This is a genomic window from Pseudoalteromonas luteoviolacea, from assembly GCF_000814765.1.
In the GTDB taxonomy this organism is placed as follows: domain Bacteria; phylum Pseudomonadota; class Gammaproteobacteria; order Enterobacterales; family Alteromonadaceae; genus Pseudoalteromonas; species Pseudoalteromonas luteoviolacea_H.
The window spans coordinates 10,001-125,343 of record NZ_JWIC01000010.1; the positions used below are offsets into that span (position 1 = coordinate 10,001).

The window sequence follows — 115,343 nt, forward strand, 5'->3', positions numbered from 1 at the left end:
TAGAACTGTGGACGGTAACCTTTGAAGAAAGGAGTATGACGACCACCTTCATCTTTAGAAAGTACGTATACTTCTGAAGTGAACTTAGTGTGCGGCTGGATTGAACCAGGAGCTGAAAGTACTTGACCACGCTCAACTTCGTCACGCTTAGTACCACGTAGAAGTGCACCGATGTTCTCACCAGCACGACCTTCGTCTAGAAGCTTACGGAACATTTCAACACCCGTACAAGTTGTCTTCGTAGTTTCTTTGATACCTACGATTTCAACTTCGTCGTTCACGTTGATGATACCAGCTTCAACACGGCCAGTTACAACTGTACCACGACCCTGGATTGAGAATACGTCTTCGATAGGCATGATGAATGGCTTATCGATGTCACGCTCTGGCTCTGGGATGTAAGAATCTAGTGCTTCTGCAAGCTCAACGATCTTGTCTTCCCACTGTTTCTCGCCTTCTAGTGCTTTAAGCGCTGAACCTTGGATTAGTGGTAGGTCATCACCTGGGAAATCGTACTCAGAAAGAAGTTCACGAACTTCCATCTCTACTAGTTCGATTAGCTCTTCGTCATCAACCATGTCACATTTGTTCATGAATACGATGATGTAAGGTACACCAACCTGACGTGAAAGTAGGATGTGCTCACGAGTCTGAGGCATAGGACCGTCAGTTGCAGCAACTACTAGGATCGCGCCGTCCATCTGAGCAGCACCAGTGATCATGTTTTTAACGTAGTCAGCGTGTCCAGGACAGTCAACGTGTGCGTAGTGACGAGTTGGAGTATCGTACTCTACGTGTGAAGTTGCGATTGTGATACCACGCTCACGCTCTTCTGGAGCGTTATCGATTTGAGCGAAGTCACGTGCTTCACCACCGTATACTTTTGCAAGTACGTTAGTGATTGCTGCTGTTAGAGTTGTTTTACCGTGGTCAACGTGGCCGATTGTACCTACGTTTACGTGCGGTTTCGAACGTTCAAACTTTTCTTTTGCCATTTTAAAATTTCCTATAAAGAAATTAAAGTCCAGTCCTAAGACCGGACCGAACTAAAATTACTTAACAGCGCGAGCTGCAATTATTGCGTCGGCAACGTTTTTCGCCGCTTCTGCGTACTTGGAAAATTCCATTGAGTACGAAGCACGACCTTGCGTTGCAGAACGTAAATCAGTTGCATAACCGAACATTTCAGACAGTGGTACTTGTGCATTGACAAGCTTAAGACCACCAAAAGCGTCTTCCATGCCTTCGATCATGCCGCGACGACGATTTAAGTCGCCTACTACGTCACCCATGTTTTCTTCAGGGGTAGTGACTTCAACTTTCATAACAGGTTCTAAAAGCACTGGTTGCGCTTCTAAAGCACCATTTCTGAAGCCCATTGAACCGGCGATCTTAAAGGCCATTTCATTTGAGTCAACGTCGTGGAAAGAGCCGTCAAATAACGTCGCTTTCACACCTAACAGAGGATAGCCCGCAAGCACACCTTGTTTCATTTGCTCTTGAATACCTTTATCAACCGCTGGGATATATTCCTTAGGAACCGTACCGCCTACGATTTCATTAACGAATTCGTAAGTTGGTGCGTCTTCATCAGAAAAGTCCATTGGTTCCAATTTCAGCCATACGTGACCATATTGACCACGACCACCAGATTGACGTACGAACTTACCTTCAGCTTCTACAGAACCACGGATGGTTTCTCTGTATGCCACTTGCGGCTTACCAACGTTACATACAACGTTGAATTCACGTTTCATACGGTCAACAATGATATCTAGGTGAAGTTCACCCATACCAGAGATGATCGTTTGACCTGACTCTTCGTCAGTTTCAACACGGAAAGACGGGTCTTCTGCTGCTAGTTTACCTAGCGCAATGCCCATTTTTTCCTGATCAGCGACTGTTTTCGGCTCTACCGCTACTGAGATCACTGGCTCTGGGAATTCCATACGCTCTAATGTGATCACTGAATCTTGAGAACAAAGCGTGTCACCAGTAGTAACGTCTTTAAGTCCAATCGCAGCAGCAATATCACCGGCGCGAACTTCTTTAATTTCTTCGCGCGAATTTGAGTGCATCTGAACAATACGACCAAAACGCTCTTTCTTGCCCTTAACAGGGTTATAGACAGAGTCACCTTGACCAACTGTACCAGAATAAACTCGGAAGAAAGTCAATGTACCAACAAACGGGTCTGTCGCAATCTTGAACGCCAACGCCGCAAACGGCGCGTCGTCACTTGCTGGACGAGTAGCTTCAGAGTCGTCCTCAAGGATACCCTGAATCTCTTTCACCTCTGTTGGTGAAGGCATGAATTCAATCACAGCATCAAGCACAGCTTGAACACCTTTGTTTTTGAATGCACTACCACATGACATTGGCACAATTTCGTTGCTCAATGTTAGTTGACGAATCGCAGATTTAATCTCTTCTTCGCTCAACTCACCTTCTTCTAAATATTTGTCCATTAGTTCTTCAGTTGCTTCAGCTGCACTTTCAACTAAGTGAGAATGCCACTCTTCAGCTAAATCCTGAAGTTCTGCCGGGATCTCTTCGTAAGTAAAAGTCATACCCTGGTCACTTTCGTTCCAGTTAATGGCTTTCATTTTGATGAGATCGATAACACCTTTAAATTCGTCTTCAGCACCAATTGGTAACTGAATAGGCACAGGTGTCGCACCAAGGCGATCTTTCACCTGATCCACAACTGCCAAGAAATCTGCACCAGTACGGTCCATCTTGTTAACGAAGATCATACGAGGAACTTCGTATTTATTGGCTTGACGCCAAACAGTTTCTGTTTGTGGTTGTACGCCTGATGAAGCACAAAGAACAACAACTGCACCATCAAGTACACGCAAAGAGCGTTCTACTTCGATAGTAAAGTCTACGTGTCCTGGAGTATCAATGATATTGATGCGATGCTCAGGGAACTGAGCATCCATACCTTTCCAGAAACACGTTGTCGCAGCAGAAGTAATGGTAATACCACGCTCCTGCTCCTGCTCCATCCAGTCCATAGTTGCAGCACCATCATGTACCTCACCAATTTTGTGAGATAAGCCCGTGTAATAAAGTACACGTTCTGTCGTGGTGGTTTTACCTGCATCTACGTGAGCACAAATACCGATGTTACGGTAGCGCTCAATTGGAGTAGTACGTGCCATAATATCCTCTTAAAGGTCTTGGGCAGATTACCAACGGTAGTGAGCGAATGCTTTGTTCGCTTCAGCCATACGGTGAACGTCTTCACGTTTCTTAACCGCAGTGCCTTTATTATCCGCAGCGTCAAGGATCTCTTGTGCAAGACGAAGACCCATTGATTTCTCGCCACGCTTACGTGCAGAGTCTACTAACCAACGCATACCTAATGCGTTGCGACGAACTGGACGTACTTCAACTGGTACTTGGTATGTAGAACCACCAACACGACGAGACTTAACCTCAACCGCAGGGCGTACATTTTCAAGTGCAGCTTCAAAGATTTCTAGGTGCGACTTGCCTGATTTTTCAGCAGCCACGTCTAGCGCACCGTATACGATTTTTTCAGCAGTAGATTTCTTGCCGTCTAACATTACTACGTTAACGAATTTAGCAAGAAGTTCTGATCCGAACTTCGGATCTGGAAGAATTTTACGTTGACCTATTACGCGTCTTCTAGGCATTTTATCTCTCCGATATCTTCAGGTTCGTTTTTTTCAACGAATACCCAAAACAAATTATTCAATATTAAAACTTAAGTGCTTGGCCTTACTAACGGAGAACCATTAGCCCTTAGGACGTTTTGCACCGTACTTAGAACGACCTTGTTTACGATCGTTAACACCCGCACAGTCAAGCGCACCACGTACTGTGTGGAAACGCACACCTGGTAAGTCTTTAACACGACCACCACGGATAAGGATTACACTGTGCTCTTGAAGGTTGTGGCCTTCACCGCCAATGTATGAAGTTACTTCGAAACCGTTCGTAAGACGAACACGCGCTACTTTACGTAATGCAGAGTTTGGTTTCTTTGGTGTAGTTGTATATACACGAGTACATACACCACGCTTTTGAGGACAAGCTTTAAGAGCAGCAGAGTTGCTCTTTGTAACCTTGCTGCGACGTGGCTTACGTACTAGCTGGTTAATAGTTGCCATTAAATAGCTCCTGATTAGTTAAAATTACTACTGAAAAAATAAAATCGACCCAAATTTTCCTTCCATTTTTATGGAACGAATAAATGGGTGGCCGAATTTTAATGAGCAAAGATTAACCTGTCAATAAAAACTGCGTTAAAACGCCAACTTTAGGTAAGTAAGAAAGTATTTTTTACATCTCGAACTACTTATACAGCTTATCTGATCCGTTTAAGGTTTGCGTTTTATCGAGGGGCAATGATTTATCATATTTTCATTACCAATTTATGTAGCATAAAGTTTAGACAATACGACGTTAACAAGGTTAATCATGCGAGATAAGAGAAGGGAAAAACACACATATGACAGATACAACATAATAGTTCAGGTTGTACCATGATCACCACAGTCAACAAGAGGTGTACTTTCACACCCCCTGTCTAGTGATAATAAGAAACTATAGCTCTTCAGAGATCATTACACTCAATGATAAACTTGGAGTGGTGTAATAGCGCGAAAAATCAAATGATAAATTTAATTGGTCACAACTACCGCCAGTAACAGCACCTTGGGATACATAGAACTTGTCACCACTATCAGACGCGCTGAATGTGCCGCATGATGCACTCATCTGCATATTTCTTGACGCTCTACCTGCAATATCAAAATAAAGCTTTTGGCCAAAGTCATTATACACTGGTAAAGATAAATCTAAACCAACTGCTCTTTGAACCACCAGCGGCTCTAAGCCAGGGCAATAGTAGGTTTCAGTCACCGTACGCACACTAAAGTCACTTTGAGTCAATGAATGACGCTCACCACCGATATAGATTGAGCGGCCTGAGAACATGCTCATGAAATCCGACTCAGCTAGCTCCGCACCATTTAACGTTTGCTCTTGTGCAGAGAGTAAAACTGGGTCAGCACCATATGCACATGGCTCTACTGGAGGCCGAATGATATCTCCAGGAGCTGCTTGTACTGATATTGCATTTGCCACAGCTAACGTTAGTAACATACCGCTGAATATTTTTTTAAATTGCATTGTTTTTTTCCTTAATTATAGTTATACGCAATAGCTTTTTATGACTAATCGCTTCTTAAGCGCCTAGCTTCAAATTTTAAACTTATCCAAATAATCCCGTATCTTATGCCTCAGCCAGTTTGGCTGCTGTGCTGAGGCATCATTTTTATAAATGCGGGTTGTTTATTACTTCATAACAAGGTGAATAAAACCGTTATGTTAAAACTTACTGGTGACATAAAGTCTTAGATCGATACTTGCTATGTCGGTGTAATACATACGTGCTAAACTGCCCACCTTGTCCATTCTGACCTTCACGGTTTCACACCCAGCATTGATTGGGTGATTTTCAACCCGAATTTGCGGTTTAACAACATAGCTTGATCTATCATGACGTATGCCATATGAACTATCCGTCTGTACAACTTCATCATTGCAATAGACTGATACCTTCATTGCAAAGTTAGACGAATACCAAGCAGATGCGATGTCGCCCGTTAGTTGCACATCTAGCTCTGTCAGCCCCCAAGTACCATACACTGGTATTTCTACTTCATATGCTGTCTCAGCATACTTATTTACGCCACCTTCTTGCCTATATAGCTGCTTTATAACTTGCACATCATCTTTGGTAATATTAACGGCCTCACCAACAAATAAAGTCGGGAGTGCAAAAGCCGCTGATGACAACAAACAACTGCCCAGTAGTAATAAATGTTTCATTCCGGTCTCCTTGTATTAATCATCCCGCAAGGAATGTTCTAAATTATCGAGGAAATTGCTCAACAATCTGGACTGTAAATGACAAATCAGTCACTCGAGTGTAAAACTGCCTGCTTAAGTGCCCTTCTTTATCAATGCGTACTGTCATTTGCTGACAATTACCACCAGTGTTTCGTACTTCAGAAATTGCCGGCTTTGCAAGATAAGATACCCCTCCATATCTGATGCCAAAGTCCATGTCTTCGCCAATGAAAATGGCGTTATTTAGCCCTGGAGTCTCACATGAAACTGACAGCGTAGCAGCCATATTTCCTGCAAACCATCGCGTAAATACTTTACCGCCAACGCGATAATTTAGGTCTTGACCAAAATCACCATCTACATCCACTTTCGCTTCATATGCAACAACAGCCTGTTGCCCTGCGTAAGGTTCTGTGATCGGAGTGAAATCAGCAAAGTTAAGTTCATAAACAGCGCCACCTACATCAACAGGTGCCGCATAGACTTGTGACGCAGCTAATAAGCTCGCCAAGATACATAGTTTTTTCATTTTATTACCCCATACTGAGTTGTAGATGATTGAGATGTCGTGTTCGATAAACGAATCGTGCCTTGCACTTTATCTGTTTTGCCATTGGTTAGTGTTGCTACACGAAGTTCCATAGATTGACAGGTTACGGGCTGTAACTTCACAAATGCCGTATCAAACGACACAGTCCTGCTTTGACTCGCCAACGGTTCATTTGTAAATTCACTGCGATTTTGTCTATCCGTAAATAAAACCTGCCCATCGCAGCGAACCTCTACCTCAACCTCATAAAGTAATTCACTATGCAGCGTATCGACGTATGCACCCATACACTCACTACCCTGAAATTGTGTACATACTGATTTTAATTCAGAACTGTAATCACCCGTTCCTGACGCCTGTAAGCTCAATTCAAAGACAGCGGCATTCACTGGCAATGAGTTAAGAATGTTTAGCGTATAACTGCCGTCTTGAAGTATCATATCGGCTTCTGTAAAACTGGTATTTAACTTTGCGGCCATTCCCATGGCGCTGTGCATAAGTAAACCTGCACCTATCATCGTTGTTTTCAACATCTCACAGCACTCCCTGAATAGGCTCAACAGCATTAATCGACACAGTGAAAGAAATATCCTGAATGCGGGTATAGAATTGTCGGCTCACAGTGCCTTCTTTAAGCAATTCCACTTTCAGTTGTGAGCAGTTTTCCACACCTTCACGTAGCTCTGATATAACAGGCTGCGCAGGACTAGAAATATTATCAACACGTTTACCGTAGACTTTACTCATACCCACAGGTACACCACTACAGCTTACCTTTGTTACCAAACCAAAGTTTGACGCGAACCAACGCGCACCGACTTCACCTTGGGCATTAAAAAATAAGTTCGATTTCGCGCCTTTTACATCAATTAACGCCTCATAGCCAGTCACGACTTCTCGACCAGCCCATACAGTCGTCACGGGTGTAAAGTCTGCGATACTCAATGCTAAAGGCTCTGCACCAACATTAAGTGTTTTCACTGTACTTGCAGCTACTGCGCTACCCGCGCAACTAAATAACACACCAAGTAACAGTAGGTTTTGTTTTAACTTCATGTTTATTTTCCCTAAACCATGATGGGGAGGCACAGCAATCACTGTGTCACCTCATATCAAACTAACCAATTCAATAGGTTAGGAGCCAAGTGGGAAGATCCGTGCGCTAAAATCTCATGCATACGGTCTCGCCACTACATCCAATGACCTCTGGTTAGCTCCAATTAAATTTTTATCAAATAAGATCAAGTTCTTAAGAACTTAGAATCCTAGATTTAAATAAATGATTAAGTTAGCGTTTAAATTCTCAATCACCGCTGAACTATCTGCTGCTGAATGCCCCGTTTTACTCACGTTTATTTTCAATGACTTACAAGTACCATGTGTCACTTTACGGTTGTATATTGAAAAACGTGCAGGAATGACCATGCCACGACGTTCAAATGCAACATCGGCATCGTAGCCAATATCTGTGCCTGAACACTCAACAGACATACCCACTAATAAAGGCGCGCCACTGGTAGTGCCATTCGCTTCACCGCTGACGTCAAAAATTAGCTCTGGATATCCGCCAATAAAGTCATCATAGGCATCAACTAAAACAGGGACTTCTAGGCTATATGAAACGACTTTGCCACCTTCAATAACAGGTGTGAAATCACTTTTTGTATAGCTGTGTTGCTCACCACCTACATAGATAGGCTCAACTGCATGTGCACCAAGCGACATTAAAAACAACATCGCAGTAGTTAACTTCTTCATAGAACTTTCCTTTTATTTTTGTATAAATTAATAAATTTTGTGTTTGTAAACTTGGCTTAGTCACTTGCGACAAAAGATGTGTAATTACACAAGCTCAAGGCAAAAGTGCATTCAGCCAATGGATCTTTCGATTCATTAAAACTCTTCTGAAATCATTACATTAAAATTAAAGTCTGTAGGAGGAAGACCTCTCAAAAACTTGAATTTCAAGGTCATGTCTTTGCAACTTCCACCTGTGTTTTGCTGTCGTGAGATCACCCACTTATCACCAGAGTCACTGGCACTAAATGATCCACATTGAGCGCTCACACTCATCTCCTTACTTGAACGACCACTCAGATCGAAATACAGGTCTTGACCCCAATCACCATCTACTGGAAACGTCGTTGTATAGCCAACCAAGTACCCGCATGAGCCTGGGTATTTCGAATAATAAACAGGTGTTAAATTTGATAAATTTATTTTATAACGGGCGCCACCAACGTATATGGGGCCTGGCGCAACATTGCCCCCTGTTGCATTGCGACCTAATGTTAGCTTCGGCGTTGTAGAGCGACACATAGCCCTGAGCACATTGCAGCAATCAACGACCGGATCATTTGTCGCGAACGTATATGGGCCAAAAAACTTGTCAAAATTTGTATCCTTATTAAGCACATTTTTTGACGCGTTCAATGTAAATTGCTCATCAAAAACCTCATCGGCGCTAGCTTGAAATGACAACAAGGTCACCCCTGAAAGCAGAGCTAATATCATTTTTTTATTCATTCTTTTTCTCTTTTGATATTCTTTTTTATATAGAGCAATCTCTATCGCTCACCTTGAATCGCTCTTCACCCTCATTTAAATCAGTAAGGGGAACGTCGAACTAATTCAGTTGTTCTGAAATCATGATATTTAGATTCACGGCAAAATTATTTGGAAGCGTCGGTTTATCGAGTGAAAATTTCAGCCTCATGTGCTTGCAACTTCCTTTCGTATTTTGTTTTTTCGAAATCAACCATTTTGAGCCAGAGTCAGTGGCACTAAACGAACCGCATGATGCGGACAAGGTCATTGACATAGACGAGCGGCCGCCAATATCAAAAAACAAGTCTTGGCCCAAGTCGCCATCAACAGCAAAACTCGTTTCCAAACCGGTTAAGAAAGTAATTGGGAATTTGATCCCAAAGGGCGCTTTAAAAAATCGCGTTTCATAAATAGGCGTGAAGTTTGAACGCTCTAGGGTATAGCGTGCCCCACCAATATAAACGGGTTCAGGTCTTACGACGGACCGTGCGGCACTGAGTATTTGCGCTTCCGAAATTGAGCTTAGCGTGTTGATATCCTGCAGAGACAACTCAACTGGTACACCGCTTAGTACATCGCTAAGTAAATCGACATCACGTTGCAGTGGAGTATCTGCATTGCTAGCCGCTGCATCAGTCCCTACAGACATTAAAAGCAGCATCACAGAAGTTATGTTTTTCATTTAACTATCCCTAAATGTTTTATATCTACTCAGTATTCGCCATTGCGCCCTGTTGTCAGGACGCAACTCTCCTGTGGCCCCATCAAATGATAGAGGCCAGACTACATAGGTTTTTAGTGTTTACAGCTGCTCAGAAATCATGATATTTAGGTCGATGTAACTTGGCGCCGTGCTATTTGTGAAGCTGTACTTCAGCGTCATCTGTCTACAGCTTCTGGCCGTATTTTGTGATTTCGAAAGTACCCACTTAGTGCCAGAATCAGATGCACTGAATGAACCACATGAAGCCTTTAAAGTCATTGACTTGTTTGAGCGACCACTGATGTCGAAGTATAGGTTTTGTCCAAAGTCACCATCTACCGCAAAAGTTGCTTCATAGCCAGTCAATACTCTGTAAACAATTGGCTCGTAGGTACAAGGCTCAAAGAAAGTACGCGTTTCATAAATTGGCGTGAAGTTTGACTTGTTTAAGGTATAGCGCGAGCCGCCAATATAAATTGGCTGAGGCTGAACCACTGCGTATGCTGCACTCATCATTTCTTCCATAGAAACGTTTTCTTGAGCGCTATAATGACATATCTGAATAGGCTCGCCAGGACGGCGCTCACAACAATCTATTGGAAGACGAAATGGGTCGTCGATAGCTGCTAACGCTTCAGTCGCAGACTGTGCGCTCACTACATTACCCGCTTCTACCACATCGCTTGCTAGTGCGTGAAAAGATAGCGCTGAAAGCGCTGATACAAATGCAAATGCTGTCTTGTTATTCATGTTGGTTTCTCTTTTTATCTTTTAATTAGTTTAAGTTTTGGGTACATCGGTCGGCGCATTCCCTCTTGGAATGCCCCGTCCATCCCCTATATTTTGGTTTAATTTTGTTTATTACAGATGCTTATAAAGCCTCGCGAAGCAATGCTCTCAGAATAGAAAACACTGGCTCGTGTACTAGTTGGTGATATCACTTTCAAGGAATCATCTACATACAGTTCATATATGGCTGTAGCCGGCAAGCTAAATGAACTCGTTGCTTTACCACTTTGGTCTATCGCAAAACTTACCTTTTGATCATGCGTCGTTGGCAACTTACTGATCTCAGGTATTGTATACACTAGACGATAACCGACCTCCACGACCTCTGGGCCTGTATATTGTGGGCAAGTATAAAGATTGACTTCCACCGGCTGTAACATCGCAACAAACACATCACCCATTTCAACTAGGAAGTTATCCTGTGTGATTGACGGCGCAGTGTACGTAGAAGATGCCAAACGACTATCTTGTGTGCTTACCTCTAACGCTTTACCTTCTTCAATTTCTACCCAAGCATTTAGTCTGCCCATATCATCAGTGAAGTGCTGTACACCGTTGATATTTAATTCAGCGTTAGCAACCGGCTTATTGAGTGAATTAAGTAATCTTGCTGTGACTGTGCCACTTATATAAGAAACGGGATCTGTTACCGTCACATCAATAGACTTGCGACTCGTATTGCCCGCTGAATCACTCACTTGTAGATGTACCGTATAGTTACCTGCCATATCAGCCAGCAAGCTGTTTGTTGCTAAGTTATCCGCTGATAATTGTGCTGTCGATCCTGCTGGTTTATCTAAAGACCATTGGTAAGTCAGTACATCACCTTCTGGGTCATAACTGCCAGACGCATCAAACTGAGCTTCACTACCTAGTTGAATCGCTCGTGGGTTTTCGTTGACGAATGTAATTACTGGCGATAAGTTTTCCGTGACGCTCACGGTGTGGGTAACCGGGTCAGAGAAATACTGTCCATCGTTTGCGCGCACAGACACGGTATAATGACCTAATACAGACGGTGTGAAAGAAGCCTTTCCATTTTCTATTTGCAAAATGATGTCACTGGCAGCGTCAACGACTTGCCATTCGAAAGTCAATGGATCATTGTTCGGGTCAATACTCTGTGTTGCATCTAGCACAACAGGTTCACCAATGAACACTGTCTCAGGGGCAGAGATTTTAGCCGTTGGCTTTTGGTTATCATCAACAAAGAAAGTGCGTGGTTTAGAAGTCACTGCTGTCACACCGTCAGATACAGTCAGTGCAACCACATATTCACCGGCAACATCTGGGTTCAACTGCGCAGATGCTTCCGTTGCCGATAATATCTCACTGCTACTTTGTGCAGGTCGACTTTGGAGCTGCCATTGGTATGTAAGTAGTTCACCTTCTGGATCATAACAAGATGCGCATGTCAGTGTGATTGGCGCAATACGTACATTGCTGTCTGAACCGAGATCTACAATCGGCGGTAAATTATCTGTTGTTACGGTAAAGGTGTAGACGGCTTGAGTCATTTCACCTTTTGAATCAGTTACTTGCACAGCCACTTCGTAGTTACCCAAAGTTGCTGCCGAAAAGCTCACTTGTGGACCTGACACAGCGCTTAGAGTCACATCCGCATCAACCGGCTGAGACAGCACTTGCCATGCAAATGTTAGACGATCAAATCGATCTGGATCATAACTTTCAGAAGCGTCAAGACCGACCACTTCATTGAGCTTTAACTCGCCTTTGGCTTCTTTAATCACAACGACCGGTGCAGAATTTTCGCTGAGCGCGTCACTGGTGATCTGTAACGTATCCGTAGCAATATCACCAAACTCATTTTCAACTTTTAACTCGACAAGGTATTGACCTACCTGATCCGCTACAAATGCCGTTTTTACTCTCTTATCTTTAAAGATCCTGGCACTGCTTCGTTCTGGCTGAGAGAGGATCTGCCATTTATAACCGGTGATCACCCCATCTAATGACTTACTTGCGCTACCATCAAGTGAAACCAACTGGCCCTGTTTGACGGTTACATCTCGACCAGCTGATGCGATGACAGTTTGCTCTGGCGTAAACTCAAAAGACGCTGCCTCACTCATTGACTGACCATCATTTGCCGTCAGGGTAAGAATATAGTTATCACTATCTGTGAGTAATACCGACACTTCAGCACCTTGATTCTGCGACAATGCGACCGGAATACTGTCAACGCCTCTTACTAAGCTCCACTCGTAGCTCAATGCATCACCGTCAGCGTCATAACTTTTACCTGCGTTAAATTGCAGCGGTCTGTTAAGCAATAAATTTGCAGAGTCAGCAGTGATAACTGCAACAGGTACTTGGTTGCTAGCACCTTGATCATTTTCTGCCAGTGTTTGTGCACTCGTTGATCCGCCACATGCAGCTAAGAAAGCACATAAAGATATAGGTAAACCATTTTTCAATACCATGACATTAATCCTTTTCCGTATTATTAATTCTGAGCTGCTAACCTAACCGCTTCATTCAGTGCCATACCTTGACGGCCCAACTCTTTTGCCTGTGCAATTAACAGCTCTCGTTCGTACATAATCTCTTGGTCAACCCCTGTGTTGGCTGTACCTGAAACCAATGCTTGTTTGTTTCTTTCCTCTACAAGGGCTTGTAATGATGAAACACGCTCGTTTTGAATACGTGCGGCCTCGCGGTAATCATTCACTTGCTCCTTAAGCTGCGGAAAATTAGTAATAATGAAGTCGTAGTATTGATCTTCTTGGCTTTTGTCTACATTTCGAGTCTTCTCAATTAATGTAGAAGTGCCTTTGTAAGCTTTTGCTTCTGCTATGATTTCTTCAGCCGTTTTTATATTTGTATTCATGGGCTCACTACTTTCTTCAATAATTTCTTTTTCAGCCACTGGCAACGTTTCTTTCTCGTGCTCTACAGGCTGGTTTTGGACTTGTTGCGTTTCTTCAGGTGCATATAAACTCATACCGATATAACCAGCGGCAGCTGTACACAACAATGCAATAACAACTTTTGCCTTCATAAAAAAATCCTAAATCAATTGGGTGGAAAAAAGAGGGGGAAGCCCCCTCTAAAATGTTGACTTAATTACACTGATTTTCGTTAACACATACTTTTGCTTTAATTAGCGCACTACCTTGGTAAACGTTGAAAGTTTCTTTCTCGTAACGTCTCCAGATTTTGCCGTATGTATTTGAAACATGTGAAGTAGTACCCTGAGCTTTAGAGCCACCGATGGTGTCTAGTACTCTCAGTACAACGTTTGCAAATTGACATACTTTGCTTGCAGGACATACTTTGTTCAGACCATCACCAAGCTGAGCACCTACAGTACTATCACCTGCATCAGTCACTTCTGGGTCACTTACAACTAGGTCATAAGATTCAGCATACGTTGCCAAGAACATTTGCCACATATCAGTGTAAAGTTGCGACTCAAGCTCTTGAACCATTGCTCTTGCTTCTTCAGGGTTATTCGACTCAGGTACTGCACTTAGTGAACATTCCATGCCTAAGTTATCACGAGCCGTTTCGCGGATATGATCCCAGCTACGAGTCTTAGATCTGAACCAGCTCCAACCTTTAGATTTACCAGTGTTTCTCCAGTAAGAATGCATACGGTCGACGTCAATAGAACACTCACCTTCGATTTTGCCAGGATATGCATAGTAGTTGTAAGAAAGCGCAATATTGGCTGCAAAGACCGCATCGTTGTCATTCGCTCTGTATTCATCAGTTACGATAGTCCAACTGTCTTTAATGCCATTGTTATCTGTGTAAGTGTATGAACGTGCGCTATTTTCAGCATATGCACCACAACGCGCATCTTTAGTTACATTGAAACTAATATCGCCCGCACGAAGTGAGTCCCAAGTCGTAGTATCAAAATGGATTTGGTCGCCTACCGTTTCACGCTCGAATGGCGTTGCTCTGTCACCAATATTACCGAAGTTAATCACAGTATTTGCAGGGTAAGACCATACATTTTTACGATAAAGTGGAGCTTGGTTAGCTGTTACGATGTTGATATTTTCTTTCGTTACACCTGAGTTTAAACGAATATCAAAGATATCAAGTTGCTTAACGTCGTAGCCGTGCTTACCTGCACGCGTTAATGCATTCGTCAGGATAGCAGCTTCGTTATCAAACACATTATATCCAGCAGACGCTGTACCAGCGATTAAACTACCCGCTTCATCAACTGTCTTTTTCTCGAAGTCATATGCGTTATTCGCGATAAGTGACTGGAATCCATATAGGTTAGTATTGAACTCAAGTTGTGTTTTTAGGCGATCAAGTTTGTCAGTAAACGCATCGTACAAACCTTTGGCTTCATAGTATTCGAGACGAATTTTATCTAACTCAGCAGCAAACATGTCTGATTGTGCCTTTGCAGCACTGATCAATGGCGAGTAATAGTTAATTTCACGCGTCATACATGCAATCATTTCCGTTGGATTAGTTCCATGTAAGACGATACACTTGTTCGTTGCCTCAGATTGGTCTAGACGCAAAGAGTCTATTTCTTTGTCGATAGTGCCTTTTTCGTTAACAAGACCTAACCAAGTTGTATGAAGGACTCTATACTGGTCAATAATACTTTTATTTTCAGTCGCTAAATCAACGATTTCGTTATATTTAGTACCGATGTCTTTAGCGATTTTTAAGTTTTTCGCTGGGATAGCTACTGTCAATTGGAAGTAGTTACTGTAAAACTCATCATTATCAAGCGCTTGTTTTACTTTTACCGGTGAGACAGGCAAGTTATGTAACTGAGTCTTCATATTGACGTAAGAGGAACAGCTTGGACCACCACCTATTTCATAATAAGTACCGATAATCTCTTTGCTATTGGCTGGACCAACATACAAAGTGCGATCATCTTTATGATCTCTAACCACATCACCAATACCAGCTGGCGAGTACACGCCGATAGAGCTGAGTGGGTTCCCTGAAGTAGCATCTGGCAGTGCGAAAGCAGAAGAATGTGCTAACGCTGCTGCAACTGCAACAGATGTTGCGAGTAATTTACCGTACATGATTGTTATTTCCTTTATTAGTTTATTGAATTTTGTTAAAAGTAATTAGCACTTAAAGCCTTGTGCTAAGTTTGTTTACTGCGCCTTGGATAATCGAACGGTCACGACCGACATACTTATCAGCAAGCCAATTAGCTTGAGAGTTCAGATAGTTGTACAACTGAGCAATGTCGATTTCATTTGAGCTTAATTCTGATGTCACTGCGCTGCGTAAATTAGCCAGCTGCTGTGTACACAAGCTACTATATGAGCCGCTACCACAATTCGCTTCCAAATAAGTTTTCGTAGAGGTGAGATCTTCAAGTATCACTCGTAGATCTTCCGCTAGGATTTCGTCTTCAATGTCAAACTGCATAAACTCTAACGTGGCAACGGTATTATCAATTGCTGCTAGCAAGTTTATGTGACCTGTTGAAGGTACTGCTAAACTGGCCATTCTTTCTAAATGTAAATTGAATGACACGAGGTGCGAGGCAACTGCGCTGAAGTAACGCGGTTCTGGGTATTTCACCATTTGCTGAACTTCTAACTTACAGCCTGGTTTCATCGCTTGGAATCCTGTTGCGCCATCTAAGCCGCTAAAACTCACTACAGAGTCTTGATTACCGTGAGTCAGCTCAATTGAGTTCGGCTCATATGTGCGAGACCCTGCAATACGGTTCGAAACAGATGAACCATCACCATTTGACAAGGTGTAACGCACTGACAGAGGACGCATAGATTCACATTCAAATGTGTAGTTTAGTAACGTCTTGTACAGGCCGTTTTCAATGATACTGCCATTGGCATAACTGTTGCTCTTCTGTGCAAAGATGTTCTTCCCACTAAAATGACATGGTGGTAAAAAGCGTTCTCCCGTTGAAGTTGCACGAGACTGACATTGTTGGTCAGCATTAAAAACCTCTACTGGAAAGGCGTGCGCTGCCGCCGTCCCTGCCAGTGACAAGGTCGCTAGTAATAAAGCTTTCATTGTTTTTTCCTTTAATTGAACTTAAATCTGGTCAAGGGTTGCTGTTAATACCTGACGGCTGATAACTCCCAGCTCATCGGTAATTTTCACTACCATATTGATTTGATTATTATTCTCAGAACATCCGTGGAATGCGGATTGTCTGATTTTTAACTGCAAGTTATTGGATGGAGAATTCACTCCAATCGCATTAGGCAACAACGAGTTGGTTGATGTTGCCAGTCCATCTAATGTTGGAAACAGATCCAACAGTCCGACAGGCATTCTTGGTGTCCAAAACATCCCGTTATAATCGAAATACTCAATTTCAATGAGTGACTTCTTACCGGTCATTTCGGATGGTTCAAATAGGTGCCAATTCACAGAAACCATACGGTCTTCGTCAAATTGCCTTACATTAGCGATGACTTGGCTTCTCATGGCTAGTACAGACAGTCTCGCTAAAATGCTCTCAAATTCAGCGATCAAAGCATCTGTATACCCATTTTCGAGCATGTCATAGAGGATAGCCTCAGCTCGAATCCCTAATTCAAAGCTTTCAGTTTGGATTTGCACCATTTCGGGGTTGAGATTTTGAAACTCTTTACATAACAAAATCGGTTGACTGTCTAGGGTCTCTAAAGTTGCAAGTCCGACGTTGTTGGTCACATCCGCTATTTGAGTTAGCTGTGTGAGTGTTTCTTTACCCGTCAAATTTTGAGACAGATACGCAATATTGATAGCCGTGGCTAAGCGCTCCAAATTGACGTCTGTCCGCTGTGCTTTGTATTCAGCGAGCTTACGACTCACAAAACCGGCCAAATCAGGCTGTCTTAATTGATCAGGTGGCGTTGTTTGATAATCGCCGTTATATACATAGGTCAATGCAGACGCTTCGTTAGCCAGTGCCGTCAGTGAATGCTCATAATGAGAAAGCTGCTGATCAAAGCTTGGATAAAATGGCGTCGTTGACGGCGCGACGATTTCATTAAAGCAAACACCCTGCTCACACTTCGCCAATGATGTGTCGACATACTTATTCAACACAGCAGACTTATCGAGCATTTTGCTTTGCAAATCTGCCGGCAGCTGCTCAAGTAAAGTAGCGTATGTGCTTAGCCTGCGATTTAAATAGCTAAGACGGCTATCTGAAATACGCGTTAAGCTATAGCGCTTTAACAGGGTCCACAATCTTACTTGTCTTGCAACATTGTCATTCAATTCAGACTTCAGTGTCGTTTTCTCAGTACTTGAAAAGTATGGAAATCTGTCGATATCTACCATCATTTGCGCAAGTAAATCATCGAGTCTCTTTTCTAGTTCAAGTCCCAATGAATAGCGTCGATATACCGCTGCATACCTAAGCGCAGACGACTCTCTGTCTATCTTTTCTAACAGATCAAGTCTGAAGTTTTGCTTGCGTAATTCATCACTTGCTGGGGTAAAGCCAAAGTCACCAGGCATAGCAATATATTCGTGGTATAGCTCTCCAAATAAAGATGCTTGAAACACGTTCATTTGGCCTATCAAGGTTGAATAGTCAAGCAAATCACTCACATGAAACCAAGTGTCACTCCCCTCTTGTTGGTGTCCTGTGGCAGTCGCAGTCATCTGTGCAACGACGTCACAAGGCAAAGCGACCTCTTTGAAACACTGCGGCATAGACGAAGGTGTCGCCGATGCACATACATCCGTACAGCTGTTTGGATTAAATTCACTGTAGCAAATTTGCGGTTGAAAATGCCTAACCTGAAGTTTGGCAGAACAACTCGCATTTAAAGCATTCGCAGCGTCCACACTGAGTACATTTAACAGAATAAATGCAACACCAAGACTCGCGTTTTTATGCGAAATATCACATTTCATACTAAGTTTCCTTTTGTGTTTACTTGCTGGTGACTCATAGTGGCCCAACAAGTGGAACAAATTTCATTTCCATAGTAGTGCCAGCCCGCAAAAAAGTTCAATAGGTTAAAAATCAAACTTTTTTTCTATCCGAAAAATAAGTTCTATTCATTATTTAGATCAGTAAGTTAACCCCACTTTTGCCGTACGTTATTTATTTATAACTATTTTTGTAAATTGATTTTTGATTAAAATTCGTACTGAATAGATTTTTTAAATTGAAAAATTCATCGCCTTTGAGGCCCTAATCTGTACAAGAGACTCTACGGATTGTGGGGAAAATTCGAACTGATAGGGTATATGGGTGGGTTTAGACGAAAAGCCAGCTAATTTTCAACATGAATACGACTCATATGAATACCCTTTATTGTGCTGAAATAAGCAAAATACCATTGCACTGTCATTGCGTTTAACTATTCTTCGCACATAAATAAAACGCTGGGCCATGTCACCTCTTTTTTCGCGCTATCTGCAACCTGTGAAACAGCATTAAACCGAGATTGACCTCGACCAAAGCACAAATAGCTTATAGTCTTTGATACAGAAAAACGGGTAATTTCATACTGGCTAACCCTTGTTTCATAACGCACCTAAAAACAAGATATGCACAAGGTATCATCACATATCTTGTGCGCCATAAATCGCGTATCAGAAACGGTTGTTTACGCCATACTTGAGGTGATAGTGATGTAACGTACTTAAAATTTAAGACAGCGGTCCATTTACTTTGCTAAGTGTCACCTTGGTAAACTGTATGCCGTATTTATCCAGAGCACTGTTTGATGCGTACACATGATGCTTGCCTAACAACACCAAACACCTAGCATAATAAGAAAAGATGCGGTTTAAACTTGACTAAATAAACCAGCTTGGCTGCCGCTGATAAATCCCAATGATTAAAACACCGTATGTTTAGTGACTAAATACGTGCGGTATTTAAAAGAAAGAGCACATCTAACTCAGCATGTTTCCTCCTCACGAAAACAGATGCCTATATACCCTTTTCGCGCTTTTTGCTCATACACCGTGTGTCAATGAGGCACGAAAAAGTATGCTAAAAGAGATACACCATACTAAACAAGGCAAGGTGATAGAGGCCTTATCGTTCTGGGAAGATTGAGGGGATATTGAGATTACGCAAAGTAATGCTGACCTGTACAAGCAAGAAAAAGGCGCACGCCTTCATCAGTGCAATGTTGCAGATATCATAAGTACCGGCATTGACGTTAGTAGAGCACATACAAACGGATATATATCAAAACGAATTACCTGCTAAAGCTGTCCAAATACTCAAAGGACAACTTGTGGCAAGGTGCAATAAACTGAGTGAAGTTCACATGAATAATACTGAGCTGGGATCTAGTAGGTAAGTAAAGTTGGGGCCCGACTACCTAGCGTTACATACATGGGAATACCGATACTTGTATGAAACTCAGCGCAAGTTAAATTTACAGACCAAGAGATATTGACGACGATTAAGTGGCAGAGAAAAAATGCAAGGAAGCTTAAGGACGCTCTATTTTTTTGAGGCGTAAGCATCATGGATCGTTAACAATATAAAATTGCTTAAATATCAGTCAAAAAAGCTTACCCACGTCTTTAGAAAAGTTTCGCGCATAAAAAAAGCCACCCTGCTGGGTGGCTTAAATTTCAGTACTAAAGTGGAAAACTTACTCGTTACCACCTAGTAGGTCAGCATTAAGTGCATCTGTTAGCGCTTGTGACGCTTCTTCTGCACTTACTGTTTGCTCTTCAGCTGGTAGTTCGCTTTCTTTACGACGGTTGATGCGCTCTTGGTGATACGCAAAACCAGTACCTGCTGGGATCAAACGACCAACGATTACGTTTTCTTTCAGACCACGTAGCTCGTCGCTCTTACCGTTTACAGCTGCTTCAGTTAGGACACGTGTTGTTTCCTGGAACGATGCTGCTGAGATGAATGACTCAGTCGCTAGTGACGCTTTAGTAATACCCATCAGCTGAATTTCAAACTTCGCTGGGATCTTACCTTGCTTCTCAAGTTCACGGTTAGCAATGTTAACGCGTGCAACTTCAGCTTGCTCACCTGCTAGGAACTCAGTGTCACCACCGTCGATGATGATACACTTACGCAGCATCTGACGAACGATCGTCTCAATGTGCTTATCGTTAATCTTTACACCCTGTAGACGGTATACTTCCTGAACTTCGTTCGTGATGTAGTTCGATACATCAGTCACGCCACGTAGACGTAAGATGTCATGTGGAGATTCAGGACCATCGGCAATCACTTCACCTTTAGCAACCTGTTCACCTTCGAACACGTTAAGCTGACGCCATTTCGGGATCATCTCTTCGTAAGCATCACCTTGCTCAGGTGTGATCACTAGACGTTTCTTACCTTTCGTCTCTTTACCGAAGCTCACAGTACCTGTGATCTCAGCAAGGATTGCAGGATCTTTTGGCTTACGTGCTTCAAATAAGTCAGCAACTCGAGGTAGACCACCGGTGATATCACGAGTCTTCGAACCTTCTTGCGGGATACGTGCTAACACGTCACCTGGCTGAACAGTTGCGCCGTCTGTGATTTCAATTGTGGTAAATGAAGGCAGACGAATTTCTTGTAGGCCACGCTCTTCGTTTTCAATGATTAACTTAGGCTCTTTTGCATTCACCTTAGCTAAATCTTTAACAACAACACGCGTTAGACCAGTAAGCTCATCAGTCTGTGCTTCTGTGTTTGAGTCATCGATATCGCTGAACGATACTTTTGACTGGTGCTCGATAACGATTGGGTGACTATGCGGGTCCCACGTAGCAACAATATCATTACCTTTAACTTCAGCGCCATCTTGTACAGAAAGAACCGCACCGTAAGGTACTTTATAACGCTCTTTCTCACGACCTTGCTCATCGATAACCGTGATTTCAGTCGAACGTGAAGTTACAACGATCTTGCCATCAGTATTCAATACATATTTTGCATTGTGTAACTTCATGCTACCGTTGTTTTTAACTTGTACGCTGTTTTCAGCAGATGCTCTTGATGCCGCACCACCGATGTGGAACGTACGCATCGTAAGCTGTGTACCTGGCTCACCGATTGACTGAGCAGCGATTACACCGACTGCCTCACCTGGGTTGATGATGTGGCCACGTGCAAGGTCACGACCGTAACAGAATGCACAAACACCAAAGTCATTTTCACAAGTGATTACAGAACGTACTTTAACTTCATCTACTGAGTGCTCTTCTAAAAGGTCACACAGTTTTTCGTCAAGCATTACGTTACGCTCAACAAGTACAATGTCAGTACCTGGCTTACATACGTCTTCAGCAACAACACGGCCTAGAACACGCTCGCGAAGTGGTTCTACAACGTCACCACCTTCGATTAGCGGCTTCATTACTAGACCTTCTAACGTACCACAATCTGATTCGTTGATAACCAAATCTTGTGCAACGTCTACTAGACGACGAGTTAGGTAACCCGAGTTCGCTGTCTTAAGTGCGGTATCGGCAAGACCTTTACGTGCACCGTGCGTCGAGATGAAGTACTGAAGTACGTTTAGACCTTCACGGAAGTTAGCTGTGATTGGCGTCTCGATGATTGAACCATCTGGACGTGCCATTAGACCACGCATACCCGCTAGCTGACGTATCTGAGCTGCACTACCACGTGCGCCCGAGTCGGCCATCATGAATACTGAGTTGAAAGAATCTTGTTGCTCTTCTTCACCCTGCGCATTCACTACAGTGTCTTTCGATAAGTTCGCCATCATTTCACGTGAAAGATTTTCGTTAACACGTGACCAGATATCGATAACTTTGTTGTATTTCTCACCAGCAGTTACAAGACCAGACTGGAACTGTTGGTTGATTTCAGCAACTTCAGCTTCAGCGCGCTCGATGATTTCAGTCTTAGTAGGTGGAATAACCATATCGTTAATACCGATAGATACACCTGACTTCATCGCGTAGTGGAAACCTGTGTACATCACTTGGTCAGCAAACACAACGGTGTCTTTCAGACCTAGGCGACGGTAACACTCATTAAGAAGACCAGAGATCTGCTTCTTACCAAGTGCTCTGTTGATAAGCTCAAACGGTAGACCTTTTGGCATGATCAATGAAAGAATCGCACGACCTACTGTTGTATCAACAACATGAGTTTTTTCCGAACGCTCGCCAGTCTCTTCGTCAACAATTGTTTCTGTTAGACGAACTTTAACGCGTGCGTGAAGCTCTGCGCTACCTGTACGGTATGCTTTTTCTGCTTCTTTCGGGTCTTTAAACGCAATACCTTCGCCTTTCGCATTGATGCGATCACGCGTCATGTAGTAAAGACCTAGTACAACGTCCTGTGAAGGAACGATGATAGGCTCACCACTTGCAGGTGAAAGGATGTTGTTTGTAGACATCATTAGTGCACGTGCTTCAAGCTGTGCTTCTAATGTCAACGGTACGTGTACCGCCATTTGGTCACCATCGAAGTCAGCGTTATACGCCGCACACACCAATGGGTGTAGGTGGATTGCTTTACCTTCGATTAGTACCGGTTCAAATGCTTGGATACCAAGTCTGTGAAGTGTAGGAGCACGGTTCAATAGAACTGGGTGTTCACGGATCACTTCATCAAGTACGTCCCAAACCTCTGGTACTTCACGCTCTACCATCTTCTTCGCAGCTTTGATGGTAGTCGCCATACCACGGCGCTCTAGCTTACCGTAGATAAATGGCTTAAATAGCTCTAGTGCCATCTTCTTCGGAAGGCCACACTGGTGAAGTTTAAGCGTTGGACCAACTGTGATTACAGAACGGCCTGAGTAGTCAACACGCTTACCAAGAAGGTTTTGACGGAAACGACCTTGCTTACCTTTGATCATGTCTGCAAGCGACTTAAGTGGACGCTTGTTAGAACCCGTGATCGCACGACCACGACGACCGTTATCTAGTAATGCATCTACCGCTTCTTGTAACATACGTTTTTCGTTACGTACGATGATGTCTGGTGCAGCTAGGTCTAGTAGACGCTTCAGACGGTTGTTACGGTTGATAACACGACGGTATAAGTCGTTCAGATCTGAAGTCGCAAAACGACCGCCATCTAGTGGTACTAGTGGACGTAGATCTGGTGGAAGTACTGGTAGCACGCTCATGATCATCCACTCAGGGTTGTTACCTGATTGGTGGAATGATTCCATAAGCTTAAGACGCTTAGTAATTTTCTTACGCTTAGTCTCTGAGTTAATTGTAGGTAACTCTTCACGCATTTCTGCGATTAGCTGACCAAGGTCTAGTTCGCGAAGTAGATCAAGTACAGCTTCTGCACCCATCTTCGCTTCGAACTCATCACCGTGCTCTTCAAGTGCATCTAGGTACTCTTCTTCACCTAATAGCTGGCCACGCTCAAGCGTTGTCATACCAGGCTCTGTTACTACGAAAGATTCGAAGTAAAGTACGCGCTCGATGTCACGAAGTGTCATATCAAGCATTAAGCCGATACGAGACGGTAGTGATTTAAGGAACCAAATGTGCGCAACTGGGCTTGCAAGCTCAATGTGACCCATGCGGTCACGACGCACTTTAGTTAGTGTAACTTCAACGCCACACTTCTCACAGATAACACCACGGTGTTTTAATCGCTTGTATTTACCACACAAACATTCGTAATCTTTTACTGGGCCGAAGATACGGGCACAGAATAAGCCGTCACGCTCAGGCTTGAAAGTACGGTAGTTGATTGTCTCAGGTTTCTTTACTTCACCGTATGACCATGAGCGAACCATGTCTGGCGAAGAAAGACCAATGCGAATTGCATCGAATTCTTCGGTCTTATTTTGTTGCTTCAGAAACTTAAGTAAGTCTTTCACCTTAGCTCTCCTGTCGGAGTTAATCTTGAGGGCAAGCATTGCTCACCCCTTCATTCTTTACAGTTACAGTCCGGATTGGCAGCTCACTAGAGCTGCCGGTCGGATTAACTTTCTTCCAACTCGATGTTGATACCTAGCGAGCGGATTTCTTTCAACAATACGTTGAATGACTCTGGCATACCCGGTTCCATCTTGTGGTTACCGTCTACGATGTTCTTATACATCTTAGTACGACCGTTTACGTCATCCGACTTAACTGTCAACATTTCCTGTAGTGTATAGGCAGCACCGTATGCTTCTAATGCCCATACCTCCATCTCACCGAAACGCTGTCCACCGAACTGTGCTTTACCACCCAGCGGCTGCTGAGTAACTAGGCTGTAAGAACCCGTTGAACGTGCGTGCATCTTGTCGTCTACTAAGTGGTTTAGTTTCAGCATGTACATGTAACCTACAGTTACTTGACGCTCAAACGCATCACCAGTACGACCATCATAAAGCGTAACCTGACCACTTGACGGGTAACCACCCAACTCTAGTAGCTCTTTAATTTCGCTTTCTTTAGCACCATCGAATGCTGGCGTCGCGATTGGTAGACCACCTTTAAGATTGTTAGCTAGACGACGAACTTCGTCATCAGAGAAGCTAGCAATGTCTACTTCTTGACGGCAGTCACCAAGCTCATACGCTTTCTTGATGAAGTCACGTAGCTCATAAAGCTCCGCTTGCTCTTTCATCATGTCTTCGATGCGCTCACCGATACCACGTGCTGCCAGACCCATATGCGTTTCAAGGATCTGACCGATGTTCATACGAGATGGTACACCTAGTGGGTTAAGAACGATGTCTACCGTACGACCTCTTTCATCGTAAGGCATATCTTCTACTGGTACGATTGTCGAGATAACACCTTTGTTACCGTGACGACCAGCCATCTTATCACCTGGTTGGATACGACGTTTAACAGCTAGGTAAACTTTAACAATCTTAAGTACGCCCGGCGCTAGGTCATCACCTTGTGTGATCTTGCGACGCTTGTTCTCAAACTTCTTGTCGTATTCAGCTTTAAGCTCATCGTACTGTGCAGCAAGTTGCTCTAGCTCTGCTTGTTGTGCTTCATCAGCAAGGCTCTGAGTCAATAGCTTTTCAGCACCTAGAAGTGCAATTGCATCTTCATTTTGACCAGATTCAACAAGTAGCTTACGCGCACGGTTTAGAATACCGCCTTCAAGGATCTTGAACTCTTCGTTGAAGTCTTTCTTCGCTTCACGAAGCTGCATTTCTTCAACTTCTAGTGCACGCTTGTCTTTTTCAACACCATCACGTGTGAATACTTGAACGTCGATAACAGTACCAGATACAGAGTTAGGTACACGTAAAGAACTGTCTTTAACGTCAGACGCTTTTTCACCGAAGATTGCACGTAGAAGCTTTTCTTCAGGTGTAAGCTGCGTTTCGCCTTTCGGTGTTACTTTACCTACTAGGATATCGCCGCCTTTCACTTCAGCACCGATGTAAACAACACCAGACTCATCTAGTTTGCCAAGTGCAGACTCACCTACGTTAGGAATATCCGCTGTGATCTCTTCTGGACCAAGCTTAGTATCACGAGCGATACACTGTAGCTCTTGGATGTGGATCGTAGTTAGACGATCTTCTTGTACAACTCGCTCAGAAAGTAGGATTGAATCCTCGAAGTTGTAACCATTCCAAGGCATGAACGCAACACGTAAGTTCTGACCAAGTGCCAAATCACCTAAGTCCGTTGAAGGACCATCAGCAAGTACGTCACCACGTACTACTGGCTCACCAACCATACAAGTTGGTTTTTGGTTGATACATGTGTTTTGGTTCGAGCGCGTGTACTTAGTTAAGTTGTAAATGTCGATACCCGCTTCACCTGGAACGCGCTCATCTTCATTCACGTTAACAACGATACGGCTCGCATCAGCGTACTTAACGACACCGCCACGCTTAGCAACGATTGTTACACCTGAATCTTTTGCAAGTGTACGCTCGATACCTGTACCTACTAACGGCTTATCAGCGCGTAATGTTGGTACTGCTTGACGTTGCATGTTCGATCCCATCAATGCACGGTTTGCATCATCGTGTTCAAGGAATGGGATAAGTGCCGCTGCCACAGAGATAACCTGCTGTGGAGATACATCCATATACTGGATGCTGTCGCTAGGCATAAAGGTTGATTCACCTTTATGACGACATGGAATTAGCTCTTCTGCGAACTGATTTTCTTCAGTCAAGTTTGTATTCGCCTGTGCGATTACGAACTGACCTTCTTCAATTGCAGATAGGTAATCAACTTCGTCAGTAACGATACCGTCAACAACTTTACGGTATGGAGTCTCTAGGAAACCATAGTCGTTTGTACGAGCATACGTTGACAAAGAGTTGATTAGACCGATGTTTGGACCTTCAGGCGTTTCGATTGGACAAACACGACCGTAGTGCGTTACGTGTACGTCTCGAACTTCGAAGCCTGCACGTTCACGTGTCAAACCACCCGGACCTAATGCAGAAATACGACGCTTGTGCGTTACTTCTGAAAGCGGGTTGTTTTGGTCCATGAACTGTGACAACTGGGAAGAACCAAAGAATTCTTTAACAGCTGCAGAAATCGGCTTAGCGTTGATCAAATCTTGTGGCATCACGTTATCTAGATCACCTAGACTTAGACGCTCACGTACAGCACGCTCAACACGTACTAGACCAACACGGAATTGGTTTTCAGCCATTTCACCAACAGAACGAATACGACGGTTACCTAAGTGGTCGATATCATCCACTTCACCTTTACCGTTACGAATGTCGATAAGGACTTTCATAACAGAAACGATGTCTTCTTTGCTCAGTGTGCCTGGGCCTGTATCTGAATCATAACCAACACGGCTATTGAACTTCATACGACCTACCGTTGATAGATCATAACGCTCATCAGAGAAGAATAGGTTATCGAATAGTGCTTCAGCAGCATCTTTCGTTGGTGGCTCGCCTGGGCGCATCATGCGGTAAATTTCTACCAATGCTTCTAGGCGGTTTGAAGAAGAATCAATACGAACAGTCTCTGACATGTACGCACCGCTGTCTACTTCATTGATGTAAAGCGTATCGATCTTAGTGTGACCCGCTTTCACAAGCTCAGCCATTAGCTCTAGCGATAATTCAGCGTTCGCTTCAGCAATGATCTCACCTGTTGACTCATCGATGTAGTTTTTAGCAACCACGCGACCAATGATGTACTCATGTGGTACTTCAAGTTGCGTAATGCCCTTTTTCTCGATGTTTTTAATATGACGAGCTGTGATACGACGGCTCTGTTCAACCAATACCTCACCGTCTGCATCTTTAATATCGAATGCAGCCGTTTCACCACGTAGGCGAGATGGTACTAGTTCCATCATCACTTTACCGTTTACTACTTCGAAGCTTGTTGTTTCGAAGAACAGATCAAGAATTTGCTCTGTTGTGTACTCTAGTGCACGTAAAATGATTGAAGCCGGTAGCTTACGACGACGGTCAATACGAACGAAAAGGTTATCTTTAACATCAAATTCAAAGTCTAACCATGAACCACGGTAAGGGATAACACGTGCGTTATAAAGCACTTTACCCGATGAATGTGATTTACCGCGGTCGTTATCAAAGAATACACCAGGTGAACGGTGTAGCTGAGAAACGATAACACGCTCGGTACCGTTAATAACGAAAGTACCTGTGTCTGTCATGAGCGGGATCTCGCCCATGTAAACTTCTTGCTCTTTAATGTCTTTGACTGTGCCTGGAGCTTCTTTGTCCATTAACACAAGACGTAATTTAACGCGAAGTGGAGCAGAATAAGTCACGCCGCGAATTTGACATTCTTTTACATCGAATACTGGTTCTCCGATACGGTAACTCACGTATTGAAGTTCAGAATTGCCCGAGTAGCTTTTGATAGGGAATACAGAACGGAATGCAGCTTCCAATCCAGTATCGCCATCCGCGTCCGGCGTAATGAATTTTTTAAACGATTCCAACTGCGTTTGCAAAAGGAAAGGTATATCCAAAACTTGTGGACGTTTACCAAAATCCTTACGGATACGTTTCTTTTCAGAATAAGAGTAAGCCATGGGGTTCCTCAGCTTGCTGATCTTTGACCCAACCTGTTCATGCAGAACAGCATTCATTGGCATCTAAGCCATGATAACAACATCTAAATTGTCTACCTAAACCCAACAGTTTCCCAAAAGGTTTAAATTATTGAAAAACTTGAAGAATTTAGGTTTTTATTGCGCAATAGTAATACTTTCGCTCTAGAGCGCAAAAGGGCCGGTGATTAAAAAATCACCAGCCCTTGCCTGATTTCTCAGGCAGCGAACCTAGCGTATGCTAGATTACTTGATCTCAACTTCAGCACCAGCTTCTTCAAGATCTTTCTTAAGTGCTTCAGCTTCTTCTTTAGAAACAGCTTCTTTGATTGGCGCAGGAGCAGACTCAACAAGAGCTTTTGCTTCTTTAAGGCCAAGACCAGTTGCACCACGTACAGCTTTGATAGCAGCAACTTTGTTACCGCCAGCGCCAGCTAGGATTACGTCGAACTCAGTCTTTTCTTCAGCAGCTTCAGCTGGACCAGCAGCAACAACAGCAGCAGCTGCAGTTACGCCGAATTTTTCTTCCATTGCTTCAACTAGTTCAACAACTTCCATTACTGACATTTCAGCAATCGCGTCAAGGATTTGGTCTTTAGTTACAGACATTTTAAGTTTCCTAATTAATCACGAACCCATGAGGTTCAAAAAATTTATTGGTGAAAGTGTAAAAGGTGCGATTAAGCAGCTTCTTCAGCTTTCTGAACACGTACAGCTTCAATTGTTTTAACCAATTTACCAGCTGACGCTTCTTTCATAGCGCTCATTAAGCGTGCAACAGCTTCGTCGTAAGTAGGTAGCTTAGCAAGCATATCTACGTCAACAACATTGCCTTCAAATGCAGCCGCTTTCAGTTCGAACAACTCGTTTTTCTTTGCGAAATCAGCAAAGATACGAGCAGCAGCACCTGGGTGCTCTGAAGAGAAAGCGATTAGGCTTGGGCCTACTAGCGATTCGTTAAGGCACTCATAATCAGTACCTTCAACAGCGCGTTTTGCAAGCGTGTTACGGACAACTTTCATCCATACGCCTGCTTCACGAGCTTCTTTACGAAGCGCAGTGATAGCATCTACTGTTACACCACGAGAATCTGCAACTACTGCAGATAGAGCACCTTTGGCAGCTTCGTTGACTTCAGCAACAATTGCTTTTTTGTCTTGAAGATTTAAAGCCATGGGTGTTACTCCTGGTTAATATGGGAACAAGTCCCCAGTTCTACTTTACTCACAGTCAAATGACTCTGAGCTGCTTTTTACGGCGAGAACCAGAAGATTAGGAAAAATCTAGCTGGGATTCACACCGTCTACGTAGGAAGATTAAGTAACTAGGTTACACCTACGGTCTTGGACGGAAACGCAATTTATCGATTTTATTGTAGACCAAATTTGATAAACAACAGTTCGAAATTATGCGCTTCAACCCGAATTCTTTGCTTCGTTGGAAGTGACTTCTCAACGAAATGGCGCAAAATTATAGTCTAATTTTTACGCCATGTAAACGCTAAAATCTAAATTACGCTAGTTGCGTGTTTAGAGTAGCTTGGTCTACAGCAACACCCGCGCCCATAGTCGTTGAGATGCTTACTTTCTTCAAGTAAGTACCTTTCGCTTGAGAAGGCTTAGCCTTCTTAAGCGCAACGATAAGTGCTTCAAGGTTTTCTTGAAGCTGGTTCGCGTCAAAGTCAACCTTACCGATTGTCGTGTGGATGATACCGTTCTTGTCGTTGCGGTAACGAACCTGACCAGCTTTAGCGTTTTTAACTGCTTCTGCAACGTTAGGTGTCACAGTACCAGTTTTAGGGTTAGGCATAAGACCACGTGGACCTAGGATTTGACCTAGTTGACCAACAACGCGCATTGCATCTGGAGAAGCAACAACAACGTCAAAGTTCATTTCGCCTTTCTTAACCTGCTCAGCAAGGTCTTCCATACCTACTAAATCAGCACCAGCTTCTTTAGCAGCGTCTGCGTTAGCACCTTGAGTGAATACAGCAACGCGTACTTCACGACCAGTACCGTGTGGTAGTACAGTTGCACCACGTACGTTTTGGTCTGATTTACGAGCGTCGATGCCAAGGTTTACAGCAACGTCAACACTTTCAGTGAATTTAGCAGTAGCTAGTTCTTTAAGAAGAGCAACAGCTTCGTTGATTTCGTACTCTTTAGTTACGTCAACTTTTTCGCGGATTACGCGCATACGCTTAGTTAATTTAGCCATTCTCAATTACCCTTCTACATTCAAGCCCATTGCACGTGCAGAACCTGCAATCGTGCGTACAGCTGCGTCCATATCAGCAGCAGTAAGGTCAGGACGTTTAGTCTCAACAATCTCTTCTAGTTGTGCACGTGTTACAGTACCAACTTTCTCAGTGTTTGGACGGCCAGAACCAGACTTGATACCTGCAGCCTTCTTAAGAAGGTAAGATGCAGGTGGAGTTTTCATATCAAAAGTGAATGAACGGTCGTTGTAAACAGAAATGATTACAGGAACTGGTGCGCCTTTTTCGATAGACTCTGTACGTGCGTTGAACGCTTTACAGAATTCCATGATGTTTACACCGTGTTGACCTAGTGCAGGACCTACTGGAGGACTAGGGTTAGCCATACCAGCAGCAACTTGTAGCTTGATTAAAGCTTCAACTTTTTTAGCCATGTTAATAACCTCGTTAAATGGGTCTTAGCCTTGTGCGCGCGAGGACGCGTACTCAAACGGCTTCCCGATTAAAAAATTCTTTCTTTTCGTGGCAGACGTAGTCTACCTACAAAAAGGCCGCTGATTATAGTTTAATCAGCGGCCTTTTTCAATTATTTTTTGCAATAGTACAAAATTACTGCAAATTAAGTATCTTGCTCTACCTGACCGAACTCAAGATCAACCGGCGTTGAACGACCGAAGATAAGTACAGATACTTTTAAGCGGCTCTTTTCATAATCCACTTCTTCAACCACACCGTTGAAGTCTGCAAATGGACCATCGATAACACGAACCACTTCACCCGGCTCAAACAGCGTCGCTGGCTTAGGTGCTTCAGCGTTCTCTTGTAGACGGTTAAGAATACGATCAGCTTCACGCTGACTAATTGGTGCAGGACGATCAGATGTACCGCCAACAAAGCCCATTACACGTGGTGTACTATTCACCAAGTGCCAAGTTGCGTCGTTCATCACCATCTGAACAAGGACGTAACCTGGGAAGAATTTACGCTCAGACTTGCGCTTTTGACCAGCACGCATCTCTACAACTTCTTCTGTAGGTACGAGTACTTCACCGAAGTCTTCTTCTAAGCCTTCAATTTTAATGTGCTCAATAATAGTTTGAGCAACGCGCTTTTCAAAACCAGAAAACGCCTGAATTACGTACCAACGTAATTTCTTTTCTTTGTTCTCATCCGACATGGGATCAGATCTCCAATCCAGTTAAAAAGCCAACAGCACGGAATAGTATGCCATCTAATCCCCATAGGATAAGTGCCATTACTACAGTTGCTGCCATCACGATAATTGTAGTATGCGTTGCTTCTTGACGCGTAGGCCATACAACTTTACGAACCTCGATACGAGACTCTTTTGCAAATGCAATAAAAGTACGACCTTTTTCAGTCGTCGCAGCGATACCAAGAGCGGCACCCACAGCAACCACAACACCGACAGCGCGTACTAGTGCAGACATATCTGCATACATGTAGTTACCAACTACTGCGCCAGTGAGTAGTACAACTGCAACTAGCCATTTTACCGTGTCCATCGAGCTAGACGGGTTTTCAACATTAGTGCTCATAATTGTTTTACCTTAAATACAGACACAACAACCCTGTCTTAGACAGGGTTAATCCATTAAATCCAAATTTACAAATAAGCGACGAGTGCAACACACATTATTTTAAATTTGGACTAAAAAGTATTGAGTGGCAGGGGCGGCAGGACTCGAACCCGCAACCATCGGTTTTGGAGACCGCTGTTCTACCAATTGGAACTACGCCCCTGCAAAGTGGATGCCCATTATACTGACGAACAAACTGAAAACAAGTGTAAAAGTTATACATCGTATGATTTTCACAACTTTTGTTTTTTTATCAGTTATTAAACACCCATTTAAAACCACTTTTTAAATACTTAAGCCGCACAGATAAGTGCTGTTATATTACGGCTGTATGAAGGATATTGGTGGGACTGAGCAAAATATCAAGTATCTGTTTATAAAAACAGAGAATTAACTACCCTTTAAGCGGTTACACATAGGAAAACATCAATTGAGCGAATATCATCCATACCGCTCAAAGAGCAGATCACCCCTGTGCAACAACACGTTTTACATCCGTCAATAAGCTCGACGCACCAAACCTAAACTGACTTGGGCTAACCCAGTCAGCGCCCATTATGTCAGCTGCTAGCGTTAAATAAGGGAGCCCTTGAGCAACTGTTTTAACACCGCCAGAAGCTTTAAAGCCAACTGGTTTGCCGTTAATTTTAATGCGTTCTATCATCACTCGTGCTGCGGCCAAGGTCGCATTGACCGGTACCTTACCGGTACTGGTTTTAATGAAATCAGCGCCTGCCAAAATCGCGATATCACTGGCTTGTGCGATTAATTCTGGCTTTTCGAGAACACCCGTTTCAATGATCACTTTAAGTTTTGCCGACATACCACACACTTTTTTACTTGAGTGTACATATTGCCATGGCGTATCCGGGTCGCCGGCCACCACTTGGTTGTATGGCATCACCAAGTCAATTTCATCCGCCCCCTCATCAATCGCTCGCTGCGTTTGCGCTAGCACTTGTTCAAGTGGTTGCTTGCCACATGGGAAATTGGTGACTGTCGCGACCTTCACACTGTGCCAACCTCGTGCTGCCAGCTCTGTTTTGCATACCCCGACAAACTGAGGATAGACGCATACCGCTGCAGGCAGTGCAATGCGTGCATCAATACTGTCCAACATAGCAACGATACTCTGTGGAGTATCCTCTTCATTAAGCGAGGTTAAATCCATTAACTCAAGCACGCGTATCGCATCACTCGCCGTAACTTGCTGCTGTGTACTCATTACATCTCCTTAAAACTCACACTACCCCATGGCTTAATCGCCATCAAACAGTTTCTATTTGTATGTACTCAGTAAAATAAATTACCTGCCCGCCCTACAGGACATTTGTCCGCAACATACATTTTGATAATCGAAAATATTGCGTGCTCGACTATGGTCGTTCGATTATATCTCATAACCAATCGCTATAAGTTGCTAATATGGATACATTTTAGCCTCTAGGCCTTGAAATATAAGCCTTAAACCTAAATCGAAGTTTGTATATAACTTTTAGTTATATAATTTGGGTTAATATTATTTTTTTGTCTTTTAAGCCCGATATATTCTGCTCTCCTACTAAGTCAGTTTGGTTGGCTTACATCAAGGTTATACATTTAGGGGCGAATGTTGTGCAATATTTACCGATATTTACTAAGTTAGACGATAAACCCGTATTGGTGGTCGGTGGCGGCGATGTCGCTTTACGAAAATGCCAAGCATTTTTAAAAGCACGTGCACACGTCACTGTCGTCGCTCCTGAATTTTGTTCTGAACTGGTCGAGTTAGCAGAACAAGGTCAATTGCATCTAGTGAAAGAGTATTTTGATACTCACCATGTACTGGGCATGATGTTGATCATTGCCGCGACTGACAATGAAGCAGTTAACAAAGCGGTTTTTGATGCAGCCAACGCGCAAAACATTTTCGTTAATGTGGTAGATGACCAACCTAAGTGTGGTTTTATCTTCCCATCTATCGTTGATAGAGACCCTATTACCATTGCCATTTCCAGTGCCGGCACTGCCCCCGTATTGGCGCGCAGGATCAGAGAAAAATTAGAAACCTTGATCCCACATCATACAGGCAAATTGGCAAAGTTAGCTGGGGATTTCAGAGATCAAGTGAAAGCACGCTTCAATACGTTTTCGGACCGACGTCAATTTTGGGAGCGCGTATTTGATTCAAGTGTCGTTAGTAAAGTTCAAGTCGGTGATGAACAAGGCGCACAACAACAGCTTAATGACATGCTGACTCAACCCAGTTCACCTGAAGGCGAAGTCTTCGTCGTAGGCGCAGGTCCGGGCGACCCAGAGCTTCTAACGATAAAAGCCTTGCAACTAATGCAACAAGCTGATGTTGTGGTTTATGACTACTTGGTGTCTGATGAAATCATGGAATTAGTAAGACGCGACGCTGATTTGGTTTGTGTTGGCAAAAAAGCAGGCCATCATAGCGTTAAACAAGAAGATACCAACCACATGCTGGTGAATTTTGCTAAGCAAGGTAAAAAAGTATGCCGTATCAAAGGCGGTGACCCATTTATTTATGGTCGAGGTGGCGAGGAAGTCCAAGTACTGGCCAAACACGGCGTAAAATATCAAATTGTACCTGGTATTACTGCCGCCGCTGGCTGTAGTGCATATTCAGGCATTCCTTTAACACACAGAGATCATGCACAAGCCATTCAGTTTGTGACTGGGCACTGTAAAAAGGATGGTCAAGAATTGGATTGGCGTGGACTTGCGCAATCGAATCAAACCTTGGCTGTTTACATGGGCGTGATTAAATCGCCCCACATTCAGGCCAAGCTACTAGAGCACGGTAGATCACCTGAAACACCTATTGCCATTGTTGAAAATGGCACACGTCAATCACAGCGTGTCGTTCGCGGCACACTTGGTGAATTGGCAGCAAAAATAGAGCAGCATCACATTCAATCACCCGCACTTTTGATCATTGGTGAGGTCGCTGCACTACACGAAGAATTAGCATGGTTTGGGCAAACGGAGCAGATCAGCAGCTTTGCACAACCCATTACCCAAGTAGCTTAATAGACTTAATTTAATTAACAGTAGGACGACGAACAATGGCTTTAACCCACCTTCAGCAACTTGAAGCTGAAAGTATAAAGATTATTCGCGAAGTCGCTGCAGAGTTTGATAACCCAGTGATGCTTTACTCTATTGGTAAAGACTCTTCAGTGTTACTGCATTTGGCTCGTAAAGCATTTTACCCAGCAAAAATTCCTTTCCCTCTACTGCACGTAGATACGGATTGGAAATTCCGTGAAATGATTGAGTTTCGCGACCGCTTGGCAAAAGAATATAACTTTGACCTGATTGTTCATAAGAACCCTGAAGGCATCGCCATGGGCGTCGGCCCGTTTACACACGGCTCGGCGAAACACACTGACGTGATGAAAACGCAGGGCTTAAAACAAGCACTTGATAAGTATGGCTTTGACGCTGCATTCGGTGGGGCACGACGCGACGAAGAGAAATCACGAGCGAAAGAGCGTGTTTATTCATTCCGCGATAAGCATCACCGTTGGGATCCTAAAAATCAACGCCCAGAACTTTGGAATACCTATAACAGCCAAGTAAATCCTGGTGAGAGTATCCGTGTATTCCCGCTCTCTAACTGGACTGAGCTTGATATTTGGCAATATATCTACCAAGAAAATATCGAAATTGTCCCTCTGTACTTGTCAGATAAGCGCCCTGTGGTTGAGCGTAACGGCACATTGATCATGGTTGATGACGAGCGTATGCCACTAGAAGAAGGTGAAGTGCCAGAAATGAAGTCTGTGCGTTTCCGTACGCTAGGTTGCTACCCGCTAACAGGCGCAGTTGAATCTGAAGCCAATACACTAACTGGCATCATCGAAGAAATGCTGCTATCCACATCATCAGAGCGCGAGGGCCGTGTTATTGACCACGACTCAGCAGGCTCTATGGAGAAGAAAAAACGCGAGGGGTATTTCTAATGTCAACAGCGAACGAAGTAAGAGAACTGGGCATTGAGGCCTATCTATCTCGTCAACAAGACAAAAGCTTATTACGCATGATGACTTGTGGTAGCGTTGATGACGGTAAGTCGACACTTATCGGCCGCTTGCTACATGACAGCCACCAAATTTATGAAGATCAACTGGCTGCGCTTCACAAAGATAACGAAAAAGTCGGTAACGCTGGTGAAGAGCTAGATTTAGCACTGCTTGTAGATGGTCTGCAAGCTGAGCGTGAGCAAGGTATCACCATTGACGTGGCATACCGTTATTTCTCAACGGCAAAACGTAAGTTCATCATTGCGGACACTCCTGGACATGAGCAGTATACCCGCAACATGGTAACGGGTGCTTCAACGAGTGATCTGGCTATTATCTTGGTTGATGCTCGTTACGGTGTGCAGGTACAAACTAAACGTCATAGCTTTATCTGTGACTCTTTAGGTATCAAGCAGTTTGTGGTTGCTATCAACAAAATGGACATCGTTGATTTTGACGAAGCCGTTTTTGAGAAGATCAAAGCAGATTATTTGCAGTTTGCTGAGCAACTTAATGTTTCAGACATCAAGTTTATTCCAATGTCTGCTCTTAAAGGCGATAACGTAGTAACACGCTCTGAAAAGACGCCTTACTACACTGACAAACCACTCCTTGAGCTACTGGAAGATTCTCCTGCAGCTGAAGCAAACCATGCTTTTGAAGCACGCTTCCCAGTTCAGTATGTGGTACGTCCAAACTTAGATTTTCGTGGTTTCCAAGGCACGCTAACCTCAGGTTCGTTGAATGCAGGTCAAGCTGTTAAAGTCCTACCATCGGGTAAGTCTTCAACCATCAAAGAGCTTGTCACTTTTGATGGCAATTTAGACCAAGCACAAACAGGTCAAGCATTTACGATTACTTTGGCAGATGAAATTGATGTCAGTCGCGGTGATGTTATTGTCCCTGCGGACTCTACCGCCACAGTGACAAATCTCATTCAAGCAAAGCTGGTATGGATGCACGAAGAACCGCTTGTATTAGGACAAAACTACAACTTCAAGTTGGGCAGTAAGAGTACGTCAGCCATTGTTCGCAAGATTGATCACACGATTGATGTGAACACGCTAGAGCAAGGTCAGGCGGAACAATTGCAATTGAATGAAATTGCGATCGTTACGCTTGAACTGACTGAAAGCATCGTGGCAGATATCTATCGCAACAACCACGAAACGGGTTCATTCATCCTGATTGACCGCATCAGCAACCTTACCATCGGTGCAGGTATGATTGAAGCGCTATTGGCTGAAGAGTCTGCAACGACGTCTGAGTTCAGTGCTTTTGAACTTGAATTCAACGCGTTAGTACGCAAGCACTTCCCACATTGGCAAGCGCTTGATATTAGCAAGTTGAAGTAAGTGAAGTTATGCCTGTTATTGGGAGACAAACGTGCTAGTTGATCAAATCATCTTAACAGGCATTATGATCGCTTTAGTCGTGTGCTTATTTGGCACACGACTCAATCCAGCTTGGTTATTTGTCAGCGCCATTGGTGTCAGTTATTTAACCGGATTAATCGAGTTGGAATCTATGTTGGTGAATTACGCCAACCCCTCTTTGATCACCCTTGTTTTACTGATCTTAGTCTCTATTGCCATTGAAAAAACAACGCTGGTACAAAAACTTGCCAGTACACTGGCCAGTGGTAGCTTGTCAAAGTCAGTGATGAAACTTGGCCTCTCTACTGCGTTTTTATCGTCTTTTACAAATAACACGGCGGTCGTCGCTTCGCTCATCAGTACCATCAAAGAGAGCCAAACACACTCGCCCTCTAAGTTATTATTGCCACTGTCTTACACCGCCATCTTAGGCGGTACATTGACTTTAATTGGCACATCAACAAATTTAATCGTCAATGGCTTTGCCGTTGACGCCGGTATGGCTCCACTGGGCTTTTTTGACTTTACACTCGTCGGCTTCGGCGCATTGATTGTGGGCCTACTTACGATTTTATTGCTCCTTAAATTTCTCCCTGATCACGGTACCGAAGACCAAGAAGTCGTGCCATTTTATTTAGAAGGCAAGGTCGCTGCTGATTCAAAGCTGATCGGGCGTACTGTAGAAGAGAACGGCCTTCGCGATTTAAAAGACTTATTCCTAGCAGAAATTATCCGCGGTGAACGACGCATATGCGCAGTCACCCCACAACAAGAGATTTGCCAAGGGGATGTTTTACTGTTTGTTGGTGACATAAAATCGGTGCCTTTATTGCGTCGCTTTGATGGCCTTCAGGTGGTACACGATAAACACGAAAAAGACGTGGAGCACCTAGTCGAAGTCGTCGTCAGTCAATCATCTAAATATATTGGTAAAACCATTAAAGAAATTCGTTTTCGCGAGCAGTTTCATGCTGCCGTTATCGCCATTCGTCGGGGTCATGACCGTCTACAAGGTGGCCTTGGTAAAGTGAAATTACAAGCGGGCGACTCACTCATTTTAGCCCCGGGCAGTGACTTTTATAATCTACCGGATCTCAAACGCGAGTTTGTATATATCTCGGGTTTGGATTTACAAACACACTTGACCAAAAAGCAATCTGGCCATGTGCTGTTAGGATTTGCAGCGGTGATTGGTTTAGGGATCTTTGACATTGTGCCTTTGGTAAAAGGGCTAATGGTATTACTACTTGCACTGGTGGCACTTGGCACCATCAAAGTGAACGAGATGAAACGCCGTTTTCCCATTGAATTACTGGCGATTGTAGGCAGTGCAATTGGCCTTGCCAAATTAATGATAGAAACAGGCTTAGCCACACAACTCTCTGACGCGCTGTTTTTAATACTCGGTGATTTTGGTCCTTATGGTGCCTTCATCGCCATTTTTGTGATGACTGTCGTCTTCACAGAACTTATCACCAACAATGCCGCGGCAGCACTGTCTTTTCCCGTTGCCTATGCATTGGCGGTTGGGTTTGGCGTTGATCCACTCCCATTTATTATGGCTGTTGCCTTTGGTGCATCAGCAAGCTTTATTTCCCCCTTTGGTTATCAAACAAACTTGATGGTGTATAGTGCCGGAAACTACCGCATAAAAGACTACGTCACGGTAGGCGTTCCGCTGTCAATTATTTACTCTATTACCGTCCTGACCTTGATCCCATTGGTCTTTCCCTTTTAATGGATAGCTTCATGGATAAAAATATTGTTTGGCATAATTATGCCGTTGAAAAAACACATCGCAGTGAGCTCAAAGGCCATAAACCTGTGATCCTTTGGTTCACTGGCTTTTCAGGCTCAGGGAAAAGTACAGTGGCCAATGCCCTTGAAAGTGCCCTTCATCAAAGTGGTGTACATACCTATTTGCTTGATGGTGACAATGTTAGGCATGGGCTATGTAAAGACCTTGGCTTCAGCGACACCGATCGCATTGAAAATATTCGTCGAGTAGGTGAGCTCAGTAAACTGATGGTTGATGCAGGTCTTATCGTATTAACCGCATTTATTTCACCGTTTCAAGCGGAACGAGATATGGTGAGAGACCTCGTAGAAGACGGCGAATTTATCGAAGTATTTTTAGATACACCGCTGGAAGTCTGCGAGCAGCGAGACCCCAAAGGCTTATACAAAAAAGCCCGCGCAGGTGAGATCAAGCACTTTACGGGTATCGACTCTGAATATCAGCCACCCGTTGCACCTGAGATAAGATTGAACACGGGTGAGAATTCACTTGAGCAGTCCGTCCAGCAACTGGTAGATTACTTGAAAGATAAAAACATCATCCAGTAGCAAGGATAACCTATGAATGATACCGACCTGCTCGAAGAACTCGTCGAGCTTGCCCGCCTTGCAGGCGAGGAAATTATGCAGATCTATGCCAAAGATTTTGCCATCGAGTATAAAAATGACGATAGCCCAGTCACCGAGGCTGACTTAGCCGCCAACCGAGTGATTACCGCAGGTCTTTCGCGCTTAACACCTGAAATCCCTATCCTCAGTGAAGAAAGCGCCAACATCAGCTGGCAAGAACGCCAAACTTGGCAACGTTATTGGCTGGTTGATCCAATCGATGGCACCAAAGAGTTCATTAAGAAAAACGGTGAATTCACCGTGAATATTGCACTGATTGAGCACGGTAAGCCAACCATGGGCGTGGTCTTTGCGCCGGCACTGAACGTGTGCTACTTGGCTGCACACAGTATTGGTGCATTTAGAGAATGTGGTGAAGCCCGAATTGAGCTCAAAGTGACCAAGAAACCAAATAAAGGCACTATTAAAGTCGTTGGTTCTCGCTCTCATCCCTCACCTGCACTGGCTGAGTATCTAGGGCAATTTGACGACATCGAAATGGTGCCCAAAGGCAGTTCACTCAAGCTGTGTTTAGTCGCTGAAGGTGAAGCAGATATTTACCCTCGACTTGGCCCAACCAGCGAGTGGGACACTGGTGCAGGCCACGCTGTTGCAAGCGTAGCTGGTGCAACAGTTAGCCAAATCGATGGCTCTCCTCTCACATACAATCAAAAAGAGTCTTATCTGAATCCATTCTTTGTGGTTTCAAGGCTCGAAAGCTAAGCGGCTTTGAGTGCTCTATCAGGGCACTCTTAATCTCTCTTTTCTTCCTTTCAAAGGGTTATGCTGGGCTTTTTCATCACATACTTATACTATAGCGTCCATTGAACTTGGCTTAACTCTTAAAGTAGCTAATACCGTTTTGTTTGGAAACTCTCTTTCTTGTTGGAATTAAATATGGACTTTACTAAGCGCTATGCGACCCTGCTTTTGGCTTTATGTACCCAAAGTGCACATGCTGCAAGTGCCTCAGAAGATGAGGTCGCTGCCCTAAATCAATGTATTTTAAATCAGACTATTTCTGGAGATGATACCCGTACAATTAAAGAAGTACGCGGGTATTGTGAGCAGCAAGTAAGTGCACTGAGTCAACTCGACAAGCGTATGGCCAGAGAGCGAGTCACTGAAAAAAACCGTAATGTGCTGACCCCTCACCATAGAAATTATATTCTGCCGGTATCATACATAAAAAATCCCAATAACCGCCCATTTGACGGCTTTGCTGACAAGGCTAATAAAGAAGGCGAACCCCTAGATAACGTTGAAGCAAAATATCAGATTTCATTAAAGCTGCCGATTTATCACAACTTTAAAGATAAAGATCAGGCCATTTATATGGGCGTCACGCTGCAGTCGTATTGGCAGGTGTATAACAAAGATATTTCATCTCCTTTTAGAGAAACTAATTATGAGCCCGAAATATTTTGGGTTAATTTTTTAGATGACGAAAATGTCTTATGGGGCGATGAAATGGCTTTTGTGCTGGGTATTTCGCACCAGTCAAATGGTAGAAGCCAACCAAACTCGCGCTCTTGGAACCGCATCTATGCCAATTTCATTTGGGAATATGATGGGTTTGTATTTAGCTTCAAGCCTTGGTATCGGCTGCCAGAAGATGAAAAACCTGAAGATAATTTAGCCAAAGGCGATGATAACCCTGATATCCACAAATATATGGGCTACTTTGAGCTTAGCGGTGCCTACCGCTTTGACAATGACCATGAAGTTGGCATGATGCTGCGCAATAATGCAGGCGGTGATAATAGAGGGGCTGTACAACTAGATTGGTCCTTCCCCATAACAGGGCGCGTTCGTGGCTATGCGCAATATTTCAATGGGTATGGAGAAAGTCTCATCGATTACAACGCTCACATCCAAAGACTAGGCCTTGGTATCGCCATTACTGACTTACTTTAAAGCCTTAGCAATCCGGTCAAGACTCACTTGACCGGATACGTTTTTCCTAACGCTTCACAAAGAAAACACCACAAAACTTTGCGACTAACACATCACCATCGTACACATTCACTGGCACCGTGTACTTAGCTTTTCCTTCAGTCTCAAGCTCTGTCAACTCACCACTACACTCGGACAAAGTCACCGTCGCACCTGGTGCTGTCGTGAGCGGCTTTAGGTATTTAATTTCAGCATCCGCAAGGACGATATCGCCTTCGAGGTTCAGCTCTTTTAATGCCAAATATGTTGCGCCCCACCCGGTCAGGGTCGCCATACTGTAGATCGAACCTGCAAACATAGAATTATGTAAATTTAAGTTGGCTTTCAGATCTGCTTTTGTAGAGAACTGCCAATCGGTGTAACTTTCAACTTTTATCCCCATGGCATCACTAATAGGAATGGACTCACGCCATGTATCTTGTAAAATTTGCGTCCAATCTGGGTGTCTAAACCAACCTGGCTCTGATGGCTTTTGCTTGACCATTTTCCAATGTTGCACATCTCCATATGCAAGGTGTGCTTTTTCAACCACTTTATAGCCATGACGTTCATAAAACGCCAAAGCACGTTCTCTGGCAAACAACACCAGCTCTTGGGCATCTTGCGTCCACGCAATCTTTTCTAACTCATGCAAAAGTCGGCTACCCAAGTGCTGACCTCGGTGCGCTTCACCTACAGCCATGTAACGCACTTGTGCTTGAAGGTGATTATTAAAGTGTAAACGCGCGACCGCCAGCACTTCGCCTTCATTATTTTTGATGTACCTGTGCTCGGCATCTTGCTCTAAATCGTCTTGCTCTGAGCCTCTTGGTTGATCCCATGGTGCTCTGAGAACCTGCCAACGCAATTGATAGTAGTCTTGCCAATCTTGGCTACTTTGCGGCGAAATGACTGGAAACATAATTACTCCTTTCTATGCACACCCAAGTGCGTGCCATTTTTGTGTTCTACCTTACAAGAAAAACTCTGAACAGGAAATGTTCAACGCAAAATCACCGACTAAATGTGTAAAATCATCTAAACACAGTGGAATTACCGTAATCCTTGTCTATGCTGATGGAACTATGCAAGATTTTTTGACTGAATCAGGAACCGTCAGCAACGATTTTGTAGCCCAAAGCCATGAGCTTGGCCACTTGTTATATTGGCATAAGCACGGGAAAACGAGCATACAAGTTAGACAAGAAAAAACGCTTCGTTGGCTATTAATAAACAATACGTTACAGTCAATCGTTGAACTGAATCACCCGGAGCACTTGCTTTTCCCTCATTTGCAAGTGTTGGATACCTTGTGGCAAAAATACCCTAAACCTCACCGCGTACTCGAACTGGGACTGGGTGCTGGGGCCATTCGCGACTATTTACACAGTGTGCATGAAGACTGCCAGGTTATTTCCGTAGAAAACAATCCTGACATCATACATTGCTATAAACGGTACTTTGGCGGAGACCATATCAGTGAAGTCAATTGCAGTGACGCCTACAAAGTCTTAGAAGTCGACCACAATCACCCATTTAATTGGATTATCTTAGATTTATTCAGTGAATTGGATGCGCCACGCTTTTTATACCAGCACAAGTTTTACACCCTGTTACGCAATACATTAGCAGAACAGGGGGTATTATTTATCAACTTTATTGCCGAGCATGAGTCGCAACTCAAGCAGCTAGAGCATCTGCTTATTATCAACTTCGGAAAAAAGCCCCATATCCATCAAGTACCGGGGTATGCTAACCACATTATTGTGGTTGAGCGCTAGACCGATAAATTAAATGTCACTGGCCCATCGTTACACAAACTCACCTGCATATCCGCGGCAAATTGGCCCGTCGCCACTGTAATACCAAGTGCTTTTGCCTGCTCAACAAAGTATTCATACAGTCGCTTTGCTTGTTCTGGCGTGCCCGCAGAAGAAAAACTCGGTCGCATGCCTTTTTTTGTGTCCGCAGCCAACGTAAATTGCGAGACCACAAGTAATTCACCACCAATGTCTTTGAGGCTGAGGTTCATTTTTCCTGCATCATCGGTGAAAATTCGATAGTTACTGACTTTATGCAGTAATTTATCTGCACTTTGCTCATCATCCACTTTTTCGACACCGAGCAAAAGTAAGATACCCTGCTGAATTTCACCCACAACGTCTCCACTCACTTCGACTTTTGCAAACTTGACCCTTTGAATTAATCCTTGCACGTTAACCTCTGTTTTTATCTATTTTGCACAGCAGTAAATCTGCCGCACGGCGAATAGCCTCCGAATATACTTGATTTGACGTGCAGTGCCCAACGCCTTCTAAAATTAGTAGCCGAGCATTGAGTGCTGCGGCAAATTTTTGCGCCATGGCAAAGCGACAGACTAAATCATGGCGGCTGTGGATCATCCAGATAGGCAGAGATTTTAAGGTGTGGGCATGCTTAAACAGCGCTTCATCCTCTAAAAAGCATTGGTTAGACATGTAATGCACCATTAATCTGGCTTGCGCAACAATATGCACAGGTGAGGGAAGTTGATAGCGTTGCATCTGAGTTTCAACGCTCAACTGTATATCCCAATCATGCCAAAGCTGCGCAGCTTTATGCTGTGATAGCTCATTGTCACTAAATAATTGTTGTTGATAATGGGCTAATACCTGCTGATATGAGTCGAGCCCCTGTGAAAATAGAGTAAAACGCTCGGGATAAAACTGTGCCCCCGCCCCTTTGTCACCATATAACCAAGCCAAATCAGACGACGTCGCGAAAAAACTCGCCCAAGTGATCACCCCGGATACGCGGTGAGCATGTTGCATCGCAAACCATAACGCCAATGTCGCGCCCCAAGAGCCCCCAGCTAAAACACAACGAGGAATATCTAGATAATCTAATAACGTCACAACATCATCGACGAGTAATGCGGTGTGATTGTGTTCAAGTGATTGCGGGGAAGAGTTTCCGCACCCTCTTTGGCTATATAAAATGATACGGTAACGCTTTGGATTAAAATAACTTTGCGCTGCCTTTTGCAGCCCCGATCCGGGGCCACCGTGTAATACCAACAGCGGAATACCCGCAGCGTTACCGTATTCCTCCACGTGCATTTGGTGGCCGTGAGAAAGTGGTAAATGAAAACTGCGCAGCGGTTCCGTTGGCTGATACAGTAGGGTCATGGATTTACCTCATGATTGAGGTGTGTCGTTCTCCTGTTCATGATGTTCGGCTAAACAAGCGGTAAACTCAGCGCCTAACAACACCACCATCCATGATAAATACACCCAAACAAATAAAATAGGAATAGTTGCCAGCGCACCATATATGACCTCATAGGACGGAAAGTGGCTGATATACATTGCAAACCCTCTTTTCGTCAGCTCAAATAAAAAGGCAGCAAATAATGCGCCCGGTATCGCGGCTTTAAACGACACACGTGTATTTGGTACTAAAGTATAGAGCATAATGAAGCCTGCCATTGAAATTACATAAGGCAGCAATTTCAGAAGTAAACCGCTAAATCCTGGGATCCCTTGATCAGCAAATGACACCAAAGACACAATATACGAGGTAACCCCAATACTGGCGCCCAATAACACCGGCCCCAGCGTCAGTACCATCCAATAAATCGCAAATGAAATCATCAGAGGACGCTTACTTTCAACGCGCCAAATGCGATTAAGTGCACTATCTACATTGCGAATAAGCAGTAATGCCACCGCAGCTAAAAAGCTGATACCCACAGCTGTCATTTGGTTTGCATTGCCAGCAAAGGCGCTAATGTGGGCCTTTATTGTATCGGTAGAGGTGGGAACAAAGTTGGTGAATATAAAATTTTCTATCGCCAAACGGGTATTCTCAAAACCAGGGAATGCGGTGAAAATCGCAACCCCCACAGCAATGAGCGGCACCAATGAAAGTAAGGTGACGTACGCCAAATATCCGGCATTTATAGTGAGCTGATCTTCTTTGCAGCGCTGGAAAAAACGCCGCCACCAACTCGGCTGAGCATCTAATACTGCGCGTGCTTGCGCTTTTATTTGGGGCCAATGTTGTTTCATAATTGTTTATACATTGATGATTGCTTTGCACATCTTACCAATCCACTTCATAATTTAAAGTAGCCCTATTAAGTAAAAGGATAAAGTATGCCTCTAAAATACCTAAAAATTTATATTTTGATTGCCGCTTGCGCCGTCCTTAGTGGCTGTAAAAGTGCGCAAAATGCCTATTATTCTGCGTGGGAGCAGGTGGGTGTACATAAACGTGATATTCTTGTCGATCGCGTCGAAGATACTCAACAATCTCAGCAAACTTCTCAACAAGAGTTTCAAAATGCCCTTGAACGCTTATCCGTTCTTATCGATTTTGATGGGGGAGAATTACAAAGTGTCTACGAGCAGTTAAATAGTGACTTTGAAGCAAGTCAAAAAGCGGCGCAATCTGTCACTGACAATATTGATAAAGTAGAGTCTGTTGCCGACGCCTTATTCGAAGAATGGCAAGAAGAGCTTGAACAGTTTAGCAACCCAAAGTTAAAACGCAGCAGCGAGCAAAAACTGCGACAAACTCAAAAGCAATATGACAAGCTACTGCGCTCAATGCGTAAGAGCGAATCAAAAATGCAACCTGTACTCGACTCGATGAAAGACAATGTTTTATATCTAAAGCACAACCTCAATGCGCAAGCCATTGCTGCGATCAGAGGTGAGTTTACCAATTTAAAACGTGATATTCAGGGCTTAATCTCAGATATGAACCGCTCAATTGCGGACTCCACCGCTTTTATCGAGCAGATGAACAAAAATTAACAGCTGATGAGCACTGAGCGCCTGCTTAGTGCTCATCTGACATATTTAAAGCCGCCTTTTCATACACCCAGTTGACTTCAGACTCAGGTATATTCAATAAAAAGATCTCTTTGATAATCGCCCTCAACTGCACTGCATCCTTGATCAGGACTTCTCTGGTCTCTGCGGTTTCCTCGTTGCGATACACATATAACAAGTTATTTAATGTATGACGCTCTTTTTGTGCCATTCGTGATAAGACTAAATGATTGACGAACAAAGACTCGGGATGTTGATGACAATGAAAATGTGCAACATCACAATCACTTTCAAACGTCTCGGCAAATTCAACATCATATAATGGCATCTGCTTGGGTGAGGTTAACGTAAGCACAGCACGCCGTGTACTCCGTTCAACATAGTAACCATTGGTTTCATCATGTATGTCGACGCTGTGATCAATGGGTATTAACGTGCGTGGCGTTTTGCTACCGAAACCCACGTCAATTAAGTATTCATTGCAAAGGTATTTGAGCAACGTGACTCGATGCGTGCGTGGGTTATCCCATTTACCGTTGAGCAATACTCTGCCAAGCAAAGGAGACACATCAAAACCTAAATGCTGTAATGCAAGCATCACAATTTTATTGTGCTCGAAACAATAACCGCCTTGCTCTTTTTCAACGACCCGGTTAAACACCACATCGGGCTCTAAGCTCAAGCGTTTATCCTGCATCGCGTTGATGCTGCTGAAGCTAAATCGTGCGATGTGGGCTTTTATTAGCTGCTCAACAAACGCTAAATTACACTCTGAAGGGTAGTGCAATCCTAATTTGGCTAAATACAGGTCCAATTGCGACGATGTCATAGCACCTCCTACTCATCTGCTTACTTTCATAAGTTTTATTTACGGCGTTGCAAGATAAAACCTAAAGCATGGTTAAGGTCAACCCGCTAGCTGGCAAATTCTGTGATTTTTCTGCCCTGATCCTGATATAGCAAATGCAAAGCTTCTTCTTCCAATAAGGGTTTGCTCATTAAGTAACCCTGCATTTGTTGGCAGTATAGAGATGATAATACCGTTAACTGCGCTGGTTGCTCAATGCCTTCTGCTGTCACAGTCAAGTTAAAGCTATTCGCAATGGCACAAATTGCCTCTATCAACTGGCGGGGATTGCCTACTTTTTCAATCCCATTGATAAACGCTCGGTCAATTTTCAAACCATCTACAGGTAAAACATTTAAACGAGACAAACTGCTATAACCTGTACCAAAATCATCGATATAAATGCCAAAACCCATGTCATGTAACTTTTGCAGTGGCGCAACTAGGCTATTCTCCTGTGCCATCATGGCGGATTCTGTCAGCTCAATTTTAAACTGTGTCGGGTCCAACTCATTATGCTCAAATTGACTCAATAACCAACTCATAAACCCTTTATGCTGCAACTGTAAAGGCGATACGTTGACACTCATAAATATACGTCGGTTGGGAAAACGTTTCACACATTGCATGGCACGTGAAAAAACCCAGTGCCCAAGCTTCACGATTTGTGCGCACTCTTCCGCAATGGGAATAAACTCGGCTGGACTCACGACACCTAACTTAGGGCTCTGCCAGCGCAGCAGTGCTTCGAATCCAATAATAGATTTTCCCAATTGACAGTAAATAGGTTGAAACCGCAGCGACAGCTCCGTGTCCATATTCAACGTTTGCAACTCACGCTCAATTAATAGCCGTCGAGATGCTTCATCGGCAATGGCCGAAGTGAAAATGTGAAAATCATTTTTTCCCCGCTTTTTCGCTTCATACATTGCCACATCTGCATCATGAAGCAACTTTTCTGCTTCATAGTTCTGGCATGGTGCTGTAAAACGCCTCACTCCCACACTGCCACTCACTGAGTGTTTACTTTCCTGATAATCAAATGGCTCTCTAATTGCCGCGAGGATATCCTCTAACATAAGCTCTAGTGGCACCTTCAGAGCTTCATTGTCTAGCAATATAGCAAATTCATCACCGCCTAATCGCGCAATGTCAGCATAACTGCCAACAAGCTCCCGCATTCTCATAGCGAATTCAACCAGCAGTTTATCGCCAGCAAGGTGACCTAGGGTGTCATTTATCAATTTAAACCGATCAAGGTCGATATAGAGTAAAATAAACTGGCCCGCACTGCGCGCTCGACAAGATTCAACCAGTTGCAAAAAAGTCTGCCGATTGAGTAAGTCGGTCAAGCTATCATGCTGGGCTTTATATTGGAGCTGCTCATTGAACAGCTTAATCTGCGTAATGTCTGTTACACGGCCCTCATAAATCGTATCGTGGCTGTGGCAGATCCACGAACCAGTTTGGCGCAACCATACACCATTCGCATGATTTGACCCAGCAAGCCACTCTAGTTCTTCATGTTGCTCAAACCTAGATACCATGGTGCGCCACTTCGCAGCAAAGTCACTATCGAGCATTAAATCACTCAATTGAAGACTTTTTAAGGTGTGTTTTTCACCTATCAATAACGCCCTGAATGCAGGGTTGGCATCCACCAACACACCGTGCTTGTCCAAGACAAATAAGCCTTCACTGCTATTAACAAATAAACTTTTATACTTGCGCTCTGCAACAATTTGTTGCTGCAATGCAGATAATCGTTTATCAGACGCATGTTTGAGCTGATGATTCGCTTGAGCCAAACTCGCCGTGCGCTCCTCAACCAGCATATTGACGGTTTGATGTTGCCGAGACAAATAACGTACTTGCAGCAGTACCATCAAGCCTAGCGCAGCCGCAATCAATACGACCATGGCAATGATCAGCGTAAAATTATTCAGAAATGACGGCTCAAGCTGTTCTTGCGTATAGAGGTGAATTTCAATCTGGTTGCCGAAAAAGTCCATTCTTTCAATGATACCAGGTTGTTTATTGGATAATTGATGCAGGCTTTGCCAATCCGATGTAAACAGCAGCTGCTCACCAGAGAGCACCCTCACTTGATGACCATTATCTTGATAAACTGGGCTGAATAAGCCTTCTAATAAGTGTTGCAACTCAAAACCGATGCCTAATGCCTTGGTCACACTGGCACTTTGAAATTGTTCGATAACCACGCTCCAACGATCAGACATCGGCCAATTTACTGCTTGTAGTTCACTGTTTTTTAAGCGCTCAGATAACGTATCTGATATCGATACCGCGCTGCCCAGAAGATGACCAAATTCAGACACTGGCGCCGTTTTAACCATGGTTAAATAACGAATGCTTAAAGTATGCGGTAAGTGCACAGTAAAATCGAAAAAGCCCATATCTCGATATTGGCGCTCCAGCTGAGCAACTTGCTCCCGCTCTATGATGGCATAGGATTCCAAACTGAGTTCAAGCTCTAAGCCTGCCAATTGAGATTGTGCTAAATGGTAAAACTGCTCCGGTGTGATCTCTGGCGTTGCCCTTAGATAAGCTTCTATCGAATACAACAAGTGGGCAAATCGCTGCAGTTGCTCACTCATTCTAGAATGATATTGCGCCACTTGCTGTTCAAGCTGATGGTGGCTACGTTGCGTGTAATGATCGTGAAAAACCACGGCCATATAGCAGATCAAAAATAAATATATGCTGTAAATCCAACCACCAAACTGAATCGGTGATTGAAAGAATTTTTCCCACTTTTTTACTCTAGACATCCGCTCATAACACTGTACCATTGCACCACTTGATAATAATTCTTATTTGCGATGATTAAAAGTAAACTTTGTTGTTTTTACCCTTTTTTGCTACTAAGTACCCAAGTTTTAGCCAAAGATGACGAACTTAATGTCTATTCATTTCGCAAATACGAACTTATCAAACCCATGCTGCAAGCTTTCGAGCAACACAGCGGTGTCAAAGTGAATCTCGTCAATGGCAAATCTCACTTTTTACTCTCACGACTCAAATCTGATGGTATACAATCTCGTGCAGATGTGATCCTCAGCTCTGATTTGGTGCAACTCAGTGCGCATCGTGCATTATTACAGCCGATGACTGAGCTCAAAGGCTGGTCACAGTTGCCAGATGTCTTCAAAGATCCAAATCAGCACTGGGTGAGCCTATCCATGCGCACCCGCGCGTTGTTTACGAGAAAAAACGACAATGCCACGGTATTTATTCCGACGTACTTTTCGCAATTTAGTGAACCGCACATGCAGGGAAAGTTTTGTGTCAGAGACTGGGGACATAGCTACAACAAAACGTTATTTGCCAGTTTGCTATCAGGTAATCACGCCCAAGATACCCAATGGATAAAAAACGCCAATCAGCTACTTGCAAAGCGCCCTTCAGGGGGCGACAGAGATCAGCTACGAGGTCTTGCCAAAGGACAATGCCAGTATGCGCTAGCAAATCACTACTACTGGCATATGATGAAACAGTCGAATAATAAACAAGAAGTGAAAATTGCCTCGCAACTTGCAATGCACTTTTTGCAAATGGCAAATGGACACACGCCCGTGTCAACCACCACCGCAGCCATCGCAAAACACGCACCAAACAAAGAAAATGCATTAGCATTTATCGACTTTATGCTACAACCAAAAACACAAAAGATGTATGCCCAACTGCTCAACGAGTTTCCTGTCGTCACCATTGAAGGTTATCAACTGCCTTTTAAGCCAGCGCTGCAAAATATCAATTTGAGCTTAGAGTACACCCAAAAAGCCGACCAGATACCAACGCTATAGCGCAAGTTTAGTGTAAAAAACGATATCAATCAGTGCACCTATTGACCTAATATGGTGCACTGCTTAACATAATTTAAAATGTCATTAGTTTGCCTGTGCGAGCCACTTTTGCACCGCCGCTTTCGGGTAAAGAACATCTTTAAATAATCTATGTCGTTCAAATTTCAACGCCTTTTCAGTGCTAGGCAATCCAGCTTGAACTTGGCTGTGATGGGTGTTGAAGCGTGAGATCAGCGACAGTTTGTCGCGCGCAATTTTGAGGTGAACATTGAGGTAAGCACGTACATCGTCTGCGGTCATTAAACCCAGTGCATCTAAGTTCATTAGCTCTTTTTTTAACGTAGAGCGTATACCCATAGTTGATCTCCCTGTGTTGTCAAAATGGAATCAATCAAAGCTGCAAGCAAAATACACACCAAATGCTGCATTTACATTAAAGACCACCACAATAACGAAAAAGTTTCGTCATTCATCTTAACTGCGCGGTATACTGTCGCAAAGTCGCATTATGAGTTGTGATATGAATCAAGAATACGTTGAAATTGAACTTGAAGAAGAACCCATCGAGCTGTGTAATTTACTCAAAGTGCTCGATTTCGCAGAAACTGGCGGACAAGCCAAGCAGCTGATCACCCTCGGCTACATTGCTGTGAATAATGAATTGTGCACGCAAAAACGCAGGAAAATCTATTCTGGTGATACGCTGCACTTTGATGGTGAGGTCTTTATGCTGACGCTTGCCGACGATGCAATCCCTAATCCTCGTCCACCCGAACCTGTTGCACCACCAAAAGCGTCTAAAACCGCCACAAACAGCACAACCAAGAAAAGTAAAAGTGGTAATAAAAAGCGTAAAAAGCAGGGACAAGTCGACAGTAAAACAGGCCGCAAACCTATTTCTTTTGGATAACAAGGAGTCTTCAATCAATGAGCATTTGGTTTAAACCCATTACCAAGGAACTTTGCCAATCCCTTGATAAAGGCTTGCACGGCAAAGGCTCATTAATGGCAACCCTTGGCATCGAAATAGATGAGATTGGCGACGATTACTTGGTGGCCACCATGCCAGCCACAGTACATCATCACAATCCAATTGGCATGGTGCATGGTGGTGCCAATGTCGCTTTAGCGGAAACTGTTGCCAGCTATGCGGCAAACTTTGTCGTTGATTTTGAAAACTTTTACTGTGTTGGCCAAGAAATCAACGCCAATCATTTAAAAGCCTCTCGAAATGGGACTTTACGCGCCGTCGCTAAACCACTACATATTGGTAAACGCACCTCGGTATGGGAAGTGAAAATCACCAATGCCAAAGGCGAGCTATGCTGTGTATCGCGCATGACTGCCGCGATCATCGAACGTCGACAAAAGAAACAAATCGAGTAATCAAAAGATATGGAACATATTGATACGCTCGTCATTGGTGCCGGTGCCGTCGGCCTATCGATTGGCGCTCAACTTAGCCAACAACGAGAAGTCTTCGTGGTTGAGCAAGGCAAGCATTTTGGAGAGCACACCAGCAGTCGCAACAGTGAAGTGATCCACGCTGGTATTTATTACCCCAGCGATAGTGCAAAAGCGCGCCATTGTGTCGCAGGTAAAGCGCTACTTTATCAGCACTGTGAAGACTATGGCGTGCCGGTCAAAATGCTCGGTAAGGTCATCACCGCACAAAACGATGCTGAAATACAGACATTGGAAAAGCTCATATTGCAAGCCGAGCAAAATGGTGTAGACGACCTATACTGGCTAAGCCAAGTAGAGCTGCAGCAAAAAGCGCCGCAGATAACAGCCAAAGCGGGTCTATTCTCTCCTTCCACTGGCATCATCGACAGCCATCAGTTTATGCTCTCATTGATAGGTCAACTGGAGCACAACCAAGGGCATTTTGTCGCAAATACACAATTTATCAGCGCAACCCCCGTGCAACGTGGGTTTTTGGTAACACTCAATTGTGAGGGACAAACCTTCACGCTCAGCTGCACCCATTTGATAAACGCAGGCGGGCTATTTGCACAACACAATGCGGCCAAAATTGAAGGGCTGAGCGGTGCTCAAATACCGCCTATTCACTATTGTCGTGGACAATATTTTAGCTACCAAGGGGCACATCCGTTTAAGCACCTGATTTATCCTGTACCAGAGCAGCATGGACTCGGTATACATGCCACCATTGACCTTGCAGGCCAATTACGCTTTGGACCAGATACTCAGTTTATCGACACCATTGATTACGCAACAGATAGCAGCGCTTTAAATACCTTTTATCAAGCCATACAACGCTACTGGCCACAGGTTGATAAAAGTAAATTGCACATTGATTACGCGGGCATAAGACCTAAGTTGCAAACCTCGGGCGCGCAAGATTTTATCATTGAAAACCAAAGCATACATGGTATCGCAGGCCTTATTAACTTATACGGGATTGAATCACCAGGGTTGACTGCAAGCCTTTCTCTTGCTCAGTCTATTCAAGCCCTGCTAGATGCTGAATAAAAAAGGCGACATGATGTCGCCTTTTATCTCGTGATTTCGGTTTTATGTATCATCAAGCTGCTTAGCCCGCTGATCCATAAGCTTTTGTACGTTTTGCGCATCTTGCACCAGCTTTTTCACCTCATTGGGGCTCATACTGTTAATCCCACCTTTTCCCTCTAGGCCATCTGCATTCTGTGTTTTTTCATTCAGAATATCTGTGTTCTCTGCTGCCATAATGGTTATTTTCGTCGGATCCAAAGTATGTACTTGGCTATTTACACGCGTATTTGGTCTGTCTGAATAATGCCAGTTTCCCTTGGCATCTTGCCATTTATAGATGGTCGCTTGCGACGCGCTCGGCGCTTCACCATCCATCATCCCTTTCGCACTGTTAACCGCGTCGTTAAATTCACGCTTTGACTTATCTAGCAGTGCATTGGCTTCTTGCTGCGCTTTGCCAAAAATCATATCAACACTGAGGTAAGGTTTGCCATCGGGGCGTTTAATTATAAATAATGACGCCAGTCCCACCAACATCATCATAATAAACAAGTAACTTGCGTATTTCATTTCGGCACTCCTTTTTGACTTGAGGCCACACTTGTAAAGTATAGCTTGGTATTGCGCACAGTTTGACAATTGGGCAAAAAATTATCAATAGAAAAGGCGCTCGAAATGACAGGAGGATAGGGTTATTTTAAAAGAAAATAAAAAGCCGCAGACCATGCTGCGGCTCATCAAATCGCTTAGATACCATCACCATCAATGTGTAAGCCACATTCACGATTCAGACCAAAAAAGCGGGTTTCTTCTTCGGTCATACCAGGCTCTAATTTACGTGTCGTATGCACATCACCCATAGACACATATCCTTGCTCCCACAGAGGGTGATAAGGTAAGTCATGCTTAGTTAAGTACTGATAAACATCTCGGTTGTGCCAGTCAATGATGGGGTAAACCTTTACACTACCTCGGCTAATTTCTAGGATCTGCTTATCAGAACGCGATGAAGACTGTTGACGGCGTAAGCCGCTAAACCAAGTACCCACCTCTAATTCTTGTAGAGCACGTGTCATTGGCTCAACCTTATTCAAGGTGTTGTACTGTTTGATGCCTTCCTCGCCTTGCTCCCACAGTTTGCCATATTTGGCTTCTTGCCAAGCTGGGCTGTAGTTACTGCGATAAACTTTCAGGTTGAGCTGCAATCTTTCAGTTAATTCATCCACAAACTGATAGGTTTCTGGGAATAGGTAACCGGTGTCAGTTAAAACCACAGGAATATCATTTTTTTGCTGTGATACGAGGTGCAGCATCACTGCCGCTTGAATACCAAAACTTGACGACAGCATATGGGTGTCAGGCAGATTCTCAAGCGCCCAAGCAACACGCTCTTCGACACTTTTTTGTGCCAGCATGCCATTCGCATCAGCAAGCAATGCCTGCTGTGTTGCTTTATCTAGGGTTAATATTTGCTTAAATTCGCTCATAGCTTGTCCTATTATTGGGCCCTATTGGGCCCTTGTTATTAAGCGTGGAAATCCGTTTTTGAAACTTTTACTTCCGCAACAATACCTGTGCGGATCACAAAATCACCAAAGCACTCTTGCGTTTGACGCTCAGCAGCCCACTGACCTATCAACTCATCTAGCGCAGGAAGGTAAACATCTTCACTGACGTTTTCTAGATATAGCTTAGGAACACGGGTACCTTCACGGTTACCGCCAAGATAAACATTGTATTTACCTGGACCTTTACCTACGAAGCCCACTTCCGCCAACATTGCACGGCCACAGCCATTTGGACAACCTACCACACGCATGATGATGTCATCATTTGGAATGCTGTGTTTTGCTAATAGCGCTTCTGTTTTTTCTACTAGCTCAGGTAAATAACGCTCCGCTTCTGCCATCGCTAATGGACACGTAGGCAATGCCACACACGCCATTGAGCTCTTACGCTGCTCGGTATGCGTGTCATCAATTAAGCCGTGCTCACGAGCAATTTTTTCAATTTCAGCTTTGTCTTCTTCAGCCACACCCGCGATGATTAAGTTTTGGTTGGCAGTCATGCGGAAATCACCTTTGTGGATCTCTGCAATTTTGCGACAACCTGTTTTCAGAGGCTGGCCTGGGTAATCTAAAATACGACCACTTTGCAAGAATAGCGTTAGGTGATGTTTGCCATCGATGCCTTCAACCCAACCAAAGCGATCGCCACGGTGTGTAAATTCATATGGGCGACTCTCAGCAAACTTAACGCCTGCACGCTTTTCCACTTCTTCTTTAAACGCATCAATACCGAATGCATCTAGTGTATATTTGGTTTTTGCGTTTTTACGATTTACGCGGTTACCCCAGTCACGCTGCACACTGACAACATGCTCTGCCACTGCTAGCGTATGCTCTAGTGGAATAAAGCCAAAGTCATCAGCACGACGCGGGTAAGTGTTCACATCACCGTGCGTCATTGCAAGACCACCGCCGACAAGTACGTTGAAGCCGACTAGCTTGCCTTCTTCAGCAATCGCAACAAAGTTCAAGTCATTCGCGTGCACATCCACTTCGTTATTCGGCGGAATTGTCACCGTAGTTTTAAACTTACGAGGCAAGTAAGTAGAGCCTAAAATTGGCTCAAGATCGGTGGAATCTTTACGCTCGCCATTTAGCCAAATCTCTAAATAAGCACGTGTTTTTGGCAGTAAGTGCTCAGAGATCTTCGCTGCCCACTCATACGCTTCTTGGTGAAGCTCTGACTCAACCGGATTCGTTGTACACAATACATTACGGTTCACATCACCTGCAGTTGCAATTGAGTCGATACCCACATCATGCAAAGTTAAGTGCATTTCTTTAATATGTGGCTTTAGTACACCATGGAACTGGAATGTTTGACGGGTTGTCAGACGAATACTGCCGTAAGACGTTTTCTCTTCTGCAAACTTATCAATGGCAAGCCACTGATCTGGCTGAATAATACCGCCAGGCATACGTGCACGTAACATCACGTTGTGCAACGGCTCTAGCTTCTGCTTAGTACGTTCAGCACGAATATCGCGGTCATCTTGCTGATACATACCGTGGAAACGGATCAGCTGAAAGTTATCCTTGGTAAAGCCACCCGTTAATTGGTCGCCTAAATCGGTTTCAATAGTTCCGCGAAGGTGCTGACTTTCCGTTTTTAAACGTTCATTATCAGCAAATTTAGCTTCAGGATCGTGCTTACTATTGGGCTTAAAATCTTGATTGCTCATGGTTTTTCCTAAATTCTGTACAGTGACGGTAAAAGTGCGTGATGACGTCTATTAGTAGACGTCTTTTTGATAACGGTTAGCACTACGCAACTCTTTCAAATACTGCTCGGCCTGCTCATCATCTTTACCACCATAGGTTTTCACGATGTCTAACAGGGCCTGGTGCACATCTTTGGCCATACGCGTCGCATCGCCACACACATAGAAATGTGCCCCTTTTTCTAACCAAGCAAAAACTTCTTCGCCCTTTTCACGTAAGCGGTCTTGAACGTAAATTTTTTCTGCCTGATCCCGGCTAAATGCTAAATCAACTCGACTTAGCAATCCTGACTTCACATACCCTTGAATTTCTACTTGGTATAAGAAGTCTTGTGTAAAGTGAGGGTTACCGAAGAACAACCAATTGTCTCCTTCCGCCTCACGTGCATCACGCTCTTGTAAAAATGCTCTAAATGGCGCGATACCAGTACCTGGACCAACCATGATCACAGGCGTATTATCATCACTTGGTAAGCGGAAGTTATCATTGTGCTCGCTGAACACCTTAACCTTAGTACCTTCTTCAACGCGGTGCGCTAAGAAACCAGAACAGCCACCAAAGTGTTGTTCACCAAATGCTTCAAACTCTACTAAACCCACTGTTAAGTGAACTTCTTCTTCCACCTCAGCTTGGCTGGATGCAATCGAGTACAAACGTGCTTGCTGTTTACGACAACACTCAACCAGTGTTTGCGCTGCAATCTCGCTTGGGTTTTGTTTGATAACATCAAAGATCTGACGCGCTTCTAAATATTCACGCAGCGCCGCTTTGTCTGTTACTAGCTTAGCCAATTCCTCATTCCCAGTGGCCGTCGCATACTTTTCAACGAACCCAGGATATGACTGAGTCAGTTCCAGCTTTTCAATCAGGGCATCACGCACACTGAAGGCGTCATCGCCCAGTTTAACTTCGCTCTGAGGGTCGATATTTAATGTACTGAGCACCTCATCAACCAGTGCTTCATCATTTAAAAAATACACACCTAATGCATCGCCCGGTTGATAACTGATGTCTGAACCTTCCAGATCAATTTCGATATGACGCACGTCTTTTGTTGAATCACGACCAGTGATTTTCACCGCCGTAGCAATTTCAGCGGTAAATGGATTTTGCTTTGTATACTGGCTATGAGCAGCTTGTGGCGCACCAAAAGGCGCACTCACTACATTTGTACCACCTGCAGCTTGCTGCGCTTTTAACTCTGGCTCAAATGCGTCTAGTGCTGATGCAATCCATGCCTCGGCCTGCTCTTCATAATCAACGTCTAAATCAGCACGCGCAACCACACTTTGCGCACCCAACTTTTGCAGGCGCTCTTCAAAATCGATGGCTGTTTGGCAGAAGAATTCATAACTTGAATCACCCAAGCCTAATACCGCGATTTTAACGCCATCTAATTTAGGCGCTTTTTTGCCAACTAAGAATTCATGCAGGTTCTCAGCATCTTCTGGCGGCTCACCTTCACCGTACGTTGAGACCGCAACGGCGATAAATTTTTCTTTCTTTAAGTTACCAGGCTTATAGTCCGCCATGTTAACTAGCTTTGCATCTAGACCACGTGACTTCGCCTGTGCTTCTAGCTGAGCAGCAACGCCTTTTGCATTACCGGTTTGCGAACCATATAAGATAGTCAGTGGCACAGCATCTTGCGCAGGTGCAGCAGCTTGACCAAGCACGCCACCAAGCGCCGCAGTATTGGCATTTGCAGCCAAGTAACCACTCACCCAAGCTTGTTGAATAGGGTTTAGTTCAGCCACTAACCCCTGTAACTTTTGCAGTTGTTCTTGTGAAAGCGGACTTGCCGCAGCACTCAGTTGACTTAACAACATTGTCTATTCCCCGTAACCCATTTCGATTTACTTGCTCTGGCACTTTAATGTGCAGGTCATTTAATAGCATGCAGGATACTGTTCCTATCCCTCAACAAAAAGAACAGTATCTGCTTTGTTATTCCTTTTAGTTATGAAAAGAAAAAAACACCAACGAAAACAGATTAAAAGAAGTGTTTATTTTTTGATCTGTTTTTTATTAACATTTTAATAACTGCGGTGGGATTTTTCTTCCGCTCTTTATCGACAAAACATAATAAGAGAAAATAATGACATTACATAAGACAACAAGGATGCAGTATCAAGCAGCTGTTTTAGCTACTATTTTTAGTGCTACAAGCCAAGCACAGGTAAACAATGGGGATTTTGAGCTATGGCAAAATAACACACCGAGCAATTGGTCTACTGTTGATTCAGGGATCACAACCTCCCCTGTGTCAACGCCTGTACAAGCAGGCCAAACCGCAGCAGCCATTACCGTCAATACCGCAACTCAAGGTAATACTGATTTACGCCAAAGTATTGCGGTGGTTGCAGGACAAAATTATGACTTCAGTGTGTGGGTTTATCACACGGAAGGAGGCATGAAATCGCGCCTCTACATCGATGGCTACCGAGGATATTCAAATCCACAGCTCACTGGTCAATGGCAGCAGATAAGCTATCAATACCAGGCAAGCACATCTAAAAACATTGAAGTGGGCTTGCGATTTTATGATGTCAGCGGATTTGACGGCAGTGAAGTCGTCTACGTTGACAGCTATGGTACAGGTACAACCACCACACCGCCTCCGCCACCCCCTCCTACAGATTGCCAGCACAACACCGTCACTTTTACTCTTAAAACTGATAACTACGCGAGCGAAACCAGCTGGCAATTAGCCAACACAGCGGGACAAAATGTAAAAAGTGGCAGTGGTTACAGCAATAATCAAACCATTACTGAGACCTTATGCCTGGTTGATGATACCTATACGTTTACCATATTAGATAGTTATGGCGATGGTATTTGCTGCTCACAAGGCAATGGTCGATACGAATTCAGTCACAATGGTCAAATCCTGATATCAGGTGGGCAATTTACCAATCAAGACCAAAAGCAGTTCACCCTAGGTAATGATGGCGGCAATGGCCAAGACCCAACTGGCTATTACGCATCTACTGCGGGTCTAACTGGACTTGCACTCAAGTCTGAGCTGCACGCCATCATTAAAAACCACAACAACCAAGGCTATAGCGCTTTATGGTCTTTCATCGACCAGAACGAGCGTGACCGCTATTTTGAAAAAGATAACTCAGTACTCGATCGTTACTCTGAACAGCCAACAAATTCCGATGCGATTAACTTTGTCGCCGTGGGCGATCAGTGTGGTAGCTATCGTGGTGAAGGTGACTGTTATAACCGTGAACACTCTTTTCCTAAGAGTTGGTTTGGTGGCAAAGTAGAACCAATGAACTCAGATGTGCATCATATTGTTGCCTCTGATGGCTATGTCAATGCAAAGCGCAATAGCTTTCCGTTTGGAGAAGTGGGCAACGCCAGTTATACCTCCTCTAACGGCAGTAAAGTCGGCAGTGCGTCAGGTATCAATTATACGGGCACCGTATTCGAGCCCATTGATGCCTTTAAAGGGGATTTTGCACGAATTTATTTCTACATGGCCACACGTTATGAAAATGTCATTGCCAGCTGGCACAACAAATCCAGTTACGGCAGCGATGTACTCAATGGGACATCAGGCCTGGTTTATGAAACTTGGGTGATCAACCTGCTTAAACGCTGGCATCAGCAGGATCCCGTCGATGATATTGAACGCGCACGAAATCAAGCCGCTTATGAGTATCAAGGCAATCGCAACCCGTATGTAGACCACCCAGAATTTGTCGACCTCATTTGGTAAAATTAAAACAAAAAAAGCGGCCCAATCCATTGGGCCGCATAACATACTCAGCGCAGAGTCTACGTGAGTGTTAAAGTAGGTAAGGTAACCATGTTCCTAACTCATAAATCGGATCGATCTTCCACCACCGCTGCGATTTAAAAGCACACTTACCTAGGCTCTATCGTTAAGGGAGATAAAGTCATTTTGGCATTGTTGCTGGCCCCCATTAAATTGGAGTACCTGCGGTTTTCAAATAAGGTATAAAATACATCAACATAATCATCATCATTGCTGAACCAGTTACTTGGCATCGCCTTGACCAATTCATTGGTAAGCTGAGGAATAATGGCATACCCCTGCACATTTGGGTTAGGGATCAACTTCATCGCCTGCGTCACCACCTCTAAAAAGGCCACTGCCAACTCTTGATAATTTGTATTGTCATCATGCTCCATCAGCAGTACATCTGCCGCTTGCCAACGGTAGCGCTCCCAATGTATTAGGATTTGGTTTGGTGAGTAGGTTTGCCCATCGTGATCTAAATACGGTAAATCGACAATATCCAGTACTGGCTCATCTTGACTTGGGCTGACACCATTCACAATGGCATAAATTTCAGCGGCACCTGATACCCAAGGCTCTTTATCATCATTCAAACGAATGTGATTAATCACGGAGGTAGAAATAGCAGATTGCGCGCCCACAGAATTCAAGATGTTAGTCTCAGAAGTAGACTGCACCTTGCTCAGGGATTGAGTAAACACTTTACGCATCACTGCAACCCCCTCTTTGTGCACAACTTGTTTATCCAACTCAACAATTAACACGGGACGCTGTGGCATTTGCGTTGCGTCCAACAAATGTAATTGACCGTCTTCATCAAAAGCTTCGACATGAAGCCACTGCGTATCTTCCCCTCGGGGTGCAAATGCAATTAACGGTAGCTCGCCTTGCTGCCACGCATCCAGCATGGCACTATCGGCTAGACGTAATTGAAACACTTGCTGGCCATAAGAAGACAACCCTTTTAATTGACGCGTCAATCGATTTGCCTGTAATCCAAGCGATATCGTGTCATTAGATAAAGAGATCTGTGCAAGATTGAGTTTATTGAAACTATTGAGCTGCTGTTGCCAAGACTGTTGCTTGTGCTTGATATCACGTGCAACGGCTTTAGCGACCACACGCTTAATATCTGCGACTTGAAAACTCGCTGTGTTGTAATGATCTATCGACTTTAGCGAGGCACTGATGCCCTCTATCGCCTTCGTTGTCTGCGCGCTAACCTGGCCACTATGCAACGTAAGCGCTGCGGTCCATGCCGCGAACTTAAGTAACTTGTACATAACATTTCCTTGAAATAATCCGTGTGTGTGTTCAAAAACATCTGCATTGCAGTATTTAATCGCCTAGCAACGATAAAACAGCTCACTAAATTTATCAAGATATTAATAATGAATTAACATGTTAATTTTCAATGTTACTCTATCACAATGAAAAATATAGATAATCTCACTGCACTCTCGAAATAAATAATAATATATTATTTTGCAATAATTTGATTTGGTTGATAATTAAACAACGGGGCGAAGTCAATTCAATTCGAGTTTAGGTAATACGCCTATGCCAGATAATTTGACACACTGGCAAGGATTGCTGTTTTATGGTGGAAGTAAGCTGTTGACTAATATGAACTTTTTGTGGGTTTTATATAAAACACGGGCTGTATTCGCGGTAAGATACCGACATAAAAAGGTTGATGGAGGCTCAATACGCCCCCTTCACATGTTATTTTTCGATAGGATACAGTGTAATTTCAATGCCTGCGCCAATAGCAGAAATTCTTAATAAAGTATCTACATCGATGGCTTGTGAATAGCATTTTGGCGTTTCACCCGAAACAAAACCAATATCAAATGTGCGTTTTTTACATCCCAGCCACTGTTTAAGCGCAGCTTTTGAACATGACTCAATCAGTTCACACAGATGATTAATCGCTTTGTTTGGACTATTCACTTCAGCACTCGCTTCAATGCGCGCCAGCTCACGATATTCATCTTTATCATAATGCAACACGACAGCATTACGCTTTAGGTCTTCAACCAAAGCGGAGATGTCATGTTTGGATTCTAATTCTAAGTCGACATTTAAAAATTGGATTTCTGACATTGCGAATGCGATACCTTGCTTTATGGATGGGCCTCTCGCCCAATTGTTATACACTGCCACCACCAACCGACCAACATATTAAGTCATAAGTCATACTTTTGGGTGCGACAATTTGTCACTTCGGATTTTACGCCAATTTCATTAAGCTATCAGCAATTTTGACTAAAAAACAGAGCAATGATTAAAACTGCATTAAAACCCGCCAGAAAAGTACATAAATATCTGGGTTATTTACTGGCACTACAGATCTTCGCATGGTTGCTAGGAGGATTAGTGATGAGTGCAATTCCTCTCGAAATGGTGCATGGCAAACACTTAGCAAATAGGCAGATAGATAACCCCTTTAGCGCCGCTGATTACACGGCCAGTTTAGATGGTCTAAAGCAGCAAGTATCTGAACTTAAAAGCATAGAATACAAGCACTTCCTTGATATCCCTATCATAAAGTTAAACGCCGAACATACGGCTTATTTTCACGGTAAAACGGGCTCTTTACTGCCACCACCCAACCAAGCAAATATAGAACAACAAGCTAAAGCACACTACATGGGTAATGCAGATATCGCTCAGGCAACCCTAATGCCAGTAGGTCCAAGAGAAGTGCAATATCGTAAAGATATTTGGCAAGTCACCTTTAATGATAAAGTGAGCACAACCATTTACCTCGATAGTAAAAGTGGTCAAGTGATCACCGTACGCAGTACGATATGGCGTATTTTTGATTTCTTCTGGATGTTGCATATTATGGATTACGACGAAAGAGATGACTTTAATAACCCACTATTAATTTCTTTCTCAGCAACCAGCGTACTCTTCTGTATTTCAGGCTTAATACTATTATTCCAATCGCCACCTTGGAGACGCAGTCGTATACTGAAATAGCTATTATTAAACAGTAAAATGGGATAATCTGGGCGCAGTTTCGATGTTCACCTTAGGTGAGAGACATGGCGCATATCCCAATTTTCTGTTCGCTCTTTCTGTTCTTCTGTGCTCAACCTCTGGCCGCACAGACATTCAAGAGCTTTTATCAAACAAAGAAATACCTGAACCAGCAGCTCAGTGACCATACAAAAACATTGTATTGTGGTTGTGATATTAACCGCATTGGCAAAAAGCTCGCGCCAGATCCCCAAACATGTGGTTATCAGCCTAGAAACCCCACCACACGCAGCGGCAAACCAAACAGTCGAGCGACACGCGTTGAGTGGGAACATATTGTATCCGCATGGGAGTTTGGACATCAGCTACAATGCTGGCAAGCCGGTGGGCGCAAAAACTGTCGCAAAGTCAGTGCTCAATTTCGCCGCATGGAAGCCGATCCACACAACCTCGCGCCCGCAATCGGTGAGATAAATGGCGATCGCAGCAATTACCGATTTGGTATGTTACCCAACACCCCTTTTAGACATGGTGCGTGTGAAGTCAAAATCGACTTTAAACAGCGGGTAATAGAGCCGCCTATTTATGCAAGACAGCAAATTGCGCAGGCCTATTTTTATATGCAACGAACCTATGGCTTAAAAATCAGTGAAAAACAACAAAGGTTGTTCGAAGTATGGCGAAAAACAGAGCCAAAGCTTGCCCACTCACATTAAACTCTTCATATGTTTGTATTTAAAATAGTAACAAGCACTAATTAGATTGTAATCTAATTCAGCAATTGATAATTTGGCTTTAATATTGGAATTAAACGTACAATTGAAAGCATCCTCCACAAAAGCAGGTCTTCTAAATTGGGGTTGTGTAGTAAACGTTTAGGAACGGGATATGAAATTGAATAGTAGCAAGTTATACCTCGCACTCGGTATCGCATTGACATCCACTCTCATCACTGGTTGTGGTGGTTCATCAGGAGGCGGCGTGACAAGCACACCGGTGAGCACGCCAGCAGTACCCGATACCACACCACCGTCATGGCAGGCTGGCCAATTTGATCCCTCTACTCGTTTCGCAAACCGTTGCGCTGCACCACGCAGCGGTATCGACCCATATGAGAATACAGCCTATCCAGATGTGGCCGGGACCATGATGCACGAAAAAATGTGGTTGCGTTCATTTAGTCATGAAACCTACCTATGGTACGACGAAATTATCGACAATGATCCGAACAGCTTTTCCACTGTGGCCGCTTACTTCTCTCAATTAAAAACATTCCAAAAAACCGCCAGCGGTAGAGACAAGGATGAGTTTCACTTTAGCCAAAGCTACGAAGATTTTAAAAAAGAATCTCAAGATGGTGTGTCAGCAAGCTTTGGATTGACGTGGACCATTCCACAATTCCGTGCCGCCTATGTGGCCTATGTTAATGACAATACCCCCGCGGCCAATGCCGGTATTCAACGCGGTGACAGATTGCTGAAAGTCGGTGATCTCGATTTCGCAACATTCGATAGCCAAAATAGTGCGCAGTATAATCAAATACTTACAGCATTCACGCCCAGTATCAATCAAGCAGTGACACTGACTTTACTCGATCGCAATGGGCAAGAGAAAACCGTGACTTTAACGGCACAGGACCTTCAACTTGCACCGGTAAAAAATACGCAAACCTTTGTTCATGAAGGTAAGAATGTGGGTTATGTGCAGTTCAATCAGTTTATTGCCAGTGCCCAGAGCGATCTCATTGCTGCATTTCGACAATTTAGCGACGACAATATTAATGAGCTGATCCTAGATATGCGTTACAACGGTGGAGGTCTGGTATTTCAAGCTTCTCAAGTGAGCTACATGATTGCAGGCAATCAGTCGAATGGTCGTCCATTCTCTATAAAAACGCATAATGACAAACTAAGCAGTAGGAATGAACCACTTGAATTCGTCGATCGTTCGATTAATTGGACTACATTGCAATACAACAACGACCAGCTCCCTTCTCCGCAGATGCGACGTGTTTACGTGCTAACCACCAATGATACTGCCTCTGCCAGTGAAAGCGTCATCAACGCCCTCAGAGGGATCGATGTCGAGGTAATTTTAATTGGGGACAACACCCGAGGCAAACCGTTTGGTTTTGCGCCAGAACAAAACTGTGGCACCGTGTACTACACCATCCAAACCAAATCTGCCAACGCAAAAGGCTTTGGCGATTATGAAGATGGCTTTATGGTGACCCCCCAAGCAAACCTTGTCGGTGAAATCGGATTGGATGCAAAAGTACCTGGATGCAATATCAACGACGATTTTAGTAAAGATCTCGGTGACAAAAGTGAAGGGCTATTTGCCGCAGCATTGCATCATATTGCCACAGGTAATTGCCCAGCTTCAGAGCGACAAGAGAGAACATTTTACTCCGAAGCACCATCGGTTCCAGCGACATATCAAGGTATGACACCATTTAACGTGCCATTCAATCCACTCAAACATGGTGCCGTATATACGCGCATCACTGCGGATAACTAATGAAAGCTAAACTGCTTTTAAGTACGCTCGCGGCACTGTGCATCAGTGCCTGCAGCCATAGCCAAAGTACAGAACGGGTTCGACCCGCTCTACTCACTGAAGTGACTCCCTCGATACTCACAGAATTGGGCCGCGCCATTGTGTCCTTGAAAGGGGGCACAGTGCCGACTTTGGCTATCGATGTATTTACGCAATCACCACAGCTGTTGCTCACACAGGGTCAATCACTGGAAAAGTATGCTGCGGGTATGACGAATACATCACTGTCGTCATTGCCGATCAGTGCGTTTGAATTGCAATTGCGCGATAACCGCTGCGTACTTTACTATCCAAAATCAAGGCAGTTTGTGCCTTTGCAGTACGCCAAGTGCATTGCCTATAACAAAAAAGATCCTACTTAAACGCAGACCCCCTGACTTGCATCCACAATGGGGATCAGAGACACTAGGGCGGTTAAGCCAAGGAGTCATTTATGCACATCGCCCCCGCGTCCCCTTTTACACCGCAATTACCCTATGTTTATCGCTGTATGGTGTTTAGCCCTGATATTTATCAAGATGCTGACTATGCGCATTTCAATCAACCTCTTCCTGATAAATTACATCGCGCAGTGACAAAGAGAAAAGCGGAGTATCTCGCAGGCCGTGTTTGTGCTGCCAGTGCACTACAACCATTAGGACATACACATTTTGTTGTTCATAGCGCCGATGATCGCGCGCCTATTTGGCCTGAAGGGATCCGTGGCTCAATTACTCATAGTAAAGGGGTCGCGATGGCCGTCACCACAGATCAGCCTGACGTTCTTGGCATCGGGATCGACATAGAGCATCTGATGACAGACAAGCAGGAGTCAGAACTTCGCGGTCAAATCTTAAGAGATGATGAAACTGACGCTTTTACAGCACTTGGCCAAGATCATGAAAAGCCACTGACATTGGTGTTTTCGGCAAAAGAGAGTATTTATAAAGCGCTTTATGGCGTGGTAAGCGCCTTTTTTGGTTTTGATGCAGCAAAGCTCATCGCCCATGATAGAGAGCATTTGCAGTTCATACTCACAACTGATCTCCACCCGACCTTACCAACAGGCACAGCAATCACCGTGCATTACCAAAGTACCCATGACATGGTGCTGACTGAGTGTGTCCACCTCAATACGAATTGAGCCACGCAAAAACGATGCTAAGGCATCGTTTTTGCCACATTGATAGCGCGATCACACCGCCCACTGATCCGCAAGACCGCTTTTTGCTTCTGTAAGACACCCGTTTTCCATACGTAATAGCCTATCAGCTAAGTGGAAATACTTATCATCATGGGTGATCACAAATACCGTTTTCCCCTTTGCACTGAGCTCAGGTAGCAACTCTTTATAAAATACATCTTTGAACACAGGATCTTGATCAGCTGCCCATTCATCAAAGATATAAAACGGTCGATCCTCCAAATAGGTCACCACCAAAGCAAGACGTTTGCGCTGTCCTTGAGATAACTTTTGCGTTGTGAAGGCACCGTTCTGGATAGCCACTTTATGATGTAAGTTCAACTTTTTGATCAGCTTATTCCCTTTATCCTGTAAAACGGTATCTTGGCAATCAAGTAGCCTATCAAACAGGTGGAAATCACTAAATACAGCACTGAATAATTGTCGATAACCATCTAGCTTAGAGGCAGTAATGTGTTCCCCATCTACATATAAGTCACCTTCTTTGGCAGGGTATAAACCGCAAAGTAGCTTCGCAAATGTCGTCTTACCACTACCATTACCGCCCACAAGATAAATGACCTCACCTTTGTTCAATGTTAAGTTAATTGGTGTCAGCGCAAAGACTTCATCACTTTGCTCATGATAATACCCATGACTCAACGCTTTAAGCTCAATCTGACTAAAGTTGGTTAGTTCTGAACTTGATTGCTGCTCGATAAGACGTAATTTAGCGGTCATCTCAGTGATGGTGTTTGCAGATGCTTTTGCTGCTGCCGCTTTTGGAATAGCCGCTAACATCACTTCAAGAGGTGTAAGCATATACAAAAACAACAGTGCAAAACCGGACATCACCTTGGTTTCATCTGTGCCTTGGCCAGTCAAGAAATAAAGCGTGCCACCAATAAAAGCAAAAATGCTGAAGCCACCCCATGAAGCGGCATAATGGTATATGGTCGCACCTTGTACACGACGTTTACGCAGCAGAGCAATGGTCTCCCCAATCACTTGTTCGACAAATATACGACGTTTAGACTGGTGTAATTTAAGCTCTTTTGCACCATCATAAATTGAGTCAAACTGGTCGTAGAGTGAGTCCTGAATTTTCGCAGCCTCAGTGACCTTTTTAAATGCCGTTGCGTTGGCTAAGCTGTATCCGATCGATCCCACAATCAAAGTCAACACGGCAAACACAAAGACACGCCAGTCTAACCATGCCATGTAAGCAAAACTGCCGAGCACAATCATGGCATTGGTCAAAATGCCCGGTAAGCGTTGGAAAAACTCCGAGACACGTAAACTGTGCTCGGTCAAGCAAGATTTAATCTTGCCAGCACCTTGCGCTTCCACATCATTAAACACAGCGTTGACCACGTGTTCAGCAACCTGACGACGGACAGTCGCCTGACTTTGCTCGGTTAATTGCTCTGCAAATATTTTGGAGCATAGCTGTAGCGCAACGCCCACGACAGCCAAAATAGCAAAGTAGGTAAACTGCTCAGTACGCGCCTCAGGCGAGGCATTGATAATTTCATTGATCAACGCAACAAGGGCGACGCTGGCCAAACCAAATAAAGTACTGGTAATGGCTGTTGCCATAAATCGCCACCATGTGGCACGAATTAGATTAGCAAGCACGTTACTTCTCTTTTTTGATTCAATATTAGGACTAGATACAGGACGAGAAGTCAGACAAAAAATTCACTGCAAAAACCAGATTTATATTACTAAATTAGGCCGAGTTAATGCCTTCACCCTATTTGTCATTTTATTCATACCATGCTTTCTGCCTCTCTCCTCTGTGTCATACCCTTACCAAAATTTCCCACTCAAGCAACAGGTTAAAAATAACAATGCATGAGAACACTAAATCTTTTTGTCATTGACACGTCTTTAACACACATTCGCGGCTGACCATCATGTCGGCAGCAGTTAAATGACAACGCAAAAAGGTTAAATTATGCATGCAGGCGAAATATCTAACTTAGCGCAGGCTCAGTCTTTAGGCGAGTTTCTGCTCGATCAAGATTGTCTCTTTGTGTCAGGTGATAGCTGTTTACTTGGACAAGGTATAAAACATCGATTTAATTTACCCATAGCAAACACCGACTATTTAGTGAATGAACTACAAGCACAGCTGCGTCAGCATCAGGGTGACGATGACAACGTCATCGCGTTTGGTGTCCTGCCTTTTTGCAAATATCAAACTGCACAGTTCATTATTCCTAAACACGTCGCCAAGTGGGATAAGAGTGTGTTTAGTCAATGGTTAAATACACAAACTGCTGATGCTAACCACCAAAAAAACACATTAAAAAATGTGCACTATCTGCAAGATAGAAAACACTTCGAGCAAACAGTATCTGACGCCAAGCAGTTATTTAAAAAAGCGCTGTTAGAGAAAATAGTACTCAGTAAGCAAGTTGAATTAGAATTCGAACGCCCGCTCAATCGCAAGCATGTATTAAACCAATTACTCACGCAGAGTCAGTCAGGTTATCACTTTGCATTTCCCACAGAGCATGACTCTGTGCTGATGGGGGTCAGCCCTGAGTTGTTGCTGAGGAAACAAGATGAAACCGTTACCAGCAATCCTTTGGCAGGATCGATCCCGAGAGATCCCTGTAACAAAGTGGAGGCACAGCGTCGTTCAGCCTTGTTCAATTCAAAAAAAGACAGATATGAGCATGCAGTCGTCATCGATGATATGCGCCAGCTGTTAGCCCCTGTGTGCGACAATTTATCGATCCCTGCGGAGCCCTCTTTACTACATACAGCCACCATGTGGCATTTGTCCACAGTGATATCAGGACATTTAAGAGATCCAGAGACCCATATTTTAGATCTGGCCAATCAACTGCACCCAACCCCGGCACTATGCGGCAAACCGACAAAGCCAGCTTACCAACATATTTTAGATCTCGAAGGCCATGGTAGAGGCCTGTTTTCGGGGATCGTTGGCTGGTGCGATCAGCAAGGTAATGGCGAGTGGGTGGTGGTGATCCGTTGTGGAGAGCTCAAAGAGCACGTCGCTAAATTATTTGCAGGCGCTGGCATTGTCGCCGCCTCAGATCCTAGCTCTGAATGGCTAGAAACCGAAGCCAAACTCAAAACCATGCTGAACGCACTGTCTGTCCAGCAAGCCTATACTCAGTTTAACAAGTAACATTATGCGTATCGAATACACACCTTGGCCAGCAGAGCTGGCTCAACAATACCGCGCCAAAGGTTATTGGCAAGATAAGCCGCTGACGAGTATTTTATCCGATCAGCTTCCAAACAATAGCCAGGGTATTGCCGTTGCAGATGGACAACGTCAACTTAGCTATGCCCAATTAGATAGTTACAGTGATAACCTTGCTGGCTACCTTGCTAACCAAGGCTTAGTGGCGGGAGACACTGCGGTCGTGCAACTCCCCAATTGTCTGGAGTTTTATATCACTTACTTTGCGTTGATAAAACTTGGCGTTGCACCCGTTTGTGCACTGTTCAATCATCAGCGTACAGAATTACAAAGTTATTGTGAGATCTTGCAGCCAAAGGTCATGATTGTCTCCTCTGCACATGCGTTATTTGGTGATGAGCAATTCACTCATGAATTATTTAATCGCTTTGCTTGTTTAAATAAAATCATCACAGATCACAGCAAAGGCAATAGTGAACTTAAGCAAGGTTATTTGCATAAGCATTCTTTCAAAGCCTCTGCTCTCAACCCTGAAGAGGTCGCCTTTTTTCAGCTATCTGGTGGCAGCACTGGCACACCAAAACTGATCCCGCGCACCCATAATGACTATCTGTACTCTGTCGTTGCGAGTAAAGAGATCTGTGAGCTGGATGGGGAGACACGCTATTTGTGCGCCCTACCTGCACCACATAACTTTCCACTGAGTTCACCAGGCGCTTTAGGCGTATTTATTGCCGGTGGCACCGTGATCTTAGCCAGTGATCCTAGCCCAGCTGTCTGTTTTGAGTTAATAGCACATTATGCCATCACGCACACAGCCTTAGTGCCGCCTGCACTGCAGTTATGGTTACAGCATGCGCCAGCCAGTCAACACGATCTGAGTAGTCTAAAAGTGATCCAGGTCGGTGGCGCTAAACTCAGTCGCAGTGTGGCAGAGCAAGTCACCCCGATTTTAGGATGTCAGCTACAACAAGTCTTTGGCATGGCAGAAGGCCTCGTGAACTACACCCGTTATGATGATGATCTCGAGTTGATCCTCACCACACAAGGGCGTCCAATCAGCGAACACGATGAAATCAAGATTGTTGACGAACACGGTAACAGCGTATCCCAAGGTGAGTCTGGACGGTTAATGACACGCGGACCATACACCTTTAGGGGCTATTACAAATCCCCCATGCATAATGCCTCCGCCTTTGATGACGATGGGTTTTATAGCTCGGGCGATATTGTCAAGCAATTGCCTTCAGGTCACTTAGTTGTAGAAGGTCGAGATAAAGATCAAATCAACCGAGGCGGCGAAAAAATCGCTGCAGAAGAAGTCGAAAACCATTTACTAGGCCACCAAAACATCCAACAAGTCGCCATTGTGTCTATGCCAGATGACACACTCGGTGAGAAAAGCTGTGCTTTTGTGGTGGCAGATCAAGACATCAAATTGACCACCCTTATTTTACGCAAGTATCTGCGCCAACTCGGCATTGCAGACTATAAAGTGCCAGATAAATTTAAATTCGTAACCCAACTACCGTTAACAGCCGTAGGCAAAGTCGATAAAAAAGCCTTGCGTGCCACGTTCGAATAACAGAGAAAACCATGAGCATTCCAAAGTTAAATCACTATCCGTTACCACGCGATGCAGAGTTGCCTGAAAACCGTGTAAATTGGGACATAGATCCCAATCGCGCCGCGTTGTTGATCCATGATGTACAACATTATTTTGTCGGGTTTTATGGGGATGACAATCCACTGATCGACACCATGATCCAAAATATTCAAGCGCTCAAAGCACACTGCTACGAACACAATATTCCGGTGTACTATACCGCTCAGCCAATCAAACAAGGCAAACACGAACGCGGCCTATTATCGGATATGTGGGGACCCGGTTTACAGGATCCGGCACAGCAACCGATCGTCGACGCACTGGCGCCAACAGAAAAAGATGTGGTGCTCACTAAATGGCGTTACAGTGCATTTCAAAAGTGCGACTTTGAGCAACAACTGCGTGACAAGCAGCGCGATCAGCTACTCATTGTTGGGATCTACGGCCATATTGGCGTCATGACCACAGCTGTAGATGCGTTTATGCGCGATATAGAGCCATTCTTAGTTGCCGATGCCATCGCTGATTTCACTAGAGAAGAGCATATGATGGCACTGAACTTTGTCGCGAAGCGCTGCGGTAAAGTAGTCTCCATGTCAGAGATCCTCGGCACTCAGACTCAAGATCTGACTTCGTTAGACGGGTTAAAAGCCCATATTTTAACCCTGATCGACTGCGAAGAAGATGAGTTCGATGAGCATGAGAGTCTGATCGACTATGGCTTAGACTCAGTGCAGGTAATGAACCTCATCTCGTTGTGGCAACAACAGGGCATTGAAACCAACTTTATTGAACTGGCACAGATCCCAACGCTGGCCGCTTGGATAGAACTACTTGAAGAGCGTAAGGAAGACTAATGACGCATCCGCTTCCACTGACTGATTCGCAGCACGCCATGTGGTTGCTGCATACCATCAGTGGTCGAGGTGAGCTTTTTAATGTTGCCGAATGTTTAGAGTTTAAAGGTAAGATCTCGGCAAGTTGGCTACAACAGGCATTGCAACATGTTTGGCAAGCAAGCGATATGCTTGCTTGTCGCTTTATCAGCGATGACAGTTATACGCCAAAGCTTCACCACGACAACACACCTCCGCACATCATCTGCCAAGACATTGCACAAGACCCAGAAGATGTGCTCTCTTTTGCTCAGCAATTTGCCAAACCGCATTTAGCAAAGCCATTTGACCTTGCAAAAGACGCCTTGATGACGTTATTTTTGCTGCGCGGCCCGCAGCAAGATTACCTGGTGATCGTAGCCCATCACCTGCTACTAGACGGCTATGGTTTTGGCTTATTCTCACAATCACTGAACCGCTGCTACAATGCCTTGAGTAAAGGCAAGCCACTGCCCAAATTGCGCTTTACAGAGCAACAAGAGCTGCTCGAATTACAGCAAAGTGATGGCTATCAAACCCAGCAAAATCAAGCGCGAGACACCCTTAATCAGTGGCTCGATAAAATAGCAAATGTCTACTCTTATAGCACTCAAAAAGCAGATGTTTCGGAACCAAACCATCGCCTGACAAGCACGTTTTCACAATCCGTCTGGCATACTATCCAATCTGCGGCACAGGTGACCAAAACGACCAGCAGTGAAATACTGCTTGCAGCCATCGCAGCAACCTTGGTTGAGCAACATCAGCAAAATCAAGTGACGCTGGGGCTGGTGATGATGAACCGCCAAGCCATTGTGGAGTTAAGTAGTCCATGTGTGCAAAGCAATGTTTTACCTTTACCACTAGAGCTGAATGAGCAAGACGATTTAAGCGCAGTAGCACATCAAATTAATCAGCAGATCAAAGCATTGAAAAAAGTGCAAAGCTATCGTGTTGAATCACTCAAGCGGGATCGTCAGAAACAAGGGAAGTCTCTCAGTATTATTGGTCCCACAATTAATTTACTGCCATTTGCCAGCACCCCTAAATATGCTGGTGTAGAAACGAGCAGTCACATATTAAGTGCAGGCACCACGGACGACATTATGTTGCAGATCCATTTACTGGGCGATACACCCGCAACGGTAGATTTTGACAGTAACATTGCGCGTTACGACAGCGACTCTGTCAAAAACATCCAAAGCCGCATATTTACTGCTGCACACCTGTGGGCGACTCAACCAAAACTATCACTCAAATCCCTATGCAAGCAGCTTAGTCAGGGTAACTTAGAGGTCTCATAGATGGATTTTCAACATGCACTCACTTCAGAATACGACCAGCAGATTGTGTGGGTGACAGGCGTTGGACAAGGTATTGGTCTGGCTGTCGCCAAGCAGTTTGCCACACTAGGTGCCAAAGTCATTGGCTTTGACCGCCAATTTAGCGATACCAGCATGCTGTATAAGCAAGTTCAATGTGACCTGTCAGCACCTGAGCAACTCACTCAAACACTGGATGAGCTGATTCAGCATGGTTTAGCGCCCTATAATCTGGTGTATGTTGCTGGAGTGCTAGAAATGGGCGGGCTTGACGAGCTTACTCTGGCACAGTGGCAACATTGCCAAAACGTCAATGCAGCAAGCCTATTCGTGTTTATTCAACAGTGTGCCAAGCACTTTAAACAAACACGTCAGGGCAGCATTGTCACCATCGGCTCCAACGCTGCAAACACACCCAGGCAGCACATGGGCGCTTATTGCGCGTCTAAAGCCGCAGCCACGCAACTGACGCTCACTGCTGGTATTGAACTGGCAAACTTTGGGATCCGCTGCAATGTCATCGCACCGGGTTCCACACTGACACCGATGCAAACGGGTATGTGGCAAGATGAGCATGGTGCACAACGCGTCATTGACGGCTTTGCCGATCAATATAAGCTGGGTATTCCACTGCAAAAAATCGCGACACCTGAAGAAATTGCCAACACCGCAGTTTTCATCGCGTCGAACTTATCTTCGCACACCACAATGCAAGTGCTTACCATTGATGGTGGCGCCACGTTTTGACCACACACCAAAGCCACCTATCCTTAGCGGGTGGCTTTTTTCTCAATTTATCGTGACGCATTGATTTCACTATGTGTGTGCGACCCACACACTGTCGAACAAGCCTCATTTCCTCACAAAAAAGCCCCACATCAATCAGTGAGGCTTGGTGCTGCGAATATACACATCGAAGTGCCCGAAGACACTTCATATCGCGTATTAGAACGTATAAGTCACTTGCGCAGAGAAGTTGCGAGGGTCGCCAGGGCGAACTGAAATAAAGGCAATTTTCGCATCATACTCTTTATCAAACAGGTTATGAATATTGAATTTTGCACTCAATGATTCATTGAACTCATAATAAGCAGAGAAACCAGCCAGAACGTGCGAATCGACTGGTACATACTCATATGGACCTAAACCAATAAAGCCTTCACGCTCACCAGCATAATTGATGTAGCCACCGACTCTCAGTTTATCAAACTCATAGAAAGTACTAAAACTTGCAATTCTGTCAGGTACAACTCGAGATACACGACCTGCCAACTCATTTGGATTCGTTACATCTGTGTCAGAGAATGATAGTGATGCGAACCACTGATCAGTGAAGTAACCCGATACTTCAACTTCATAACCTTCAGACTCAATACCACTTTGGCCAATATAATACACATTGCCATCAGAGTGTTTTCCAGCAACGACGCCATAGTTTTCTTGAGTGATATTGAAGTAAGCTACATCTAAGCTCAACGTGTTATCAGTATTAGAGTATCTAAAACCAACTTCTTGGTTCTCACCTCTGAGCGGATCTAACAAGGCACCTGCTTTATTATACTGCTGAGGCTGATCAAAAATATCGGTATAGCTTGCGTAAACAACCGCTTGCTCGTTTATCTTGTATACACCGCCATAGTATAGGCTTGTATCAGAGAACGTTTCATCGGTAACGGTACCGTTGTTTAAGCTATATGAATCGATATCTTTACGATTTGCACCCAATAGCACATTAAAGTTATCTAATAACTGAAGGTTAAGCGCAACGCGTGCACTTTGAGAGCCTATTTCAGCGCTACGTAGTTGTGGCTGTGCATAATTATACTCAGGCTTTGCCGGCTTTGGTTCTGGCGACTCATTTCTGTGCTCAGCCCCTAAATTACCCGTCACTCTTGAAAGCGGTCTAAACGTATAAGCCAATTCTTCAAAATTGGTATCCGCTAAAGTGAAGTTCACAGTATGCGTTTGACCAAACAAATCAAACTGACCATTCACACCAATTTCTGCACGATCTGTTTCAAAATCAGAATCTGTTTCGTACGTAAATAGTGCGTAATCACCTGTCGGAGCTGGGTGCCAATCAAGACCGGCAAACACTTTCTCTTCATCAAGTGTTGAATGGTGAAGTTTCGCCACTACCGACCAATCGTCATTGATTTCATATCGCAATTCACCAGTTAGGTTCTCTTGCGTTGAGTCTTGAGTGCCCCAATCAGGATAGATATTGGCTTCGATGCCGATTTGAATAGGGTCGCCATTAGCAAATTGCAGTGGTAGGCCATCTGATTTTGCACTTTGGCCATCGTCTTGGTAACTTGCAAAAACAGACACTTGCAGTGCATCAGTGATGTCTGCACTTAATGTTGTATAAAATGTCTTACGATCGGCATTGTAGCGTTCAACAAATGAGTCCGTATCTTCTATAGCAACAACCGCACGGGCACGCACTGAACCGCTATCGGTCAAAGTCGTATTGAAATCGGCTTCACCGCGCATCTTGTTCCACGAGCCATACTCTGCTGTGACATAACCACCCGTACCATTGTATGCACGCTTTTGAACTAGGTTAACCGTACCAGAAGGCTGGCCAACTTCTTGAAGCATACCCGTAGAGCCACGGATCACTTCTACCGTTTCAAAAATGCTAGTATCTAAAAGAGTGGCTTGCAGTGGACGAGCTGCCGTGCCCATACCATCAATCAAGAAACGGTTCATCTCGAAACCACGAGCGAAAACAAAGCGCTCGCGACTATCTAATGATGTTTCTGAGTATACACCGGCACTGTGCGTAAGAGCGTCACCAATGGAGTTAATATCATGAAAATCCATGAACTCACGGTCAATCACAGAGATTGATTGCGGCGTATCGCCGATTGCAAGTGGCAGTCCCGTTGCCCCTACATCGCGGTGGTGTTTACCAACCACCTCAATTCGTTCCATATCTAATTTAGCATCGTCTGCTAATACTACTGAAGAACTACTTGCTAGTAGTCCAATACACACCGCTTTTGCAATCATAGAATATTGCTTCATACGCCGTTTGACTCCCTTATCCTAGTCGAGATAAAAAATGCTGATTTACTCAAGGGCAGACGAAGCAATACATTAAAAATTTAGCGACTTGACGTCATTTAGAGTGATAAAAATACCTATCATTCAATAAGTGCATAAATATCAATTATTTATACACGAAAAATATTTATGATTATATTCATATAGTTGATATATTTAAGAATTTAACGAAAAACATTTATGCCAAATAACAAAATAAACAACCCGACCATAGGCATTAAATACTTGGCAGCAAGTATACAAAGCGCACGATAATTGACCTGCATTGAAAAGTGAAACGCCACCCCAGCTATCACGACAATGCTCATCAGCTCTGTGACTGTGATCACGGTATGAAAGTCTAAACCAAATAAATCTAAGCTCAGCCATATTCCACCACGTACCAACACCCAACCAACCAACAGCCCAAGTATGACCCCAACATTTAATACGCGCATTACAATACCCCACCAAGTGCCGCTAAGACGAGCAACATCAATATCGGCGATGTACCGCGGTGGTGACCCATCATCACCACCAAAGGTAAGCCGATACTCAGCGCAAAAAACACCAAAAATAATGCGGCAATGAGGCCAAGCTGAAAATAATAAAAGACACTCAGCACCATGACACTCACCATTAACATGCGCGATGGCGTCACATAGTCAAACAATCTCGCAACCCCAGATATTTTGGCGTATGGCCAATATTTTGAGTGGGCAAATAGCGCTAACCCTAACAACACAAAGCTAAACAAGGCGATCATTGACAGGCTCCAAATCAATTGTGCGTTTCTTAACCTTGTCTGTGACTCTCACCACAACCGTAGCCAAACCAAAACTCAAACCTGAAAGCGCGATAAAGGCGATATTCGCGGTCAGCATATCTTTGGCAACAAAACTGTAGATGTTGTGACCCAGTAGCAACCGAATTATATCGATGCAAGGTAAGATCAAAAACAGTACCCCAGACCCTTGTAATATCGCATGAGCAGAGTCTTTTGCCTGCTTGAAGTAACACGTTAATGCACCACAACCGAGTAAACTTATCACCACGATCAACTGATTTGTCAGCACGGTTAATGGCTCGCCTTGGCTAAATAATCGAGTACACACCAACAGCAATGCAATTGCAAATAATGCGCCGCAGGTGCCCGCTTCTAAACATGCGCGCTGCAAGCGAAATAAGACTTGCCCCGCCCGTTTAGGCTCTCTAATCGCTAACCAATACAAATTACCAATTAACATCGCTGCAATCGCCATCAGAGCTAAAATAAAGTACAGAAGATGGGAAGACTTGCCGAGTAAGTGACCTTCGTGCAGCTGGATCATGATGTTATAGACGTCATTGACTGGTGTTCGCTGTGGCTCATACAGCAAGTTGCCGTGCACATCATAAAAAGCGGTGACAAACTCAAAACTGCGATCAGACTCGCCACTGACACGTAAGCGGATCCAAGGCCCTGGATAAATATCAAAGCGTGCAATCCGCATATCGGGGTATGCCTGTTGATAATCAGTGATCACTTGATTAATGCGCGCTGCGCTAAGCTTAGCGTCCATGTCATAGTTGTCCGGTTTATGAGGAAATCCCAGTTCATCCCAGTAACTTTCGCCACTTTTTTCAGCATACTTATGATACATCGGCGCATTTATTTCATAACCGACATTAAAGTAAGCGCTGCTCCAACCATACATCAACATAAACAGCAGTACACCCAATCCCAACAACACATGACTGTCTTTGAATACATCACGCGATTTACCTTTCGCGCGGTATTGATGGAATTTTTTCACCAAGTCACGCCAGCGGATCCAAATGCCACTGATGGTCACCATAATCAAGAAAATACAGGCTAACGCGATGATATCCGTGCCAATATGTGTCATGAAATTGATATGCCAAAAGTACAAAAAATCAGCAGCTGCTTGCTGCTGCGCAGCATCTTGACCAAACAATTGTTGCGTTTGGTTGTTATAAAGCAAGCGGTCATCATGACCGACGTAAATTTGAAATAAGTGATGGTGTTGAGGGTCGGTTGTTAAAGTAATGCGCTGCTGCGCAAAATGAGGGATTTGTGCCACCATGTCAGTCACTGCGCTTTGCCACGACATATCACGCTCAACATGTTGATCTTGATGCCATGCAAATTGCCAGTTTAGCAATTGCCCGCGAAAAAAAAGTAAACTGCCACAAACAAACACAATAGTGAGAATACAGGCGCTGATTGCCCCTAAAACGGAATGCTGTTTGGTTAGCCGGGTTAGCGTTTTTTTATCCATAAACTCCCTCCTGTTTATTTCAGGCTGTCCATTTAAAGTCAGTTTTTGACAGCCAAAACCACACCATTTGGCAGGACGAGAAGCCTTGCTAAAAATTTAGAAAAATAAGATAAAAAACAAGAAAAGGGGCGTTTGTTACCCAAACGCCCCTATAAATCAGCCTATTTGTAAGTGACTAGCGTTAGCTCATTTGAGTCGCAACCGCATTCAATAACTGTGGATGACGGACCACTTCTTGGTGCCCAACATCTAGCTGTTCAACCACCATTGTCGCGCCATTGCTCGTCAATTGCGCACTATACACATCAATGTCACTGCTCAAACGCTCTTTTGACCACAAGACATGTGTTGGCAATGTTTCAGGCAGGCTTGGCAAGGTGCATTTCACTGCACGCAGTGCTTTCAAGCGCTCACTCTTGGTAAAAGTATCCGCCAATTGCTGTGCGGTGATCGCATTGTAAGGCAGCGGTAACGCGTCAACAGCAGATTGCCAAAATGCCTGTAAATGTGCACTTAATGTACCGCTGTCCAGCTCATTATCAGCAAGTAGAGGCACAAAGTAACTGTTTATGCGCTGCGTCCACGCCTCGCCGCCATTATCCACCACCAGGGTTAAAAATTCGCTGATTGCATCTAACTGAGAGATATTGCGTGTTTGTGCGGTTGGGATCCACGAGTCTGCCAAGTACAATTGTGTGACAGGCTGCCCTGCTGCTTCCAACAAGATAGCCACTTTTGCTGCCAATAAGCCGCCCATAGACCAACCCAACAACTCAATAGGCTGTCCAGCAAATTGCGTGATGAGTTTGTCTGTGTAACTTTGCGCCAACGCATCAAAATCATCCACGGCAAGGTCGGCACTATTTGGTTCAAGGGCAAACAAGTTGACCTGATCATTCAAATGCTCTGCCAATGCACGATAACTCAGGGATAAGCCTAAGCCATCATGGAAACAAATAACCTGACGATTACCTGCTTTATGGCCATTCAATGGTGTGATCTGCTCAGTTGCCTCTGTGCTAAGCACATCGGCCAATTTAGCAACGCTCGGTGCTTGGAATAACACACCTAAATCAAAGTGCAGATCTGACGCCTCTCTATCGGCCCAACGCTTAACCAACTTGATGGCCGCAATGGAGTGGCCACCTAATTGGAAAAATGATGCACTACGGCTGACTTTATCGAGCTCCAATACTTCTGCAAACACCGCAGCGAGTTTTTCTTCTAACTCCCCTTGCGGCGCTTCATAAGTCAGTGTCTGACTCGCAAATGAAGGTAGCGCCTTGCGGTCGACTTTTCCATTACCCAACCTCGGCCACTGTGCCACCACCATAAAGGCAGAAGGGATCATCGCCTCAGGTAAACTGTGTGACAAGGCACTTTTAAGTGCTTGCGTCGCGTCGCTGTTCAGTGCCCCATCTACATACTGATTGGCAATCAAATAGGCATTTAAGCGCACTTGTCCATCCACTTTGTCTGCCACCACAAGCGCGTGTTCAATGCCCTCAAGCTGCTCAATACAGGCAGCCACTTCTCCTAGCTCAATCCTAAAGCCACGTACTTTCACTTGGTCGTCTTTACGCCCTAAGATCATCACTGAGTTGTCCGGCATGTAGCGAGCAAGATCGCCTGTGGCATAAACGCGCTGAGCCAATTCACTGTGCTCGGTAAACGCGGGATGGTCTGGCTGACCCAAATACCCGTCGCTCAACTGCGCACCAGCGATAAATAGCTCGCCCACTTCACCATAACTACACAGCTGCCCAGCTTGATTAAGCACATACGTCTGCGTGTCTGCAAACACCTGGCTGAGCTTAGCCACACCACCGTCGCCTGCCACATAACGATGACACATCACCCCTATGGTGGCTTCACTTGGCCCATAGTGATTGTAAATTTCGCTATGCGGCGCCCACTGCTGTATTGAACGTAAAAAGGTATTTGGACACGCCTCACCGCCAAGTACAATTTTTTGCGGGAAATAAGGCAGTGCTTTTAAGTCGCACAGCGCTTGTAAGTGAGAAGGTACGATTTTAATGCAATCAATCTGATACTCAGATAAAAACGCCCCAAACTCTGTGCTGTCCATACTTTGCTTTTCACTGGCAATACACAATCGCTTACCAAGATATAACGCATTAAATAAACAGGTATATCCCAAATCTGCTGCCACGGTCGCTGTCAGTGCAAAGTTATTTTGCTCTAACAAACCCAATGCTTCACTGGATGCCGCACAATAGGCACTCAGCTGTTGCTGGCCGATACGCACGCCCTTTGGTGTGCCCGTCGAGCCAGACGTAAAAATACTGTATGCAAGGCAGGTTTCAAGTGAAGCAAGTGTTGGCAACACAACATCACTGTCTGCTTGCAATGCCTGCACTGTCTCACCTGTTTGCGCTGACTCCGCTATCAGGGTGGCACTATCAAACTGGGCAACGACCTTGTCGATACGTGCCTGCGGCCAGCTTGGGTCTAATGGCACAAAGCCAAACCCTGCCCGCATACTGGCAAGCATCGCCACGATTAAATCCGTGCTTCTTGGCAGTAAGAGTAATATCGGCTGTATTGAGTCAGGCTGTCTGGTCTTTAACCCTTTAGCTGTGCGCTCAACTAGTTGCCATAACTGGCCGTACGTGAGTGTGCTGTCTGCATCAATAAGTGCCACAGAGTCAGCATCTGTACTGGCAAAGCCCGCGACACGTGCGATCACTGTTTCAGCAGGCGTTGCCAATTGCACACCATTGATGGCCAAAAGCTGTGATTTATGACCATCACTTAATAGGCTGATCTCAGCAGATTGGGTATGCACCTCTGCTGATTGAATCACGTGCAGTACCTGAGCCAATTGCGCCAGCAAACTACTCACTGCAGCTGCAGAAAAACTGTTTTGGCAGTAATTTAATGTCAACGTGCCCTGCTGAGATACCGCTAAGTTCAGTGCATGATGCTGACTCACCTGCCAATCAGTCTGCGCGCTGTTTAGCGGCAGTACGGCATCTGTCGCAGTGACAGCGGTATTAAGCTGTGCCAATGAAATACTTTGCGCCACCTGACGATGATTTTCACACTGCTCGTTTAGCGCACCTAACCAGCTGTGCAAGCTCTGCTCTGGCTGATATTCAATAATAAGCGGTAAACTTTTCGCATATCGGCCCAATGCGCCTTCAAATGCTTCGTCTTCAAGACGGGGATCATAATGCAGTGCGGTCAAAAAACGCGGCGTCGTTGCCAAACGCGCCATCAACCACCACCATGCATATTGCGCAATATTCTGTGCTGAAGTTTCCATTGTCTCTGCAAACTGTTCAACACCTTGCCACAGCGCAGCATCAACCTCATTTTGAACTTGCGTGTAGCTGCGCTCACCTTCACTGACCGTGCCCATATTGTATGGCAACTGCAATGGTGCTGGGATATCCCCTGTTAAATAGTTTTGCCAGTACACTTGGCCTGCTAGGCCATCTTCGTCATGCAACATCTCTTGCTGCCAGGCAACAAAATCAGGAAACTGCAGCGCTTCTTCATCATCCGGTTGGCCAGCTATGATGGCAGCGATAAGCTCCAGTGATGATAAGTCCAACGCACCGGCAAAACCGCGCAGCGCCAAATAGCTTTGCTCTGGCGCGTTAATGCGAGTCAGATGAAGATTGCAGCCTGCATGAGGCGCGATTTCAACAGGAGAAATCACCGCCAGCTGTGCCAAACTGGGTATACCATCCTGTGTCCACTCCAAGTTATCCACTTTCATTTTGGCATCAAGACTTGGCACAGCACGAAGACCTTTAAAGCCCTCAACTTGCTGATAATTTGAAGCCAAACTCAAGTGAAATTGCACCAGCTCGCCTGCATAGTGCTGAATCTCTTGCAAACTGCGTGAGCAAGGCACCAATAACTGTACCAGTGCTGACGTATTTTCGCCCTCAGTCACAAAGCGCTGCTGGTTTGCTGTTAGTACGACACCTTGTTGATACTCTTCGATATACTCTGTGATCATGCTGGGCACTCCTGCTCTGCTTGCGCGGTGTTGGCGTCAGCCAATTGTTGTTGGGATACCATGTCGCCCATCGCAACAACGATTTTTCTTGGTTCTTCGTAAGGGTCGCGGGCATGGGCTGCTAACATGTTATCAAGCATTACCACATCGCCCTTTTGCCAAGCAAATCGAACCGCGCAGCGCTCGTACGCTTCACCGATCAGAGCCATTTCTTCATAGCTGATCGGCGTCCCATCACCAAAAAATACATTGCGAGGTAAGTACTCGTGGCCAACCATTTCTATTAAGTCTTTGCGCACGCTCTCTTCTAAACAAGACTCGTGATGCAGCTGTACTTGGTTAAAGAAAGACGCTTCACCCGTTAGATGGTGCTTGATCACGCCATGGGTTTTAGTACGGGTTTGCAAGCCACCATTGTCTAGCCAACGGAACTCGGTATTGCTGGCCGCCAAACGTGCTTCCACCTCGGCTTTATCGTCAGTTTTGTAAAAGTCCTGCCAAGCAACATCCAGATTCGGAATAAAATTACGTACATAAAGCAGCTCTTTGGCTTTAATCTTTTCCACCAGCTCTTGTGGTAACTCTTTGAGCATACGGCGACAATCCACAATCGGCGTCGCACCGCCAACCACAGATGGCAACTCACAGAAGAACCATTGCTTGCGCGGCCACTTGTCTAGGTGAGAACTCTCATTGTGATACAAAATCATCTGACGCTCAGGATAAGGCGTCGATTTATAGGTTTTCTTGCCGCCTTCTTTTTTCGGCAAGTCACCATATTGGCCGTATAAACCCGGCTGGATCGCATCAGCAAATGACTCAAATTCTTGAGGGGATTGCAACGCAAAGTTTCTAAAAATAATGCCACCGTACTGCTTTAAATAACCGTCAATCACATCACGGTTATTACTTGCCCAATTAATTGGGTCAAGATCAGGGGACGTCGGCTCTACGAGAATAGGAAACTGCTCAGTGTCTGGTAAAAAATAGGTTTTTATCGGCGCAGCAGGTGCCTTGGTGCGTTTTTTTAGACCTTTCTTTAATCCTGAAAATGAATTTCCGCGGGCGGCTTTTTGCATAGTTTTAAATTCCTGAATCATTGGCGAAATTACATTACGAACAGGCTGTTCGCTCATCTCCATGAGTTGCAATACGCATTGCTGCCAACGCCCCAACCATTGCTGCATACTCTCAGGGTTGTATAGTTGTTTTCTAAACACCCACTGGCATTGCAACTCATCCGCCTCAATGACGAAAAGCGCACTGTCAAATTTACTGCTAATCGCACTGAGGCTGTCGGCAGGTTCAAGACGAATGTCATCCATCATCCATTGCTGCTGCGGGGTGTTTTGCATGACAAATAGCTGCTGCACTAATGGTTGAATATTGTTCACCCTTGGGGCGTCCACTAATTCAGTCAATGACTCCAAGCCCAGCGCTTGATGGGCCATCACTTGCAGTGATAAATCTTGAGTTTGTTTAATAAAATCAATTACTAAATCATTTTCATCAAGCTTGCTACGCTGTGGTAATACCCGCACAAAAAAACCAATCAGGGCTTCAAGCGCTGGATTATCACGTCCTGCAAAGTCACTGCCAACCACCACATCTGGTTTATCGTTGATGGCATGTAAGAACAAGAAATAACCAGATAAGAGCAAGGCATTGAGTGATATTTGTTGCTCACTGGCAAACACTTTTAAGCGCTTGGTTTGATCTGCATCAAATGCGCCCACCACCAATCCCCCTTCATTACTCAATTGCGCAGGGCGTGGGTAATGATTTGGTAATGCACTGTTTGCCGGTGCTGCTGCTAGATGGTCGCGCCAATAAGCTCTCAGCACGTCTCCGGACTCACCACTGAGTAGCGTTTGCTGCCAACTGGCATAATCCACATAATCGAACTGCAATGGCGACCAACTTGGTGGCTGATGACTCGCAAGCGCCTGATATGCCGTAGCCAAGTCGCCAATCAATACACTCATCGACCAGCCATCGGAAATAATATGATGCGTACTGACCGACAATTGATACTCGCTTTCTCCAAGCTGAATAAGCAAGGCGCGCAGCAGCGGCGCTTTTGTCAAATCAAATGGCTGATTTTCAAAGTCGCGCTGCAGTTGCTGGCTGTGCGCTGTGCGCTCGCCTTCATTTACATCCGTCAGTACTTCTACCGCCAGTTTAAAATCAAGCTGCTCACTGACTTGCATACTGGCTTCACCCAAGTGCTCAACAAAGCGCATGCGCAACGAGGCATGGCGTGCAATCACTAAGTCAAACGCTTGCTGTAGCAGGTCAACATCCAGCGCGCCACGCAATGTGACCGCACCTGAAATATTAAACGCGTGCTTGTCTTGCGCTTTTACCAGTTGATCGGATAGCCACAAGCTCAGCTGCGCAGGTGCTAATTCATAACTCGGCTGAGCTGCAACTTTGACCAGCTGAGGCAGTTGAGCCTTGCCTGCTTTATTTAATAGCACAGCTAAAGCGGCGACATTGGGTGCATCAAACACATCTTTTACTGAGCAGTTGCACTCGAGTGTCTCACTGATGCGACTTGCCAATTGCAGTGCACTAATGGAGTCGCCACCCAAAGTAAAGAAGTCATCTTCACGGCCAATCGGTGAAGTCTTGAGCACGGTTTGCCAAATCTCAACCAATTGCTGCTCTTGCTCATTTTCAGGCTCAACATAGTCTTCACTTTGGCCATCTTGTGCTTTTGGCAAAGCGTGTCTGTCAATTTTGCCTGAGTTATTCAGTGGCAACTTATCCAATACCATGATCACACTTGGCACCATGTAATGTGGCAATTGCGCTGCTAGTTGTGCTTGTAGTGTACTGCTTTCAAGTCCATGCCCTGCCACATAGGCCACCAAACGCGTGCCGGTTGGTAACTCTTCCGCGATTACCACAGCTTCAGTCACAGCTGTCTGTTGATAAAAGTGTGCTTCAATTTCGCCTAGCTCAATTCTAAAACCACGGATTTTCACCTGATGATCGGTGCGTCCCAAATATTCTAACTGGCCTGCATGGTTGTATTTCACCAAGTCTCCAGTGCGATACAAACGGCTGCCCGCTTGGCAGAATGGGTTGGCTATAAAACGCTCTGCACTGAGTTCAGGACGATTTAAATAGCCACGAGCGAGGCCATCACCCGCAATATATAACTCACCGGCAACGCCATTGGGGACCGGGTTTAAAGCGCCGTCCAAAACATGAAATTGATTCGCGCGCACACTGTCACCAAGGTGAATATCGGGCGCCACAACCTGCTGACAAGAAGACCAAATGGTGGTTTCTGTCGGTCCATACATGTTCCAAAGGGTCACTTGTTTCTCGAGTAACTCGACTGCCAACTCAGCGGGGAGTGCTTCCCCCCCGCACAGACCCAGTACTGGTTTTTCAATTAAGTTTTGCGCCAGCAAGGCACGCCATCCCGCTGGCGTAGCTTGGATCACAGAAACGTGTGCCAAGATGGCGGTACTGAGCTGACTTTGCTGCTGAGCAATGCATACCTTCGCCCCCACATACAGCGGCAAATGTAACTCAAGGCCTGAAATATCAAACGACAAGGACGTCAGTGCCAGCACAGTATCTTCACGCTGCAAAGCAAATTTTTCCTGCATAGCCGCTAAAAAGTTACTGAGGTTTTGATGGCTAATGGCCACCCCTTTTGGCTTACCCGTCGAACCCGAGGTATAAATCACATACGCCAATTGCGCAGGGTGAATCGTGATAGCTGCAGCCGTAGCAGCATAACCTTGCAAAGATAACGTCGCTGTATTGCACTGCTCAACCTCTATTGCCACTGACGTAGTGAGGTTGTGCAGCACCAATTGCGTACCGCTGTGCGAGAGGATATAGTCAATACGTGATTGCGGTAACTTAGGGTCTACAGGCACATAAGCGCCACCAGCACGCAGTACTGCCAACATGGCCACCAGCATATCCACATCACGTTCATACATCAGCGCGACTTTTTGCTCGCTTTGCAAGCCCTCAGCTAATAGATAATTAGCCAATTGCGCACTGCGTGTATCAAGCTCGGCATACGTCAATGAAGTACCTTGCAGATCTGATACGGCAATATGTTCCTGATGTGTGGCAAAGTTCTGCGCCAACACAGATAAGTAATCCGCAGCTGGCGCAACGGGTTGAGCTTTTACTGGCATCGCTTCTGCGACCACATTCCCAAGCGCAACATCTGGTGCACTGGTCAGCTTGGAGGCAAATGCCACAAAAGATGCCAACAAGCGCTCCAACACAGACATGTCATAGTATTTTGGATCGCCCTCAAATTGGATCAATAAGGTATCAGCTTGCTCAATCACTTCCAGTGAAAGCGGAAACTTGGCTTCAAACTTGTCGACCACAATGGGCGTCAGTGGCAATGGCATCGGTCCATCACTGCTGGGCTTGTACTCTGAAAAGTTATACATGGCTTGGAAATGACTTTGCTCACCCATTTGCTGCCAACCAAGCTCTCTAGCCAACCATTCATATGGGATAAGCTGGTGTTCAATCACAGTCAGGGTATGCTGTTGTACCGCGCGGGCAACCTCCACCAAGGTACGCTCTGGCAATGCCTCATTCTTATACAGCTGCGTATTGACAAAAAAGCCAACAATCTCACTAATATCCGGATGATTTCTGGCAGCCGTCGGCACACCCAATAAAAACTGCTGTGCGTCGCTAAAGCGCGACAACACTATCTGATACAGCGCCATGGTTAACGACGAAACCGTCAGGTTATGTTGCTGAGAAAGCTGTCTTAGTGTTCGGGTTTGCTCAGCAGATAGCGGCGCTTTTGCCACCACAGCATAGCGTTCATCGCTCGCTTGTTCAGCTTTGGGTAGTGCAAGGTGTTGCGGCTCAAAATTCACATAGTCTTGCCAATATGAACACGCTTGCTGTCCCATTTCGGACTCAAGGGCATCGCGCTGCCACTGGGCATAATCTAAATATCGCAACCCAGTTGGTGAGAGAGGCTCACCAAAATAAGCTCGCACTAAATCTCGCAAAATTAAATTCAAGGACCATCCATCACTGGCAATATGATGGTTATCTAACAGTAAAATCCCGCCTTTGCCGTACGCTATCCAAGCGGCGCGCATTAACGGCGCACAACTTAAATCAAACGGCTGAGCAAACCAATTAGTTACGACATTCGAACCCAACACATCAACCGCTGCCCAAGCTTGCAACGATGTATCTAACGTCAATATCGACAAGGGCACCTGTGCCTCTTCAACCAAGTACTGCCTTGGAGTACTGCCATTGCTAAAGCGTGTTGCCAGCGCCTGATGGGTATTTACCAAAGCGTTCAGCGCTGCTTGTAGTTTGTCGATGTCCAAAGCCGTCTCAATGTAAAAGGCACGGGGGACATTGTATGAAATCGACTCTGGGGTTAATTGCTGTTGTAACCACAGCCTTTGCTGTTGAAAAGACAAGTTGCCAAACGTGTCTGGGTGTTTTGGGATCTGGTTGTCAGCCTCTGGTTGCTCAGCAAGTAGCTCACCAAGTAATTCAAGGTCCAGTTCATCTGCAAGCACATCAAGAATATCGTCGTTGTTCATGTGTATCTCGAAAAAAGGAAAAGGGAGTCGTCGACTCCCATATACAAAGTTGAATGGATTACGTGTACTAGTTGCCCAAGCCGAGTTTTTGCTGCAGCGCTTTGCGCTGCTCGGGCGATAACGTTGCCAGCTTTAATTGCGTCATGGCGATTTTTTCTAATTTTTGCGGATTGCTATGCTGTGCGCTTAACGCCGCTGCAAATTTCACTATGGTGGCATTATCAAACACCAAGGTCGGCTCAACATCCATCAGCAGCTGCTGCTTGATGCGCGTCACCAGTTTAATGGCCGCCAGTGAGTGACCGCCAAGGTCAAAGAAACTTGCATCACAACTGACTTTGTCCACTTCAAGAATGTGTGCCAGCGCATCCGCTAACCATGTCTCTAATTGCGAGTTAGGCGCTACATAGTGCTGGGTCTGTAATTTTGCAACGTCTGGCAGCTGGCTGCGATCAACCTTGCCATTGGCCAACAGTGGTAACTGTTCTAGCGCCACAAAAAACTGTGGCACCATGGCTTCAGGTAGCTGTTCACGCAAACTGGTTTGAAGGTATTGGTTCACATCACCCGTCAATAAGCCCAAGGCTGCCTCGTCTTGATAGTTGAATCCTGTCAAATAAGCCACTAATGCAGTTTGACCAGCCACTTTATGGGCCGTGACATAACAGCCTACCGAAGTAAGACAGCGGCTCACAGCAGCGGCAACGTCATTGGGTTCAACACGGAAACCGCGAATTTGCACCTGATCATCCTTACGACCAGATAAGCTTATGCTGCCATCAGGCATATATCTGGCAACGTCACCTGTAGGGTAAAGGCGCGGTGCCCACGGACTGTCAGTCATAAAGCCTTCGTGTTCCCCTTTACCAAGATAACCACGGGCCAATTGCGTGCCCGCAATATGCAGCTCACCTTGTTCACCCATGGCACACAGCGCGCCTTGCTCATTGAGAATATAAATCGAGGTACCTGCAAACACCTTACTCAACTTGGCAACAGTGCCAGCAAAACTGGTTAAGTCATGATATTGGTGAGACAACACCCCGACGGTCGCCTCAGTAGGGCCATAGTGATTAAAGACTTGCGTGCTTGGACTCAGTTGATGAATTTTTTGCAGTAAAGTCGGCGCACTCGCCTCTCCACCTAAAATTAATTTTTGCGGCAGTGCTTTGGGTTCAGCTTCCAATAACGCTTGTAGATGTGAAGGTACAATTTTCACCACCTCAACCTGATGCGCCGTGATAAATTGCGCAAAGGCCTGTCCTTCTCTGACCGCTTGCTCAGGCGCAACGATGAGGCTGCCCCCATTATAAAAAGCGTTAAACAAACAAGTGTTACCAATATCCGCCGCCACGGTGGAGGTCAAGCCATAGCGCTCAGCCCCCAAGTTAAGTGCCTCACTGGAACCAAAGCAATAATGAGCCAATTGGCCATGCTCAATCACCACGCCTTTGGGGGTGCCCGTCGAGCCTGAAGTAAACAACACATAAGCCGCTTGCTGGGCATTAGGTAAAGCAAGGGTGTCCACGGTCGTCAGTTGTTCAGCTTCACTGAGTAGCGCCGCTAAACCTAAAGCATGGTCACTGCTTTGCTCGCCAATATGGCACGAGGCGCCCGCCGCAGAGATGATTTGCGCTTGGCGTGCTTCGGGCCACACGGGATCAACAGGACAATAAGCCGCACCCAAACGTTGAATGGCTAAAATCACCAAAACTTGCTCAAAACTGCGTGGCAAAGCCACAGTGACGATGTCATTACTGACTACGCCTTTACTTTTAAGTACTTGAGCAATGCGCAGCAAACGGTTATCTAGTGCTGCGTAATTAAGGCTTTGCTGCCCATCGGTGAGTGCCACTACACTATTTTGCTGCGCAAACTGCGTGATTTTATCAAATAGCAAAGGCACATCAGTGGCTGGACGATTAAGCCCCAAATGGCGCTGTTGCTCTTGCTCAGTCGCAATGGGCAATGCACCAATTGGCGTATGAAGCTGGTTATCCAATTGCATCAACAGGTGTTGATATTGCGCAAGCAGTGCCTGCACAGCATCCGCGCTGTACGCTCGACTATCATGACGCAGAGTTAATACCGCCTCACCTTCTTGCAGCACACACATCAAATGCAGCTCACTGCCATCATCTAAACGCAGCAGCTGACCCTGCACCTCACCATGCCACACCTGCATCAGACAACTCGGCGCAGTGTTTATGCCATATTCGGCGAGGCCAGCAAAGGACTCAGCCCATTCAACATGCTGCTCATTTTGAAAGTCGAAGTGAGTCAACCAATCACTGAGCGTGTGTGTGGGGTTTACTTCAATGGCCAGCGGTAAATGCAATTGATACACACCCAGTGCACCTTCAAGCTCTTCGCTGATCTGTCTGGCATCGTAGCCACAACCGGCGACAAAGCCCTTATTTTGACTGATCCTAGCGAGCAATAACCACCATGTTGCCTGCAATATGACATCAGCGTCCAATTCAAGTTGCTCGGCCAAGTTATCAATGCGCTGCAATAACGATGAGTCCAAAGTGCACACTTGGCTTTGCTGAGCTTGCCTATCGCTGACCTCAGGCGCTTTGCGATAAGGTAAGTGAAAGTGTTTATCAAGCTGCTGTAATTTGCTGCCCACTTGCTGCCAGTAAGCCGCCCCTTGAGCTGCTTCTGGCGCAGAATTTGTCTCTGTCACCCAAGCTAAAAAGTCCGGGTATTGGATCACCTCATCATCACACTCTGTGCCATGCACTAATCCATCAATATATTCATAAACACTGGCAATATCTAAGGCCAGCGCATTGGCTTGGACCAATAAATAAGCTTGTTGCTGAGCCTCAAAGTGACTTAATTGAATAGTGTGTCCCTGCGATGCATTCAATGACACAGGAATCAGCTTGGCACGTTCCACCGCCGTTAAGTCCGCAGCACTATCGAGTGCTTCACAAACGGATGGAGCTGGTTCGACAGGCATCTGATGGATCTCGTCTTGCCCCTCGATGTGCACAAATGCAAACTGAAAAATCAACTGCTGCTGAGCAATGTCTGTCGCTCGCTGGTTTATCACTGACACGCTTAAATCTGACGCGATCGGCACCAATACACTGTGCACTGCAGGTGTACTGTTTTCATGTGTTGATAGGTGTTGTTTTTGTTGAACACTCAGGCCAAGGCCCTGCGGATATGCATCAATATACTTTTGCATCATGCCAAATGTCTCTTGCAGTAAAGTTGGAGCCATTTGGCACACTGGGTTGCATCCAAACAGCCCATTATGAATTAACCAATAATGTGCTTACCCTAGGTATTTTCAGCCACTCTCATTGGCATACACAGTGCGTTTCACAGCACCTTGCATTGGGCATAGTTTGCCCACTCTCTAGGGATGTCTTTTAATGACGAGTAAGGTGGGATTTTTTTTAAGTAAAACACGCAAGAATGTGGCTTTACCCGCCAAGACGCTGGCAATAAAATGAAAAAGCCAAGATCATTTGGCGACCTTGGCTTTGGGTTAACATGATAAACCAGCTTACTTTTTCAATTTACCAAACTTGGCAGACTTACGCTTTTTGGCACCACTACTGCGTTTAGGCCTAGGTAAGGCTTGCTCAGGGTGGACTGCCAAAGTATCCAACAGACTCAACCACTGAGTGACCAAGGTCGCCATTTTATCTTTCAGGTAGAGATCTGTTTTAAATACCAGATTACCACTGAACCCAGTTTCACTCGGCTCAATGAAGATGCCTGAGTCAAACTTACTACTCACGTCACCACTTGGCAGCTCAGTGATCTCCATGCCGTCAACAGGCCAGCGTGGCTGTGGTGTATTTTGCATCACAAACAACTGCTGGAAGATTGGCGAGGTGCCCGCTTGACGCGGTGTATCCACCAATTGCATGATCCGCTCAAGCGTCAGCAGCTGGTGATCTTGCACCGCTAAAAATTGCTGCTGAACCTGCTTTGCCAAACTAATAAGACTCTCATCTGCACTGACTTTTACGCGCAGTGGCATCACCTTAATGAAATAGCCAATTAATGGTTCTAGCGAAAGCGTTTCTCGACCTGCCATGGGGGTGCCCACCACTAAGTCTTGCTGTCCCGTTTGCTGACTCAAAAACGCCATATAGCTGGCTTTTAACAAGGCAAATAAGGAAACCTGATGCGCCTCGCTCAATGCTTGCAATTGCGCCGCTGTGTCCGCTTGAATATCAAACCGTACCTGCTCGCCTTGGCTGCTCGGTTTGTCAGGACGCGGGAAATGCAGTGGCAACGTGGTGACCTGTGGTGCCGCCTCAAGCTGTTGCTGCCAGAATGCGTGGTTTTGGTCCCCCTCTTCGGAGGCTAAACGGGCATTTTGCCAGTGTGCATAATCTGCATATTGCACCTCTAGCGGCGCCATCGCTTCGACTAAACTACTGTCGCCAAGCTGCTCGGCATAAAACATGCCAAGCTCTTGCACCAAGTTGGCAATCGACCAGCCATCACTGACGATGTGATGCATACTGACCAATAATTGATAGCTATCTGCACCCAGTTTCAGCACTTTGGCGCGCATCAAAGGTGCGGTACTTAAATCAAAACCTTGCTGCTCAAAGTCACGGCGCATTTGCATCGCCGTTTGCGCACATTCAACCTGCTCAACAGCAATGTTAAAGTGTACATTTTCAAGCACCTCACTGCGCGGCTCGCCCTCAACATTCACAAAGCGAGTACGCAGCACCTCATGGCGAGCAAGTAACTGGTTAAATGCCAGCTCAAGCGCCTGAATGTCTAGTTCACCACTGAGAGATACGCCCCCTGCGATGTTATACGCAGCTTTGTCTGCTGCATCACTCATTCTGTCCGTCAGCCACAAGCTTTGCTGCGCCGCAGACACTGGCATTAGCTCTGTGCGCTCAACAGGTACCAGTGCTAAACGCGCTGGCCCCTGCTCAGACTGCGCAGTCAGTTGGGCTAAAGCCGCCAAATCTGGCGCATTGAAAATGTCTTTTACCTCAATGCCGTAATCACCTAATTGGTTAATTCTAGGCACCAAACGCAGCGCACTGATGGAGTCCCCGCCCAATGCGAAGAAGCTGTCGTGTCGACCCACTTGCGGGACATTCAACAGTGATTGCCAAATCTGCGCTATCTGCTGCTCAAGGCCCGCCTGTGGCGGCACACATGCACCTTGCTCCGATACAAGTGTGAGTGTTGGTAAGCGTTTACGATCCACCTTGCCATTTTGATTGAGCGGTAACTGCGTCACAATTTCAATGGCTTGTGGGATCATGTACTCAGGTAGGCGCTCACGCAGCGCAACTTGCAGCGCACTGCCAGTCAGCTTATCACTGACCGCAAATGCCACTAACACAGGTTGCTCCTGCTGGCTTTGCACCAAAACAACCGCCTGTGCCACACCATCGAGCGCGCTGAGCTGCGCCTCAATTTCACCTAACTCAATACGGTGACCACGAATTTTAATCTGATCGTCAACACGGCCTAAGTATTCCAACTGTGCCTGCGCATTCCAGCGCACTAAATCACCCGTGCGATATAATCGCGTGCCATTGTCGCTAAACGGGTTCGCCACAAAACGCTCGGCGGTTAAATCCGCTTGCTGCACATAGCCTTCAGCTAAACAGCTGCCGCCAATATACAACTCACCAACAGCCCCCTGTGGCAACAAGTTCAGGTCACTATCTAGCACATACACGTTTCGATTGCCGACCGGCTTACCGATGGGGACGTAACGACCATCAACTGAAGACTTGGCATCGCCCAGCCACAGCGTGGGTGTGACCACAGCTTCGGTTGGGCCATAGGCATTAACGAATTGTGCTTGTGGCAAACTTTGCTGAGCCAATTTAAAGTCACCTTGGTGCCAGCCTTCACCGCCGACAATACACAGGCGTACTGAGTCCAGTTTTGGCACATGACGCAAATACGCAGGCGGTAAGTCCACCACGGTGACTTGCTCAGCCTCCACGTACTCAACAAGTGCATCTGGGCCCATAGATTTCGGGTCAACCACACTCAATTGTGCGCCATTTAGCAGTGGTATTAACAGCTGTTCCAGCGCCGCATCAAAGCCCATTGAGGCAAAGAGCAAAGCGTGATCGCCGACTTGATACTGATAATACTGCTGCATGGCATAGCAATGATCTGCCAGCGCCTGATGAGAAACAGCCACGCCTTTTGGTAACCCCGTCGAGCCCGATGTGAAAATCATATAAGCCGTTTGCTGGGGTAAAATGGTGTTGCCAAGTGCCGTTGTCGGATACACACTGAGCTTGGACTCATCCAGTGTATGGATAGGCACACCCGATAGCTCACTGGCAATATCATCACTCAGCAATAAGCCTGCGCCACTTTGCTGTGCAATGAATTGCTGACGTTCAAGGGGCAAACTTGGGTCAATCGGCACATATGTCGCACCAGACTTCAACACAGCTAAGGCTGCAATCACCATGTCAATGCCACGGGCAAAACGCACTGCCACCACCGGGTGAGATTGTGCGTACAGGTAATGTGCCAAACGATCACTGTGCGCTGCGAGCTGCTGATAACTCAATGCCGTGTCGGCAAATTTCAATGCGGTATTATGCGGATATTGTTTTGCCATCGCACTTAATTGCGACGTCACCAAAGACGCCGCCGTGTGTGTTTGTCCCTGACTCAAGGCATGCAACTGCGCTCGCTGCGCTTCTGGCAGCAGCACAAGGTCGGCAATACGCTGTGATTGCGTTTCGACTAACGCAATCAATACCGCATTCAGTGCATGGGCAAGTTCTGCTCGGCGCGTCGGGCTGAAGCGCTCTTTGGCAAATTCAAACTCAATATTGGTGAGCCCGTCGCTGTTTTCATAGCAGTTCAGCACCAATTCAAACTGGGCTTCGCTGGCAGCAATAGATACAGGGCTCACATCTAACTGGGGCAGTGCAAGCAGCGCTTCCCCATCAACGCGTTGATGGTTGATCATCACTTGGAACAACGGCTGTTCAAGGTCACGGTCTAAATCAAGGCTATCTAATAGTTGCTCAAATGGAAGGTCTTGATGCGCTTGTGCGCCCAATAAGTGTGTTTTCACCTGCTCAAGCGCATCACTCAATAGCACCTCCCCTGAAAGATGCGTGGTGATCACTTGGGTATTCACAAAGAAGCCAACCAGAGATTCAGTGCCCGCATTATGGCGATTGGCAATCGGCATACCCACACGAATGGTTGATTGCCCGCTGTAGCGATGGAGCAACACTTTCAGTGCGGTCGCTAAGACATTAAACAAACTGGTGTTGTTGACTCTAGCATAATCAGCCAAGGCTGTTTTCAGTGCACCATCTAGCTGAATTTGCTCTGTCACCGCTTGATAGCGACTTTGCTGCGTCGCTATGTCGCTTGGCAGACGTAGCGCAGATAAGTCATCACCAATGGCACTATGCCAATAGCTGAGCTGCTCAGCTTTCACCTCGTCGTTTAACCAAGCCCGCTGCCACTGTGCGTAATCGCTGTAGCGCACACTCGCGGTGTCGATAGGTAGCACCTTATCCGAGAGCGCATCGCGATATGCCTTAGCAAAATCGTCAATAATGATCTGTAATGACCACGCATCTGAGATAATGTGGTGCATCACAACCACCAGTTCATGCTGTGAATCACTGTGTTTTATCAGACCAACTCTGAACAGGTTGCCTTGGGTCAATACAAAGGGCTGTGCCACAAAATCCGCACGCCATGCAGTACTGTCCGCGCCATTGGACGCATCAAACTCGTGATAGGCACATTGGCCAATCGGTGCGATATATTGCGATACCTGCGCGTCTTGATCTTCAACGTACACAGCACGCAGTGCATCATGTCGATTGCTGACAAAGTCCAATGCTCTTTGCAATGCCTCTTTGTTGAGCGTCCCTTGCAGCATCAAGCCGCCTTTAATGTGATACGCACTGCTCTGCGGTGATAGCTTCCATAAGAACCACTGACGCTGCTCAGCAAACGACAGCCCAGAATACCTCTGTGTCTGACGCTGTAGCGCTGGCTTGGCACTGGCTTCATTGCCATCAATCAACGCCGCCAATTGGGCAAGATTGCCTGTACTCAGTAGCTGAGGGAGTTCAAAGTTAAGCCCCGATTGCTTACCTTGGCTCGCCACACTCAGTGCTTTAATAGAATCTCCACCTAGGGCAAAGAAGTTATCCTCTCGGCCCACTTGCTCTGCACCTAATACAGATTGCCAAATAGTGGCTAAGCGTGACTCGGTCTCTGTCTGCGGGGCAACGTACGCCTGTGTTTCTTGCCACTGTGGTGCTGGTAATGCTTTTCTATCGATTTTGCCATTGCTGTTATGCGGCATTTCATCCAACGTCATCACCAGTGCAGGCACCATGTAATCAGGTAGCCACTGGGCGATGGTGGTTTTAATCATTTCGCTATCGAGTGCTTTACCAGACACATAGCCCACCAGCTGTGTTGCGCCCGTGCTGTTGTCATCAACGACCACCGCTTCACTGACTCCGTCACAGCGATACAGCTGCGCCTCAATGTCACCCAACTCAATACGGTAACCACGGATCTTCACTTGATGATCCGTACGGCCTAAATATTCAAGCTGACCAGCTTGGTTCCAGCGCACCAAATCGCCAGTGCGATATAAACGGCCACCATCCTCAGCAAACGGGTTTGCCACAAAGCGCTCAGCGCTGAGTTCAGGGCGAGCTAAATAACCACGGGCAAGGCCGAGGCCAGCAATATACAGCTCACCAGCCACCTGCTGTGGACACAGGTTTAATTGGTTGTCCAACACGTACAGTTGAGTATTTAAGGTGGCATCGCCTAAATGTACTGGCGCCTGTGTCACTTGGTAGCAACTTGACCAAATGGTGGTTTCGGTTGGGCCATACATATTCCAAAGTTGAACGCCACTTTGTGCCAGATCCGCCACCAACTCCGCAGGCAGGGCTTCACCACCACACAGAGCTCGCTTGCCTTGCACTTGTGTTAATAAATCAAGCTCTAGCAAGCTGCGCCAACCTGCTGGGGTAGCTTGTATTAAGTCTTGCTCGGCCAATAACGTAGCGCTCAGCGTCGATGCATTTTGTGCCACTGTGACCGTACCACCACTTATCAGCGGTAGATAAATTTCTAGCCCTGAGATATCGAATGACAACGAGGTTAATGCCAATGCATTAAGCGCACTCTCCAAGCCCAGCTGCTGCTGCATGCCCAGTAAGAAGTTAACTAGGTTGCCGTGACTGATCGCCACGCCTTTTGGCAAACCTGTGGAGCCAGATGTATAAAGGGTGTACACCAATTGATGGTGATGGCGCTGCACATTAAGGTTGCCATCGTCATATGATGTCAGCGGCAGATCTGTGACGTTTAAACAGCTCACATATTCAGTAAAGGATACCTCTGAGTTAGTAAGTGCAAACTTTGCACCGCTATGCTGACAAATATAATCGCGGCGCTCTTCTGGTAGCTCTACCGCGATCGGCACATACACGCCACCCGCTTTGCTCACCGCCAGTATCGCGACAATCATCTCAATACCACGGGTCATGCTGATTGCCACTGGCATCTCTGTGGTAAGCCCTGCTGCAAGCAGCGCCCGCGCCAATTGATTTGCACGACCATTCAGTGCGTCATAACTCAGCTGATCACCTTGCTCGTTTTGCACCGCAACAGCTAGAGGCGTTTGCTTTGCCTGTGCTTCAAACATTGCCAAAGCATCGCTGCTCGGCAGGGTGTGTGATTTACCCATGCCGAGTTGCTTCACTTGTGCTTGCGTGGCGTCATCGAGCAATTGAATGTGTCCAAGAGGCTGTTCAACTTGTGTTTGCAGTGCGTCAAGTAGACGCGCCAAGTTATTCGCGAGATGCGCCACAAATTCAGCGCTTAAACGCCAACCTTGGTATGCAAAGTTAATGGTCAGCCCCTGCGCTGTTTCGACAAATACCGTCAGTGGATAGTTGGTTTCTTCACGGTTTTCAACCAGAGAGAACTTTGCTCCACCTAGCTCATTGGCACCCAGTGTCTCTGAAATTGGATAGTTTTCAAAAATGAGTAAGCTGTCAAACAGACCTTGCTGGTCAAAGCTCACTTGCCCGTCCGCCAGTTTTTGAACTTGATACAAAGGCGTGTGCTCAAATTCACGACTTTGCATACTGTCTTGCTGGCAGGCTTTGAGCCACTGTCCCACAATTTGCTCATTATCGAGGGTGCTTATCACCGGTAATGTATTAATAAACAAGCCTACAGTGCTGTCACTACCGACTAAATCGGCAGGTCGCCCTGAGGTTGTTGCACCAAAGCACACCGCCGATTTATTTAACATGCGGCTCAGTAGCAATGACCACGCACCTTGCAGTACGGTATTAACCGTGATCTCTTGCTGCTGTGCAAAAGCTTGTAACTGCGCCGCTTGTGACTCATCGAGCTGTAATGTGTGCTGCGCATACCCTAACTGGCTATCCAAGACATCACGGTTTTGCAGTTCAGTCAGATAAGAGGCGTCATTTAGCTGAGCGAGTCGACTTTGCCAATACGCATCGCCCGCCGCCTCATCTTGTTTGGCAAGATATGCCAAATAATCTTGATACTGGCCACCGGGCTGAGGCAATGCATGCCCTTGATACGCCATCATGACTTCAGCCAGCACCGCCGTACTGCTCCAGCCATCCAGCAACATGTGATGGTAAGTCCAAATGAAGTGATGCTGTTGCGCCGATTGCTGCACCAAAGTGAACGACATTAAGCCCACCTCTTCAGTCACCGCAAAACCTGTATCTAAAATTGTGCGGGCCAGTTTATCGGCTGATTTTTCAGGCTCAGCTTGCCAATCCAATTCATCAAATACGATTTGATGGTCATGGATGACATACTGTAAAGGCTGTTGCGCCCCAGAGATAAAGCCTGTGCGCAAGGCCTCATGTCTCGCCACCACTTGCTGCCACGCGGCCTTAAAACGCGTTACATCCAAGCCGCTGATATCCAGCCTTAATTGATTCAGATATGCAGCACTTTGCTCAATCATGGAGTGGAACATCATGCCTTGCTGCATCGCAGACAGCGGATAAATGCTCGACACCGACGACGGGGCAATTGGCAGAGCATCTAGCTCATCTTGAGATAGGCTCAGCAATGGCACATCCGCAGGTGTCAATCTCACTTCAGCCTCAAGGCAATGGTTAATGACTTCACTGAGTGCCTGCTCAAAGTACTGCGCAAATTCAGCCATGTCCGATGATAATAACCGTGCACCACTGTAGCTGATGGCCAACTGTAACTGGCTGTTTTGAATCGCGCCATTAATTGCAATGTCGGCGCTGAGCGGATTTTGCGCAGCAATGCTGCTACCGACGCCGTCTGTACTCATCTGCCAATCGGCTAACTGCGTATTGCTGTTGGCATCTAGCTGACCTAGATAATTAAATTCAATTTGCGGCTTACGCTCTGTGCGCAGCGCCTGCTGCTGTGCTTCGCTGCCATAATATTTAAATGCGCCATACCCGATACCTTTATTGGGGAGTGCACGCAAGCGCTCCTTGGTGCTGACAATGGTCTGTGCCAAATCATCACCATCACTTAACTTCACCGGATATAAAGACGTGAACCAACCCACAGTGCGGCTTAGATCCAATTGCGACTGCCATGGTTCACGACCATGCCCTTCTAAGAATACCTGTGCGTCGGTGCTGCCTGTCCACTGCTTCAATGCCACACTCAAAGCAGCCAACAGCAGTTCATCAATATGTGTACGATATGGGCGTGATGCCTGTGATAACAAGGCCTGAGTATGCGACTCGCTCAACTTAACTTGCAAAGTTTCTGCGCTTGCAATGGTCGCATCGCCCTCTGCTACATAGTTAGGTAATTCAAGGGCATCACACTGCTGGTTTTGCCACAGGGCAAACTCATTGGCGTGAGCACTTGGGTAGGCTTGCAACTGCTGCGCCCAATATTGATAGCTGTGGCTTTTTGGGGGTAATGCAACAGCCTTGCCCGCGGTAGCCAGTTCAATGCCTTGCAATAAGTCATCCACTAAAACACGCCAAGAGACACCATCAATCACCAAGTGATGGGCAATTAAGATCAAGGCTTGTCGGTTTTCACTGTGGACATATAAAACCCGCAGCGAGTCAGCGCGCTGAATGCTTAAACTGGCTTGTGCCTGTTCAGCGGCATTGAGCAAATACGTATCAAATTCGCTGTCTGTGGTTTGCTGATACCAAACCACTTCGCGGTAATTCGCCTCATCGTACTCACGATACGTTTGTTGCCACGCCCCTTGCTGTTGAAATTGCAGACGCAAGCTATCGTGATGCTTTATCAGCATTTGCACACTGTCGTTCAACTGTGCCAAGCCAATGGGTGCGGGTGGCGTCAAGCGAATAGCTTGGTTCCAATGATCAATCTGGCTGGGCTGTCTGGCAAAAAACGTGTGCTGAATCGGCAGTAATGGCGCGTCGCCGCTCACCACTTGTGGGATTTTATCTGCGTCGCTCAACTCACTCAGCGCTTTGGCTAACTGGGCAATGGTCGGTGCTTCAAATACTTGCTTGGCGCTCAGAGCAAAGCCATGCTGGCGCATCGCTGACACAATTTGCAAGCTCAGGATCGAGTCTCCCCCCAAGGCAAAAAAGTTGTCATCACGACCAATGGGACTTTGCCCCAGTACCTGCTGCCAAGTCTGGCACAGTAATGTTTCTCGCTCCCCTTGCGGTGCTTGATAGGCACGCTGAGTTTGCAACTTAGGCTCAGGCAATGCTTTGCGGTCAACTTTACCATTGCTGCTCAGCGGCAATGCATCCAGTACCATGATGCTGCTAGGCACCATGTAATCTGGCAAAGCATCACTCAAGCCCTGCTGTAAACGGCTTTCATCTAAAGACGACCCACTGACATAGGCTGCCAATCTCGCGCCGCCATTGGGGCCACTGACTGCCACCACCACAGCTTCTTTTACGCCATCTTGGGCAAACAATTGCGTCTCTATTTCACCCAGCTCAATACGTAAGCCACGGATCTTCACCTGATGATCGGTTCGACCCAGATATTCAAGTTCACCCAGCTCACTCCAACGCACCAAGTCACCGCTGCGATATAAACGGCTACCGTCATGGGCAAACGGGTTGGCAACAAAGCGCTCCGCACTGAGATCAGGGCGATTTGCATAACCACGTGCAAGACCAACACCGCCAATGTAAAGCTCACCCACAGCGCCAATTGGACTAAGGTTCAGTTGCTGATCCAACACCCACAGCTCACATCCGGCGATCGGTTTACCGATTGGCACCGCTTTGTCTGCGCGGCCATCACATTCGTAATAGCTGACATCAATGGCCGCTTCCGTTGGGCCATACAGGTTGTGGATTTCCAGTTGCGGTAACAGCTTAAGCGTATCGGCTTGCAAAGCCGCAGGCAGCGCTTCACCGCTACAAATAATATGCTTAATGCTGATACATTTTTGTGCCAGTGGCTCACTGATAAAGGCTTGTAACATCGAGGGCACAAAGTGCAATAAGGTCACCTGCTGGGCTTGAATAAGCTCGGCAAGCTCACGGGGCTCTTTGTGAATTTCCGGCTCAGCCACCACCAAGGTTGCGCCGCGCATCAACGGCCAGAAGAATTCCCACACCGAAACATCAAAGCCATATGGCGTTTTTTGTAACACGCGATCTTGACTGCCAATCGGATAGGCTTGGTCCTGCCAGCTGATCCGGTTGTACAAAGCATGGTGGTGATTCACCACGCCTTTTGGTTTGCCCGTTGAGCCTGAAGTATAAATCACATAAGCCGCTTGCTGCGGTACAATAGTGACGTTTGGATAGTCACCACTGTGCGCCGCTAAATGCTCTGACAGCGCTGACCAAGCAAAATACGGTACGTTAAACTGCTGATTGTCGCGATTTCCCAGCACCAATTTAAAGGTGCTATTTTGCGCAATGTATTCAACGCGATCAGCGGGTAAGTTCGGGTCCAATGGTACGTAAGCCGCGCCGCTTTTCATCACCCCGATAAGCGCAATCACCATTTCGAAACTGCGGTCAAAATACACCCCAATTTGATCTTCCGCGCCTATGCCTTGGGCAATCAACCAGTGTGCCAATTGATTGGTGCGCTGTTCAAACTGTGCATAACTCATGTGCTCACCAGCAAAGATCAATGCACTTTGCTCTGGTGTTTTTTGAGCTTGCGCACTGATGATGTCGGCAATAGAGTCTTGCCATTCAAATGCTGACTCGCCATTTGAAAACGACTCCAAGCTCTGCTGCCTGTGCGCTGGATACCAGTCTAAATATTGTAGTGGCGAGGCTGGGTGCAAAGAGACCGCACTGAGTAGCGCAGCCAGCTCATCTAAGCAATGTTTGGCAAATGCTTCGCTGTATAAGGTGTTGGCATAGTACAGGTGCAGCGTGGTATCACCGCTGACTTCTTCAATCACATCCAATTGCAAATCAAAAGGCATAGAAAAGCGCAGCGCTTGAGTATCTTTGAGCCTTACCCCTTGCAATGAGTCCATCGCACCTTTGTCACGCTTTAGATAATTAAACATCACCTGAAACAGCGGGTGACTCCCGGTGCTGCGTGGCGGTTTAATGGCATCAAGCAGGTGCTCAAAAGGTAAATCTTGGTTGGCCTGTGCAAACTGTGAAAACGACTTGGCTTTATCCAGTATCGCTGAAAAGCTGTCTTGTGGCGCCACTTCCAAGCGCACCACTTGGGTATTAATGAAAAAGCCGATTAGACCGTGTGTTTGCGCATGGTGGCGGTTGGCAATGGGCACGCCCACTTTGACATCATGTTGGTCGCTATAGCGATGCAATAAATATTGAAACGCACTGAGCAGCACCAAATACGGCGTCACTTGGTGCTGTTTGGTCAGTGCCTGCACTTGCTGCCATAAATCGCTGGGCAGCGTCATCGATTGGGTCGTGATGGGATAGTTACCGCCTTGCCTTGCCAAGCTGTTTGCAGGTAGGCGTAGGGGTTCAAAATCGTCGCCAAGCGCCGCTTGCCAGTCTGTTAATTGCTTGTCTAGCAACGCGGTATGATCTTGCTGTGCAAGCCACAAAGCATAATCTAAATAATCGGCTTGCGGCGTCAGTTCTGGTAAACTCTGTTGACTCTGTAACAGCGCATACGCTTGAATAAATTCATTAAATAGCTGCTGCATCGACGTGCCATCAGTCACAATGTGGTGCATTACAACCAGCAAAGTGCACTCACCCGAAGATTCAAGCAGTGCCACACGTAGTAGAGGCTCTGCGGTTAAATCAAAAGGCTGGTCGGCAATCTCAAATGCCTGCTGCACGGTATCATCTTGGCTGGGCACATCAATAAAAGTGAAGGCATTATCTGCTTGCAACTGCTGAACCGTGGTGCCCGCTTCCTCACTGAAACGACTATTTAAAATGCCGTGTTTTGCCACCAAGTGCGAAAAGCTTGCTTGTACCCAGGCTTTATTTAACTGGCCTTGAAAAGACAAGGTGCCCGCTAAGTTGTACACACTGTCTGCTGGGTCTAACTGCCACGCAGTCCAAAGGCGTTGCTGAGCCGATGTCAATGGCACTTTGGCGCTTCTGTCTTGACGCACCACTAACTGATTTTGCTTGGCTCTAGATTGACTGTCGGCTAATTTGGCTTTGAGTTTTAATTGCTGTTCTTCAGTTAATGCGCCACCGCGCTCGCGTCTTCTTCTGCGCTTTTGCTCGCTCATGCTGATCCCACCTGGCTATCGATTGTTATGCACTGCTGTGTGTCGGTCGAGATAAAAAACAAAGTATTGCTTTGCCTGTACTCAACCACATTGCAATGGGTTTTGGCTCGCTACCACATGACACTCACCCCCATACACAGCAACTCAAGCAAGGCATCTTTGCTGCATTGCTGTTACTTTATTAGGTTGTTTGGGTTGTGGTGATTACATCGCGTTTTGCTTGGATGTGTCGGTAAATTTGCCCTTAATGCCAGCTAGACGTTGGGAGAGGAAAAAAATAAAGTGGGAGGCCAATTTGGCCTCCCAAAAAATAGTCACAGTGCTTTCAAGTCAGCCTCTATTCGCTCAGCAACTGCTCTTCTATTAAGAAAGTGAGATTGTCTAAATTGGGGTCTTCAAAGAAGGTAGCTGGCTCTATCTCAACGGCAAACTGCTGTTTGACTTTGGCCAACATTTGAATGGCTATCAGCGAGTCGCCGCCAAGCTCAAACAAATTATCGAAAATGCCAATTTCGTCAAAACCTAAGAACTCACTCCAAATCGCTGCCAATTGCAGTTCAAGCTCGCTGTCTGGGGCTTCAAACTCAGTATCAAGATCTGGACGTTTGTGCCCTTTTGGCGCAGGAGATTTTGCCTGCATTAACTTTTCTGTCAGCTCTGCCACCTTATCTGCACGGGCCTGCCAAGACAGGCTTGCAGCATAAATTTGCGGCGCCTGCGATTGGCTAATACCATCCAATAAGGTTTTGGCCGCCAGCGCATCAATACCAAAGTCTTCACCCACACTGTGACCCGCTGCCATGCCGATATTTGCCCATGCATCCCAATTAACTGATTGTACTAAAAATGGCTGAGGCTGCATCGCGACGGCATCAAGGTAACTATTGGCAGCACAGTAATCACTCTGACCCAAGGCCCCCAAAACTGATGCCAAAGATGAGCATAAAATCATCCGCTCTAGCTGATGTGATTTAAACGCCGCTAATAGATTATCTGTACCGCGGGTTTTCGCCGCCATGCTGTGCGACGCTTGATCGGTGGTCATTTGAGCCAGCATGCCTCCGCCCGGTAAGCCCGCTGCGTGGATCACTTGAGTAATACGACCCAATGATTGCTCCGCATGACTGATGGCGACATTCAGACTCGCAATATCCAGCACATCGGCAGTGATCACAGCAACGCGCGCACCCGTTGCTTGCAGTGCTTGCAGTGCATGGATCTGACCTGTCAGCTTGCTATCTGAGTGCTCATCATTAAGCAGCGTAGGCCACTGCTCGCTGTCAGGGAATTCGGCACGGGTTTGCAACATCAAGGCATGGCCTTGCGCAGCCAATAACTTAGCTAATACTAAGCCCACGCCGCCAAGCCCCCCTGTGATAAAGGTCACTGGCGACGACGCAGTATTCGCCGCAATCTCTGTTTGCGGTAAGACCTGCTCAGTTAACACAAAGCGCTGACGACCTCGATAAGCAATTTCTTTTGCTTCATTGGCCATATCTGCAACCACTTGCGCCGCAATGTGTGACTGAGCGCTGTCGCGCTGTGCGGTGGTGAGTTCTCGCAGCTGGCAATCAATGGCGGTTTGCTCCATACCAATCACCCGCGTTATCCCAAGCGCTGTGGCTTTGTCCGCTGATATTGGCTCATCACCTAACACACTGAATAATTCACTGGCCACCACCGTCCACTGCAGTGTGCCTTGACTCAATAGCCATTTAGCGAGCGGTAATAACTGCTGATAACCACACCCTGACTCATCAAGCAAACGACAATCCACAATGCGCGTAAAGCTCTGCTGCTCATAAAGTGCTGTTAATTGATTGGCATCTTGGCAATCCAAACGATATTGACCTTGTCCCAGCGAGACACATTCATCCCCCTGCCATGCTACGATCACCTCAGCACCTTTTGCGCTCAGTTCAGCGGTCAACTGCGACAGTATTGGCGCATCTGTCGCAATCACGAGTACCTTTTCGCTGTTGAACTGGCTGAGCGCAGAAGTTGTATGCAATTGCTGCTGCCAAACTGGCGCTAATAATTCAGGACCTGTGCTATCAGTGTGTGTCGTCACTGGTGTTTTGCTGTGAGTCGCATCAACCCAATATTCTGTGCTATCAAACTGATATGCTGGAAATGCTATCTCTAACCCATGTGGATTAGAGGACACCACAGACCAATCTATCGCCACACCCAATTGCCACAGTTTTGCCATCGTTTTCACACAAGGTGGAATAGGCGCTTTTAAATCACGCGCATGGGCAATGGAATTGAGTACTGTAGTGTCACCTTCGATCGATTGCTTGGCCAGCTTTTGTAGCGTATCGCCAGGACCTGCCTCAACAAGCACATTGCACTTAGCTGCCAGTGTTTTCACGCCATCAACAAAGTTCACTGCTTGGCGAATGTGGTCTAGCCAATACTGTGTTGAAGTGGCTTGCTCTGGCGTGATCCAAGTCCCTGTTACGTTAGACACAAATGGCGTTTGCGGTGCATTCAATTGCACAGTATTTAATACGTCAGCAAATTCACCCAGCACAGGTTCAGTCAAATGACTGTGGAAAGCATGAGACACATGCAGGCGCGTGACGCTGATATCGGCGGCTTTGAGCTCAGTTTGCAGCGCCTTAATGGCTTCTTTAGACCCCGCCACAACAGTATTGGTCGGGCTATTACACGCTGCAATATCCAGCTGTGTATTTAAATACGGCTGTAAACTTGGCGCATCGCTCATCACAGATAACATGGCACCCGGAGCCATTTTTTGTAGCGCTTCGCCGCGGGCCGTCACCAATTTTACAGCGGTGTCTAAGCTCATCACCTCACTGAGACACGCAGCCACATATTCACCAATACTGTGGCCAAGCATGGCTTCAATCTGTATACCATGGGCTTGGTAGCATTTGGCCATGGCATAGGCGACGACAAATAAAGCAGGCTGAGTCACACGGGTTTGACCTAGCAACTGGTTGGCTGCCAAAAGCTCATCATCGTTGGGGGTAAAGACGCGGCGTAATTCATCTTGCAAGGTGCTATCAAATAAAGCGATGACATCATCAAACTGGGCTTTAAATTCAGGCATATGTTCAAGCAAAGGCTTAGCCATGGTCACGTACTGCGACCCTTGTCCAGAGAACATCAACGCCACTTGTGCAGCGCCCGCTTTATCACCAACAACATCACGAACTAGCAGTTGCTGCGCCTGCTCTGCGCTGTCTACCACCAGGGCATGACGCACAGCCTGAGCGGTACGGTTATGCTGCGATTGTGCTGCGATAAGTGCTAAATTATCTGGATTTTGCTGTAATTTGATAGCCAGCGCTTGGCGCTGGGCTTCCAGTGCTGACTGCGAGTTCGCAGACACAGGTAAGATATGCCAAGGCGCTGTGTGACTGTGCTGCGTCTCATTTGCTGTGTATTCTTCTAAAATCACATGGGCGTTAGTGCCGCCCATCCCCAGTGAACTCACCGCCGCTCGGCGCACTGAGTCACTTTCCCATGGGGTCAATGTGGTGTTGACATAAAATGGGCTATTCGCAAAGTCGATTTTGCTGTTTAGTGGCTCACAGTGCAAACTGGGTGGTAGCGTTTTGTGGCGCAGTGCTTGCACCGCTTTAATCAAACCGGTTACACCCGCCGCGGAGTCCAGATGGCCAATATTGGCTTTAATGGACCCGATGGCAATTTGCTGCTTGTCACACTCCCCATAGGCGCGGCTTAGCGCAGCGATTTCGATCGGGTCGCCTAAGGTTGTGCCCGTGCCATGGGTTTCAATATAGCCCACTGAGCTTGGCTCGATATCAGCAAATTCCAGTGCCGCTTCAATCGCACTCGCTTGTCCTGTGACACTTGGTGCGGTGTAACCGACCTTCTCTTTGCCATCGTTGTTGATTGCGGACCCTTTGATCACGGCCAGTATATGGTCGCCTGCGTCAATGGCATCTTCTACACGCTTCAGCACCACAGCGGCACTGCCGCTACCAATCAAAATGCCATCCGCTTGCTCACCAAATGCGCTCAGTTGGCCAGAGGGTGATAAACTGCCGCCAGTCGGCGCATGATAGCCTTGCTCGTTATTTAAGTTTAACCATACGCCACCAGCAAGGGCCGAGTCGCACTCATAGTTTTGCAGTGAACGACACGCCATGTGCACCGCCACCAAAGACGTCGAACATGCTGTCTGCACGGTCACTGCCGGACCCGTTAAATCCAGCTCATAGCTGATGCGCGTGGCCAGTGAATCTTTATCGTTGCCATTGGTCAGCGCCAGTAAACTGGTGATATCTTGCTGTGAATCACCCAATAGATTTTGCAGTAAATACGCAGTCACGCCGCACCCGGCAAATACACCGGTAAAATTACTGGTGTCGGTGGCAATCCCGGCATGTTCTAAGGCATGCCAGCAGGTTTGCAAAAATACCCGTTGCTGCGGGTCAAGCTGCGCCGCTTCTTTGGGGGTATAGCCAAAAAATGCCGCGTCAAATTGCGCCATCCCCGCAAAAGGGATACCACGTTTAATGTAATCCGGATGGGCAAGATCTTCATCGCTGACGCCTGCCGCTTTTAAGCTGTTGTCATCAAATGTTTTGACGGAGCAGTGGCCATCTCTGACATTTTGCCAAAGTTGATCAACATTATCGGCATCTGGAAAACGGCCAGCCATACCGACGATGGCAATATCTAATTCGCTATAATTACTCTCTGACATGATTAAGATTCTCTTGCTTTTCTTTTACGCGCGGCAATCGCGCCCATGCCGCGTTTTTGTTTCGCGCCACTTGGTTTTTTAGGGGTAACAGGGGCTGTGTTTGACTGCGCACCGCCAAGCAATGTCGCCAAGCTGGCAATACTTGGATGCGCAAACAACTCTGTCATTTGTAAATTTGGATACTGAAGTTTCAGCTCTTCATACACCGCCATCAGTAATAGCGAGTGCCCGCCAACATCAAAGAAGTTAGCGTGTCGATCGATATCTGGAGTTTTGAGGTGTTTTTGCCAGATCTCGGCGATAGCGCGTTCGGTGTCGTTTTGCGCCAGCTCTACGGCTTTAACTACACGGTCTATTTTAGGCAGCTGTTTACGCTCCAACTTGCCGCTGGCGTTTACTGGCAGTGTTTCCAGCACCAGGATATCGCTAGGCACCATGTATGCGGGCATACGCTCTCCCAGCGCCCTTTTTAGCTTGTCGGCAAATCCTTCATCGCTGTATTTACCACTTTGAATATAAGCGATTAAACCCAGACCATGCGCTTGCTGCTCCGTCACCACAACCGCCATATCAACCTCAGGCAATTGGCTCAAGTGTTGCTCTATTTCACCTAGTTCAACGCGAAAACCGCGAATTTTCACCTGATGATCGTTGCGTCCGTGATACATCAAGGCCTCGCCTTGCCAGCTGACCATATCACCAGTGGCATACATACGCGCGCCATCGTCGCTAAATGGATCCGCAATAAAGCGTGTCGCTGTCATTTCCGGCTGTGCCCAGTAGCCACGCGCTAAAATATCACCACCTACAAACAACTGACCCACTTGACCATGGGGGACTGTCTCCAAGTTGTCATCAAGGATATACAGTTTGCGTCCGGCTAAAGCGTGACCCAGAGGGACTGACTGATTCTCTTGGCCATGCGCGGTAAAATCTTGGCAAGGGTGGATTGCCGCTTCGACGACGATTTCCGTCGGGCCATAGGTATTAAGTAATCGTACCTGCGATAAACCAGTATTTTGCCAGTCTTGAATACCCGCCACAGACATGGCCTCGCCGCCTGAGTGAACTTGTCTTAATTTAGGTAAGACCAATGCGGCTTGCTGCGCTTTACGCGCCCAACTGGCGCTGATACTGCGCCAATACGCAGCGCTTAAATCCATCACCGCTACATTATGCTTTTGTGCCTGCTGATAAAGGGTATCAGCATCCCACAAGGCATCGCCGCGCAGTAATACCGCAGCACCCACAGCCCATGTTGGGAAGAGCTGCTCAACAAACGCATCAAAGTTCGCTGTGGCAAATTGCAGCACGACATCATCCGCTTGTAAGTTGATAAACTGCTTGGCCGACTCGATATAACGAGACAATGCGCCTAACTCAATGGCAACGCCTTTGGCTTTGCCAGTCGAGCCAGAGGTATAATTGAGGTATGCGGTTTGCTGACAATGGCGTGCTACTTCTGGCGCCCCCGTATTGAGATGGTGCTCTCCCAAAAGGGTTTGTGGCGACAAAAACATGCCATCAAATGACTCCGCCAGATCAGCATCATCACTGAGTATGGCTTGGCAGCCACTGTCCGTGAGCATATGTTGCAACTTATCCGCAGGGAATTGCTTATCGAGCGGCAAATAAGCCGCACCGGCTTTAAGACATGCCAACGTACTGGCCAGCATCAATGGCTTTCTACTTTGCATCACACCGACAACAGATTCTGTGCTTAAGCCTTTTGCCACTAAGCCATGAGCTAGGCGGTTTGAAGTCTGCTCAAGCCACTCATAACTGTAGTGCTGATCGTTATAAATCACCGCGGTGCGCGCAGGCGCTTTGTGTGCAATCTCACTGATGGCATCTAACCAAGGCGTATCCGGTAATGTCACCACAGCGCCAAGGCCTTGCGCGATCGCCCGTGTTTTTTGCGTATGGGTCGCTAAATTGCCTATCGCTGTCGTCGGCTCAGCCACCGCATTGCGCAGTAAAGTATTGAAGGCAAGCACCACCGACTGCATATATTCGGCGTCAAATAGGGCTGCGTTATATTGGAACTCCAACAATAAGGCACCATCATTTAACAAACGCGAGTCTATGCTCAAATCAAACTGAGCTTGCGATTGCAGTGCCGCCACTTTATCCACCGCAACGCCAGGCAAGTCAAGCGCTTGCTGCACATCCTGCTCAAGGTGGTTAAACATCACCTGAAATAGCGGATTTTGCCCTAGGCTACGATCTGGGTTGAGTGTTTCAACTAATTTTTCAAACGGTAAATCCTGATTTTGTTGTGCCGCAATCACCTGCTCTTTGGTTGCCGCTAACACCTCAACAAAGCTTTGCTGTGCAGACAATGTATTGCGCTGAACCAAAGTATTGATGAAAAAACCCACCAAAGAATGCAACTCTGAATAGCGACGATTCGCTACCGGCACGCCAATGCGCGGCGTGCGTTTACCAGCATAGCGATAGAAAAATACCTGCAAGCTACTGAGTAATAACATGAATAAACTTGCGCCATGGCGATGCGCAAGCGCTTGAAGCTGTTCAACCTCTTGATAAGACAGTTGCAGTGTTTGACTTTGCATCGGCGCAGGGCCATTAGGCTGCCTAATATGCTGCGGCGTAAGTAGCTCTTCATCATCACTGCCTTGCAACAATTGCTGCCAATAAGAGAGCTGGCTGTGCGCATCGGCACTTGATAACCACTGCTGCTGCCAAGCGGCAAAATCACCATAATTAATCGCCGGCGAAATGTGAGTTAACGTCTTACCCTCAGCAAGCAACTGATAAGTGCGGCTAATATCCGCAAGGAGAAGGTCAAAACTCCACGCATCACTGGCGATATGGTGCATCACCAGTACCATCTCAAAGCGTCCCTCTGCACGTTTTAACAGCGCGGCTCTCAAGTTTTCGCCTTTTTCCAGCGCAAATGGTTGCTGATAAAATGCCTCAATCCATGCTGCAATATCCGCGTCAGACTGCGTCGTCACATCAAGCGACTGCCAGTTCAGCGGCTGCTCGGTTAAGCGCTGCTGCCATTGTCCGTCTTGATCTTTCACATACGCATGTCGCAAGGCGCCCTGCTGCTCTAACACCTGTTTAAGCGCAGTTTGTAAGTGCGTGTCGATGACGTCACCATGCAGCGTTAAGCTGGCACCAATATGATATGCGCTACTGGTAGGCTCAAGTTGCCATAAGAACAATTGCCTTTGTTGCTGTGCGCTCAGTGGATAAGCGGTTTGGGCCAGTGCAGGGATCGCCACTTGATGTGCTTTGGTGTTGATACTCTCTCGTACCAGTTGACAAAAATCAGTAAATTTATGCGCTGCAAACACCGCTGTCGGATCAATTTGGCACTCGCATGTCTCTTGTACTTTTGCCAGTAGCAAAGCGGCCTTAATCGAGCTGCCACCTAAAGCAAAAAAATCGGCATCATTGCTATTCACTGGATAGCGAAGCACCTCTTGCCACAACTCAGCTAAGGTATGTGTGAGGGTATCCCAGCCTTCCTGATCTTCACCGCCATGACTGATGGATAGCTGCTGCAATTGAGCTAGGTTAAATACCCCGTAGGTAGCCAGCTTTTCCTCATTAAGTAATTTCATGCACGCGCTGCGCTGTAATTTACCGCTGGAGGTTTTTGGCAATCCGCCTTGGTCTAATAGCACCACCAACTCAGGGCAATGACCAAATTGCTCAATGATAAAATCTCTGATAATTTTTGCGCTTTGTTGCGCTGGCACCTCATTGCGATACACATTGGCGGTTTCAATGGCAATACCGATGCCCTCGCCGCTTTCTTCGCTTGGTACCGGAAACGCCGAGACACGGCCTTGACGCACAAAGCTGATGGCGCCTTCAATTGCGCGCTCAATATCTTGTGGATAGACATTGTGACCATTCATGATGATCAAATCTTTTTGGCGACCAGAGATGTAAAGTTGACCATCATGAATGTAACCAACATCCCCTGTGCGCAGCCAGCGCTTGCCAGCATGCTCAACAAATGTCTCTTGCGTGGCTTTATCATTGCGCCAATACCCCAACGCAATGCTTGGACCGCTCGCCCAGATCTCACCAATGCCGCCCTCTGCAACTTCATCAAAACTGGATGAGCAGGTAATACGCACCTGATGTTCGCTGGCAGATACGCCGCACCCCACTTGGTGGCCATATTCTTCAGTGTCACGCGTATCGGCAACTTGCTGATATACCGCTTTACCCGATGCCAAGGCTTGATTATCAAATGCCTTAATGACCGCGCCTTGTGCAGGAATACTGCCGGTCACAAATAAAGTGCCTTCGGCAAGACCATAACAAGGGTAAAGCGCGTTACTATCGAAACCTTGCGCTGCATATTTGTCCGCAAAGTTCAGTAAAGTGTCGTGGCGAATGGGCTCTGCGCCGGAGAAAAACACCCGTAAACTGCTCAAGTCAATGTCTGCAATTTGCTTGTCTTTAATGCGCTCAATACACAGACGATAAGAAAAATCAGGGCCGCCACTGATGGTGGCGTGATATTGGGAAATCAGCTGTAACCAGCGCGCTGGGCGTTCCATAAAGTAACGAGGTGAACATAAAATCAATTTAAAGCCCGAGTAAATCGGCTGCAATAGCCCACCAATCAAGCCCATATCATGGAACAGCGGCAACCAGCTAACTATGGTATCATCGCGACTGATCTTAAGGCCCTCAGCAATGGCTTTTTCATTGGCAATCAAGTTGCCATGACTAACCATCACCCCTTTGGGTTTAGCCGTTGAGCCTGAGGTATACTGTAAAAATGCAATGTCATCACTTTTAGCACAGTAACGCTCAACGTCTTCGATTTGCTCACAAAACTCGTCAATCACCAACATTTTGCTGCCATTGACTTGATCAACCAGTGCCTCGACTGTGGCAGTATAGCGTGCGGTTGTTAGCACAAGTGCCGCTTCTGAATCTTCTGCAATACCCACAGTACGCGCAATATGCTGGGCTTTGGTCGATTCTGGCGGAAAGCTTGGAATGGCAGTCACACCTAAATACTGACAAGCTAAAAAGCTGGTCACGTACTCAATGCCGGTATCCATCAAGATCAGCGCTCTGTCGCCTGCCACAACGTGATTTTTTAAATGGCTGGCCACCATTAAGCTCTGTGCATACAGCTCTCCATAGCTCCATGGTGTGTGTGCTTTTTTATCAACACATACCAGCCCCGTTTTGTCTGGCTGCTGCGCAACATGCTGCGCTAAATGATCCATGATGGTAATGGCGTTCATGATTTACTCCATGAGATATAACTAGCAATGCGCATCGTGTTTGGTGCTTTTACTGCCCACACTATGTCGAGAAAATGCTTAATGCGCTTAAGTAATTGAGTGTTGTATGGCGGGGTCCGCCTGATCG

At 45.8% G+C, this 115,343-nt stretch carries 75 protein-coding genes and 1 tRNA gene (1 of these 76 cut by a window edge); 24 read left to right on the forward strand and 52 right to left on the reverse strand.

The window, feature by feature from the left end:
• The 28 genes from tuf to deoC form a co-directional block, all read right to left on the reverse strand.
• Window positions 1-995, reverse strand: the 5' portion of a protein-coding gene (tuf, locus tag JF50_RS21655) for an elongation factor Tu (RefSeq protein ID WP_039611374.1). Its footprint begins 190 nt before the window's first position; 995 of the gene's 1,185 nt are visible here — the first part of the coding sequence; its start codon is at window positions 993-995; its stop codon lies off the left edge, out of view.
• Window positions 996-1,052: 57 nt separating this feature from the next.
• On the reverse strand, window positions 1,053-3,167 hold the full coding sequence (fusA, locus tag JF50_RS21660; RefSeq protein WP_039611449.1) for an elongation factor G: 2,115 nt from the start codon (window positions 3,165-3,167) through the stop codon (window positions 1,053-1,055).
• A gap of 27 nt (window positions 3,168-3,194) precedes the next feature.
• On the reverse strand, window positions 3,195-3,665 hold the full coding sequence (gene rpsG, locus JF50_RS21665) for a 30S ribosomal protein S7 (protein ID WP_039611450.1): 471 nt from the start codon (window positions 3,663-3,665) through the stop codon (window positions 3,195-3,197).
• Window positions 3,666-3,767: 102 nt separating this feature from the next.
• Window positions 3,768-4,142 carry a 30S ribosomal protein S12 gene (gene rpsL / locus JF50_RS21670; protein WP_010387308.1) on the reverse strand — a complete coding sequence of 125 codons (375 nt, stop codon included), beginning with the start codon at window positions 4,140-4,142 and terminating at the stop codon, window positions 3,768-3,770.
• A 436-nt stretch (window positions 4,143-4,578) separates the two neighbouring features.
• Window positions 4,579-5,166 carry a hypothetical protein gene (locus JF50_RS21675; RefSeq protein WP_039611451.1) on the reverse strand — a complete coding sequence of 196 codons (588 nt, stop codon included), beginning with the start codon at window positions 5,164-5,166 and terminating at the stop codon, window positions 4,579-4,581.
• A gap of 198 nt (window positions 5,167-5,364) precedes the next feature.
• Window positions 5,365-5,868, reverse strand: a complete 504-nt coding sequence (locus JF50_RS21680; protein ID WP_039611452.1) for a hypothetical protein — start codon at window positions 5,866-5,868, stop codon at window positions 5,365-5,367.
• A gap of 43 nt (window positions 5,869-5,911) precedes the next feature.
• Complete coding sequence (locus tag JF50_RS21685; protein WP_052262663.1) at window positions 5,912-6,418, reverse strand: hypothetical protein; 507 nt, start codon at window positions 6,416-6,418, stop codon at window positions 5,912-5,914.
• Window positions 6,415-6,972 carry a hypothetical protein gene (locus JF50_RS26475; RefSeq protein WP_052262664.1) on the reverse strand — a complete coding sequence of 186 codons (558 nt, stop codon included), beginning with the start codon at window positions 6,970-6,972 and terminating at the stop codon, window positions 6,415-6,417. Before JF50_RS26475 ends, JF50_RS21685 begins: the two co-directional genes overlap by 4 nt.
• Window position 6,973: 1 nt before the next feature.
• Entirely contained in the window at window positions 6,974-7,495 is a 522-nt protein-coding gene (locus JF50_RS21695; RefSeq protein WP_039611453.1) for a hypothetical protein, read from the reverse strand.
• 201 nt (window positions 7,496-7,696) lie between these two features.
• Entirely contained in the window at window positions 7,697-8,197 is a 501-nt protein-coding gene (locus JF50_RS21700) for a hypothetical protein (RefSeq protein WP_039611454.1), read from the reverse strand.
• A 135-nt stretch (window positions 8,198-8,332) separates the two neighbouring features.
• Window positions 8,333-8,965 carry a hypothetical protein gene (locus JF50_RS26480; RefSeq protein WP_052262666.1) on the reverse strand — a complete coding sequence of 211 codons (633 nt, stop codon included), beginning with the start codon at window positions 8,963-8,965 and terminating at the stop codon, window positions 8,333-8,335.
• A gap of 100 nt (window positions 8,966-9,065) precedes the next feature.
• Window positions 9,066-9,668 (reverse strand): hypothetical protein, encoded by a 603-nt coding sequence (locus JF50_RS26485; RefSeq protein ID WP_052262668.1) that lies wholly within the window; start codon window positions 9,666-9,668, stop codon window positions 9,066-9,068.
• Window positions 9,669-9,788: 120 nt separating this feature from the next.
• Window positions 9,789-10,439, reverse strand: coding sequence for a hypothetical protein (locus tag JF50_RS26490; protein WP_052262670.1), 651 nt, complete (start codon window positions 10,437-10,439; stop codon window positions 9,789-9,791).
• A 98-nt stretch (window positions 10,440-10,537) separates the two neighbouring features.
• Window positions 10,538-12,922: a PKD domain-containing protein gene (locus JF50_RS21720; RefSeq protein WP_039611455.1), complete on the reverse strand. Its 2,385-nt coding sequence runs from the start codon at window positions 12,920-12,922 to the stop codon at window positions 10,538-10,540.
• Window positions 12,923-12,945: 23 nt separating this feature from the next.
• Window positions 12,946-13,500: a hypothetical protein gene (locus JF50_RS21725; protein WP_039611456.1), complete on the reverse strand. Its 555-nt coding sequence runs from the start codon at window positions 13,498-13,500 to the stop codon at window positions 12,946-12,948.
• 61 nt (window positions 13,501-13,561) lie between these two features.
• Window positions 13,562-15,517, reverse strand: a complete 1,956-nt coding sequence (locus tag JF50_RS21730; protein WP_039611457.1) for a hypothetical protein — start codon at window positions 15,515-15,517, stop codon at window positions 13,562-13,564.
• A gap of 52 nt (window positions 15,518-15,569) precedes the next feature.
• The gene (locus JF50_RS21735; RefSeq protein WP_039611458.1) at window positions 15,570-16,487 is read right to left on the reverse strand and encodes a hypothetical protein; all 918 of its coding nucleotides are present in this window, start codon (window positions 16,485-16,487) and stop codon (window positions 15,570-15,572) included.
• 21 nt (window positions 16,488-16,508) lie between these two features.
• Window positions 16,509-18,332, reverse strand: a complete 1,824-nt coding sequence (locus JF50_RS21740; RefSeq protein ID WP_039611459.1) for a hypothetical protein — start codon at window positions 18,330-18,332, stop codon at window positions 16,509-16,511.
• A 1,709-nt stretch (window positions 18,333-20,041) separates the two neighbouring features.
• Window positions 20,042-24,223 carry a DNA-directed RNA polymerase subunit beta' gene (gene rpoC, locus JF50_RS21745; RefSeq protein ID WP_039612113.1) on the reverse strand — a complete coding sequence of 1,394 codons (4,182 nt, stop codon included), beginning with the start codon at window positions 24,221-24,223 and terminating at the stop codon, window positions 20,042-20,044.
• A 104-nt stretch (window positions 24,224-24,327) separates the two neighbouring features.
• On the reverse strand, window positions 24,328-28,353 hold the full coding sequence (gene rpoB, locus JF50_RS21750; protein WP_039611460.1) for a DNA-directed RNA polymerase subunit beta: 4,026 nt from the start codon (window positions 28,351-28,353) through the stop codon (window positions 24,328-24,330).
• Window positions 28,354-28,617: 264 nt separating this feature from the next.
• Complete coding sequence (rplL, locus tag JF50_RS21755; protein ID WP_023400585.1) at window positions 28,618-28,980, reverse strand: 50S ribosomal protein L7/L12; 363 nt, start codon at window positions 28,978-28,980, stop codon at window positions 28,618-28,620.
• A gap of 71 nt (window positions 28,981-29,051) precedes the next feature.
• A complete protein-coding gene (gene rplJ / locus JF50_RS21760; protein WP_023400586.1) occupies window positions 29,052-29,546 on the reverse strand; it encodes a 50S ribosomal protein L10 in 495 nt (164 codons plus the stop codon).
• 337 nt (window positions 29,547-29,883) lie between these two features.
• Window positions 29,884-30,588 (reverse strand): 50S ribosomal protein L1, encoded by a 705-nt coding sequence (rplA, locus tag JF50_RS21765; RefSeq protein WP_023400587.1) that lies wholly within the window; start codon window positions 30,586-30,588, stop codon window positions 29,884-29,886.
• Window positions 30,589-30,594: 6 nt separating this feature from the next.
• The gene (gene rplK / locus JF50_RS21770) at window positions 30,595-31,023 is read right to left on the reverse strand and encodes a 50S ribosomal protein L11 (protein WP_010387320.1); all 429 of its coding nucleotides are present in this window, start codon (window positions 31,021-31,023) and stop codon (window positions 30,595-30,597) included.
• Between the two features lie 185 nt (window positions 31,024-31,208).
• Window positions 31,209-31,766, reverse strand: a complete 558-nt coding sequence (nusG, locus tag JF50_RS21775; RefSeq protein ID WP_023400588.1) for a transcription termination/antitermination protein NusG — start codon at window positions 31,764-31,766, stop codon at window positions 31,209-31,211.
• A gap of 4 nt (window positions 31,767-31,770) precedes the next feature.
• Window positions 31,771-32,148, reverse strand: a complete 378-nt coding sequence (secE, locus tag JF50_RS21780; RefSeq protein ID WP_039611461.1) for a preprotein translocase subunit SecE — start codon at window positions 32,146-32,148, stop codon at window positions 31,771-31,773.
• Window positions 32,149-32,276: 128 nt separating this feature from the next.
• Window positions 32,277-32,353, reverse strand: a tRNA-Trp gene (locus tag JF50_RS21785).
• A gap of 303 nt (window positions 32,354-32,656) precedes the next feature.
• Complete coding sequence (gene deoC, locus JF50_RS21790; protein ID WP_039611462.1) at window positions 32,657-33,415, reverse strand: deoxyribose-phosphate aldolase; 759 nt, start codon at window positions 33,413-33,415, stop codon at window positions 32,657-32,659.
• Window positions 33,416-33,804: 389 nt separating this feature from the next.
• Here deoC and cysG point away from each other — a divergent pair, with 389 nt between their 5' ends.
• The 7 genes from cysG (at window position 33,805) to JF50_RS21825 (ending at window position 41,920) form a co-directional block, all read left to right on the forward strand.
• Complete coding sequence (cysG, locus tag JF50_RS21795) at window positions 33,805-35,226, forward strand: siroheme synthase CysG (protein WP_039611463.1); 1,422 nt, start codon at window positions 33,805-33,807, stop codon at window positions 35,224-35,226.
• A 35-nt stretch (window positions 35,227-35,261) separates the two neighbouring features.
• Window positions 35,262-36,161 carry a sulfate adenylyltransferase subunit CysD gene (cysD, locus tag JF50_RS21800; protein ID WP_039611464.1) on the forward strand — a complete coding sequence of 300 codons (900 nt, stop codon included), beginning with the start codon at window positions 35,262-35,264 and terminating at the stop codon, window positions 36,159-36,161.
• On the forward strand, window positions 36,161-37,576 hold the full coding sequence (gene cysN / locus JF50_RS21805; protein WP_039611465.1) for a sulfate adenylyltransferase subunit CysN: 1,416 nt from the start codon (window positions 36,161-36,163) through the stop codon (window positions 37,574-37,576). Before cysD ends, cysN begins: the two co-directional genes overlap by 1 nt.
• A 64-nt stretch (window positions 37,577-37,640) precedes the next feature.
• Window positions 37,641-39,335 (forward strand): SLC13 family permease, encoded by a 1,695-nt coding sequence (locus JF50_RS21810; protein WP_039612114.1) that lies wholly within the window; start codon window positions 37,641-37,643, stop codon window positions 39,333-39,335.
• Window positions 39,336-39,346: 11 nt separating this feature from the next.
• A complete protein-coding gene (gene cysC / locus JF50_RS21815) occupies window positions 39,347-39,943 on the forward strand; it encodes an adenylyl-sulfate kinase (protein WP_039611466.1) in 597 nt (198 codons plus the stop codon).
• Window positions 39,944-39,955: 12 nt separating this feature from the next.
• Window positions 39,956-40,726, forward strand: a complete 771-nt coding sequence (gene cysQ / locus JF50_RS21820; protein ID WP_039611467.1) for a 3'(2'),5'-bisphosphate nucleotidase CysQ — start codon at window positions 39,956-39,958, stop codon at window positions 40,724-40,726.
• Between the two features lie 174 nt (window positions 40,727-40,900).
• The gene (locus JF50_RS21825; RefSeq protein WP_039611468.1) at window positions 40,901-41,920 is read left to right on the forward strand and encodes a phospholipase A; all 1,020 of its coding nucleotides are present in this window, start codon (window positions 40,901-40,903) and stop codon (window positions 41,918-41,920) included.
• 46 nt (window positions 41,921-41,966) lie between these two features.
• Here the strand turns inward: JF50_RS21825 and JF50_RS21830 are convergent, their stop codons facing one another.
• Window positions 41,967-42,860 carry a bifunctional GNAT family N-acetyltransferase/hotdog fold thioesterase gene (locus tag JF50_RS21830; RefSeq protein WP_039611469.1) on the reverse strand — a complete coding sequence of 298 codons (894 nt, stop codon included), beginning with the start codon at window positions 42,858-42,860 and terminating at the stop codon, window positions 41,967-41,969.
• 163 nt (window positions 42,861-43,023) lie between these two features.
• Here JF50_RS21830 and JF50_RS21835 point away from each other — a divergent pair, with 163 nt between their 5' ends.
• Entirely contained in the window at window positions 43,024-43,719 is a 696-nt protein-coding gene (locus JF50_RS21835; RefSeq protein WP_039611470.1) for a spermidine synthase, read from the forward strand.
• On the opposite strand, the gene dtd is transcribed toward JF50_RS21835, so the two are convergent.
• The 3 genes from dtd to JF50_RS21850 are packed head-to-tail and all read right to left on the reverse strand — an operon-like array spanning window position 43,716 to window position 45,987.
• Complete coding sequence (gene dtd / locus JF50_RS21840; RefSeq protein WP_039611471.1) at window positions 43,716-44,153, reverse strand: D-aminoacyl-tRNA deacylase; 438 nt, start codon at window positions 44,151-44,153, stop codon at window positions 43,716-43,718. The genes JF50_RS21835 and dtd overlap by 4 nt on opposite strands.
• Window position 44,154: 1 nt before the next feature.
• Window positions 44,155-45,105 (reverse strand): alpha/beta fold hydrolase, encoded by a 951-nt coding sequence (locus JF50_RS21845; protein ID WP_039611472.1) that lies wholly within the window; start codon window positions 45,103-45,105, stop codon window positions 44,155-44,157.
• Between the two features lie 9 nt (window positions 45,106-45,114).
• The gene (locus JF50_RS21850; protein ID WP_039611473.1) at window positions 45,115-45,987 is read right to left on the reverse strand and encodes a virulence factor BrkB family protein; all 873 of its coding nucleotides are present in this window, start codon (window positions 45,985-45,987) and stop codon (window positions 45,115-45,117) included.
• Window positions 45,988-46,074: 87 nt separating this feature from the next.
• Between JF50_RS21850 and JF50_RS21855 the strand changes: the two genes are divergently transcribed.
• The gene (locus tag JF50_RS21855; protein ID WP_039611474.1) at window positions 46,075-46,737 is read left to right on the forward strand and encodes a DUF2959 domain-containing protein; all 663 of its coding nucleotides are present in this window, start codon (window positions 46,075-46,077) and stop codon (window positions 46,735-46,737) included.
• Window positions 46,738-46,762: 25 nt separating this feature from the next.
• Here the strand turns inward: JF50_RS21855 and JF50_RS21860 are convergent, their stop codons facing one another.
• Both JF50_RS21860 and JF50_RS21865 read right to left on the reverse strand, forming a co-directional pair.
• The gene (locus tag JF50_RS21860) at window positions 46,763-47,584 is read right to left on the reverse strand and encodes an arylamine N-acetyltransferase family protein (protein WP_039611475.1); all 822 of its coding nucleotides are present in this window, start codon (window positions 47,582-47,584) and stop codon (window positions 46,763-46,765) included.
• 86 nt (window positions 47,585-47,670) lie between these two features.
• Entirely contained in the window at window positions 47,671-50,394 is a 2,724-nt protein-coding gene (locus tag JF50_RS21865) for a putative bifunctional diguanylate cyclase/phosphodiesterase (RefSeq protein ID WP_080760327.1), read from the reverse strand.
• Window positions 50,395-50,562: 168 nt separating this feature from the next.
• Here JF50_RS21865 and JF50_RS21870 point away from each other — a divergent pair, with 168 nt between their 5' ends.
• A complete protein-coding gene (locus JF50_RS21870; protein ID WP_235423495.1) occupies window positions 50,563-51,429 on the forward strand; it encodes an extracellular solute-binding protein in 867 nt (288 codons plus the stop codon).
• An 84-nt stretch (window positions 51,430-51,513) separates the two neighbouring features.
• Here JF50_RS21870 and JF50_RS21875 read toward each other — a convergent pair whose 3' ends face one another.
• Entirely contained in the window at window positions 51,514-51,786 is a 273-nt protein-coding gene (locus tag JF50_RS21875; protein ID WP_039611477.1) for a hypothetical protein, read from the reverse strand.
• 163 nt (window positions 51,787-51,949) lie between these two features.
• On the opposite strand from JF50_RS21875, the gene JF50_RS21880 reads away from it, so the two are divergent.
• Genes JF50_RS21880 through JF50_RS21890 form a run of 3 tightly spaced genes read left to right on the forward strand, consistent with a single transcriptional unit; the run spans window position 51,950 to window position 53,925 of the window.
• The gene (locus JF50_RS21880; RefSeq protein ID WP_039611478.1) at window positions 51,950-52,339 is read left to right on the forward strand and encodes an RNA-binding S4 domain-containing protein; all 390 of its coding nucleotides are present in this window, start codon (window positions 51,950-51,952) and stop codon (window positions 52,337-52,339) included.
• Window positions 52,340-52,356: 17 nt separating this feature from the next.
• Window positions 52,357-52,815, forward strand: a complete 459-nt coding sequence (locus JF50_RS21885; RefSeq protein ID WP_039611479.1) for a PaaI family thioesterase — start codon at window positions 52,357-52,359, stop codon at window positions 52,813-52,815.
• 9 nt (window positions 52,816-52,824) lie between these two features.
• A complete protein-coding gene (locus JF50_RS21890) occupies window positions 52,825-53,925 on the forward strand; it encodes an NAD(P)/FAD-dependent oxidoreductase (RefSeq protein WP_039611480.1) in 1,101 nt (366 codons plus the stop codon).
• A gap of 42 nt (window positions 53,926-53,967) precedes the next feature.
• On the opposite strand, the gene JF50_RS21895 is transcribed toward JF50_RS21890, so the two are convergent.
• The 4 genes from JF50_RS21895 to JF50_RS21910 all read right to left on the reverse strand — a co-directional run bounded on the left by JF50_RS21895 (window position 53,968) and on the right by JF50_RS21910 (window position 59,026).
• Window positions 53,968-54,477 (reverse strand): DUF4124 domain-containing protein, encoded by a 510-nt coding sequence (locus JF50_RS21895; RefSeq protein WP_039611481.1) that lies wholly within the window; start codon window positions 54,475-54,477, stop codon window positions 53,968-53,970.
• A gap of 176 nt (window positions 54,478-54,653) precedes the next feature.
• Complete coding sequence (locus tag JF50_RS21900; RefSeq protein WP_039611482.1) at window positions 54,654-55,394, reverse strand: phosphoadenylyl-sulfate reductase; 741 nt, start codon at window positions 55,392-55,394, stop codon at window positions 54,654-54,656.
• A gap of 38 nt (window positions 55,395-55,432) precedes the next feature.
• Window positions 55,433-57,157, reverse strand: a complete 1,725-nt coding sequence (gene cysI / locus JF50_RS21905; protein WP_039611483.1) for an assimilatory sulfite reductase (NADPH) hemoprotein subunit — start codon at window positions 57,155-57,157, stop codon at window positions 55,433-55,435.
• A gap of 51 nt (window positions 57,158-57,208) precedes the next feature.
• A complete protein-coding gene (locus JF50_RS21910; RefSeq protein WP_039611484.1) occupies window positions 57,209-59,026 on the reverse strand; it encodes an assimilatory sulfite reductase (NADPH) flavoprotein subunit in 1,818 nt (605 codons plus the stop codon).
• A 293-nt stretch (window positions 59,027-59,319) separates the two neighbouring features.
• On the opposite strand from JF50_RS21910, the gene JF50_RS21915 reads away from it, so the two are divergent.
• Window positions 59,320-60,927 (forward strand): endonuclease, encoded by a 1,608-nt coding sequence (locus JF50_RS21915; RefSeq protein WP_039612116.1) that lies wholly within the window; start codon window positions 59,320-59,322, stop codon window positions 60,925-60,927.
• Window positions 60,928-61,076: 149 nt separating this feature from the next.
• On the opposite strand, the gene JF50_RS21920 is transcribed toward JF50_RS21915, so the two are convergent.
• Both JF50_RS21920 and JF50_RS21925 read right to left on the reverse strand, forming a co-directional pair.
• Window positions 61,077-62,255 (reverse strand): DUF3103 family protein, encoded by a 1,179-nt coding sequence (locus JF50_RS21920; RefSeq protein WP_039611485.1) that lies wholly within the window; start codon window positions 62,253-62,255, stop codon window positions 61,077-61,079.
• A 442-nt stretch (window positions 62,256-62,697) separates the two neighbouring features.
• Window positions 62,698-63,078: a hypothetical protein gene (locus tag JF50_RS21925; protein ID WP_039612117.1), complete on the reverse strand. Its 381-nt coding sequence runs from the start codon at window positions 63,076-63,078 to the stop codon at window positions 62,698-62,700.
• A gap of 177 nt (window positions 63,079-63,255) precedes the next feature.
• Between JF50_RS21925 and JF50_RS21930 the strand changes: the two genes are divergently transcribed.
• The 5 genes from JF50_RS21930 (at window position 63,256) to JF50_RS21950 (ending at window position 67,642) form a co-directional block, all read left to right on the forward strand.
• Window positions 63,256-63,960, forward strand: a complete 705-nt coding sequence (locus JF50_RS21930; protein WP_039611486.1) for a hypothetical protein — start codon at window positions 63,256-63,258, stop codon at window positions 63,958-63,960.
• 65 nt (window positions 63,961-64,025) lie between these two features.
• On the forward strand, window positions 64,026-64,676 hold the full coding sequence (locus JF50_RS21935; RefSeq protein WP_052262673.1) for an endonuclease: 651 nt from the start codon (window positions 64,026-64,028) through the stop codon (window positions 64,674-64,676).
• A 172-nt stretch (window positions 64,677-64,848) separates the two neighbouring features.
• Entirely contained in the window at window positions 64,849-66,480 is a 1,632-nt protein-coding gene (locus tag JF50_RS21940; protein WP_039611487.1) for a S41 family peptidase, read from the forward strand.
• Window positions 66,480-66,881 carry a hypothetical protein gene (locus JF50_RS21945; protein WP_052262675.1) on the forward strand — a complete coding sequence of 134 codons (402 nt, stop codon included), beginning with the start codon at window positions 66,480-66,482 and terminating at the stop codon, window positions 66,879-66,881. The genes JF50_RS21940 and JF50_RS21945 overlap by 1 nt, the downstream gene beginning before the upstream one ends.
• Window positions 66,882-66,952: 71 nt before the next feature.
• Complete coding sequence (locus JF50_RS21950; RefSeq protein WP_039611488.1) at window positions 66,953-67,642, forward strand: 4'-phosphopantetheinyl transferase family protein; 690 nt, start codon at window positions 66,953-66,955, stop codon at window positions 67,640-67,642.
• Between the two features lie 51 nt (window positions 67,643-67,693).
• Here the strand turns inward: JF50_RS21950 and JF50_RS21955 are convergent, their stop codons facing one another.
• Window positions 67,694-69,280, reverse strand: a complete 1,587-nt coding sequence (locus JF50_RS21955; protein WP_235423496.1) for a cyclic peptide export ABC transporter — start codon at window positions 69,278-69,280, stop codon at window positions 67,694-67,696.
• 361 nt (window positions 69,281-69,641) lie between these two features.
• Between JF50_RS21955 and JF50_RS21960 the strand changes: the two genes are divergently transcribed.
• From JF50_RS21960 to dhbA, 5 genes are read left to right on the forward strand one after another with little or no spacing between them, the layout of a single operon-like run.
• Window positions 69,642-70,847 (forward strand): isochorismate synthase, encoded by a 1,206-nt coding sequence (locus JF50_RS21960; RefSeq protein WP_039611490.1) that lies wholly within the window; start codon window positions 69,642-69,644, stop codon window positions 70,845-70,847.
• 4 nt (window positions 70,848-70,851) lie between these two features.
• Window positions 70,852-72,450 carry a (2,3-dihydroxybenzoyl)adenylate synthase gene (locus JF50_RS21965; RefSeq protein ID WP_039611491.1) on the forward strand — a complete coding sequence of 533 codons (1,599 nt, stop codon included), beginning with the start codon at window positions 70,852-70,854 and terminating at the stop codon, window positions 72,448-72,450.
• Window positions 72,451-72,461: 11 nt separating this feature from the next.
• The gene (locus JF50_RS21970; protein ID WP_039611492.1) at window positions 72,462-73,328 is read left to right on the forward strand and encodes an isochorismatase family protein; all 867 of its coding nucleotides are present in this window, start codon (window positions 72,462-72,464) and stop codon (window positions 73,326-73,328) included.
• Window positions 73,328-74,650, forward strand: a complete 1,323-nt coding sequence (locus JF50_RS21975; protein ID WP_039611493.1) for a condensation domain-containing protein — start codon at window positions 73,328-73,330, stop codon at window positions 74,648-74,650. The genes JF50_RS21970 and JF50_RS21975 overlap by 1 nt, the downstream gene beginning before the upstream one ends.
• On the forward strand, window positions 74,651-75,415 hold the full coding sequence (gene dhbA, locus JF50_RS21980) for a 2,3-dihydro-2,3-dihydroxybenzoate dehydrogenase (RefSeq protein ID WP_039611494.1): 765 nt from the start codon (window positions 74,651-74,653) through the stop codon (window positions 75,413-75,415).
• Between the two features lie 198 nt (window positions 75,416-75,613).
• Here the strand turns inward: dhbA and JF50_RS21985 are convergent, their stop codons facing one another.
• From JF50_RS21985 to JF50_RS22030, 10 genes are all read right to left on the reverse strand, one after another.
• On the reverse strand, window positions 75,614-77,701 hold the full coding sequence (locus tag JF50_RS21985) for a TonB-dependent siderophore receptor (protein ID WP_039611495.1): 2,088 nt from the start codon (window positions 77,699-77,701) through the stop codon (window positions 75,614-75,616).
• A gap of 203 nt (window positions 77,702-77,904) precedes the next feature.
• Window positions 77,905-78,177 (reverse strand): hypothetical protein, encoded by a 273-nt coding sequence (locus JF50_RS21990; RefSeq protein WP_039611496.1) that lies wholly within the window; start codon window positions 78,175-78,177, stop codon window positions 77,905-77,907.
• A complete protein-coding gene (locus tag JF50_RS21995) occupies window positions 78,177-78,485 on the reverse strand; it encodes a hypothetical protein (protein WP_039611497.1) in 309 nt (102 codons plus the stop codon). Before JF50_RS21995 ends, JF50_RS21990 begins: the two co-directional genes overlap by 1 nt.
• Entirely contained in the window at window positions 78,469-80,001 is a 1,533-nt protein-coding gene (locus tag JF50_RS22000; protein ID WP_039611498.1) for a PepSY-associated TM helix domain-containing protein, read from the reverse strand. The genes JF50_RS21995 and JF50_RS22000 overlap by 17 nt, the downstream gene beginning before the upstream one ends.
• 181 nt (window positions 80,002-80,182) lie before the next feature.
• Window positions 80,183-83,995, reverse strand: a complete 3,813-nt coding sequence (locus JF50_RS22005) for a non-ribosomal peptide synthetase (RefSeq protein ID WP_039611499.1) — start codon at window positions 83,993-83,995, stop codon at window positions 80,183-80,185.
• Window positions 83,992-89,571 (reverse strand): non-ribosomal peptide synthetase, encoded by a 5,580-nt coding sequence (locus JF50_RS22010; protein ID WP_039611500.1) that lies wholly within the window; start codon window positions 89,569-89,571, stop codon window positions 83,992-83,994. Before JF50_RS22010 ends, JF50_RS22005 begins: the two co-directional genes overlap by 4 nt.
• A 67-nt stretch (window positions 89,572-89,638) precedes the next feature.
• A complete protein-coding gene (locus JF50_RS22015) occupies window positions 89,639-92,806 on the reverse strand; it encodes an AMP-binding protein (RefSeq protein ID WP_052262677.1) in 3,168 nt (1,055 codons plus the stop codon).
• A gap of 288 nt (window positions 92,807-93,094) precedes the next feature.
• Entirely contained in the window at window positions 93,095-105,259 is a 12,165-nt protein-coding gene (locus JF50_RS22020) for an amino acid adenylation domain-containing protein (RefSeq protein ID WP_039611501.1), read from the reverse strand.
• A gap of 337 nt (window positions 105,260-105,596) precedes the next feature.
• Window positions 105,597-109,964 carry a type I polyketide synthase gene (locus tag JF50_RS22025; RefSeq protein ID WP_039611502.1) on the reverse strand — a complete coding sequence of 1,456 codons (4,368 nt, stop codon included), beginning with the start codon at window positions 109,962-109,964 and terminating at the stop codon, window positions 105,597-105,599.
• 2 nt (window positions 109,965-109,966) lie between these two features.
• Window positions 109,967-115,216: a non-ribosomal peptide synthetase gene (locus JF50_RS22030; RefSeq protein WP_039611503.1), complete on the reverse strand. Its 5,250-nt coding sequence runs from the start codon at window positions 115,214-115,216 to the stop codon at window positions 109,967-109,969.
• Window positions 115,217-115,343: the final 127 nt, after the last annotated feature.

Coding starts and splice junctions, on each gene's coding strand:
- JF50_RS21825 (WP_039611468.1), top strand. CDS start 40,901: ATGGACTTTACTAAGCGCTATGCGACCCTGCTTTTGGCTTTATGTACC.
- secE (WP_039611461.1), bottom strand. CDS start 32,148: ATGAGCACTAATGTTGAAAACCCGTCTAGCTCGATGGACACGGTAAAA.
- JF50_RS26475 (WP_052262664.1), bottom strand. CDS start 6,972: ATGTTGAAAACAACGATGATAGGTGCAGGTTTACTTATGCACAGCGCC.
- JF50_RS21950 (WP_039611488.1), top strand. CDS start 66,953: ATGCACATCGCCCCCGCGTCCCCTTTTACACCGCAATTACCCTATGTT.
- JF50_RS26480 (WP_052262666.1), bottom strand. CDS start 8,965: ATGAATAAAAAAATGATATTAGCTCTGCTTTCAGGGGTGACCTTGTTG.
- JF50_RS26485 (WP_052262668.1), bottom strand. CDS start 9,668: ATGAAAAACATAACTTCTGTGATGCTGCTTTTAATGTCTGTAGGGACT.
- JF50_RS21985 (WP_039611495.1), bottom strand. CDS start 77,701: ATGAAGCAATATTCTATGATTGCAAAAGCGGTGTGTATTGGACTACTA.
- JF50_RS21940 (WP_039611487.1), top strand. CDS start 64,849: ATGAAATTGAATAGTAGCAAGTTATACCTCGCACTCGGTATCGCATTG.
- cysC (WP_039611466.1), top strand. CDS start 39,347: ATGGATAAAAATATTGTTTGGCATAATTATGCCGTTGAAAAAACACAT.
- JF50_RS21695 (WP_039611453.1), bottom strand. CDS start 7,495: ATGAAGTTAAAACAAAACCTACTGTTACTTGGTGTGTTATTTAGTTGC.
- JF50_RS21675 (WP_039611451.1), bottom strand. CDS start 5,166: ATGCAATTTAAAAAAATATTCAGCGGTATGTTACTAACGTTAGCTGTG.
- JF50_RS21895 (WP_039611481.1), bottom strand. CDS start 54,477: ATGAAATACGCAAGTTACTTGTTTATTATGATGATGTTGGTGGGACTG.
- JF50_RS22015 (WP_052262677.1), bottom strand. CDS start 92,806: ATGGCTCCAACTTTACTGCAAGAGACATTTGGCATGATGCAAAAGTAT.
- JF50_RS22000 (WP_039611498.1), bottom strand. CDS start 80,001: ATGGATAAAAAAACGCTAACCCGGCTAACCAAACAGCATTCCGTTTTA.
- JF50_RS21740 (WP_039611459.1), bottom strand. CDS start 18,332: ATGAAATGTGATATTTCGCATAAAAACGCGAGTCTTGGTGTTGCATTT.
- JF50_RS21910 (WP_039611484.1), bottom strand. CDS start 59,026: ATGTTGTTAAGTCAACTGAGTGCTGCGGCAAGTCCGCTTTCACAAGAA.
- JF50_RS21865 (WP_080760327.1), bottom strand. CDS start 50,394: ATGTCTAGAGTAAAAAAGTGGGAAAAATTCTTTCAATCACCGATTCAG.
- JF50_RS21960 (WP_039611490.1), top strand. CDS start 69,642: ATGCATGCAGGCGAAATATCTAACTTAGCGCAGGCTCAGTCTTTAGGC.
- JF50_RS21830 (WP_039611469.1), bottom strand. CDS start 42,860: ATGTTTCCAGTCATTTCGCCGCAAAGTAGCCAAGATTGGCAAGACTAC.
- JF50_RS21990 (WP_039611496.1), bottom strand. CDS start 78,177: ATGCGCGTATTAAATGTTGGGGTCATACTTGGGCTGTTGGTTGGTTGG.
- JF50_RS22025 (WP_039611502.1), bottom strand. CDS start 109,964: ATGTCAGAGAGTAATTATAGCGAATTAGATATTGCCATCGTCGGTATG.
- JF50_RS21720 (WP_039611455.1), bottom strand. CDS start 12,922: ATGGTATTGAAAAATGGTTTACCTATATCTTTATGTGCTTTCTTAGCT.
- JF50_RS21885 (WP_039611479.1), top strand. CDS start 52,357: ATGAGCATTTGGTTTAAACCCATTACCAAGGAACTTTGCCAATCCCTT.
- JF50_RS21925 (WP_039612117.1), bottom strand. CDS start 63,078: ATGTCAGAAATCCAATTTTTAAATGTCGACTTAGAATTAGAATCCAAA.
- JF50_RS21965 (WP_039611491.1), top strand. CDS start 70,852: ATGCGTATCGAATACACACCTTGGCCAGCAGAGCTGGCTCAACAATAC.
- JF50_RS22005 (WP_039611499.1), bottom strand. CDS start 83,995: ATGATCACAGAGTATATCGAAGAGTATCAACAAGGTGTCGTACTAACA.
- JF50_RS21680 (WP_039611452.1), bottom strand. CDS start 5,868: ATGAAACATTTATTACTACTGGGCAGTTGTTTGTTGTCATCAGCGGCT.
- JF50_RS22020 (WP_039611501.1), bottom strand. CDS start 105,259: ATGAGCGAGCAAAAGCGCAGAAGAAGACGCGAGCGCGGTGGCGCATTA.
- JF50_RS21930 (WP_039611486.1), top strand. CDS start 63,256: ATGATTAAAACTGCATTAAAACCCGCCAGAAAAGTACATAAATATCTG.
- JF50_RS21995 (WP_039611497.1), bottom strand. CDS start 78,485: ATGATCGCCTTGTTTAGCTTTGTGTTGTTAGGGTTAGCGCTATTTGCC.
- rplL (WP_023400585.1), bottom strand. CDS start 28,980: ATGTCTGTAACTAAAGACCAAATCCTTGACGCGATTGCTGAAATGTCA.
- cysN (WP_039611465.1), top strand. CDS start 36,161: ATGTCAACAGCGAACGAAGTAAGAGAACTGGGCATTGAGGCCTATCTA.
- JF50_RS26490 (WP_052262670.1), bottom strand. CDS start 10,439: ATGAATAACAAGACAGCATTTGCATTTGTATCAGCGCTTTCAGCGCTA.
- JF50_RS22010 (WP_039611500.1), bottom strand. CDS start 89,571: ATGAACAACGACGATATTCTTGATGTGCTTGCAGATGAACTGGACCTT.
- JF50_RS21725 (WP_039611456.1), bottom strand. CDS start 13,500: ATGAAGGCAAAAGTTGTTATTGCATTGTTGTGTACAGCTGCCGCTGGT.
- JF50_RS21975 (WP_039611493.1), top strand. CDS start 73,328: ATGACGCATCCGCTTCCACTGACTGATTCGCAGCACGCCATGTGGTTG.
- JF50_RS21970 (WP_039611492.1), top strand. CDS start 72,462: ATGAGCATTCCAAAGTTAAATCACTATCCGTTACCACGCGATGCAGAG.
- rplK (WP_010387320.1), bottom strand. CDS start 31,023: ATGGCTAAAAAAGTTGAAGCTTTAATCAAGCTACAAGTTGCTGCTGGT.
- JF50_RS21900 (WP_039611482.1), bottom strand. CDS start 55,394: ATGAGCGAATTTAAGCAAATATTAACCCTAGATAAAGCAACACAGCAG.
- JF50_RS21810 (WP_039612114.1), top strand. CDS start 37,641: ATGATCGCTTTAGTCGTGTGCTTATTTGGCACACGACTCAATCCAGCT.
- JF50_RS21870 (WP_235423495.1), top strand. CDS start 50,563: ATGCTGCAAGCTTTCGAGCAACACAGCGGTGTCAAAGTGAATCTCGTC.
- JF50_RS21875 (WP_039611477.1), bottom strand. CDS start 51,786: ATGGGTATACGCTCTACGTTAAAAAAAGAGCTAATGAACTTAGATGCA.
- cysQ (WP_039611467.1), top strand. CDS start 39,956: ATGAATGATACCGACCTGCTCGAAGAACTCGTCGAGCTTGCCCGCCTT.
- JF50_RS21845 (WP_039611472.1), bottom strand. CDS start 45,105: ATGACCCTACTGTATCAGCCAACGGAACCGCTGCGCAGTTTTCATTTA.
- rpoB (WP_039611460.1), bottom strand. CDS start 28,353: ATGGCTTACTCTTATTCTGAAAAGAAACGTATCCGTAAGGATTTTGGT.
- JF50_RS21735 (WP_039611458.1), bottom strand. CDS start 16,487: ATGAAAGCTTTATTACTAGCGACCTTGTCACTGGCAGGGACGGCGGCA.
- JF50_RS21915 (WP_039612116.1), top strand. CDS start 59,320: ATGCAGTATCAAGCAGCTGTTTTAGCTACTATTTTTAGTGCTACAAGC.
- JF50_RS21890 (WP_039611480.1), top strand. CDS start 52,825: ATGGAACATATTGATACGCTCGTCATTGGTGCCGGTGCCGTCGGCCTA.
- JF50_RS22030 (WP_039611503.1), bottom strand. CDS start 115,216: ATGAACGCCATTACCATCATGGATCATTTAGCGCAGCATGTTGCGCAG.
- cysD (WP_039611464.1), top strand. CDS start 35,262: ATGGCTTTAACCCACCTTCAGCAACTTGAAGCTGAAAGTATAAAGATT.
- JF50_RS21855 (WP_039611474.1), top strand. CDS start 46,075: ATGCCTCTAAAATACCTAAAAATTTATATTTTGATTGCCGCTTGCGCC.
- nusG (WP_023400588.1), bottom strand. CDS start 31,766: ATGTCGGATGAGAACAAAGAAAAGAAATTACGTTGGTACGTAATTCAG.
- JF50_RS21860 (WP_039611475.1), bottom strand. CDS start 47,584: ATGACATCGTCGCAATTGGACCTGTATTTAGCCAAATTAGGATTGCAC.
- JF50_RS21730 (WP_039611457.1), bottom strand. CDS start 15,517: ATGTACGGTAAATTACTCGCAACATCTGTTGCAGTTGCAGCAGCGTTA.
- JF50_RS21685 (WP_052262663.1), bottom strand. CDS start 6,418: ATGAAAAAACTATGTATCTTGGCGAGCTTATTAGCTGCGTCACAAGTC.
- rplA (WP_023400587.1), bottom strand. CDS start 30,588: ATGGCTAAATTAACTAAGCGTATGCGCGTAATCCGCGAAAAAGTTGAC.
- cysI (WP_039611483.1), bottom strand. CDS start 57,157: ATGAGCAATCAAGATTTTAAGCCCAATAGTAAGCACGATCCTGAAGCT.
- JF50_RS21850 (WP_039611473.1), bottom strand. CDS start 45,987: ATGAAACAACATTGGCCCCAAATAAAAGCGCAAGCACGCGCAGTATTA.
- JF50_RS21935 (WP_052262673.1), top strand. CDS start 64,026: ATGGCGCATATCCCAATTTTCTGTTCGCTCTTTCTGTTCTTCTGTGCT.
- fusA (WP_039611449.1), bottom strand. CDS start 3,167: ATGGCACGTACTACTCCAATTGAGCGCTACCGTAACATCGGTATTTGT.
- rplJ (WP_023400586.1), bottom strand. CDS start 29,546: ATGGCTTTAAATCTTCAAGACAAAAAAGCAATTGTTGCTGAAGTCAAC.
- rpsG (WP_039611450.1), bottom strand. CDS start 3,665: ATGCCTAGAAGACGCGTAATAGGTCAACGTAAAATTCTTCCAGATCCG.
- rpsL (WP_010387308.1), bottom strand. CDS start 4,142: ATGGCAACTATTAACCAGCTAGTACGTAAGCCACGTCGCAGCAAGGTT.
- JF50_RS21835 (WP_039611470.1), top strand. CDS start 43,024: ATGCAAGATTTTTTGACTGAATCAGGAACCGTCAGCAACGATTTTGTA.
- dhbA (WP_039611494.1), top strand. CDS start 74,651: ATGGATTTTCAACATGCACTCACTTCAGAATACGACCAGCAGATTGTG.
- JF50_RS21945 (WP_052262675.1), top strand. CDS start 66,480: ATGAAAGCTAAACTGCTTTTAAGTACGCTCGCGGCACTGTGCATCAGT.
- JF50_RS21920 (WP_039611485.1), bottom strand. CDS start 62,255: ATGTACAAGTTACTTAAGTTCGCGGCATGGACCGCAGCGCTTACGTTG.
- JF50_RS21700 (WP_039611454.1), bottom strand. CDS start 8,197: ATGAAGAAGTTAACTACTGCGATGTTGTTTTTAATGTCGCTTGGTGCA.
- JF50_RS21880 (WP_039611478.1), top strand. CDS start 51,950: ATGAATCAAGAATACGTTGAAATTGAACTTGAAGAAGAACCCATCGAG.
- JF50_RS21955 (WP_235423496.1), bottom strand. CDS start 69,280: ATGGCAACAGCCATTACCAGTACTTTATTTGGTTTGGCCAGCGTCGCC.
- deoC (WP_039611462.1), bottom strand. CDS start 33,415: ATGAGTACACAGCAGCAAGTTACGGCGAGTGATGCGATACGCGTGCTT.